This is a genomic window from Silanimonas algicola, assembly GCF_054777375.1.
The window spans coordinates 1-111,022 of sequence record NZ_BAAHAS010000001.1; the positions used below are offsets into that span (position 1 = coordinate 1).

Genomic DNA, 111,022 nt, shown 5'->3' on the forward strand with positions numbered 1-111,022 from the left:
TCGCCTTGCTTGAGGATCGAGACGATCTGCGTCTCGCTGAACTTCGACTTCTTCATGGAACCTCCTGGCGGGGAAACATGCCAGAAAGCTCTACGTCTCAGGTGTCCGGGATCAGGGGGAGGTTACGCATCCACCACGCCTCGCGAAGCACCCCAAACGACAACGCCGCCCCGAAGGGCGGCGTTGGAAGCGCTGGGCATGCGAACTCAAGCGGCGGCGGGTTCGTTGCGCCGGCTCTTGGCGAAGCGCAAGCCGAGCTCGCGGCGAAGTTCGTCGAGGCCCTGCGCGCGACCGGACACCTTGATCAGGGCGTAGCCTTCCAGCGCCACGTCCATGACGTCGCTGCCGAGGGCCGCCACCGTGTCATCGACACGGGTGGTCAGGCGCTACAGGCGCTCCAGCACCGGGCGAAGGCGGTCGTGGGCGTCCAGATCGATCCGCGCGCCGGCCAGATCGAGGCTGGGCGGCACGATGCCGGGGTTCTGTTCCAGCACGCGCAGGGTCTGGCGGGCGAAGGGCTCCGAGCGCGGGCCCATCAGCGGCAGCCCGCGGCGACCGCCGCTTTCGAAGGCGATGAGGCCGGGCAGCGCCGCCTCCAGCTGCTGCAGGGCGGCGAGCGCGGCGGCGAGCTGCGCGTCCGTGAGGTCGAGGGTGACGAGGTTCTGGGCCATCGGGGTCTCCTGTGGGGGCAGGCCACCTTTTCAACGAACGCTCATGGGAAACTAGCGCAGATTAAAATGCAATTATCGAATGCCGACCAAAAAACGTCCCCACACCTAAACTAAATGCCATCATCGAAAAAAGAAGAAACCGCCGCTTGCAGCCAAACCACCTCTGCATCATTAAGCATTTCCTGCGCCCAACCGGGAAACAAGTCACGCGGAAACGAAAGACCAATATCGGTAATTGCCTTGCCAAGCTCTACAACCTTCTTTTGCACGACGTCTAGCGTGCTGCGGCGCGCAGGCCCCTCCGCCATGGCCAAGGCGAGTGCCATCAACACCTCAAGAAAGACATGACGAGCCTTCTGCGGGGCGCCGGGGTCTCCGATAACTGACCAAAAATCGATACCCACAGCCCTGTAAACGCGAACCAACCCGCATGGACTAACGAGCACCCCAGGCGACGCTTGACGATCGAGCTCACGAAAACCGGCTTCTCGCAATTTGACGAGGATCTGATTTTCTTTATTGTTCGTTGTAGCAGAAGTGCCATAGGTAAGCCCGATGATGATATCGACACCATCGACATCCGGATAAGTCTTCTTAGTGTCAGATAACCAGCGCTCATACTTTGAGTGAATCGCCGCCTGCATGGCATCCACCTGAGAATCATTAATGCAGTTTGGCCCGCTCTTGATGGTTACCAGATACCGTCGCCCACCATAAACACACGACTTATCGATCTCTCGCCAAACCGATGTGCGACGCGCGGCCGCTTTCTTCTCGCGGGTCAAAGACTTAAGACTTGACGCTTCAGCGATTTTCTCGGGCGGATCGACCCAGCGCTGTGTATCGGCTGCTCCTATCGGATAAAGACCAACAACCTGCGACTCAACCTGCTTACCAAAAGACGTCTCAAGACCCGTATAGATTTTTGTATCAATCAGGAATCGCGCGAGCTTCTCTCGATCAACAAGCCCCATTACGCTAGCCGTTGCCAGCATGACGTAGGGGCTTGTGCGGTAGTCCGCCAAGCCACTTCTGCGCTCAACACTTGCCTTGAGGTTGACTGCAAGGTAGTCGGCTAAGGACTTGGACAGCTGCCGTACTCGCTGTTCATTTGAGTCGTTAAGCCACTTCTGCACTTCGCCTGATGAAAAACGCGTACGCGGGCGAAGCACCGGATAGAGACCGTCACGTTCCGGCGCTTTCTCTGCGGCCGCTTTACGAATTGCCTGTCGCTTCATTTGTGCTCTCGTAGCGCCTTAGGGGGAAATCAACCTGTTTGGCCACCGCGGCCCTAAACTGCGCTTATCGGCTTCACCCGACGGCGCGTTACCGGCTGGCTGTAAGCTGCGGAATGATTGTCGGCACCATCGCTCCAGATCACCGCCTCACCGTTCCGAAACCACTGCCGGGTGCGAACGTGCGACTGGAGATACACGATCCGAAACTCCCGCTCGCTCGCAGGATCAATAGGCCAACCAGCCGCGCCCAACAGGTCCAAATGGCGCGCAATCACCTCCCCCGCGACCTTGCCGAGTCTTGTCGGAACAGCATTGCCAATCTGTTGGTAACGCTTTGCCGGCGAACCACAGAATTCCCACGCATCGGGGAACTCCTGAATACGAGCGTACTCTCGGACCGTCAGTGCCCTTGTGGCAACGGGATGGCAAAGCGCTGTGCTTGCATGATTAGGCATCGTGACCAGTGTCGGACAAGGCAAGTCGTAGCTCAGCCGCCTCCACCACCCTGATCTCCCGCCCTTTGCATGCCAAGCCTTGCCCATCGACTCCTGCTGAAGCTCGATAGGCAAACTTCTCCAGTTGGAACCTGCAGGCACTAACCCCAAGTACTTTTTCTTCCGCGGGCTAAAGTCGGACTCAGCTTCGGCCTCTACAGGCAGATCCCCGATCGCATCTCGAAGCGTTCTCCACGGATTAACACTCGTGAATAGATCAGCGCCATCACCACCGGCAGCATGAGTGGGCTCTGGGAAATCAACCTCAACGTTAAATCGATTCCCGATAAAGAGAGCCCGCTCCCTCAGCTGAGGAGCACCGTAATTCACTGCATTAACTTCGAAACAGTCCATGTGATACTTCGCCCCTTTCAAGGCGGCCAAATCCTTGGCAAAAAGACGGATAACAGATCCAGGCTCTTCGTCAGGCGCTAATGCGGCACCCCCGAGACTCGGACGCTTTGCGATTGCGCGATGTTTAAGCGCCGCGGAAACGAGCCCACGAACGTTCTCCATCAAGAAAAACTTCGGGCGCAATGCGTCGACAAATCGGAGAAAGTCCCAGAGTAGCGTGCCTCTTGGATCCTCGACCGCCTTCCTCTTACCAGCAGTACTGAATGCCTGGCAGGGTGGGCCGCCGATGACGACATCAACTTCGTCAGGCGCTATTCCGGTGAGTTGAAGAAACTCATCTACTGACAGCCGAGAAATATCCCGCTCCAACACAACGGGATTACCATAAACCCGCCCCAAAGCTACATTCCGCCTAATTGTCTCGCAAAAGGCGGGATCAACCTCGACGCACGCTAGTAGCTCGAAGCGGCCAGTTGCCTCCAAGCCCAAATCGAGACCCATCGCTCCGGAGAACAGTGAGACAGCCCTATAGCGCTTCAAGTTATTCATTCGCCACTTCACATATTCCGTCGATACTCCCCACCCACCTCATACAGCGCATGGCTGATCTGACCGAGGCTGTGGGTCTTCACCGCCTCGATCAGCGCGGCGAACAGGTTCTCGCGCTTCCGGGCGGTCTGCTGCAGGGGCTTTAGCCCGTCGGCCGCGCCGCCATTCCGCGCACCCTGGTAGGTGCGCACGTTGGCGATCTGCTGGCCCTTCTCGTCTTCCGTACTGCGGATCAGCTCGATGGTGGTGGTGATCTCGCCGCCGTGGTCCTTGCCCAGGAAGGTGTTCACGCCCACCAGGGGCAGGCTGCCGTCGTGCTTCTTGTGCTCGTAGTAGAGCGATTCTTCCTGGATCTTGCCGCGCTGGTACATGGTGTCCATGGCGCCCAGCACGCCGCCGCGCTCGCTGATGGCCTCGAACTCCTTGTACACGGCCTCTTCCACCAGGTCGGTGAGCTGGTCCACCACGAAGCTGCCCTGCCAGGGGTTCTCGTTGAAGTTCAGCCCCAGCTCCTTGTTGATGATCATCTGGATGGCCACGGCGCGGCGCACGCTCTCTTCCGTCGGCGTGGTGATGGCCTCGTCGTAGGCGTTGGTGTGCAGGCTGTTGCAGTTGTCGAACAGCGCGTACAGGGCCTGCAACGTGGTGCGGATGTCGTTGAACTGGATCTCCTGCGCGTGCAGGGAGCGGCCGCTGGTCTGGATGTGGTACTTCAGCATCTGGCTGCGCTCGTTGGCGCCGTAGCGCTCGCGCATGGCGCGGGCCCAGATGCGGCGGGCCACGCGGCCGATGACGGTGTACTCCGGGTCCATGCCGTTGCTGAAGAAGAACGACAGGTTGGGCGCGAAGTCGTCGATCTTCATCCCGCGCGCGAGGTAGTACTCGACGATCGTAAAGCCATTACTGAGGGTGAAGGCCAGCTGCGAGATCGGGTTCGCCCCGGCTTCGGCGATGTGGTAGCCCGAGATGCTCACCGAGTAGAAGTTGCGCACCTTCTGGTCGACGAAGTACTGCTGGATGTCGCCCATCATCCGCAGCGCGAACTCGGTGCTGAAGATGCAGGTGTTCTGCGCCTGGTCCTCCTTGAGGATGTCGGCCTGCACGGTGCCGCGCACGGTGCTGAGCGTCTCGGCCTTGATGCGGGCGTAGGTCTCGGCGTCCAGCACCTGGTCGCCGGTCACGCCGAGCAGGCCCAAGCCGAGGCCGTTGTTGCCCTCGGGCAGGCCGCCCGAATACACGGGGCGCGTGCGGCCCTCGTAGAGCGTGGCGATGGTGGCTTCGGCCTGCGCCCAGCGCGCCGGGTCGGCCTTCAGGTACTTCTCCACCTGCTGGTCGATGGCGGTGTTCATGAACATCGCGAGGATGATCGGCGCGGGGCCATTGATCGTCATGCTCACCGAGGTGCTGGGCGCGCACAGGTCGAAGCCGGAGTACAGCTTCTTCATGTCGTCCAGCGTGGCGATGGAGACGCCGCTGTTGCCGATCTTGCCGTAGATGTCCGGGCGCTCGGCCGGGTCTTCGCCGTACAGCGTCACGCTGTCGAACGCGGTGGAGAGGCGCGCGGCCGGCTGGCCGAGGCTCAGGTAATGGAAGCGGCGGTTGGTGCGCTCCGGCGTGCCCTCGCCCGCGAACATGCGGATGGGGTCTTCGCCGCTGCGGCGGTAGGGGTAGACGCCGCCGGTGTAGGGGTAATGGCCGGGCAGGTTTTCCTTACTCAGGAACACCAGCAGCTCGCCCCAGCTCTTCCACTGCGGGGCGGCGATCTTCGGGATCTTCTGGTGGCTCAGGGATTCGCGGTAGTTCTCAACGCGGATGACCTTGTCGCGCACCTTGTACTCGTTGAACTCGTCGGTGACCGACTTCAGCCGCTCCGGCCACGCGCGCAGCAGGGCGAGGCTTTCGGTGGTGAGCGAATTCAGCGCGTCGTTGTAGCGCTGGCGCAGGGTGGTGAGCGAGCGGTCGCCGGGTTCGGCAAGGGCTTCCGAGGGGTAGAGGTCGAGCGCCTTGGGCAGCTTCGGATCACTCAGCTCTTGCAGCGCGGCCCAGCAGGCCTGCGCGCGCTCGGCGGCTTCGCGCTGGCGCAGGATCTCGCCATTGATGCGGCGGCCCTGCTCGGCGATCTCGGCGAGATACCGGATGCGCGCGCCGGGGATCAGCACGGTGGCGCGGGGTTCCTTGAGGCTGGTGTCGATGACGGGCGCGAAATCGCAGGCGTTGCTGGCGATGCCATCGCCCAGCTTGGCCTTCAGCCGCTGACACAGGTTGGCGAACATCCAGCTCACGCCGGGGTCGTTGAACTGCGAGGCGATGGTCGGGTAGACGGGCACCTCGTCGTCCGGCATCTGGAAGGCCACGCGGTTGCGCTTCCACTGCTTGCGCACGTCGCGCAGGGCGTCTTCGGCGCCGCGGCGGTCGAACTTGTTGAGGATCACCAGCTCGGCGTAGTCGAGCATGTCGATCTTCTCGAGCTGGCTGGCCGCGCCGTAGTCGCTGGTCATCACGTACACCGGGAAGTCGACGAGGTCGACGATCTCGGAATCGCTCTGGCCGATGCCGGCGGTTTCCACCAGCACCAGGTCGTAGCTTAAGGCCCGCAGGAAGGCGATGCAGTCCTTCAGCACGGCGTTCGTCGCCACATGCTGGCGGCGGGTGGCCATCGAGCGCATGAAGACGCGCGGGGAGCGCAGGCTGTTCATGCGGATGCGGTCGCCGAGCAGCGCGCCGCCGGTGCGGCGGCGGGTCGGGTCGACGGAAATGACCGCGATGCGCATGGCCGGGAAGGCCTGCAGGAAGCGGTTGATGATCTCGTCAGTGACCGAGCTCTTGCCCGCGCCGCCGGTGCCGGTGAGGCCGACCACCGGGGTCTTGCCGCCGGCGAGCTGCCAGCCCTTGCGGAGCGTCGCCAGCTCGGCCTCGGGGATCGCCCCTTCTTCAATCGCCGAGAGCATGCGGCCCACGGCGATCTCGTCTTCCACGGCCACGGCGCTGGGCTTGATCGTGCCGAGGCGCGCCTTGTGGGTGCGGGCCACCAAGTCTTCGATCATCCCGACGAGGCCCATCTGCATGCCGTCGTTCGGGTGGTAGATGCGCTCGACGCCGTAGGCCTGCAGCTCGGCGATCTCTTCCGGGGTGATGGTGCCGCCGCCGCCGCCGAACACGCGGATGTGGCCGGCGCCACGCTCTTTGAGCATGTCCACCATGTACTTGAAGTACTCGGTGTGGCCGCCCTGGTAGCTGGAGAGCGCGATGCCGTCGGCGTCTTCCTGCAGCGCGGCGCGCACCACGTCCTCCACCGAGCGGTTGTGCCCGAGGTGGATGACCTCGGCACCCTGCGACTGGATCAGCCGGCGCATCACGTTGATGGCGGCATCGTGGCCGTCGAACAGCGAGGCGGCGGTGACGAAGCGCAGGGGCGTGGCTTCGGCGGCGTTCTGGGGGATCTGGCTGGCGGGGGTGCTCATGGCGGCCACGTCGCGATTGCGGGAAAGGCCGGAGTTTAACGGCTGGGGCCGGTTCGCAGGTTTTGACGTTTTCACCACGCGCGCCCCTTGCCTTGGCCTCGCGAAGGGCGGGTATGCTGCAACGCCGCACACCGAGGTCATCGCATGGCGAACCGCGCCCTGGCCACCGGGATCCTCCTCGCCCTCGTTGGCGGGGCAGCGGGCACCGCGCGTGCCGAGGACCCCGCCCTGCTCGACCTCAGCCTCGACGAGCTGCTCAAGGTGGAGGTGAGCGCGGCCAGCTTCACCACCACGTCGCTGCGCGACGCCACGGCCAGCATCACCGTCTTCGAGCGTCGCGAGCTGGAGCGTCTCGGTTTCAGCCACCTGCACGAGGTGCTGAACTGGGTGCCGGGCGCCTACACCTCGCGCGTGGCCACCACCGGCCTCGAGAACCGCACCGTGCTGCGCGGCAACCCCGGCACCGCCGGTGGCGGGCTGCTGGCCATCGACGGCCAGCGCGTGAACACGATGCAGTCGGTGCGCGCCTGGGGCGTGGTGCGGAACTTCCCGCTCGCCCTCGTCGAGCGCGTCGAGATCATCCGCGGCCCGGGCGGCGCGCGCTTCGGCGGCGGCCCGAGCGACGAGGTGGTCAACGTGGTGACGCGGCGTGGCGACGGCACGGTCGGGGCCAGCGTGTCGGCCGAGGGGGGCCATGCGGCGCAGCTGATCACCGGCGCGGGCCGTGGCGATTGGCGCCTCGACCTGCGCGCCTCGGAGCAGGACGAGGAGACCCCGGGCTACGAAGGGCTGTTCGACCGTTTCGGCCGCGTGTCGACCAGCACCGAGCAGGCCACGGCGCGCACGGCCATCGTCGACCTGGCGCGCGGCCGCCACGGCGTGCAGGTGTTCCACCACGAATCCGACATCGACGGTTACTACGGCCTCAACGGCACCATCAACCCCGGCGACGAGAGCCGCCTGGAGGCGACGTGGTGGCGCTACCACGGCGAGGCGGACCTCGGCGCTTGGCGGGTGACCGGCTTCGCCAGCGCCCTGCGCCAACGCTACGTGCTGAGCGCGGTCGTGGCCGCCGACGGCACCGGCCCCTTCACCGCGGGGGATTTCCGCCAGCGCGGCCTGCTGACCCACCGCAACGAGGCCGGCGGGCTCACGCTGCAGCGCGCCCTGGGCCCGCACACGCTGACCGTCGGCGGCGAGACCCAGACCGGCCGTGCCACCCGGGCCGACCTGCAGGCCAACTACACGCTGGGGCCCTTCGTGCGTCCGCTGGGCGGCTACCAGAGCACGGGCCTTCGCTTCGTCGCCGACGGGGCCCGGGACCGCATGAACGCCGCCTTCGTCGAAGGCGACTGGCGCCTCGCGGCCGACCACCGCCTGGTGACGGGCGCGCGCTACGACCGCTACGAGCAGAGCGGTTCGGCCGTGTCGCCGCGACTGGCCTGGGTATGGACCCCCGGCGAGCGCTACACGATGAAGCTGATGGTGCAGGAGGCCTTCTTCGCGCCGACCCTCGGCCAGCTGTTCCTGCAGAACAACCCGGTGATCGCCGGCTCGCGCGGGCTGGAGCCCGCGCGGGTGCAGACCACCGAGCTCGTGAGCCGCTACCAGGGCGAACGGCTGCTGCTCTCGGGGACGTACTACCACCGCGACGCGCGCGACGGCTTCGTGGTGGTGCCACTGAGCGGCATCACCGCGACGACGGTGAACGCCGGACGCCAGCACACCGAGGGTTTCGAGGCGGTGGCGCTGTGGACGGTCTCGCCGCAGTGGCGCGTGCGCGTCACCGGCTCGACGATCTTCACCGACCGCTACACCCTGCCTGCCCGGATCGCCGAGGCGCCCCCGGGGCGCTTCGTCTCGCGCGACACCGGCAGCCTGCTGCTGTACTGGACGCCGTCGAACGCCTGGGACGCCACGCTGGGGGCCCACTGGCGCTCCCGCGAGGGCTTCCAGGCCGAGGCGAACGACCCGCGGCTGATGCTGCAGGTGAACTGGCGGCCGACCGAGACGCTGCGGCTGTGGGTGCATGCCGACAATCTGTTCAACGCCCGCGGCGTGGACATCGACGTGGCCGGCGGGCTGGGCGTGGACCGCGGCAGCGGCCGCATCGTCCGCGACCTGCCGCTGCCGGGCCGGGAATGGCAGCTCGGCGTGGAGTGGGCCTTCGACTGATGGGCCACGTGCAGACACCACCGGGGGCCGACCTGCTGGACAGCCTGGCGCAACGCTTCCCCGGCGTGTTGTACCGCTGCTCTGCCGACGAACACTGGACGATGGGCTACCTGAGTCCCGGCATCGAGGCCCTGTCCGGCTTCCCGGCGGAGCAGTTCATCGGCAACCGCGTGCGCAGCTACGCGAGCCTCATCCACCCCGAGGACCGCGAGAAGGTCGAGCGCGGGGTCGGCCTCGCGGTGGCCCGGGGCGAGGCCTTCGACATCGAGTACCGGCTGCTCGACGCCGCGGGGCGGGTGCGCTGGGTGCAGGAGCGCGGGCACGCGGTGGCGGACGGCGCCGGCAGGCCCCTGTTCCTCGATGGCGTCATCCTCGAGACCACGCGGACGCGCCGCCTCGCCGAACAGCTGTCGGCCATCATCGAACACGCGCCGAATGTCGCCATCCAGTCCTACACCGAGGACGGCGTGGTGCTGAGCTGGAACCCGGCCGCGGAGCGGTTGTTCGGCTGGCGCGCCGAGCAGGCCGTTGGCCGGCGGCTCGACGAGTTCCTGCTCTCGCCCGACGACTTCGCCGGCTTCGTGGCGGGCCTCCGGGCCATCGCCGGAGGGGCCGGGGCGTCCAGCCCGAGCGAGTGGACCTGCGATCGCCCGGACGGCGGCAAGGCCCACTGCCTCGCGACGCAGTTCGAGATCCCCTCGGGCGACGACCAGGGCCGCGTCTTCATCTGCATGGACGTGGACGTTGGCGAACTGCATGCGGCGCGCGAGGCGCTCTCGCGCAGCAACGAGGCGCTGGAGTCCCGGGTGGCCGACCGCAGTCGGGCGCTCAAGCAGGCGATGGAGCAGCTGATGGAAGCCGAGCGCCTCGCCGCGCTGGGGCGCATCGTCGCCGGGGTCGCCCACGAGCTCAACACGCCCATCGGCAACGCCCGGACCACGGCGAGCACGCTGAAGGATTGGATCGCGGCGTTCCAGGAACGCCTGGCGGACGGCACGCCGCTGCGACGGTCGGAGCTGGACCGCTTCGTCGCCGACAGCCTGGAGGCCGCGGTGCTGATGGAGCGCGCCGCCGAGCGCGCGGCCGAACAGATCACGCACTTCAAGCAGGTGGCCGTCGACCAGCACGGCGGCCAACGCCGCCAGTTCACCCTCGACGCGATGCTGCAGGACCTGGCCCCGTCGCTCCAGCTGGCCTTCCGGGCCACACCGCACCGCTTCGTCATCGCACCGGCCGTCGACGTGGCCATGGACAGTTTCCCCGGCCCCCTGGAACAGGTCCTGGCGATCCTCGTCCAGAACGCCCTGCGCCACGGCCTGGAGGGACGGGACGGCGGGGGCGAGGTGCACGTGGACAGCCGACTCGGCGCGGACGGCAGCGTCGAGATCACGGTGCAGGACAACGGCGCGGGGATTCCCGAGGCCATCCGGCCGAAGGTGTTCGACCCGTTTTTCACCACCCGTCTGGGGCGCGGCGGTTCGGGCCTCGGCCTGCATATCGCGCACAACCTCACCACCGGACTGCTGGGCGGCACGCTGGAGCTGGCCCCGGCGGAACCCGGGCGACCCGGCGCGCGCTTCGTCTTGCGCGTGCCGCGCGTGGCGCCCGGGAGGGCCTGACGCGCGCCGCCCGGGTTACTCCGTCACCACCTCGCGGTGCATCGGTGCCAGCGTGGCGAGCAGGCGGTTCTGCGCGGCAAAGGGAACGTCGTGCTGGTCCATCGCGTCCTGCAGCACCTCGACGAGGCGGTTGAAGTGGGCGCGGTTGATGCCGAGCCCGGCGTGCGAGCTGCGCATGTCGCGGCCGCTGTAGGTGCAGTCGCCGCCGAGGATCACGCAGAACTGCTCGGCGAGCTGGCGCTGGAGCCGCGCCTGGTCGATGTTCTCGAAGAAGGGCCGCATCGTCGCGTCGGCCAGCAGGCCGGCGACGAAGGTCTCCATCAGGGCATCGAGCCCGGGACGACCACCGAACTGCTCGAGGACCGGACGCAGTTCGGGATGCGCCGGGGCGGGGTCCGGCGCCGTCGGGTCGCTGGCTGCCGGCGCCTCCTCGGCGGCGAGGCGGGCCTCCTCTTCGGCCAGCAGGGCCGCTTCGGCGGCGAGGGCGTCGTCTTCCGGCGACGGCGCGCGCGCCACGGACGGAAGGACGACGAGCCCGAGAACGAGGGCGACAGCGATGCGGATGGCGGGGCTCATGGCGATGTCCTTGCGGTTCAGAAGCCGACCTGCAGCGAGGCGTAGACGCCGCGCTGGTTGTCGGCGATGACGATGTTGCCGAGGTCCACGTAGGCCACGGTCAGCGAGACGTTCTTGGTCGGCGTCCAGGCGACGAAGGCGTCCCAGGCGTCCTCTTCGGTCGCGATGCCGAGGTTGTCGGGCTTCTGCCGGTACTCCACCCCCACGGCGAGATCGCGGCGCAGCAGGTAGGCGACCGAGCCCTCGAGCATCGCCTCGGCATCGCGGTTGCGATCGCCGCCGAAGCCGAGGATGCCGAACTGGTTCGCCTTCGTGTAGCGCAGGGTGCCGTTCACCAGCAGGCTCTGCGCGAGGTAGAGCTTGGTGGCGCTGACGTAGAGGTCGGTGCCGTCGTCGTCCTGCGCGCCGATCAGGGCAAGCACGTCGCCTTGGTCGTTGCGCTTGTGCTGCAGTCCCACGGCGACCTGCGGCACCCACGAATCCTGCTCGAGCACCGCATCGCCGAAGAGGCGCACCTTCAGGCCGAAGGTCTCCTGGCGGAAGGCGAAGCCGCGACCGAGGCCAAGCGCGGCGCCGACGGCCTCGGTGTCGAAGCGCTGGCGCGACACGCTGAGCTCGACGCGATCGTAGAAGCCGACCAGCGCGCCGTAGCTGTCGAGGCGGTAATCGTCGACGTCGACGCGCGTGTAGAAGGCGTTGCCGCCGATCTGGTCACGCGTGCCGTAGCCGCCGATGACGGCCCACGGCGTGAGGCCGCCGCCGGCGGCGCCCTCCACCTGCGTCACGCCGCCGGTCAGCAGCAGCTTGCCGCCGGTGGCGGGCGAGGTGTCGCCGGCGAGGGCCGGCAGGGCGGTGCCGACGAGCCCGGTGGCGAGGGCGAGGCTCAGGACCGATCGGCCCCGATGGGGAAACGGCATGGGAGGGCTCCTGGGGAAACGGGGATCAGCGGGCCGGCGCGGGCGCGACGGCGGGCATCGGGAAGTACGCGACCACCTGCGGCAACAGGTCGCGCGGCACGCGGACGAGGAACCACTCATCCACGAGCTCGCCGCGCGCGGAACCGCGCGAGCGGTCGCCGGTCCAGCGGTACAGCGGCTGCCCTTGCCATGCCCAGATGGCGCGCCCCTCGGGCCCGGTGGCGAGGGTGAACGGGCCGATCGGCCGGGCGCCCGGTTCGGCATACACGGGCGGCCAGTAACGACGGCAATTGAGGTCGCACACGCTCACCCCGGGTTCGTCGGGCCCGTAGGTGTAGAGGCCGCGATTCAACCGGTCGACGAGCAGGTCGCCGCGACGCCACACGGGCACCGGGTTCGCCAACGCGCGGGCCAGAAGGACCTCGCGCGCGCTCGCGGCCGCCGGTGCCGGCGCTGGCGCGCTGGCGAACGCCGACGGCACCAAGGCCACCGCGACCATCGGGGCCGCCATGGAACGGACAAGGAACGGGAACAGCGGCATACGGACCTCCGGCCCGCGCCGGGCCTTTGTCCGCTCTACGCCATGGGGAGCCGGGGCGGATGCAGTACCACGCGGCTCATTCGTGAGCGCGGGGTGACGATGGCAGGCGTTCGCCGCGGATCAGCAGCAGCGCGCCACGCGGCGAATGGAACGGCCCATGGGCTTCGCCCCGGCGCGCGAGCAGGAAGTCGCCGGCGTGGTACTCGACATCGTCGTAGACCACCGAGCCTTCGAGCACCAGGCACTCCTCCTCGGTGGCGTGCCGATGGCCGGGGATCACCGCACCGGCATCCAAGCGCCACAGGGCGGTCTGCGTGCCGGCCTCGATGCCGTCCTCGCGAAGGGTCTTGAGGCGCACGCCCGGCAGCAGCGGTCGCCACGTGCCCTCGTGGGCGCGGGTGGCCGCCAAGGGCGCACGGGGGAGGCGCGCCATCAGCGTGGCGCGCAGCCGTCCGGCCACGTCGGGCGCGGGCCGGTCATCGGGGAGCAGCCCGGCGAGGGCCGCGTGGAGCAGATCGTCGGGCGTACCGGGACGGCTCATGCGTCACCCGACCCCGGCGACAGCGCCGCGCGCAGGAGCGCCAGGCCGCGACGCGCGTGCGATTTCACCGTCCCGAGGGGCCAGCCGAGGCGCTGCGCCGCTTCGGCATGGCTGAGGTCCTCGCCGAACAGCAGCTGCAGCACCTCGCGCTGGGGCGTCGAAAGCGCCTGCATGGCCTGTGCGGCCGCGAGCGCGTCGAGGCGCGGTTCGAGCTGTTCGGCGATGGCGTCCGCACTCCATGCCGGCCCATACGTGCCGTCGTCGCTCTCCGGATGCAGGCCACGCCGCTGCCGTTCACGCTGGCGGCGGCGGTAGTGGTCGAGCGCGCGACTCCACGCCAGGGTTCGCAGCCAGCCCAGGGCCGGCCCGCGGGCCGGATCGTAGTGGCCCGCCCGCTCCCAGACCTGGAGGTAGACATCGACGACCACTTCCTCGGCGTCCTGGGCCTGCCGCAACACGCGCAGCGCCAGGGCGTGCACGGCCCCCAGGGTCAGGTCGTAGAGCTGGCCCAGGGCCTCGGCATCGCCGTCGGCGACGCGCTGGACGAGGGCGGCCAGCCGGGCGTCACGCGCTTCGTCGTCGAGGTTCGGCGTCGCGTCGGGACGGGTGGCGGCAAGCGGCATGGGGCGGAGTCTGGCGCGCGCCCCCGGCTGCACGGGGTGAAGCCCGAAGGCCGGCCTAGAGCAATTGCTTTACAATGCGCGCCGCCGCCGGCCACCCCGGCGGCTCGCCTTTTCTGCATCCCGCTTTCGGATCAAGCACTTAGTTGCGAATGATCCTCCCCGGAGCCTCCGAAATGATCTTCGAAACCCTCGCCAAGACCGGCCATGAGGAAGTGGTGTTCTGCCACAACCCGGACGCTGGCCTGAAGGCCATCATCGCCATCCACAACACCGTGCTGGGCCCGGCCCTCGGTGGCACCCGCATGTGGCCCTACGCCACCGAGCAGGATGCGGTGAACGACGTGCTGCGCCTCTCGCGCGGCATGACCTACAAGGCGGCGGTGTCCGGCCTGAACCTCGGCGGCGGCAAGGCCGTGATCATCGGCGACCCGAACAAGGACAAGTCGGAGGCCCTCTTCCGCGCCTTCGGCCGCTTCGTGAACTCGCTCAACGGCCGCTACATCACGGCCGAGGACGTCGGCATCGACGTCAACGACATGGAATACGTGTTCCGCGAGACGGAGTTCGTCACCGGCGTGCACCAGGTGCACGGCGGCTCGGGCGACCCCTCGCCGTTCACCGCCTACGGCACCGTGCAGGGCCTGATGGCCGCGCTGAACGTGAAGTTCGGCAACGAGGACGTGGGCAAGTACAGCTATGCCGTGCAGGGCGTGGGCCACGTGGGCATGGAGTTCGTGAAGCTGCTGCGCGAGAAGGGCGCCAAGGTGTTCGTCACCGACATCAACAAGGACGCCGTGCAGCGCGCCGTCGACGAGTTCGGCTGCGAGGCCGTGGCCCTCGACGAGATCTACGACGTGGACGCCGACGTCTACTCGCCGACCGCCCTCGGCGGCACGGTGAACGCGGCCACCCTCCCCCGCCTGAAGTGCAAGATCATCTGCGGCGCCGCCAACAACCAGCTGGCCACCGACGAGATCGGCATGGAAGTGGAGAAGCGCGGCATCCTCTACGCGCCGGACTACGCGGTGAACGCGGGCGGCCTGATGAACGTCTCGCTGGAGATCGACGGCTACAACCGCGAGCGCGCCATGCGCATGATGCGGACGATCTACTACAACCTGGGCCGCATCTTCGAGATCAGCAAGCGCGAAGGCATCCCGACCTTCCGCGCCGCCGACCGCATGGCCGAGGAGCGCATCAGCAGCATCGGCAAGCTGAAGCTGCCGCACCTCGGCTCGGCCCGCCCGCAGTTCATGGGCCGCAAGGGCTGAGCATGGGCGCCGAGCGTCGCGACAACGCGCTCGGCCCCGACGACGCCTACCGTCCGCCGGCGGCGAACCTTGAGTTCGCCGACCGGGCCGCCGCGGAGGCCGTCGCGATCCGCGCGGCCCACATCGGGCACGAACGGCAACTCCAATCGATCGGCCTGCTGTTCGGGCTCGGCGCCGTGGTGCTGTTGCTCACCCTGCTCGCCCTGCTGCTGCCGGGCGACGACGGCGGCCCGGGCGACGCGCGCCAGACGGCTGGCGTGGTCGGCGGGGGCCTGCTGCTCGGCATGTTCGCCGCGGCGAGCGCGGCCCTCGCCTACGGCTACCGCACCCTTGCACCGTGGGTGAGGCATGTGGGCACGCCGGTGTCGCTGCTGGGCCTGCTCGCGCTGCCGGTCGGCACGGTGCTCCACGGCTACATCCTCTACCTCGTCTGGTGCCCGAAGGGCCGACACGTGTTGGCCCCGGACTACGCCGCGATCATCCGCGCCACACCGAACGTGCGCTACAAACGCACGTGGGGCGACTGGATCGTTTTCGCCCTCCTCCTGCTGCTCGTCGCCGGCCTCGCCGCGACCCTGCTGTTCGCCTGACCGCCTTCCGGACTCCCATGCGCCCCTTCCCCATTTCCGACGACATCGATGCCCTCCGTGACGCCGTGCGCCGCTTCGCCGAAAGCGAGATCGCGCCGCGCGCCGCGCAGATCGACCACGACAACCTGTTCCCCGCCGACCTGTGGCGGAAGCTGGGCGAGATGGGCCTGCTGGGCATCACCGTGCCGGGCGAATACGGCGGCAGCGACATGGGCTACCTCGCCCACCTCGTGGCGATGGAGGAGATCAGCCGCGCCTCGGGCTCGGTGGGGCTGAGCTATGGCGCGCACTCCAACCTGTGCGTCAGCAACCTCTACGCCAACGGCAACGAAGCGCAGCGCGCCAGGTACCTGCCGAAGCTGTGCAGCGGCGAGTGGGTGGGCGCGCTGGCGATGAGCGAGCCGGGCGCCGGTTCCGACGTGGTGGGCTCGATGGCGTGCCGCGCCGAAAAGCGCGGCGACGTGTGGGTCGCCAACGGCAACAAGATGTGGATCACCAACGGCCCCGAGGCCGACGTGCTGATCGTCTACATGCGCACCGCGGGCAAGGAGGCCGGCAGCCAGTGCATGACCGCCTTCCTCGTCGAGAAGGGGATGAAGGGCTTCAGCACGGCGCAGAAGCTCGACAAGCTGGGCATGCGCGGCAGCAACACCTGCGAGCTGGTGTTCGAGGATTGCGAGATCCCCGACGGGAACGTGCTGGGCGAGGTGCACAAGGGCGTCAAGGTGCTGATGAGCGGCCTGAACACCGAGCGCCTGGTGCTCACCGGCGGCCCCATCGGCCTGATGCAGGCGGCGATGGACATCGCCCTGCCCTACGTGCGCGAGCGCAAGCAGTTCGACGCCGCCATCGGCACGTTCGGGCTGATGCAGGGCAAGATCGCCGACATGTACACCGCGCTGCAGAGCAGCCGCGCCTTCGCCTACCAGGTGGGCCGCGACTACGACGCCGGCCACAAGAGCCGCGTCGACGCCGCCGGCTGCCTGCTGCATGCGTCGGAAGCCGCCGTGCAGGTGGCGCTGGAAGCCATCCAGACCCTCGGCGGCAACGGCTACATCAACGAGTACGCCACCGGCCGCATCCTGCGCGACGCCAAGCTCTACGCCATCGGCGCGGGCACCAACGAGATCCGCCGCATGCTGATCGGCCGGGAGCTGTTCGCCGGCAACGCCTGAGGCGTCCGCGTTCGAAACAGCGAAGGCCCGGGCATTCCCGGGCCTTCGTCGTTCTGCGGCCTGAGCCGTCAGGCGACGGCCAGCGCCTTCGGTGCGGGCTTGGCCAGGTACTTCCGTTCCAGCCAGAAGCCCGCGAGGAACGACACCGCCACCGGGGCGAACCACGCCACGAGGCCGAGGTCGACCTGCACGCCCAACGCGTCGGTCAGGCGGCGGATGCCGATGCCGAGGAAGGCGATGTGGGTGGCCACGCCGCAGCCGAGCATCGCGCCGATGTGCTCGCGCAGCCACCACTTGGCCTCGGCCAGCGGCTTCCAGGCGCGCCACAGCATCTGCCCCCCCACGATGATGCCCACCCAGCTGAAGCCCATCAGCAGGGGGTTGCCCTGCTGGATGCCGAAGGCGAACACGCCGAGGCCGCTCACCACGTTCAACACGGCGCCAGCGCGGTAGCCGGCGCCGCGGTAGGCGTCCTGGTTGCGCTTGCGGCGCAGCGCCAGCCAACCGAGCGCCATCGACGTCGTCGTGATCACCACGAGGTAGGCGAGGAAGGTGGCGATGACCACCATGTCCCGCGAGAAGGCGAAACCCGCCATCACCACCGACGTGGCGACGATGCCGATCATGCTGAGCAGGTAGGCCTTGCCGGCGCCGCGATGCAGCGGCGAGCCCTTCCTCGACAGGCCGGCCATCCAGTAGGTGGCGAGGGCGACGACGCCGCAGGCGATGTGGGCGGTGACGATGGCGCGGTACATGGCGGTTCTCCTTCGGGGTGCCGCCAGTCTCCGCATCGCGCCGCGCCGCGCCGAGGTGCCGGTCGGCACCCGTGCGGGGTGAGAAAAGTCACCTTCGCCACGGAGAGGGCGAAATCCGGGCGTACGTGCGCCGATACTGTCGGCATGGAATCCGAATTCGCCCGCGGCACGCGCACCCGCCTCTTCGCCCCCTTGAGTTGGGCGGCCTACATCACCTGGGCGGGCGTCACCGCGAGCGCCGTTCCCGCCGCCGCCCTGGCCCGCGGCGACGCCGGCGTCTGGCTGGGTTTCGCCGCCCTGCTCGCGATGCTCGGGCTGTTCGTGCTGCAGGCCGCCCACGTGATCGACCATGCCCGGCATCGACCCCGCGCCATCGCCGCGTTGCTGGCGCAGGGGCTGATGGTGGTGTTGGCGCAACACCTGCTGGGTTCGGCCGGCGTGTCGGTGCTGCTGATCATCGTCTCGGGCCAGCTGTTCACCATGCTGTCGATGCCGCTGGCGACCGCCATCCTGGTCGTGCTCAACGCCGCCGTGCTCGGGCTGTGGCGCCTGCGTGGCTTCGAGCTCGACGACCTGCTGCTCTCGATCCTGCCGATGCTCGGGTTCCAGGCCTTCGCGGCGCTGACCGCGATGTACGCCGAACGCAGCGAGCGCGGCCGCGAGGCTCTGGCCGACCTCAACGCCGAGCTGCAGGCCACGCAGCGCCTGCTCGAGGAATCCACCCGCAGCGACGAACGCCTGCGCCTGTCGCGCGAACTGCACGACGTCGCGGGCCACAAGCTCACGGCGCTGAAGCTGCACCTGCGCGCCCTGCACCGCGACCCGGCCTTCGCCGGCCGGGAGGAACTCGGCATCTCGCTTCAGCTGGCCGACGAGCTGCTGGCCGATATCCGCGCCGTGGTGAGCGAGCTGCGCCAGCACGATGGCATCCAGCTTGGTGATGCCCTCGCCGCGCTCGCCCGGCCACTGCCGGGCGTGCGGGTCGAGCTCCAAGGCCGCGACCAGGCCCGCGTGGCCTCGGTGGCGCAGGCCGAGGTGCTGCTGCGTTTCGCCCAGGAGGGGCTCACCAACGCCCTGCGCCACGGCCAAGCCTCGCACGTGGCCCTGCGCGTCGACACCGCGGACGGTCGCCTGCGCCTGAGCGTGGAGGACGACGGCCAAGGGCGCCTGCCGCTGGCCGAGGGCAACGGGCTGCGCGGCATGCGCGAGCGCTTGGCGGCCTTCGGCGGCGAGCTGCACATCGAGCCACGAGCACCCCACGGCCTGCGTTTCCGTGCCGAACTGCCCGACATCGCCGCCGCGGTGGCCGCGTGAGCCGCCGCGACGCCGGGCGGACGCGGATCGCCCTCGCCGACGACCAGGCCCTCGTGCTGAAGGGCCTCTCGGCGCTGCTCGTCGATCTCGGCTTCGAGATCGCGCTGGAAAGCCCCGATGCGGAACGGTTGCTGGCCGCGCTGCCGCAACGCCCGGTGGACGTGATCGTCAGTGACATCCGCATGCCGGGGCTCGGCGGCATCGGCCTGATCCGAGCCCTTCGGGAGGCGGGCGACGCCACGCCGGTGATCCTCCTCACCACCTTCGACGACAGCGCGCTGATGCTGGCCGCCATCGAGGCCGGCGCGCAGGGCTTCCTGCTGAAGGACGCCGCCCCGGAAGACCTGCAGGAGGCCATCGACCGCGTGGCGCGCGGCGAAACCCTGCTGCAGCCCGTGTCACTGGGCCCGGTGCGTGCCCTTCTGCCGCCGGAGCGCGGCGTCGGGCAATCGCACCTCACGGAACGCGAGGCCAGCATCCTCAAGCTCGTGGCCGGCGGCTACTCGAACAAGGAGATCGGACGCGTGCTGCACCTCTCCGAGGGCACGGTCAAGAACTACATCTCCGACCTGCTGGTGAAGCTCGACTGCCGCGACCGCACCCATGCCGTGATGAAGGCGATCAGCCAGAGGCTGCTGTAGGCGCCCCGCCAGTTCCGCACCGGCGGGCCGTTCGACTTTCCCGCGTGCATACGTTTGCAGCTGAAACCACCCGGGGCGGATAATCCGGCCTTTCCTCCCCGGGACCCTCCCATGTCGGACATCGTCATCCTCGGCGCCAAGCGCACCGCCCTCGGCGCCCTTCTTGGTCAGTTCACCGGCGTCCCGACGCCCACGCTCGGCGCGGCCGCCATCAAGGGGGCGCTGGCGCAGTCCGGCGTGGCCGCCGAGGCGGTGTCGGAAGTGATCATGGGCTGCGTGCTGCCGGCCGGTCTCGGCCAGGCACCGGCCCGCCAGGCCATGCTGGCCGCCGGCATCCCGGCCGCCGCGGGCGCCACCACGATCAACAAGGTCTGCGGCTCGGGCATGAAGGCCGTGATGCTGGGTGCCGACCTGATCAAGGCCGGCTCGGCCGACGTCGTCGTCGCCGGTGGCATGGAGAGCATGACCAACGCCCCGCACCTGCTGAACGGCTCGCGCACCGGCATCCGCTACGGCAGCGCCGAGATGCTCGACCACATGGCGTGGGACGGCCTCACCAACCCCTATGACAAGCAGCCGATGGGCGGCTTCGGCGAGCTCTGCGCCGCCAAGTACCCCTTCACCCGCGAGGAGCAGGACGCCTACGCCGCCGAATCGGTGCGCCGCGCCCAGACCGCGCAGGCCGAGGGCAAGTTCAAGGCCGAGATCGTGCCGGTGATCGTGGCCGGCAAGAAGGGCGACACCGCCATCGACCAGGACGAGCAGCCGGGCCGCTGCAACATCGAGAAGATCCCGACCCTGAAGCCGGCCTTCAAGAAGGACGGCACGATCACCGCCGCCGCCTCCTCGTCGATCAACGACGGCGCTGCCGCGCTGGTGCTGGCGTCGGCCGAGAAGGCCAAGGCGCTCGGCGCGAAGCCGCTGGCCCGTGTCGTGGCCCACGCCACGCACTCGCAGGCGCCGGAATGGTTCACCACGGCGCCGGTCGGCGCCATCCAGAAGGTGCTCGACAAGGCGGGCTGGACGGTGGACTCGGTCGACCTGTTCGAGGTCAACGAGGCCTTCGCCGTCGTCGCCATGGCGCCGATGCGCGAGCTCGGCATCCCGCATGCCAAGCTGAACATCCACGGCGGCGCCTGCGCTCTCGGCCACCCCATCGGCGCCTCGGGCGCCCGGCTGCTGGTCACCCTGCTGAACGCCCTGGCCCAGACCGGCGGCAAGCGGGGGGTGGCCGCCCTGTGCATTGGCGGTGGCGAGGCGACGGCCGTTGCCGTCGAGCTGCCCTGAACCCGTGACTTCCGGGGGTGGCAGCCCCCCCGAAAAGACCTTCCGGAAGCACTTGACTCCGTTTAGGTTCTTGTCATGATGCTCACCAACGTGCGTCGGAACAGGCGCACGTTTTTTCTTATCTCTTACACGTGTTGACGAGGACTCATTCCATGTCGCTGAACAAGTCGCTGCTCGCCCTGGCCGTCGCCCTGGCCCTGACCGCCTGCTCGAAGCCGGCCGAAGAAGCCGCCCCGGCCGCCGAAGCTCCGGCGGCTGAGGCCCCGGCTGCTGAAGCCCCCGCCGCCGAGGCTCCCGCCGCTGACGCGATGGCCCCGGCCGCCGACGCCGCCGCCGCTGTCGAAGGCGCGGCCACCGACGCCGCTGCCACCGTCGAAGGCGCCGCGACCGACGCCGCTGCCGCCGTCGAAGGCGCTGCCGCCGACGCCGCCGCCGCTGTCGAGCCGGCCGCCGAGGAAGCCCCGGCCGAAGAGACCCCGGCCCAGTAATTCCGGGCTGCGAGTCCTTCGCAAGGAAAACCGCCGGGGAAACCCGGCGGTTTTTTTTCGCCCAGCGGCTACCATCGCGCTCTGTCGTCGAGCCCCTGACCACCATGCCCCAGCTGCACAGCCAGATCGATCCACGCTCAGCGGATTTCCTCGCCAACGCCGAAGCGCTGAAGGCCAACGTCGATGAGCTTGCACGGCGACTCGCACGTGCCGCCGAGGGCGGTGGCGAGAAAGCGCGGGCGAAACACACGGAACGCGGCAAGCTGCTGCCGCGCGAGCGCATCGAGGCGCTGCTCGATCCCGGCTCGCCCTTCCTCGAGATCGCGCCGCTCGCGGCCGAGGGGCTGTATGACGGCGCGGCGCCGGCCGCGGGGATGATCTGCGGCATCGGCAATGTGCATGGCCAGCAGGTCGTCGTCGTGGCGAACGACGCGACGGTGAAGGGCGGCACCTACTTCCCGATGACGGTGAAGAAGCATTTGCGCGCGCAGGAGGTGGCCCTCGAGAACCGCCTTCCCTGCGTCTACCTCGTCGATTCCGGCGGCGCCTTCCTGCCTCTTCAGGACGAGGTGTTCCCGGACAAGGAGCACTTCGGCCGCATCTTCTACAACCAGGCGCGCATGAGCGGGCTCGGCATTCCGCAGGTGGCGGTCGTGATGGGCAGTTGCACGGCCGGCGGCGCCTACGTGCCGGCGATGTGCGACGAATCCATCATCGTCAAGGAACAGGGCACGATCTTCCTCGGCGGCCCGCCGCTGGTGAAGGCGGCGACCGGCGAGGTGGTGGATGCCGAGGCGCTCGGCGGCGCCGACGTGCATACGCGGATCTCGGGCGTGGCCGACCACTACGCCGAAGACGACCGCCACGCGCTGGCCATCGCCCGCGACGTGCTCGCCCATCTCAACCGCAAGAAGGCGCCGACCGTGGCCACGCAGCCGGTACGCGAGCCGGCCTACCCCGCCGAGCAGCTCTACGGCGTGGTGCCGAAGGACACGCGCAAGCCCTTCGACATCCGCGAGGTGATCGCGCGGCTCGTCGACGGCAGCGAGTTCCAGGAGTTCAAGGCGCGCTACGGCACCACGCTGGTGTGCGGCTTCGCCCACCTGCACGGCTACCCGGTCGGCATCGTCGCCAACAACGGCATCCTGTTCGCCGAGAGCGCGCTCAAAGGCGCGCACTTCATCGAGCTGTGCAACCAACGCAACATCCCGCTGGTGTTCCTGCAGAACATCACCGGTTTCATGGTCGGCAAGAAGTACGAGAACGCCGGCATCGCGAAGGACGGCGCGAAGATGGTCACCGCCGTCGCCTGCTCGCACGTGCCGAAGTTCACCGTGGTGATCGGCGGCAGCTTCGGCGCCGGCAACTACGCGATGTGCGGCCGCGCGTATGGCGCGCGCTTCCTGTGGATGTGGCCGAACGCGCGCATCAGCGTGATGGGCGGCGAGCAGGCCGCCAGCGTGCTCGCCACGGTCAAGCGCGACGGCCTCGAAGCCGCCGGCAAGGCCTGGAGCGCGGAGGAGGAAGAGTCCTTCAAGGCGCCGATCCGCGAGCAGTACGAGACGCAGGGCAGCCCGTACTACGCCACGGCGCGCCTGTGGGACGACGGCATCATCGACCCCGCCGACACCCGCCGGGTGCTGGGCCTCGCGCTGTCGGCGTCGTTGAACGCGCCGATCGAGCGCACGACCACCACCGAGCAGCGATACGGCGTGTTCCGGATGTAAGGCCCATGAGCGATCCGATCTCACTTTCGATTGACGGCGGCGTCGCCCGCCTCGCCCTTGCCCGCGCCGACGTCCACAACGCTTTCGACGCGGGGCTGATCGCGGCCCTGAACGCCGCCCTCGATGCGCTGGCGGCCGACGACGGCGTGCGCGCCCTGGTGCTGACCGGCCAGGGCAGCACGTTCTCGGCCGGCGCCGACCTGAACTGGATGCGCGGCATGGCGAAAGCCAGCGAAGCCGAGAACCTCGCTGACTCGCTGGAGCTGGCGAGGCTGATGCGTACGCTCAACTTCTTCCCGAAGCCGACGATCGCCCGCGTCAACGGCTCGGCCTACGGCGGCGGCGTGGGGCTCGTGGCCTGCTGCGACATCGCCATCGGCGTCGAGGGCGCGAAATTCTCGCTGTCGGAAGCCAAGCTGGGCCTCGTTCCCGCGGTCATCTCGCCCTACGTCGTGGCCGCGATTGGTTCGAGAAACGCGAGGAAGCTGTTCCAGACCGCGGAAGTCTTCGAGGCCCCGGAAGCCGCGCGCATCGGCCTGCTGCACCGCTGCGTGACGGCCGGCGAACTCGATGAGGCCGTGGACCGCGAACTGCACTGGCTCGGAAAAGGCGGCCCCATCGCGAAGGCCGAGGCGAAGACCCTGGCGCTGCGCATGGGCGGCACCACCCGCGAAGACGCGGAACGCATCGACACCGAAAACGCCCGGCTGATCGCGCGCCTGCGCGTCTCGGCCGAAGGACAAGAGGGCTTGAGCGCCTTCCTCGACAAGCGCGCCCCGCGCTGGGTGAACCCCTGATGTTCCAAACGCTCCTGATCGCCAACCGAGGCGAGATCGCCTGCCGCGTCATCCGCACCGCCCGGAAGCTCGGCATCCGCACGGTCGCCGTCTATTCCGACGCCGACGCCGACGCACAGCACGTGCGCCTCGCCGACGAGGCGCACCGCATCGGCGGCCCCGCGCCCGGCGACAGCTACCTGCGCGGCGATGCCATCCTCGAAGTGGCGAAGCGCACCGGTGCGCAGGCCATCCATCCGGGCTACGGCTTCCTCTCCGAGAACGCCGATTTCGCCGATGCCGTCGCCGCGGCCGGCATCGCCTTCGTCGGCCCCTCCGGCGCCTCGATGCGAAAGATGGGCAGCAAGGCCGGCGCCAAGGAGCTGATGCGCGCCCACGGCGTGCCCGTGGTGCCGGGCTACACCGGCGAGGACCAGGACCCGGCCCTGCTGCAGCGCGAGGCCGACGCCATCGGCTATCCGCTGATGATCAAGGCCGCGCACGGCGGCGGCGGCAAGGGCATGCGCATCGTGCGCGCGTCCGCCGACTTCGCCGCGGCGCTGGAGAGCTGCCAGCGCGAGGCGAAGAACGCCTTCGGCCGCGACCGCGTGCTGCTGGAGCGCTACGTCGAGAAGCCGCGCCATATCGAGATCCAGGTGTTCGCCGACACGCACGGCCACACCCTGCACCTCAACGAGCGCGAGTGCTCGGCGCAGCGCCGCTACCAGAAGGTGGTCGAGGAATCGCCCTCGCCCTTCCTCAACACCGACCTGCGCGAAGCGATGGGCGCGGCGGCCGTGCAGGCGGCGAAGGCCATCGACTACGTCAACGCCGGCACGGTCGAGTTCATCGTCGGCCAGGACGGCGGCTTCTACTTCATGGAGATCAACACGAGGCTGCAGGTCGAGCATCCGGTGACGGAACTCGTGACCGGGCTCGACCTCGTCGAGCTGCAGCTGCGCGTCGCCGCCGGCGAGGCCCTGCCCTTCGCGCAGCACGAGGTGCGCCAGGACGGCCACGCCATCGAGCTGCGCCTGTATGCCGAGGACCCCGCCGCCGGGTTCCTGCCGGGCTCCGGCACGCTGGAGCGCCTGCGCCTGCCGGCGCCGTCGGCGCACGTGCGCCTCGACGGCGGCGTGGTGGAGGGCGACACGGTCACGATCTTCTACGACCCGATGATCGCCAAGCTGATCGTCTGGGACGAAACGCGCCCGCGGGCGCTGGCCCGCCTGCGCGAGGCGCTGGCCGACTGCGACATCCGCGGCCCGAAATCGAACATCGCCTTCCTCGAAGCGCTGGTGCGCCACCCGAGCGTCGTCGAAGGAACGATCGACACCGGCTACCTCGACCGCGCGCTGGACGAGGTGCTCACCCCCGCGACGCCACCGCCCGCACCGATGCTGGCGCTGGCCGCCGCCGCGGTGCTGCTGCGCGAGGAGCAGGCCACGCGCGAGCGTGCGGCCGCCGGCCCCGACCCGACCTCCCCGTGGGCGATCGCCGACGGCTGGCGCCTCGGGCACGGCGGTGCGCGGCGGCTCGTGCTGGCGTCGGGCGGCGAGCGCCATGTGCTGAACGCGCGCGGCCACGGCGGCGACTACGCCATCGCCCTCGACGGCGAGGCCACCGCGTTCCGCGTCGAGGGCCTGCGGCTCGGCGACGATGGCCGCGCCTCGGCGCGCGTCGATGGTGTCGCCGTGCTGGCCCGGGCCCACGTCGATGCCGGCTCGGTCCTGCTGCATGACGGCACGCAGCGCTGGTTGATCGAGCGCCTCGGCGCCTACGCCTTCGCCGGCAAGGCCGGCGCGGGCGGCGACGGCACGCTGAAGGCACCCATGCCGGGCCGCGTGGTGATCGCCAAGGTGAAACCGGGCGACATCGTGGCCGAAGGCCAGGAGTGCGCCGTCATGGAAGCGATGAAGATGGAGCTGAGCCTCAAGGCCCCGCGCGCCGGCACCGTCAAGGAAGTGCGCGCCGCCGCCGGCGACTTCGTCGAGGCCGATGCCGTGCTGGTGGTGCTGGAATGAGCGCCGCGACCGAGTTCGTCCGCATCGTCGAGGTCGGCCCGCGCGACGGCCTGCAGAACGAGAAGGTGCTGGTCGGCACCGCCGACAAGATCACCCTGATCGACAAGCTCGCCGCGACGGGCCTCGGCACCGTCGAGGCCACGGCTTTCGTCAGCCCGAAGTGGGTACCGCAGATGGCGGATGCTGCCGAGGTGTACGCCGGGGTGGCGAAGCGCGAAGGCGTGCGCTATCCCGTGCTGGTGCCCAACCTGCAGGGCTACGAGCGCGCCCGCTCGGTGGGCGTCACCGAGATCGCGGTGTTCGGCGCGGCCTCAGAGGCCTTCAGCAAGGCCAACATCAACGCGAGCATCGCCGAATCGCTGGAGCGCTTCGCGCCCGTGCTCGACGCGGCGAAGCGCGACGGCGTGGCCGTGCGCGGCTACGTCTCGACGGTGCTGGGCTGCCCCTACCAGGGCGAGGTGCCGGTGGCCGAGGTCGTGCGCGTGGCCAAGGCCCTGCATGCGATGGGCTGCTACGAGATCTCGCTGGGCGACACCATCGGCGTCGGCACGCCGCGCAAGGCCCGCGCCATGCTGGAGGCCGTCGCCACCGAGGTGCCGATGGCGGCACTCGCCGTGCATTTCCACGACACCTACGGCCAAGCGGTGGGAAACGTCGCCGCCTGCCTCGAGGCCGGCGTGCGCGTCGTGGACGCCGCCGTTTCCGGCACCGGCGGCTGCCCGTATGCAAAAGGCGCCAGCGGCAATGTCGCCAGCGAAGACATCGTCTACCTCCTCGACGGCATGGGCTTCGCCCACGGCGTCGACCTCGACGCGCTCATCGCGACCGGCCGCTGGCTGTCGTCGGTGCTGGACCGCGACTCCATGAGCAAGGTGAACCGTGCAAAGCCATGAACCCCTGCGCGCGGCCGTGGCCTATGCCGGCCGCCGACCGACCTACGACCATCCGATCGCCTTCGACGCCGGCGAGCACCTGACGATCACCCGTACTGACGACGAGTGGCCGGATTTCCACTGGTGCATCACGCCGGGCGGCGCGGAGGGCTGGACGCTGCGCAGCGCCTTCGAACTCGACGAGGGCCAGTCGCTCGACACCCTCCCGGCCACGGCGAAGGCCATCGCGGCGTACGACGCCCGCGAGCTGGCGCTGACGCCCGGCGAGCGCCTGCTGGTCGGCGAAGACCAGGGCGGCTGGCGCTGGTGCTACTCGTCCAAGGGCGACGCCGGCTGGGTGCGCAAGGCCGACCTCAGCCAGATCGAGGACACGCCGCGCTTCGTGATGCGCCCGATCCGCTCGACGGACGATGCCGCGGTCGCGGACATCATCCGGACGGTGATGCCGGAATTCGGCGCCGACGGCCCGGGCTTCGCCATCCACGACGCCGAGGTCGGCGCGATGCATGCGGCCTATGCGCGGCGCGGCGCGGCCTACTTCGTCGTCGAGGTCGGGGGCACGGTGATGGGCGGCGGCGGCATCGCCGCGCTGGACGGCGTCGACGGCGTCTGCGAGCTGCGCAAGATGTACTTCAAGCCCGGCCTGCGAGGCCTCGGCGCGGGCACGGCGCTGATCGCGCGCTGCCTGCATGCCGCGCGGCACCTCGGCTACCGGCAGTGCTATCTCGAAACACTGACGGGCATGAACGCGGCGCAGGCGCTCTACGAGCGCGCCGGCTTCCAGCGCGTCACGCAGGCGATGGGCGCCACCGGCCACTTCGGCTGCAACCGCTTCTACCTGCGGGCGCTTTGACGCGCTGGCTGCGCGTCAACCGAAGCGCCGCGAACGTGATTCGACGAAGAAGCTGGTGCGTTTACGCGGCTGCAGGTAGTCGAAGGCCGCTCGCGGCAGCGCCTGCGGCTTGATGGCGCGCTGGATCGTGAGTTCCGGACGCTCGGCCAGCGGCACGATCAGCGCCTCCTCGGCGCGCACCGCCGGGTCGTGGATCAGCACCTTGGGCTTCATCGCGTTGGCGGGATCCACCGCCACCGACAGCGCGAAGCGGCCATCGGACAGGTGCAGCACCGAACCCGGCGGGTAGATGCCCATCATCCGCACGAAGGCGTTCAGCGCCGCGGCGTCGAACTTCTCCTTGGTCTTCCGGTACACCGACGCGATGGCATCGTGCGGTGTCAGCGCATGGATCGGGTTGGGCGGATTGCACAGGTTGTCGTAGTGGTTGACGAGGGCGACCACGCGCGCGGCCGGGTGGATGGCCTCGCCCTTCAGCGCCATGGGATAGCCGCTGCCGTCGCTGGCCTCGTGGTGCTGGGCGACGACGGCCGCCGCGGCCTCGCCCAAGCCCATGCGCTCGGCCAGCGTGCGGCTGTGCTCGACATGGCTCTGGAACATGCGGCGTTCCGTCGGGTTCGGCGAATCGGCCTTGCCCCGCATCACGTCGGGCAGTTCGATCTTGCCGACGTCGTGCAGCAGCGCCCCCAGGCCGATGGCCTCGACCATGGCGTCGTCGAGGCCCATGGCGCGGCCGAGCAACACCGACAGCACCGAGACGTTGATGGCGTGCAGCGCGGTTTCCTGCCCGGCCTTTTCCGACAGCAGCCGGATGGCGACGTCCTGCTCCTCCCGCACCGCGCGCACCATGCCGCCGACCTCGACCTCGGCGATGGCGCGGGCCTCCTCGGGCTGGGCGCGCACGTTCTGCAGCACGTTGCGGAAGGCCTTCGAGACGGCGCTGAACCGGCGTTCGCAGCGATCGAGGCTCTGCCGCTGCGCATCGAGCGCATCGGTCGGTGGGGCCGTCGCGGGCTCGTCATCGAATGCCGACACGCGGGGGCCGTGCGCCAGTCCTTCGCCCTCGAGCCGGCCGGGTTCGGGCGCGGCGACGATCTCGACACGTCCTGCGACGGTGGACGCGCTGGTCATGACCGTCTCGGCAGCGTCGGCGTCGCCAGCCGCCGCCTCCGGGCCGGGCAGGGTCGCCAGCGCAGCCTCGGGCGCCGGCAAAGGCGCCACCTCGCTCCGCTCGGGCTCGTGCCAGACGTGGCTGACCCCCACCTGCGCGAAGGTCGCGATCTGCGCCTCGCTGCGCAGCAGGAAGCCGGTGCCCGGCACGTTCTCCATCGATACCCAGAGGCCCACCCGCAGGCGCTCGACCGCGATCCGCTCCATGCCCCCTCCCAGCCCTCGCAATGGCGCCAGTGTGCCCCGGAAGCCGGCGACCGGGCATCGGGCTCGGGTAAAATCCGGCGTCTTTTCGGGAGCACCCCATGCATCTGAACCACGTCCGCGCCGTCGTCACCGGCGGCGCCTCCGGCCTCGGCTTCGCCGTGGCCCAGTTCCTCGTCGCGAACGGCGGCAAGGTCGCCCTGTTCGACGTGAACGCCGAACGCGGCGCGGCCGCGGTGGCCGAACTCGGCGCGGGCAACGCGCACTTCTTCCGCACCGACGTCAGCGACGAGGCCGGCGTGGCGGCCAACGTGCAGGCGGCGAAGGACGCGATGGGCGGCCTGAACGCGGCGATCAACTGCGCCGGCATCCTCGGCGCGGGCCGCGTGCTCGGCAAGGACGGCGCGATGCCGCTGTCCACCTTCGCCACCACGGTGATGGTGAACCTCGTCGGCAGCTTCAACGTGGCCAAGGCCGCGGCGGCGCTGATGCAAGGCAACGAGCCGGGCGAGGACGGCGAGCGCGGCGTCATCGTCAACACCGCGTCCGTCGCGGCCTACGAGGGCCAGATCGGCCAGGCCGCGTACGCCGCCAGCAAGGGCGGCGTGGTCGGCATGACCCTGCCGATGGCCCGCGAGTTCGCCCGCATCGGCGTGCGCGTGATGACCATCGCCCCCGGCGTGTTCCACACCCCGATGGTCGACGGCATGCCGGAAGCCGTTTACCAGAGCCTCTGCGCCCAGGTGCCCTACCCCTCGCGCCTCGGCAAGCCCGAGGAGTTCGCGGAAACCGTCGGCTTCATCCTCCAGACCCGCTACCTCAACGGCGAAACCATCCGCATCGATGGCGCCATCCGCATGCAGCCGAAGTAAGGGCATCCCATGAAGGCTTTCGAGATCAAGAAGGGCAACGTCGTCGAGCACAACAACGGCGTCTGGCAGATCCGCGACATCGAGCGCAGCGCGCCGCAGGGCCGCGGCGGCAACGTCACCTTCCGCTTCACGATGTACTCGGTGCCGGGCGGCACCAAGCTCGACCTCAGCCTGCGCGCCGACGACGAGCTGAAGGACGTCGACCTGGTCCGCCGGGCGGCGAGCTTTTCGTACAAGGACGGCGAGGCCTTCGTGTTCCTCGACGACGAGGACTTCACCCCGTACACGCTCGACCCGGACGCGATCGGCGAGGCCGCCGGCTACATCACCGACGGCCTGACCGGCTGCTACATCCAGACCATCGACGACGCGCCGGTGGCGCTGCAGCTGCCGGCCACCGTCACGCTGGAAGTGGTCGACACGCCGCCGGAAATGAAGGGCGGCACGGCCACCAAGCGTCCGAAGCCGGCCAAGCTCAATACCGGCATCGAGATCATGGTCCCGGAGTACATCAGCAACGGCGAGAAGGTGCTGATCAATACCGCGACCGGCGAGTTCTCCGGCCGCGCCTGAGCCTCAGCGCGCCAGCCAGCGCGCCGCCATCCGCCGGATCGACGGGTCGAGCGACCCGTCCCCGGCAAGGTCCTCGATGGGCCGCCAAGCGAACGCGCGCGATTCGCTGTTGATCCGCGGCGACTCGTCGCCGCTGCAGCGCACCACGTAGCGGACATCGTAGTGCCAGTGCTCCGGCTCGGCGCCACGGGCCGGAATGCGGTGACGGTCGATGTCGAAGATGTCGGTCTCCACTCGCAGCTCGCGCAATCCCGTTTCCTCCTCCGCCTCGCGCAACGCGACGCTCGCGAGGTCGGTATCGCCGTCCGAATGCCCCCCCGGCTGCAGCCAGCGGTCGAGCTTGGCGTGATGCAGAAGGAGGGCGCGCCGGCCGTCCTCCGACACCAGGAACGCCGACGCGGTGAAGTGCCCGGCCAGACGAGCGCGCTGGAAGGCGGGACGCCCTTCCGAACGCAAGGCCTCGAACTCGTCGACGAGCGACGCCTGTCCGGGATGCCGCTCGCGGTAGCGGTCCAATCCGTACGCGAGGTCCGCTGGTGCCCGCATCGCTTCCTTCGCCCCCGTCCTTCGCCCCATGCGAGCCCGAAGCATAGCGCCCACCGCCGCCGGGAGGCCGGGTTAAACTCGGATGAAAACCAGAGAGAGATCGCTCGATGTCCGAACCCACGCCGGCCCGCGAGATGCGCGAGCCCAGCCTCCTGCAGGCGTTCCTGCCTCTGGTGTTCCTGTTCGCGATGCTCGGGACCTCGGTCTATCTCTTCGCCGATGACTCGGCCTTCGGTGGCAGCCAGATCTCGCTGCTGCTGGCCGGCGCCGTCGCCGCGCTCGTCGGCATCCGCAACGGGATGCGCTGGGACGACATCCAGGAGGCCATCGTCCACGGCATCTCGATCTCCACCAACGCGATCCTCATCCTGCTGGCCGTCGGCTCGCTGATCGGCTCGTGGATCCTCTCCGGCGCCGTTCCGACGCTGATCCATTACGGCTTGATGCTCCTGCATCCCGCTTTCTTCTATCCGGCGGCCTGTCTCGTCTGCGCGGTGGTCGCGGTGACCATCGGCAGTTCGTGGACGGTGGCGGGTACCCTCGGCGTGGCGCTGATGGGCGTGGCGCACGGGCTCGGGCTGGACCCGGCCATCACCGCGGGCGCCGTCATTTCCGGCGCCTACTTCGGCGACAAGATGTCCCCGCTCTCCGACACCACCAACCTCGCGCCCGCGGCCGCCGGCAGCGAGCTGTTCGCCCACGTGCGGCACATGGCCTGGACGACGGTGCCCAGCATCCTCATCGCCCTCGCCGGCTTCGCTTACCTGAGTGCCGGTGCGACAGCCGGTACCGCCGATGCCGGATTCAGCGACCTCGCCGCCGAACTCGACGCGATCTTTGCCATCGGCCCCCACCTGCTGATCCCGCTCGTCGTGGTGTTCGGCCTTGCGATGAGGCGCTTCCCGGCCTACCCGACCATCCTGATCGGCGCGCTGCTCGGCGCGGTCTTCGCGGTGGCTTTCCAGCCCGAGCTCGTGCTGGCCCTCGCCGGCGACGACGCGCTATCACGCCCGATGGCCCTGCTGAAGGGCGCCTGGACGTCGCTGATCAGCGGTTACAGCGGGGAATCCGGCAACGAGGCGATCGATTCGCTGCTCAACCGCGGCGGCATGTCCTCCATGCTCAACACGGTGTGGCTGGTGGTCTGCGCCATGTCCTTCGGCGCGATCATGGAGAAGGCCGGCCTGCTCGCGCGACTGATCCGCAGCGTTCTGAAGATGGCGCGTAGCACCGGATCGCTGATCGTCGCCACGCTGGTGACCAGCTTCGGCACCAACGTGCTGGCCGCCGACCAGTACCTCGCCATCGTGCTGCCGGGCCGCATCTACCGCTCGGAGTACGAGAAGCGCGGCCTTGCCCCGGTAAACCTCTCCCGCGCGCTCGAGGACGCCGGCACGATCACCTCGCCGCTGGTGCCGTGGAACACCTGCGGCGCCTACATGGCGGCCACGCTGGGCGTCGCCACCCTCGACTACCTGCCCTACGCCTTCTTCAACCTCGTCAACCCCATCCTCGCCGGCGTCCTCGCCTACACCGGCTTCAAGATCCTCAAGCTCGAAGTGGGCGGCGCGCTGGCCCGCCGCCGCGACGCCTGAGCCCCCAACCCCGACGGACATCCCCTGATGGACAACAACTCGATCCACGGCATGTGGTCCTCGCGCCTCGCCTTCATCCTCGCCGCCAGCGGCTCGGCGGTAGGCCTCGGCAACATCTGGCGCTTTCCCTACCTCGCCTCGGACAACGGCGGCGGCGCTTTCGTACTGATCTACCTCGCCTGCATCGCGCTGGTGGGCCTGCCGATCATGGCCGCCGAGATCCTGATGGGGCGGCAGGGCCGCATGAGTCCGGTCAACACCCTGCGCAAGCTGACGCGCGAGGGCGGCCACAGCAGCGGCTGGACCGTCATCGGCTGGATCGGCATGGTGTCGGCCGTGCTGATCCTCAGCTTCTACAGCGTGGTCGGCGGCTGGACCATGCACTACACCTGGCTCTACATCGCCCAGCTCTTCGGTGGCGCGCCCATCACCGACCCGACGGCCACCTTCACCGCCATGCTGGCCAGCCCGGGCACCCTGGTGTTCTGGCACACGGCCTTCATGCTGGTGACCGTGGCCGTGGTGGCGATGGGCGTGGAAAAGGGCCTCGAGCGCGCGGTGAAGTTCCTGATGCCGCTGCTGTTCCTGATCCTGCTGGGCCTGCTCGGCTACGGCATCAGCACCGGCAACGTCGGTCAGGCCTTCGAGTTCCTGTTCAAGCCCGACTTCAGCGAGGTGACCGGCGACACGCTGCTGGCCGCGCTGGGCCAGGCCTTCTTCTCGCTGAGCCTCGGCATGTGCGGGATCATGACCTACGGCGCCTACCTGCCGAAGGACATCTCGATCCCGCGGGTCGCGGTGACGGTGTCGGCGACCGACACCTCGGTCGCCCTGCTCGCCGGCCTCGCGATCTTCCCGGTGCTCTTCACCTTCGGCATCGCGCCTGCGGGCGGCGGCCCGGGCCTGATCTTCACCTCGCTGCCGCTGGCCTTCAACGACATGGCCTTCGGCATCCCCTACGCCGTGGCGTTCTTCGGCCTGCTGTTCGTGGCGGCCTGGACCTCGTCGATCTCGCTGCTCGAGCCGCCCTCGGCCTTCCTGGTGGAGCTGGGCAGGATGTCGCGGCGCACCTCGGCCATCGTGGCGGCGGTGTTCATCTGGGCGCTCGGCCTCGTGACGGCGCTCGGCTTCAACGTCTGGCAGAACGTCCGCGTCTTCGGGCGTGACCTGCAGGGCGCCATCGAGTTCGTCGCGTCGGACATCATGCTGCCGGTCGGCGGCCTGCTGATCGCGATCTTCGCCGGCTACTTCCTCAGCCGCGAGATCAGCCGCGGCGAGCTTTCGCACCTCAACGCCGCCGGCTTCGCCATCTGGCGCTTCCTGATCTGCATCGTGGCGCCCGTGCTGGTGCTGGTGGTGCTCGGCTTCAAGCTGTTCGGCTGAAGCCCGCCGCTCGCGGAAAAGAAAACGGCGCGGGAAACCGCGCCGTTTTCGTTATGCGACGGGCCGGGGATCGTCCCCGGTCCGATCAGACCGCCTTGGGCAGGTCGGTCCGGGCGATTTCCCCGGACTTCAGCCGCGCGAGGTAGCGATCCAGTTCGCGCTTCACGACCGGCATCAGCAGGTACACGCCGATCAGGTTGGGGATGGCCATGATGAACAGCAGGCCGTCGGCGATGTCGACGATGCTGGCCAGCGGCATGGTGCAGCCCACCACGGCCATCGACAGGTAGAAGACCTTGAAGCCGTAGAGCGCCGCCTTCGATTCCCGGAACAGGAAGCTGCAGGCCTTCGCACCGTAGTAGGCCCAGGTGATCGTCGTCGAGAAGGCGAACAGCGGCACGACGACCGCCAGCAGGTAGGGGAACAGCGGCGACACCGTGGCGAAAGCATTCGACGTCAGCTGCACGCCATCGGCGCCGCCCACGAGATGCTGCTGGGTGATGATGATGACCAGCGCCGTCATGGTGCAGATCACGACGGTGTCGATGAAGGGCTCCCAGAGTGCGACGAAACCCTCGCTCATCGGCTCCTTGGTCTTGACCGCCGAGTGCGCGATGGCCGCCGAACCGAGGCCGGCTTCGTTCGAGAAGGACGCACGTCGGAAGCCTTGGATGAGGGCTCCGATGACGCCGCCCGAAACGCCTTCGGCGGTGAACGCACCGTCGATGATGGCCATGAGGGCCGCCGGCACCTGCGGCAGGTTGGCGATGATCACGACGAAGGCGCCGAGGAGATAGAGCGCCGCCATGCCGGGGACCAAGCGCGCGGTGACGCTGCCGATGCGGGAAATGCCACCGATGACGACGATGCCGCCAAGGACCGCATAGACGAGGCCGAACCACAGGCTGCCGTTGGCCGGCATCAGGTCGCCGGCGACATTGGAGAGCTGCGCGAAGGCCTGGTTGGCCTGGAACATCGCACCGGCGCCGATGGCACCGAGCATGGTGCAGACGGCGAAGACGAGGGCGAGCACCATGCCCAGCGACGCGAGTTTCGGGTAGTTCGCCGCGATGCCCCGGCTCAGGTAGTACATCGGGCCGCCCGACACCGTTCCGTCCGGCTTCTCGAGGCGGTACATCACGCCCAGCGAGCACTCAACGAACTTCGAGGACATGGCGAGCAGGCCGGCGACGATCATCCAGAACGTGGCGCCGGGGCCACCGATGGTGATGGCGATGGCCACGCCGGCGATGTTGCCGAGGCCCACCGTGCCGGAGACCGCCGAGGTCAACGCGCGGAAATGGCTGACCTCGCCCACGCTGTCCGGATCGCTGTAGCGGCCGCGGATCAGGTCGAAGCCGTGCTTGAAACCGCGGATGTTGATGAAGCGGAAGTAGAGCGTGAAGACCAGCGCCGCCAAGATCAGCCAACCGACGATCAAGGGGAACATCACCGGCGCTTCGGCGGTGCCGCCGACCTGCACCGATTTGAAGATCCAGCCGGAGACCGTGTCGGCCACCGGCCTCACGGCAGCGTCGATCTGCTCGGCAAGGGTGGGTTCGGCGCGCGGGGCATCGTCGGCCGCCTGGGCGTGGGCGCCGGAAACGGCGGCCCAGCAGAGCAGGCCAATCAACAGGAATCGGAAGGGCATCGACTCGGATCCTCCAAAGGGATCCCGGAGTCTACCCAAACGGCCGCTGACCGACCCACGGCCGACCGGGCGACGTCAGCCGGGGCCTTCCGCGTCCCCGTCCGCATCGACGCCAGCCATGCCACCGAGGTCGCCGAGCAGTTGGCGGGCGACGTCGGCATCGACCGCCTCCACCGACTTGAGCTTGCGCTCGATGGCCCGGGTACGCACTCCGGCGCTGTCGATGACGTTGGCCGCCTCGTCCAGCTTCTTCTTGGTCTTGGCGAGGACCTCGCCGAATTTGCCGAACTCGGTCCGCACCGCCCCCAGCACCTGCCAAACCTCCGAACTTCGCTTCTCGATGGCGAGCGTGCGGAACCCCATGCGCAGCGAGTTCAGCAAGGCGGAGAGTGTGGTCGGCCCGGCGATGACCACGCGATGGTCGCGCTGCATCGCCTCGAACAGGCCGGGGCGGCGGAGCACTTCGGCGTAGAGGCCCTCCGTCGGAAGGAACAGCACGGCGAAATCGGTACTGTGCGGTGGCGCGATGTACTTCTCGGCGATTTTCTTGGCCTCGAGGCGGATGCGCTGCTCGAGGGCCTGGCCAGCCACCGCCGCGGCTTCGGCATCCGCGCGATCCTGGGCATCGAGCAGGCGCTCGAAGTCCTCGCGCGGGAATTTCGCGTCGATCGGCAGCCAGACCGGGACTTCGCCGGCGCCGGGGAGGCGCACCGCGAACTCGACGCGTTCGGCCGATCCCGGCCGGGTAGGCACGTTCGCGGCGAACTGGTCGGCAGTCAGGAGCTCCTCGAGGATGGCGCCCAGCTGGGCCTCGCCGACGACGCCGCGGGTCTTGACGTTGCCGAGCACGCGCTTTAGATCGCCGACGCCCACGGCCAACGTGCGCATCTCGCCGAGCCCGGCATGTACCTGCTCGAGGCGCTCCGACACCAGCTTGAAGCTCTCGCCCAGTCGCGTCTCCAGCGTCGCGTGCAGCTTTTCGTCGACGGTGGCGCGCATCTGCTCCAGCTTGGCCTCGTTGCCTTGCTGCAATTCGGCCAGCCGGCTCTCCAGCGCCTGCCGCACTTCGGCGAGACGCCCCTCCATGGCGTCGCGCGAACGCGCGGATTCCGCCAACTGGTGCTGTCGCAGGGCCTCCATCGCCCGATCCAACCGTTCCAGCGAGTGGCCAAGGCGCTGCTCGAAACCGTCGAAACGGCCGCCAAGCGTCGCTGCCAACTCGGCCCGGCTGGCACGCTGCTCCTCACGGAGGCCGCGCTCGCTGCGCTCCCCTGCGTCGGCGAGGCCGCCGACCTTGGCCGCCAAGGCGTCGACCTGCGCCTCGATGCGATCGAACCTCGCGCCTTGCTCCGGGTCGAGACCCGTCGACGCCGCGCCACGCCGCCCGGCAAACCATGCCAAGCCCCCCACGACCAGCACGGCCAGCCACGGCATCCACGCCAGCAGTGATGCGGCGCCCGTCATCGATCCACTCATCGTTCACCCGCTCCCGACGCGGCCACGGCACGTCGTGGCCCGGGCGCCATTCTGGCAGGCGGGGCGTCTCAGCGGCCGCGACGGGGCACGTCGCGGCCGATCGCGAGCGATCTCAGGCCTTTTTCGCCCAGGCCGCGCACCAGCCGTTCGGCTCCACGCTGTGGCCTGCGAACAGGGTGCAACCCTGGTTGGCGGCGGTGTAGAACTGGCAGTTCAGGCAGTTGCTGCCGGGTTTGAAGCTCGGATGCGTGGTCTTCGTCGCGTCCTCGATGTAGGCCAGCGCCTTGCCCTGCGGATGATCCAGCGGGAGCCTCGGCAGGGCCTGCGCCTGCGCCGCAGGAATGGCGAGGCGGGCGGCGAAGGGCGCGGCGAGCGCGACGGCGCCCAGCTGCAGGAAACGACGGCGGTTCGGGGTGTCCATGGGGCTCTCCCAGCGGGTTGGCTGGAGGGAGCCTAGGCCCGATTCCGTGCAGGGCATTTGACGGCTCGCAAAGCGATTGGCGAATGCGTCGCATCGCCAATGGCCCATTCACCTGCCGCGCCCTAAACTCCGCCCCATGAGCGCCCTGCCCTACGACCCCCACCGCCTCGCCGACGCCGCCGGCAGCCTGATCACGAACTGTCGCGAGCTGGCCCACCTCGGCCTGACGCCCGCGACGAGCAGCAACTTCTCGCAGCGGCTCGATGCGCAGCACTGCGCGATCACCGTCTCCGGCCGCGACAAGGGCCGGCTGGTGCAGGACGACATCATGGTCGTCGACTTCGACGGCCGCCCGGTGGCGACCGACAAGCGCCCCTCGGCCGAGACGCTGCTGCACACCCAGCTCTACCGCCGCTTCGCCGACGTCGGCTGCATCCTGCACACCCACTCGAAGACGCAGACCATCGCCTCGCGGCTGTTCGCGAAGCACGGCCACATCACCTTCGAGGGCTACGAGCTGCAGAAGGCCTTCCGCGGCAACGACACCCACGAAGGCGCCGTCCGCGTGCCGGTGCTGCCGAACTCGCAGGACATGCCGGCGCTCGCCGCGATGGTCGAAGCCGAACTCGACCGCGGCCCGCTGTGGGGCTACCTGATCGAGGGCCATGGCCTGTACGCGTGGGGACGCGACATGGCGGAAGCCCGCCGCCACCTCGACGCCTTCGAATTCCTCCTGTCCTGCGAACTCGAGCTCCGGAGACTGCACGCATGAGCCGCATCCGAATCTTCAACGACACCGATCCGTCCACCGTGCTGCTCGAGACCCGCGAGCACGCCGGCATCGCCGCCGAGCTGTCGCGCATCGGCGTGCGCTTCGAACAGTGGGAAGCGAATGCCCCCGTGAAGCCCGGCGCCTCGCAGGACGAGGTCATCGCCGCCTACAAGGGCGACATCGACCGCCTGATGGCCGAGGGCGGCTACAAGGCCGTCGACGTGATCAGCCTGACCGCCGACCACCCGCAGAAGGACGCGCTGCGCCAGAAGTTCCTCAACGAGCACACGCACAGCGAGGACGAGGTGCGCTTCTTCGTCGCGGGCTCGGGCCTGTTCACCCTGCACGTGGGCGGCAAGGTCTACGAGATCCTCTGCGAGGCCGGCGACCTGATCGGCGTGCCGGACGGCACGACGCACTGGTTCGATATGGGCCCGGAGCCGTTCTTCATCGCCATCCGCCTGTTCACCAACGTGGAAGGCTGGGTGGCGAACTTCACCGGCAGCGACATCGCCCAGCGCTTCCCCCGATACGAACGCGGCCAGGCGCTGGCCGCATGAGCACCCAGCAGGCCACCGTCATCCTGACCGACATCGAGGGCACGACGAGCAGCATCGCCTTCGTCAAGGACGTGCTCTTCCCTTATGCGCGTGCTGCCTTGCCAGGCTTCGTCGAGGCCCGCCGCCACGAGCCGGAGATCCGCCGCTGGCTCGACGCCGTCGCACTCGAGATCGACCATCCGCACCACGACTCGCGCGACGAGGCCGCGGTGCAGCAGCTGCTGGCGTGGATCGACGAGGACCGCAAGCACACCGCGCTCAAGGCCATCCAGGGCCAGCTCTGGGCCGAAGGGTATGCGCTTGGCGAGTATCGCGCGCACGTCTATGCCGACGCGGCCGAGGCGCTGAAGCGCTGGAAGGCCGCCGGGCATGACCTCTACGTCTACAGCTCGGGCTCGGTGCCTGCGCAGAAGCTGTTCTTCGGCCACAGCGACGCCGGTGACCTGACGCCGCTGTTCTCCGGCTATTTCGACACCGAGATCGGCGGCAAGCGCGAGGCCGGCAGCTACCGCCATATCGCCGCCGACATCGGCGTGGCGCCGTCGCACATCGTGTTCCTCTCCGACGTCGTCGAAGAGCTCGATGCCGCTCGCGAGGCAGGCTTGCGCACCGTGCTCCTCGACCGCCGCAGCGACTACCCGACCCCCCGCGAGGCGATGGCCAATGGCCATCCCATCGCGGAGAGTTTCGCCACCGTCACGCCGTGACGGCGTCCAGCGCCGGGTAGTCGGTGTAGCCCTCCGGGCCCGGCGTGTAGAGCGTCGAGAAATCGACCTCGGCCAGCGGCGCATTGGTGCGAAGGCGCTCGACGAGGTCCGGGTTGCTGATGAAGGGCTTGCCGAACACGATCACGTCGCCGCGGCCCGAGGCGATGGCTTCGGCCGCCGAGACGGCGTCGAAGCCGCCATTGAGGAACAGCGGGCCGCGGAAGTTCCGGCGCGCCGCGGCCCCGACGGCCTGCTCTTCCGGCAGCGACTGGTCGCCGTGGCGGATCTCGAGGAACGCGATGCCGCGGGCGTCGAGTTCGCGGGCCACGTACTCAACCAGCGCCACCGGCTGGCTGTCGCGGATGTCGTTGTAGGCGACGAGCGGCGAGAGGCGCACGGAGACGCGGTCGGCACCGATCTCGGCCGACACCGCATCGACGATCTCGAGCAGCAGTCGGGCACGGTTCTCGATGCTGCCGCCATAGCCATCGGTGCGATCGTTGACGCTGTCGCGCAGGAACTGGTCGATCAAGTAGCCGTGCGCGCCGTGGATCTGCACGCCATCGAAGCCGGCACGCATCGCGCGCTTCGCCCCTTCCACGAACAGGTCGACGATGCCGGGCAGCTCGGTGACGTCGAGGCGGCGCGGCACTTCGTAGGGTTTCGGGCCTTCGGGGGTGTGGATGGTGTCGCCCTGGATGGCGCGATCGGTGCTGGACACCGGCTGGCGGCCGCCATCGAGCAGGGAGTGGGCGGCGCGACCCGGATGCCAGATCTGCAGCTGGATGCGACCGCCCTTCGCATGCACGGCGTCGGTCACGCCCTTCCAGCCCGCCACGCAAGCCTCGTCGAAGATGCCCGGCTCGCCGGTGAAGGCGCTCGCGTCCGACGCGACCATCGTCGCCTCGGCGATCAGCAGGCCGGCGCTGGCGCGCTGGGCGTAGTGCTCGGCCATCAAGGCGTTCGGGAGATGGCTGCGTCCGGCGCGGGCGCGCGTGAGCGGCGCCATCGCGATGCGGTTCGGCAGGGTGATCGCGCCGGCGGTGACGGGGGTGAACAGAGGGCTCATGACGGCTCCTTCGACTGGGCTTCCCAAGGTGCGGGCGATGGACGCCACTCCCAAGCCGCCCGCGGGCGACACGGGCGGAACGCAGCGTTCCGCGCTCGCCCGCGCAAAGGCTCAGGGCACCGCGTCGATCAGGCGATAGGACGTCGCTTGCCGGAGCTCGCCGCGCCAGCGGTCGAACACACGGACCTCGATCGGGTGCTCGCCCGCCGGAAGGTCGGTCGGCAGCGCGCCGCGCCAGAGGTGCGGGGAGAGGATCGCTTCCGGCGCGCGGTCGTAGCCCCGGAGGGCATCGCTCCGGTCGTCGTCCGCATTGATGGCGCGAAGCTCCGGGTCGGCGCGTTCGACACGGCGCATCGGCTGCCACGCACGGCTCGCGACCCGGAACTCGACCCGCGTGTCCGCATCGCCCATCCAGACGTTCGCGTAGACACCGACGCCCGGCCACGCGCCGCGACGCAGCACTTTCGGTGCGTGCAAGCCGAACGGGGGATCGCCCGCATCGCCGGCCACATGCCAGCGCAGCGCATAACGCCCGCCCGCCTGGACCGTGAGCGTGGCGTAGCCGTTGGGCGTGCCGTCCGCCATACGGGTGTCGGGGATGCCGCGAACGTCCTTCACGCCACTCCAGAAGGCCCCGCAGGCCGCCCCGACGTTGTACTCGTGCAAGGGCGCACGGCCACCGAAGCCGGTGCCCGCACCGTGCCAGTGGTGCTGCTGGATGTGTGTGTGGCTGGACAGCACGAGCGTGTTCGAGCGCCCCTCGAGGAGGTCGAAAAGGCGCTGCCGATCCGTATCCCGGAAGGAATCGGTCGCGGGATCGGGATCATCGTCGAACAGTGGGATATGCATGGCCAGCACGAGGAGGGTGTCGTCCGGCACCGTCGGCAACCACGCCTCGAGGAAGTCGAACTGCGCATCGCGCAAACCGCCCACGTAGCGCGCAGGAGCCCCGGTCCCCGGCAGGTGGATGACGTTGTCGAGCACGACGACCGCCAGCCCCGGCTCCTCCCAGGCGAAGGTGTCGGGGCCGAAGACCCGCCGGAAGCTTTCGAGCGAAGCGTCGTCGGTGCCGGCGCCGTGATCGCGATCGTGATTGCCGCTGACGTGCAACCACGGCGTGCGCGTGGCCGCCATCGCCCGCGCCATGGCCGGGAGCAGCGCCAGGTTGCCGTGGACGATGTCCCCGAGCGAGATCCCCACCCTCGCCCGCGGGAGGCGGGCTTCATCGGCGACGACGTCGCGCTCGAAGTAATCGATATCGGTCGTGCTCTTCGGCTGCGGATCGCCAAACAGGCGCACGTCGTAGGGCGGAGAAAGCGGCGCCTCGCGCAGGGCGATGTCCCAGCGCCGCGTGCCCGCGGGACGCCAGAAGTCGGGCAGACCATCGCGACGGTTCGGCAGCCGGTATCCCGCCGGCTTCACCACGAAGATGGGGAGGCTTGAACCCGGGCTGGGCACGAGCACGAACCGACCGTCCGGAGCGCTCCTCGCCAGCGTGGCGCCCTGCCCGATCGCCACGCCGGCCACGCCCGGCTCGTCGGCATCGCGTCGACCATCGCCATCGGTGTCGATGAACACCTGCCCGGTGACAGCCTGCACCTCGCCGTGCGCCGCTGGCACGACCACGGGGCCTCCGAGGCACAGCGCGAGGGCGACGACCCACCGGATCGGCGCGGTCGCCCGGGGATCGGGGGTGGGGTTCGGTCGGGACATGGGACGTCGGCCTCCCTCGGGGGCTCAGCCGGTGACCCGCGCCTTCGCCTGGTGGCGCCTCGCCAGCACGCGCTCGACGTCGGCGAGGCCGAGGCCTCGCGCCCGCAGGCCGACGAGCGTGTGGAACACGAGGTCGGCCGCTTCGTCGAGCACCGCCTTGTCGTCCTGCGCGACCAGCGCGAGGGCCGTCTCGACGCCCTCCTCGCCGACCTTCTGCGCGATCTTCCGCACGCCGGATTCGAACAGCGTCGTCGTGTAGCTGCCCGCAGGGCGCTCGCGCTCGCGCTGTTCGATGGTGGCTTCGAGCTCGGCCAACACGCTGCCCGGCGCCTCGGGGAAGCAGCTCGCGCGCTTCAGATGGCACGTCGGGCCGTGCGGAATGGCCTGCACCAGCAGCGCGTCGGCGTCGCAGTCGGTGGTGATCGCCACGAATTCGAGGACGTCCCCCGACGTCTCGCCCTTCATCCACAGCCGGTTCTTGCTGCGGCTGAAGAAGGTGACCTTGCCGCTGGCCAGCGTCGCCTCGACGGCGGCGCGGTCCATGTAACCGAGCATCAGGACACGGCGCGTGCGCGCGTCCTGCACCACGGCCGGCAGCAGGCCGCCCTGCTTGGCGAAATCAAGCACGTCAAGGTCGAAAGGCGCCGGGGCGGCGCCGGGGGTCGGATCAGTCACTGGCGCACCTCGATGCCGGCCTCGGCGAGGCGGGCCTTGAGCTCTGGGATGGGCACGGTACCCGAATGGAAGACGGACGCGGCAAGCGCCGCATCGACGTCCGCCACTTGGAAGGCATCGACGAAGTGCCCGATGGCCCCCGCGCCTCCCGAGGCCACGAGGGGGACGCGACAGATCGCACGCACCGCGACCAGCTGCTCGAGGTCGTAGCCGGTCTTCGCGCCGTCGCTGCCCATGCAGTTCAGCACGATCTCGCCGGCACCCCGGTCCTGCGCCTCGCGCACCCAGTCCACCGTGCGGCGCCCAAGCGCCTTCGTCTTCGACGGATCACCGGTGTACTGTCGCACGCGCCATTCGCCGTCGGCGTCCTTCAGCGAATCGACGCCGACGACGACGCACTGGACGCCAAAGGCCGAGGCCAGCTCATCGATCAGCCCCGGGCGCTCCAGTGCCGGCGAGTTGACCGACACTTTGTCGGCCCCGGCATGGAGGATGGCCCGGGCGTCGTCAACCGATCGGATGCCGCCGGCGACGCAGAACGGGATGTCGATGATCCGTGCCACGCGCTCGACCCAGGCACGATCCACGCTGCGCCCTTCCGGGCTGGCGGTGATGTCGTAGAACACCAGTTCGTCGGCCCCTTCGTCGCGATAGCGCAGGGCGAGTTCCTCGATGTCACCCATCACGACGTGGTCGCGGAAACGGACGCCCTTCACCACTTGGCCATCGCGGACGTCGAGGCAGGGAACCAGCCGGCGCGCGAGCATCAGGGCGTCTCCCGCGGGCGATCCACCGCCGAGCTCAGCGCCGAGAAGGCCTCGGCCAGCGCGAAGCGGCCGTCCAGCAGGGCCTTGCCCAGGATGGCCCCGCCCGCACCGACCGCGCGGGCCCCGAGCACGTCATCGAGCGACGCCACGCCGCCGGAGGCCTGCACGGCGACCTCGGGGAAGCGCGTGGCAATCTCGCGGTAAAGGTCGAGGTTGAGGCCGGCGAGCATGCCGTCGCGGGCGATGTCGGTGCACAGCAGATGCCGCAGCCCGGCATCGGCATAGCGCTTGAGCAGGTCGAACAACGCGAGGCCCGAGGCTTCGGTCCAGCCGTGGACGGGCAAGCGGAAGACGCCGACGTCGTCCGCGCGGGCGTCAAGGGCGATGGTGATGCGGTCGTTGCCGAAGCGCTCGAGCCAACCCAGGACGCGATTCGCCTCGCGAACGGCCAGCGAACCGATGACCACCCGCGCAGCGCCGGCGCTGAAGATCGCCTGCACGTCGGCGTCATCGCGGACGCCGCCGCCGGTCTGCACCTTCAGCGTGGTCTCGCGGCGGATGGCCTCGACCAGCGGGCCGAGGGTCCAGCCGCCCGCCTTGGCCGCGTCGAGGTCGACGAGGTGCAGCCATTCGGCGCCGACCCCGGCGTAACGCTTGGCGAGGGCGAGCGGGTCGTCGGCGTAGCGGGTCTCGGCGTCGTAGTCGCCCTGGCGCAGGCGGACCACGCGGCCCTCGCGGATGTCGATGGCGGGATAGAGGAGGAAGGACACGACGCGACCTAGAGCGAAAGGAAGTTGTGGAGCAAGCGAGCGCCGGTGGCTGCGCTGCGCTCGGGATGGCACTGCGCCCCCATCACCCGACCGCGGGCGGCGACGGCGGTGAAGGGCTGGCCGTGCGTGGACGTGGCCAGCGCGTTCGCGTCGCCGCCATAGGCGTAGCTGTGCACGAAGTAGGCGTGGCGGCCGTCGAGCCCGGCCATCAGCGGGTGGGCGGCCGCCTCGGCGGACGCGGCGTGCAGCCGATTCCAACCCATGTGCGGCACGCGGACGCCCGGTGATTCGGGCAGGCGCTCGACACGGCCCGGCAGCAGGCCAAGGCACTCGACCTCGCCCTCCACGGAGTGCTCGAACAGCAGCTGCATGCCGACGCAGATGCCCATCAAGGGCTGGGTGAGCGTGGGGATCAGGCGATCCAGCCCGTTGGCGCGCAGCCGCGCCATGGCCGGGCCGGCGGCGCCGACACCGGGAAGGATCACGTGCGTCGCGGCACGGATGCGCTGTGCGTCGCTGGTGACGGGCGCCTCGATGCCAAGGCGCGCGAACGCCGCCTGCACCGAGCCCAGGTTGGCGCCGCCGGAATCCAGCAGCACCAGCCGGACGCGCGAGGCGTCGAGGGCGGGCAGCGCGTCCGCAGGGCCGGCGACGGTCACAGCACGCCCTTGGTGCTGGGCAGCGCCGTCCCCTCGCGACGGATGGCGAGGCGCAGCGCGCGGGCCACGACCTTGAAGCAGGCCTCGACCATGTGGTGCGTGTTCTCGCCGCGGACTTGCAGGTGCAGGTTCAGGCCGGCGGTCTCGCACAGCGAGCGGAAGAAGTGCGGCACCAGTTCGGTGGCGAGGCCGCCCACCTCGGCGCGGGGGAACGCGCCTTCGAAGACGAAGTACGGCCGGCCGGAGAAATCGACGACCGCGGAAGCGCGGGTTTCGTCCATCGGCAGGGCGAAGGCCGCACGAGCCTCGGCACCGAAGGCGTCGGCAGCGGCCGCCGCAGGCTCGCCACCCTGCCCTTCGCCACCGTCGAAGCCGTAGCGGCCGATGCCGCGCTTGTCGCCAAGCGCCTGCTTCAGGGCCTGGCCGATCGCCAGCGCGCAGTCCTCGACCGTGTGGTGCTCGTCGATGTGCAGGTCGCCGGTGCAGCGCACGGCGAGCCCGAAACCGCCGTGCTTGCCGAGCTGCTCCAGCATGTGGTCGAAGAAGCCGTGGCCGGTGGCGACGGCCGGCTCACTCGCACGGTCGAGGTCGACCTGCACGGTGATCTTCGTTTCCTTGGTGGTGCGCTTGATGGTGGCCGTGCGCGGCGACGCGGTGAGGGCGTGCGCGATGCCGGCCCAGTCGTAGTGGCCGTCCTTCAGGCGGAAGCCGCGCACGCCGAGGTTGGTGGCGAACTGCATGTCGGTCTCGCGGTCGCCGACCATGGCGCTGTTGGCGAGGTCGATATCACGGTCGCGCAGGTAGTGCATGACCATGCCGATGCCGGGCTTGCGCGTCGGCAGGTTGTCGCGCGCGAAGCTCTCGTCGATCAGGATCTCGCGGAAGGTGATGCCCTGCGACTCGAGGATCTGCAGCAGCAGGCGCTGCGGGCCCTCGAAGGTCTCGCGCGGGAAGCTCGGCGTGCCGAGGCCGTCCTGGTTGCTGACCATGACGAACTGGAAGCCGGCGTCGCGGAGCTTCTGAAGGGCGGCGATGCAACCGCGGGTGAGGCGGAACTTCTCGAACGCATCGATCTGCTCGTCGGCGGGCTCGTCGATGAGCACGCCGTCGCGGTCGATGAACAGGATCTTCTGGGGCATGGCAGGGTCTCAGGCCGTCGCGACGGCGCGCGAACGGAGTGCGGCAAGGGCGGCGAGCATCGCGTCGTTCTCCTCCGCGGTGCCGATGGTGATGCGCAAGGCATCCTGGAGCTGGGGCGCCGAACGCTGGTCGCGCACGACGACGCCGGCGGCGAGCAGGGCCTGCATGGCCGCCTCGGCGTCGAGGAAGCGCACCAGCAGGTAGTTCGCGTCGGACGCGTAGACCGCACGCACCCCGTCGAGGCCGCGCAGCGCGTCGGCGACGCGGCGGCGCTCGGCGACGATGCGCCCGGCCCGGCGCTTCGCCTCGTCCGCGGCCGAGGGCGACACGGCTTCCAAGGCCAACGCCACCGCCGGCGAGGCGAGCGGATACGGCGGCGCGATGGCGGCGAGCACGCGGATCAGCGCCGGGTCGCCGATGGTGATACCGAGGCGGGCACCGGCGAGCGCATAGGCCTTCGACAACGTACGCAGCACCACGAGGTTCGGGAAACGCTCGCGCAGCAGGAGCGCGCCGGGGGCCTCGTTGTACTCGCCATAGGCTTCGTCGACCACGACGAGCGCACGACCCGCAACGCCGTGAAGAAGGCGCTCGAGGTCGGCATTCGACACCGCCCCGCCGGTCGGGTTCGACGGCGAGCAGACGTAGAGGAGCTTGACCGGCGCCTTCGCCACCGAGAGTTCCAAGGCGCGGAGGGCCGCATCGACGTCGAACCGGAAGCGGTCGCCCTCGTCGACCAGCGGCACCTCGACCACCGGCGCGCCCTGCACACGGGCGGAAACGGCATACATGCCGAACACCGGCGGGGACACGAGGATGGCCTCGCGCTCGGCGCGGCACAGCGCGCGCGTCAGCAGGTCGATGCCTTCGTCGCTGCCGCGGGTCATCAGCAGCGTGTCTTCGGGCACGCCGTGGAGCGCCGCGAGGCGGGCGCGGAGCGCCGCGGGCTGCGGCTCCGGGTAGCGGTGGAGGCCCTGCCCCGGATCCGCCGGCGAAGCCCACGGGCTCTCGTTGGCATTGAGCCACACACGGCCCTTCAAGCCGGTCTTGCGGGCCGAGCCATAGCCGCCGAAATCGCGCAGGTCGGCGCGGACGAGGTCGAGCACGCTCATGCCGAGGCCTCCAGACGCTGCACCACAGCCTGCGCATGCGCTTCGAGTGACTCCGCGCGGGCCAGGGTGACGGCGCTTGGGCCGATGGCGCGCAGGCCGTCGCGGCTGACCTGCTGGACGCTGATGCTGCGCTGGAAGCTCGCCACCGAGACGCCGCTCCAGGCCCGCGCCGCGCCGCCGGTGGGCAGCACGTGGTTGGTGCCCGAGCAGTAGTCGCCCAGCGATTCCGGCGCGTAGTCGCCGAGGAAGATCGAGCCGGCGCAGGTGATCTTCGGCAGCCAGTCGCGCGGCTCGCGCAGCTGGACGATCAGGTGCTCGGGCCCATAGGCATTGCTGATCGCGAAGGCCTCGTCCAGCGTGGGCACGACGATGAGGCGGGCGAAATCGAGCGCCTTCGTCGCGATCGCCTCGCGCGGCAGCCGCGCGACCTGGGCGCGTACTTCCGCCTCGACGGCCGCGGCCAGCGCGGCGCTGTCGGTGGCGAACACCACCTGCGAATCGGGGCCGTGCTCGGCCTGCGCCAGCAGGTCGGCGGCGATGAAGGCCGCGTTCGCACCGGCATCGGCGATGACCAGCACTTCGGAGGGGCCCGCCGGCATGTCGATGGCCGGGCCGTCGGGCAGCGCGGTAACCTGCGACTTCGCCAGCATCACCCAGGCGTTGCCGGGCCCGAACAGCTTGTCGCAGCGCGGCACCGATCCGGTGCCAAACGCCATCGCCGCGATGGCCTGCGCGCCGCCGATCTTGAACACGCGGCGGACGCCGCACAGCCGAGCCGCCACCAGCACGGCCGGGTCGGCCGTGCCGTCCGCGCGCGGCGGCGTGCACACCACGACCTCGCGGCAGCCGGCGATCTGCGACGGCACGCCGAGCATCAGGGCCGTCGACGGCAGCGGCGCGGAGCCCGCGGGCACGTAGAGGCCCACGGTGTCGATGGCTCGCAGCACGCGGCCACAGCGCACACCGGGTGCGGTGTCGATCTCGAACTCGGTCGGCGCGCCGGCGCGGTGCCAGGCGTCGAGGCGCGACTTCGCCTCCACCATCGCGTCGCGGAGCGCGGGGTCGAGGCCCGCCTCGGCCGCGTCGAACTCGGCGGCGGTCACTTCGAGGGCGTCCAGTTCCACGTTGTCGAAGCGGCGCGTCAGCGCGCGCAGCGCGGTGTCGCCGTCCGCGCGCACCTGGGCGAGGATGCGCTGCACGGCGGCGATGCGTTCCTCGCTGGAGTTCGACGGCGGGCGGGCCAGCGCGGCGGCGCGCTCGTCGGCGGAGAGCCTGGCCCAATCGAGGGTCTTCATGGTCGGGAGCCTTCGTGGTTCGTTCGCGGCGTCAGGCCAGCATCTGTTCGACCGGCAGCACCATCAGGGCGCTGGCACCGGCCTTCTTCATGTCTTCGAGGCGCTGCCAGGTGACCGCCGTGCGGCACAGCGCCTGCACGGCGACGCGCGAGCCGTCGCCATCGAGCGCGGTGACCAGCGGGGCATCGGCGTCCGGCAGCAGCTTGAGCAGCTCGCCCAGCGCGGCGCGCTCGGCCTGCAGCATCAGCAGCTTCGCCGCCTTCACCGAGAGCACGCCGTCGAGGCGACGCAGCAGCAGGTCGGCCAGCGCCTGGCGCTCGTCGTTGAAGGGCTTCGACGGGCCGGCGATCACGGCCTCGCTCTCGAGGATCACCGCCACTTCCTTCAGCTGGTTCGCCACCAGCGTGCCGCCGGTGGAGACGAGGTCGCAGATGGTCTCGGCCTTGCCGAGGCGCGGCGCGATCTCGACGGAACCCGACAGCAGCACGGGTTCGGCATCGACGGCGTGGTCCTTCAGCCACTTCGCCAGCAGGGCCGGGTAGCTGGTGGCGCAGCGCAGGCCGGCGAGGCGCTGCGGGCCCGGCCAGTCCCAGTCCTGCGGCACCGCCACCGAGAGGCGGCAGCGACCGAAGCCGAGGCGGCGCACGACGCTGAAGGCCTCGCCTTCGCCCTTCGCGCGGCGCTCGTAGTCCTGCTCGGCCAGCACGTTCAGGCCGACGATGCCGAGGTCGCAGACGCCTTCGGCGATCAGGCCGGGGATGTCGTCGTCGCGGACGAGCAGCAGGTCGATGGGCAGCGACTCGCCGTAGCAGAACAGGCGGTCGCGGCTCTCGCGGAAGCTCAGGCCGGCGCGCGCGAGCAGGTCGCGGGCGGGGTCCGACAGGCGGCCGGATTTCTGGATGGCAATGCGCAGGCGATCGTGCGTCCGCATGGTGCGGGCTCCGTGGAAAAGCGAATCGGTTGGGGGATCAGGGCGTGTGTTCGTGGCCGGGCACGGCGAAGGCCGCACCCGGCAACAGATGCCCGAGGCGTTCGGCCGCCAGGCGATAACCGCCGGCGCCGAGGGACAAGCAGCGGGCCACGCGGCCCACGGTGGTGACGCTGACGCCGGTGCGGTCGTGGATCTCGCGGTAGGCCCGGCCTTCGGCCAGCTCCGGCACCACGGCCCAGCGGTCGGCCATGGCTTCGAGCTCGGCCGGGGTGCACAGGTCGACGAGGAAGCGGCGCAGCTCGTCGGGCGTCTCCAGCGCGCGGAGGGCGCCGACGAGCCCCGCCAGCCGGTCGGCCGACGCTGCCTCGGCCGCCGGTGCGGACACGGTGGCAGGCGAACGATCGAGGGCGGGGCGGCGCTTCATGGGCAGGCACTGTAATAGCGCGTTATTACATTGGTCAATAGCCCCCTCGGAAGACGCCGGCCGGATCTTCACCCCGCGATCTCGACCGCCGACCGGGGATGCGCGAGTCTGGGTGCCTGAGTGGAGGCAACCCGGTGATCCATCGACGGCCTTTGGGCAAGCCCTGGCAGGAAGAGCTGCAACTCGACGACGGTCGACGCCTGTGGCTGCGCCCCATCCTGCCGGCCGATGCGGAGCCGCTGCGGGCAGGCTTCGCCCTGCTGACGCCCGAGGAAGTGCGGATGCGCTTCCTGCATCCGCTGACCGCCCTGAGCCCCGCGATGGCCCGACGCCTCACGCAGATCGATCCGAGGACCCAATTGGCGCTGGTGCTCGCGGAGCCGGAAGCCCCGGGGCAGGCGCTGGTCGGCGGAGTGGTCCGTGCCGCGATCGACGCCGGCACGAAGCGCGCCGACTTCGCGATCCTCGTGGTCCGCCATCTGGCCAATCAAGGGCTCGGAACCCTGCTGATGAAGCAGATGCTGCGCTGGGCGAACTTGAAGCGCCTCGATGCCGTCTACGGTGACGTGCTGCAGGAGAACGCCCAGATGCTCCACCTCGCCCAGCAGCTCGGCTTCCGCCGCCTTCCCGCCGACGAGCCGGGACTGGTGCGGATCGAGAAGCGGCTGCGGGACGAGGCCTGACGAACACGGCGGCTCGCTGCCGTCTTGACGCCCTCCGTGCAGGGATCGCGAAGGCCCGCGCTACACTCCGCGCCCTCATGACGCACCCCAGCCTTCCCGCCGCGCCGCTCCCCGCCCGCGGCCAGCAGCGCGCCGACTGGCGCCTCCCCGTCAACCCGACCGCCGGGGCCTTGGCGATTGTCGAACGCGCCCACGCGCATGACGGTCTGGTGGTCGCCGTCGCGCGGGACACGTCCACCGCCCTACGGCTCGAAGCCGATCTGAAGTCGCTGGCGCGCGGCCTTCCCGTCCTGCACTTCCCGGACTGGGAAACCCTGCCCTACGACCTGTTCTCGCCGCACCCGGACATCATTTCCGAACGTGTCGCGGCGCTGTACCGGCTGCCGTCGCTCAAGCGCGGCGTGCTGGTCGTGCCGGTCTCGACCCTGCTGCAGCGACTCGCGCCGCCGGAGTGGGTGGCCGGCAACGTGCTCGACCTCAAGAAAGGCCAGAAGCTCGACCTCGACGCCGAGAAACGCCGCCTGCAGGCCGCCGGCTACCGCCACGTGCCGCAGGTGAACGACCCCGGCGACTTCAGCGTGCGCGGCGCGCTGCTCGACCTGTTCCCGACGGGTGCCGCCGAGCCCTACCGCATCGAGCTCTTCGACGACACCATCGATTCGCTGCGCAGCTTCGACCCGGAAACGCAGCGTTCGATGCACCCCATCGACGCCATCGAACTGCTGCCGGCCCGCGAGTTCCCGCTCGACGAGGCCTCCTGCAAGCGCGCCCGCGAGGCGATGCTGGACCGTTTCGACGTCAACCCGCGGCGCTGCCCGCTGGTGCAGGACCTGAAGGAAGGCGTGGCACCGGCCGGCATCGAGTACTACCTGCCCTTCTTCTTCGAGCGCACCGCGAGCCTGTTCGACCACGTGCCGGCGAATGCGCTGGTGGTGCTCGACGCCGGCTGGGAGCCGGCCGCCGAGCAGCAGCTGGCCCAATGCGCGCAGCGCTGGGAGCAGCGCCGCCACGACATCGAGCGTCCGGTGCTGCCGCCCGAGGACCTGTGGCTTCGGCTGGATGAACTGCGGGCCGCGCTGAACCGCCACGTCCGCATCGAGCAGGTGCCGCCGGAGCACCCGCGTTTCGAGAAAGGCCTGGTGTTCGACGCGCAGCCGGCGCCAAGCCTGCCGCTGGCCGCCAAGGGCGAAGCGCCGGCCGCGGCGTTGCGGGCCTTCCTGTCGAGCTATCCCGGCCGCGTGCTGCTGGCCGCCGATTCGCCGGGCCGCCGCGAAGCGCTGATCGACGTGCTGGCCGCCGCCGACCTGAAGCCGCCGACCGTCGCCGACTGGGCCGCCTTCCTCGAGGGCGAGCATCGTTACGCCATCGGCGTCGTTCCGCTCGATGCCGGCTTCGCGTTGACCGAACCCGCGATCGCGGTGCTCACCGAACGCCAGCTGTTCCCCGAGAAGGCGGAACAGTCGCGGCGCCGCACGCGCCGCGGCGTGCGCGACCCGGACGCGATCATCAAGGATCTGTCCGAGATCGCCGTCGGTTCGCCCATCGTCCATGAGGAGCACGGCGTCGGCCGCTACCGCGGCCTCGAAGTGCTGGAGGCCGGCGGCGTCGCCGGCGAGTACCTCGTCATCGAGTACGCCAAGGGCGACAAGCTCTACGTGCCCGTGTCGCAGCTCGAGCGCGTTTCGCGCTATTCGGGGGCTTCGGTCGAGCACGCGCCGCTGCACAGCCTGGGCGGCGAGGCCTGGGAAAAGGCCCGCAAGCGCGCCGCCGACAAGGTGCGCGACGTCGCCGCCGAACTGCTGGAGATCCAGGCCCGCCGCCAGGCGCGCGCCGGCCTCGCCCTGCCGGTCGACCGCGCCATGTACGAGCCCTTCGCGGCCACCTTCCCGTTCGAGGAAACGCCCGACCAGCTCAGCGCCATCGACGCCGTCATCACCGACCTCGCCAAGCCCTCGCCGATGGACCGCGTGGTCTGCGGCGATGTCGGTTTCGGCAAGACCGAGGTGGCGGTGCGCGCGGCCTTCGTCGCGGCGGCGGCCGGCAAGCAGGTGGCGGTGCTGGTGCCCACCACCCTGCTGGCCGAACAGCACTACCGGAACTTCCGCGACCGCTTCGCCGATTGGCCGATCCGCGTCGAGGTGCTGTCGCGCTTCAAGTCGGCCAAGGACATCAAGGCCGTGCTCGACCAGGTGGCCGAGGGCAAGGTCGACGTGATCGTCGGCACGCACCGGCTGCTGCAGGAGGACGTCAAGTTCAAGGACGTCGGCCTCGTCATCGTCGACGAGGAGCAGCGCTTCGGCGTGCGGCAGAAGGAGCGCCTGAAGGCGCTGCGTGCCGAGGTCCACCTGCTCACGCTCACCGCCACCCCGATCCCGCGCACGCTGAACATGGCGATGAGCGGCCTGCGCGACCTGTCGATCATCGCGACGCCACCGGCGCACCGCCTCGCGGTGAAGACCTTCGTCGCGCCATGGGAGAACGAGACCGTCACCGAGGCCTTCCAGCGCGAACTGGCGCGCGGCGGCCAGGTGTACTTCCTGCACAACGAGGTCGACACCATCGAGAAGATGGCCCGCGACCTGCAGGCCCTCGTCCCCGACGCGCGCATCCGCGTCGCGCACGGCCAGATGGCCGAGCGCGAGTTGGAGCAGGTGATGCTCGACTTCCACCGCCAGCGCTTCAACGTGCTGGTGTGCACCACGATCATCGAATCGGGCATCGACATCCCGAGCGCCAACACCATCATCGTCAACCGCGCCGACAAGTTCGGCCTCGCGCAGCTGCACCAGGTGCGCGGCCGCGTCGGCCGTTCGCACCACCGCGCGTACTGCTACCTGATCGTGCCGCCGAAGCTCACCGCCGACGCCGAGAAACGCCTCGAGGCGCTGGCCGCCATCGAGGAGCTCGGCGCCGGCTTCATGCTGGCCACGCACGACCTCGAGATCCGCGGCGCCGGCGAACTCCTCGGCGAGGAGCAATCGGGCCAGATCGCCGAAGTCGGCTTCAGCCTCTACACGGAACTGCTTGAGCGCGCGGTCAAGTCGATCAAGGCCGGCAAGATCCCCGACCTCGACGCCGGCGCGCCGATCGGGCCGGAGATCAACCTCAACCTGCCGGCCCTGCTGCCCGACGACTACCTGCCCGACGTGCACGCGCGCCTGACGCAGTACAAGCGCATCAGCGCGGCGAAGACCGCCGACCGCCTCAAGGAGCTGCAGGTCGAGCTGGTGGATCGCTTCGGCGTACTGCCCGACGCCGCCAAGCACCTGTTCGCCGTCAGCGAGCTCAAGCTCGACGCCGCGCGCCTCGGCATCCGCAAGCTCGACCTCGGCCCGCAGGGCGGCCGCCTCGTGTTCGATGCCAAGCCCAGCATCGACCCGATGTCGGTGATCCGCATGATCCAGGGCCAGCCCAAGGTCTACGCGATGGACGGCCCGGACAAGTTGAAGATGAAGCTCGAGCTGCCCGACCCGGCCAGCCGCCTGCGCGCGGCGCGGGCGCTGTTCACCACGCTCGCCCAAGGCTGAGCGCGGCATGCGTCCGCCGGGCCGACCGCACGCCGCAAACCTCCCGACGCTTCAGGGCAGGGGCGTCCAGCTCGGTCCGTGGCCGGAATGCGACGCCGGCGCCGATGCCGTCACGCTGGCCCGCTTGCACGCGGACCCGCGCGCCATGCGCTACTGGAGCACCGCGGCGTGGGCAGCGGATGACATTCCACGTGCCGAGGCCTTCCTCGATGACGTGGAGGCCGGTGCGCGCGGGGGAGCACTGCTGCGCTTCGCGGCGCGGCGGCCCCGATCGCCCGTGCTGGTGGGATGGGTCAGCCTCTTCCGCATCGCCCCACCGCGCCCACGCACGGAGATCGGCTACCTGCTCGACCCCGCGATGTGGGGAAGAGGCCTTGGTCGAGAGATGATCGCGTTGGCCCTGGGGCATGCCATCGGCACGCTGGGGGCGCAGCGGATCGAGGCCGAGGTCGATCCCATGAACCTCGCCTCGTGCCGGGTACTGGAATCGCTGGGGTTCCACAGGGAACGCCCGGTCCGAGACCGCTGGCGAACCGAGAGCGAGAGGCAGTGTCTGGCGCTCTACCGCCTCGTCCCAGCCGCCGGACATCGCTGAAGCGGTGGAGGCTCGGCGCAGCGGCTTCGGGCTTCAGCCCCCGGCCGCGGCGTCGCGGATGCCCGCGTACTCGTGCACGAACCAGCCGCTCCCGCCGGCCCGCGCCAAGTTGACGGCGGCCTCGGCCACGCGGCTGGCCTCGATAGCGCGGAAACGCGACAGCGGCCCCAGCAGCAGCGGGTTGTAGAGCGGCGCCAAGCGTTGGGCGAACGCTTCGCCGCGTCGCCGTTCGCCGCGCTCGCCCAGCAGCAGCCCGGGGCGCAGGATGTCGACGCGGGGGAAGTTCTGTTCGGCGAGCCCCCGCTCGGCCTCGGCCTTGACGCGAAGGTAGAAACTGCCGGATTTCGCGTTGGCCCCGACCGACGACACAAGAATGGCGTGGCGCGCGCCGAGGGCGCGCGACAGCGCCGCGAACTTCAGCACGAGGTCGCGGTCCACGGCCACGAAGGCCGCCTGGTTGCCGGCCTTGCCCATGGTCGTCCCGAGCGCGCAGATCCACACGTCGGCCTTGAGTCCGGCGAGGCTGCGGCGCAGGCCGCTGTCGGAGCGTCGCTCGGCCGTGCTCGAGTCGTAGACCACGTTGCGGAGACGGGGCGACTGGACGGTCAACGGCGTCCGGGTGGGAGCCACGACGTCGAACGGCTCACCGGACGTCAACAGGCGCCGCAGCACGTGCCCACCGACCAGCCCCGACGCTCCGGTCAGCAGCACTCGAAGGCTCTGCGCGTCGGTTTCCGGCAGCGGCAGACGGGCCTGCATGGGGGCGTGTCGGGGGCGTGAAAGACGCCCGAGGCTAGCACGCGCACCCGGGCAAAAAACCGATCGGGGGCACGGTTTTGCAGCGGCGATGCAGCGGGATGACGAAACAGAGTCATTAACGCATAATAAGCGTTCTCATTTGCAACCCTTCGATCCGATGATCCGCCGAACCCCTCTCTCCGTTGCCCTGACGCTGGCCCTCGCACCGCTGCCGGTCTTCGCTGCGCCCGCGCCGTCCCCCGAACCGAGCAACACCAAGCGCACGCTGGCCACGATCGAAGTGGTGGGTCGCCTGCCTGCGCCGGCGACCGCCGAAGGCAGTGCCACCACGCTGGACCAGAGCGTGCTCGTGTCGGCCCGAGCGCTGACGGTCAACGAGGCACTGCGCAAGGTGCCGGGCGTGACCGTGCGTGACGAAGAAGGTTTCGGCCTGCGTCCGAACATCGGCATCCGGGGCAGCAACCCGACGCGCAGCACCAAAGTGCTGATCCTCGAGGACGGCCTGCCGGCGATGTACGCGCCTTACGGCGACAACGCCAGCTACTACCACGCACCGATCCAGCGCTACGACCGCATCGAAGTGTTGAAGGGCGCCGGCCTGCTGCGCTTCGGCCCGCAGACCATCACCGGTGCGATCAACTACATCACCCCCACCCCGCCGGACGAGGCGGCGGGGCACGTGCAGGTGTCGGCCGGCACCCGCGGCTACGGCGCGGTGCACGCCAGCGTCGGCGGCGACGGTCTGCTGGTCGATTTCGGCCACAAGCAGGGCGACGGGGCGCGCGACAACACCGAACTCGAACAGAGCGACCTGTTCGCGAAGTACCAGTGGGAAGTCAACGACCAGCACGCCCTCACCTTCCGCGCGAACAAGCTGCGCGAAGAATCGGAGGTGGGCTATTCCGGCCTCACCGAAGCGGAATACCGCAACTTCGGCGCCGAGTACTACCCCTTCGAGAACGACCTTTTCGACATCGAGCACGGCGCGCTTTCCGCCAGCCATGCATGGACGCCGCGCGAGGGCCTCCAGCTGCTGACCTCCGCGTACTACAGCGAATTCATCCGCGACTGGTGGCGCCAGTCCAGCACGACCACTGACACGCAGTGCGGCACGGCCTTCCGCGACGCCCGCCTGCGCGGCGAGCGCGTGAACCCGGCACTCTGCAATTCGGCCCAAGGCCGTCTGCGCCGCTACTACACGTGGGGCGTCGACACTCGCCTGAGCTGGGACACCAGCCTGTTCGGGACGGCCGGCAGCAGCGAAGTCGGATTGCGCTGGCACGAGGAGGACCAGGTGCGTTTCCAGGTGAACGGCACCTCGCCCGCCGCGCGCACCGGCACCCTCGTCGAGAACAACCTCCGTACGGCGGAAGCGCTGGCCGCCTTCGCCACCACCACCTTCGATCTCGGCGCGGTGCAGCTGACGCCCAGCCTGCGTCGCGAGGACATCGAGTTCACCCGCCTCAACCGCCTGCCGGGCGGGCTCGGCGGTGCCGAGGATGTCGCCGAGACCACCTGGGGCCTCGGTGCCAACTGGACCGTCAGCGACACGCTCGTGCTGTTCGCTTCCGCGCACGAGGGCTTCGCGCCGCCGCGCGTCGAGGACCTGATCGCCGGCAACGGCACCAGCGTCGCCGTCGATGCCGAGGAAAGCCTGAACCTCGAACTCGGCCTGCGCACGCGCTGGCAGGGCATCGACATCGAGGCCACGGCCTTCCGCACCGACTTCGACAACCAGGTGCTGGTGGGCTCGATCGCCGGCGGCGGCACGCCGCTGGCCCAAGGCGAAACCGAGTACGCGGGCTTCGAATTCGCCGCCGGGCTGAACCGCGGCGCGCTGCAGCGCCGGAGCGGCGAGTTCTACGCGAACCTGGCCCTCACCTGGCTGCCGACGGCGGAGCAGTCGACGCTGCTGCGTCGCGTGGACAACGGCCTCGCCGCCAGCGGCAGCGTGGCCGGCAACCGCCTGCCCTATGCGCCCGACCTGACGACGACGTTCCGGGTCGGCTACGTGCAGGGCCCTTGGGACGGCTCGGTGGAAGTGCAGCAGGTCGGCGAGCAGTGGGCCGACTTCGCGAACACGCTGAACCCGGCCTTCAACGGAGACGGCCAGTTCGGCCAGCTCGACAGCTATGCGACCTGGAACGCGACGCTCAACTACGAGCCGATGGGCAGCGCATGGAGCGGCTACGTCGCGGTGAAGAACCTGACCGACCGCGAGTACATCGTCGACCGCACGCGCGGCCTGCTCTTCGGCAACCCGCGCCAGATCGTCGCCGGCCTCCGCTACGGCTGGTGAGGGGCCGCGTATGCTCGGGGCTCCCCCTCCGGAGCCCCGACATGCGCCCCGCGTCCCGAAGCCGTCGCGACCTGCTCGCCACCCTCGCCGTCACCCTGCCCGCGGCCCTTGCCGCACCGTCGCTGTTCGCGCAGTCCGGCCTTGAGCGCGCCCTGCAGCGTATCGGCGGGGGCAGCGCCGGCACGGCGACCCTGTCGTCGTCGGACGCCGCTCGCGGGATCAAGGAAGCGCTGGCCCAGGGCGTCGACCGTTCGATCCGCCAGTTGGGGCGTCCCGACGGTTTCTTCCGCGACCAGGCGGTCAAGATCCTGGTGCCGGACCGCCTCCGGCAGGTCGCCGACCTCGCCCGCCGCGCCGGCCAGGGCGCACGTGTGGATGCCTTCGAGGAATCGATGAATCGCGCGGCCGAGAAGGCCGTACCCGCGGCCGCCGGCATCCTGGCGGATGCCGTCCGCGCGATGACCCTGCAGGACGCGATCGGCATCGTTCGCGGCGGCGGCACCTCGGCCACCGACTACTTCAAGCGCAGCAGCGGCGAGGCCCTGTTCGCCTCGTTCCGTCCGATCGTCGCGCGGCAGACCGCCAGCGTCGGCGTCACCCAGAAGTACAAGGCCTTCACCGAGCGCGCCGCGGGCGGCACCTTGGGCGCCCTGCTCGGCGGCGGGGGTCGCGACGGTCGTTCGGCGCTGGACCTCGACGACTACGTGACGACCCGATCGATCGACGGCCTGTTCCACGTCATCGGTGGCCAGGAGCAGGCGATCCGATCGAACCCCTCGGCGCGCAACACCGACCTGCTGCGCCGCGTCTTCGGCTGAACCGAGCCGCTCAGCCGACGCGCTCGGATTCGCGCCACTCGACGCTCGCGAGGATCACCAGCACCAACGCTTCGACCATCACGTAGGCGACGGCGACGATCGTCACGGTGTCGTGGAACGTCGCCACCAAGAGCAGAGAAGCGAGCGCGTAGGCGAGGTTCGCGGCCGCGAGGCGCCGAAGCTGGGGCGCGGGAGGCCACTGCCGCCACAGTGCAGCGGCACCGAGCACGGCGAGGCCCGTCGCCACGCCGCCCAAGATCCACCATGCGATGGAGGGCACGCCGCTCTGGACGACGGCGCTCGCGAGAAAACCCAGCGTGATCGCGGCGGTGAGCGCCGCGCCCGCCGCATCCATCATGAGCAGCCGCCGCTCGCGCGACGGCCGCCCGCCGGGACTCACTCGACGACCACCGGGATACCGAGGCTCTTGGCGATGCGGCCCTTCCACTCGGCCGGTCCCGTCGTGTGCACGGACTCGCCCCGCGAATCCACGGCCACGGTCACCGGCATGTCCTTCACCTCGAAGGCATAGATCGCCTCCATGCCGAGGTCGGCGAAACCCACGACCTTGGCGGCCTTGATCGCCTTCGAGACGAGGTAGGCCGCGCCGCCGACGGCCATCAGGTAGGCGCTCTGGTGCTTCTTGATCGCTTCGATGGCGACGGGACCGCGCTCGGCCTTGCCGACCATGCCGAAGAGCCCCGTGGCCTCGAGCACCTGGCCGGTGAACTTGTCCATCCGCGTGGCGGTCGTGGGACCGGCCGGGCCGACGACCTCGTCGCGCACCGGATCGACCGGGCCGACGTAGTAGATGAACTTGCCGCGCAGGTCGACCGGCAGCGGCTCGCCCTTGTTGAGCATGTCGACCATGCGCTTGTGCGCGGCGTCGCGGCCGGTGAGCAGCGTGCCGTTGAGCAGCAGCACGTCGCCGGGCTGCCAGCTCGCGATCTCCTCTTTCGTGATGCCATCGAGGTTGACGCGCTTGCCCTTCGAGGCGTCGTAGGTGAGCTCCGGCCAGTCCTCGAGCGAGGGCGGCTCCAGCATTACCGGGCCGCTGCCGTTCAGCGTGAAGTGCGCGTGCCGCGTGGCCGCGCAGTTCGGGATCATCGCCACCGGCAGGTTGGCCGCGTGGGTCGGGTAGTCCTTGATCTTGACGTCGAGCACGGTGGTCAGGCCGCCGAGGCCCTGTGCGCCGATGCCGAGCTGGTTCACCTTCTCGTAGAGCTCGATGCGCAGCTCTTCCGCGCGATTGCTCGGGCCGCGGGCGATCAGGTCCTGGATGTCGATCTCCTCCATCAGGGCTTCCTTGGCCAGCAGCATCGCCTTCTCGGCGGTGCCGCCGATGCCGATGCCCAGCATGCCCGGCGGGCACCAGCCGGCGCCCATGGTCGGCACGGTCTTCAGCACCCAGTCCACGATCGAATCGGACGGATTCAGCATCGCGAACTTCGACTTCGCCTCCGAACCGCCGCCCTTGGCGGCGACGATCACGTCGACCTTGTCGCCGGGCACGACCTTCATGTTCACCACGCCCGGCGTGTTGTCCTTGGTGTTGGTGCGCTTGCCCGCCGGGTCGGCCAAAACGGACGCGCGCAGCTTGTTGTCCGGGTGGTTGTAGGCGCGGCGCACGCCCTCGTGGACCATGTCCTCGACCGAGAGCGTCGCGTCCCAGCGCACGTCCATGCCGATCTCGAGGAAGACGGTGACGATGCCGGTGTCCTGGCAGATCGGGCGGTGGCCTTCGGCGCATAGGCGCGAGTTGATGAGGATCTGCGCCATCGCGTCCTTGGCCGCAGGGCTCTCCTCCTTCTCGTAGGCCTTCGTCAGCGCCTTGATGTAGTCGACCGGGTGGTAGTAGCTGATGTACTGCAGCGCGTCGGCGATCGACTGGATGAAGTCGTCCTGCTTGATGACGGTCATGGCATGGCGGCGCGGCGCCGCGGGCTGGGGACAGGCCGCCAGTTTAATCGACCGTCGCGGACATCCCGTCCACGACGTGCCCGACCGGGCGCGACGATCAGCCGGGGAATCGCACCCAGAGTTCGGCTTCCGCCAACGAGCTGAACACGCGGATGTCGAGCCCCTGCTCCTGGGCGTCGAGCTGGGTGGCCTCGTAGGCACCCACGCGGTCCGCCGAACGGGCGACGTACGCCCACCGGCGCCCTTCGAACAGCGCGAAGCCCAGATGCCGGATGAAGGCGGCACGCGCCTCGCCGGTGAGCGGTTCGTCCTCCATCAGGTCGACCGCGAGCACCTTGACGAGCCCCCGCTCCGCCGCGACGGCCTGCACGGCGCGCCAGCAGGCCGCCATGTGGGCGGCGGCATGCCGGCGGCCACGGAACTCCACCACCAGCACGTCGACGTCGACGCGCCAACGCAGGTCCGCGGGCTCGAGGCCCGCGATCGCCTGCATCGGCACGGAATGGGTCACGCAAGCCACTCCGTCAAGGCTTCCCGCTCGCAGAGCAGCTTGAAGCTCGGACGCGCGCGCATGCGGTCGATGAAGCCACGCAGGGCAGGCCATTCGGTGGCCGGCTTCGGCATGTTCCGCGACCAGCGGCAGAGCATGGCCAGGAAGAAATCGGGCGCGGACACCCGCTCGCCCAGCAGGTAGGGGCCGTGCGCCGCGAGGTGGGCCTCGACGCGGTCGAAGAAGGCCTCGATGCGCTGGCGGGCGACGTCCTTCGCGGCGTCCTTCGCCCCCTCGCCCGCCGGTTCGTGCGGGTAGAACCAGGTCCGGAACGGCGGCTGCAGGCCGTTCGCCATCAACAGCAGCCACTGGTAGGCACGCTGCCTTGACGCCGTGCCCGTGGACGGCATCAGGCCGGCGTCCGGGTAGCGGTCGGCCAGCATCAACACCATCGCGCCCGATTCATTGAAGACCTCGCCGTCGAGCACGAGGGTGGGCACCACGCCCGCCGGATTCAGCCTGCGGTATCCGTCCGAACGCTGCTCGCCGGCAGCAAGGTCGACGCGGCGAAGCTCGTGCGGCCGGCCGATCTCGATGAGCAGCCAGTGCACGCACAGGCTGGCGCTGCCGGGGGAGTAGTACAGGACGTCCATTCTGGGGCTCCACGGGGGCGATGCCGCAGTGTGGCCTCGCCCGGAAATGAAAAAAACCCCGGGCCGAGCCCGGGGTTTCTCGACGGCATCGCGGCGCGGCGGCTCAGGCCACCTGCACCTCGTCGGCCTGCATGCCCTTCTGGCCGGCGACGACCTTGAAGCTCACGCGCTGGCCTTCCTTCAGCGTCTTGAAGCCGTTACCCATGATGGAGCGGAAGTGGACGAACACATCCTGGCCGTTCTCCGGCGTGATGAAGCCGAAGCCCTTGGCATCGTTGAACCACTTCACGGTCCCGAACTGACGATCCGACATTGCTTTGCGTCCTCGAACATTGGCTGGTTGGGAACGGCGCAGGCCTCGCGCCATGACTGCTTGCCCGGGGAATCGTTGCGTCGAAGCAGCGGATCGGTCGGATCAGCACACCTGGTCACGGTGAACGGTGACCCAAGCGCAGCAGCCGCCCTACAGTAACCCGCGCCTGAACGAAAAGTAAGGCCCGGGAAACCCGTGATCGAGTTGGCGAAATCGGGCCCCTGGAGCTGAACCGCAGGCATCGGCTGCTGCGACGCAGCAGGAAAATGCGCGAATCCCGGCCAAGACCATCGGGAAAATCCCCCCTTGGGGCCGGAGCTGCCATGCCCGCGGCCAACGGTGTCCGCCCCACGGATGCGACAATGGCGGCCTCCCGTCGACGCTCTCCGGCATGTCCAGCGCCTTCATCTCCGAAACCATCCTCGACGTCCGCCACTGGACGGACGCCTACTTCAGTTTCACCTGCACCCGCGACGACGGGTTCCGGTTCGAGAACGGCCAGTTCGTGATGATCGGCCTCGAAGTCGAGGGCAAGCCGCTGATGCGCGCCTATTCCATCGCCAGCCCCAACTGGGACGAGCACCTGGAGTTCTTCTCCATCAAGGTGCAGAACGGGCCGCTCACCTCCCGCCTGCAGCACATCAAGCCCGGCGACACCCTGCTGCTCTCGCGCAAGCCCACCGGCACCCTGCTGATCAGCGACGTGCATCCGGGCGGCAACCTCTACCTGCTGGCCACCGGCACGGGATTGGCGCCCTTCCTCTCGGTGATCCGCGACCCGGCCACGTACGAGCGCTTCGACAAGGTCATCGTCACCCACGGCGTACGCAACGCCGAAGACCTCGCCTACCGCGACTACATCGAACGCGAATTGCCGCAGCACGAGTATCTGGGCGAGCAGATCCGCGAGAAGCTCCTGTACTACCCCGCCGTCAGCCGCGAACCGTTCAAGCACCACGGCCGCATCACCGACCTGATGGCCAGCGGCGCGATGCAGCGCGACCTCGGCCTGCCCGAAATCAACCCCGGGACCGACCGGGCGATGATCTGCGGCAGCCCGCAGATGCTCGCCGATTTCCGCAAGCTGCTCGATGAGCGCGGCCTCGCGGCCTCGCCGAAGATCGGCCAGCCGGGCCACTACGTGTTCGAACGCGCCTTCGTCGAGAAGTAAACCCCTGATGCCCGCGTCCTCCCCCCGGGACACCATCGCGTTTCCCCTCGCCGCCGCCCTTTGGGCCGCGGGCGGCTCGCTCGCCACCAGTGCCGTGAACGTGGCCATGACGCTTGGGCGATTCATGGGCGACGACGACATGCCCGACGTGCTGCACGACCTGCTTCCCGGCCTCGTCGGCCAGGGGCTGCTCGGCGCGATACTGCTGGCCGTCCTCGTCTTCCTTGTCGCCGAACGGCGGCAGGCGCGCGCCCCCGACCGGGTCGGCCATGCGCGCGGCGCCGCCGCCATTACCGGCCTCTCCGGCGCGTTCGGCGCATGGATTGCGGTCAGCATCGTCTCCGCCCTCGCCTTCGGCCACATCACGGCCCTGCAATCCCCGGCAGGATTCGCGATCGTCGGCGCGGCGATGTCCGTGCTCCATCTCGGCGTCGCGGCTCTTTGCGCCACGGTGGGTGCCGTCCTCCTGCCCCGGGCCGGCGCATCGCCAGCCCCACCGACGCGGCGGGGCCATGCCTGGGTCGGCGTGGCGGTGTTCGGCGCGGCCATGAGCTTCGGGGTCGATCTGGTGCTCGGACTGCTGCCCGGCGTGCTGGACGAGACGATCGGCAGCGGGCCCGTCGAGGTGACCCGCTGGTCTCCGCTGGCGGCCCTGCTGATCGGGGGTCTCGCCGCACTCGGCTACGGGTGGCGGCGGACCCGGACGACCACGGCGCTGGCGTGGTCCGGCGATGCGCTGGCTGCGCTGGCGGTCCTTCCCCTCAGCCTCGCCGCGGGCGCGGGCGTCGGCGCGCTCGCGTTGGCGATCGCCTATCTGATGAGTGACGCCAGCCTGCTTTTCGCCGGCGTCGCCGCCGTCGGGATCCTGCTGCTCGCCGGCATCGCCTTCAGCGGGCTCGGTGCGTTGGCTGGGCTGGTTCGCACGCTCGGGGCACCCCGCGACGGGTGAATCTCGGCACCACGACGCGGCGGCGACGTCCAGGACGTCAGGCTGCACCGGTCTTCCCCATCGCCGCTTCGTGCCCGGATGCGTTCCCGCCTGCTGCCCTTGCTGTGCGCCGTCGTGATGGCGGCAATCCCCGCCGCATCGCGCGCGGAAGAACCCGCCTACACGGTGGCGGAGCGGCTCGATGCGGGCGTCGAGGTGCGCGAGTACGCGCCGATGCTGGTGGCGGAAGTGGTGGTGGCCACGGAGGACTTCGGTCGCGCCGGCAACCTCGGTTTCCAGCCGCTGGCCGACTACATCTTCGGCAACAACACGAAGCGCGAACGCATCGGCATGACTTCGCCGGTCACGCAGGAGCGCGAAGGCGAACGCATCGGCATGACCGCGCCGGTCACGCAATCGGGCTCGCCGCACGGCTGGGTCGTCGGCTTCGTGATGCCCGCGCGCTACACGGCCGAAACCCTGCCGCTGCCGCGCGATCCCCGCATCCGCATCGTCGGCGTGCCGTCGAGGAAGGTGGCGGCCATCCGTTTCAGCGGACGCTGGAACCCGATCCGCTACGCCGAGAACCTGCGGGTGCTGGAGCGCGAACTCGCCGAGGCCGGCTGGGCGGCCGCCGCCGAGCCCCAGTCCGCGCAGTACGACGCGCCCTGGGTGCCGGGTCCACTGCGTCGCAACGAAATCCTGCTGCCGGTGCGGCGCCGCGAGTGACGCCGCCCCAGCCGCCGGGCTCAGGCCAGCGGCAGGTGGATGTCGGTGCGCAAGACCTCGGCCGGCGTGGTTTCCGGATCATCGAGGTACTGGAACAGGATGGGGCGCTCGGCCAGCGCGTAGCCGCTGGTGGGCCACCAGTCGGCCAGCAGGCCATCGAGCGCCGGTTCGAGACGGTCGTAGGGGCCGACCACCCGGACGCGCGCGTAGCGCCCGCCGGCTTCGTGCCCGGCGCGCAAGCCCTCCGCGGGCGCCAGCGTCGTGCCGACCGGGAACGCGAGGATCGCCTCGGCGCGGCACTGCCCGGCGGGCACGTCACGGCGGTCGTCGTGGTCGATGCCCCACAAGCCGGCGATGGAATCCACGAGGCCCACCTCGGCCGCCCAGGCGAACAGCGCGCCGTAGGCCTCGGCCAAGGCCTCGTTGTCGCCGGTGGCGGAGACCAGCACCGCATCGAAGGGCGCCAACGACACGACGCTGACCGCCAGTGGCGGGGTCGACGCCGTCGCCCGCAGCGGGCGCTCGAGCCGGCGTGCGGCCTCGTCGCGAGCCGCGGCGTCATCGCGCAAGGCCCCCGGGGTGGTGTCGAGGTGCTGGCGCACCAGCCTCGCAAAGGACTGCGACGATTCGAATCCGACGGCGAGGGCGACGCCGGTGATGCTCGCCCCGGGCTGCGCCAGCAGGCCGAGGGCGCGGCGCAGGCGGAGGCGCGCCACCGTGCCGCCGATCGGCTCACCGGTCAGCGCCCGCCACAGGCGGTGGAAATGGAAGGGCGAGAAGTGCGCCTCGCGGGCCAGCGCCTCGAGCTCGGGCGGCGGCTCGCCTTGGGCCAGCGCCGCGCTGAGGCGGTCAAGGACGCGCTGCAGGCGCGGGTGCAGGGGCGAGGTGACGGGCGTGTCCATCGGTGGGCTCCAGTACGGGTGCGTGATCCCAGCCTGCCCTCCGGTGGTCGGGCCCGCGTGGCCGATCTTGCGGACTTCAGCCCAGCGCCTTCTCGATGTCCTTGCGCAGGCTCTCGGGCTTGTCGGTGGGCGCGAAGCGCTTGAGCACCTGCCCGTCGCGGCCGACGAGGAACTTGGTGAAGTTCCACTTGATGCCCTCGGTGCCGAGGAAGCCCGACTTCTCGCTCTTCAGCCAGTTGAACAGCGGATGGGCCTTCGGGCCGTTGACGTCGACCTTCTCGAACATCGGGAAGCTCACGTCGTAGGTGAGCGAGCAGAAGTTCTTGATCTCGGCCTCGTCGCCCGGCTCCTGGTGGCCGAACTGGTCGCAGGGGAAACCGAGCACCACGAGGCCCTTGTCGCCGTAGTCCTTCCACAGCTGCTCAAGGCCCGCGTACTGCGGGGTGAAGCCGCACTTGCTCGCCGTGTTCACCACCAGCACGGCCTTGCCCTTGAACTCGTCGAGCGAGCGCTCCTTGCCGTCGATGTCAGTGGCTTTGAAGTCGAAGGCGGTGGTCATGGTCGCGGGCTCCGGCGTGGGAGCGGGAAGCCTAGCGCGCCCGGCCTCGTCGGTGCGAGAACGGTGCGCCCTGCTCGCCGCGAAAAAGAAACGGCCCGGGGTCGCCGGGCCGTTTCCGCTGCGTCCGCTTCGATGGATCAGAAGCTCGCCTTGAACTCCACGCCCCAGGTCCGCGGCTCGTTGATGAAGCCGGTGCGGTTGTTGAAATCGATGCCGCCGACGGCTTCGATCTCGTTGAGGATGTTGCGGCCGAAGGCGGCGACTTCGTACTGGCCGAGGCCCCACGAATAGCCCACGCGCACGCCGCCGGTGAGCAGCGGGGCGCCGGTGAACACCGTCGACTCGTACAGGAAGAAGTTCACTTCGCTGCGATAGGCCCAATCCGTGTAGAGGTAGAGCTCCGAATCGTCCGACAGCGGGATGCCGTAGCGGGCGGTCAGGTTGGTCGTCCACTCCGGGGCCTGCGGCAGCGGGTTGCCGTCGATGCGGGCCAGCGTGACGCCGCCCACGACCACGGTCGGGTCGGTGACGAGGCAGCCCAGCGGGTTGCCGCAGATCGCGGTCGTCAGGTTGGCATCCTTGATCTCGGTGCGGTTGTAGCCGGTGCCGAAGGTGACCAGCAACTGGTCGGTCAGGTAGGCCTCGAGGTCGGCTTCGAAGCCGCGCAGCGACGATTCGTCGGCGTTGAGCAGGCTGTTGAAGTTCGCCGTGCCGCCGACGGCCGTGAGCTGCTGGTTGTCGACGGTTGCGTTGAACGCGGCGAGGTTCAGGCGCGCGCGGTTCTCGAACAGCGCGACCTTCATGCCCACTTCGTACGACAACACTTCTTCCGAATCCGCGACGGTCACCAGCTGGTTGGCCGGCAGCGCCGCGTTGGCGAAGGCGAGGCGGCCCTGGATCGACGGCGCGCGGAAGCCCTTGGCCACGCGGGCGTAGAGGTTCACGTCATCGGCCACGGTCCACGTGCCGGCGAGGTCCCAGCTCACGTTCTCGTCCGACGGGTTCACGGTGATCGGCGCGATCGCCGGCGCACCAAAGGCGCCGAACACGCGACGGGCGGTGAAGTCCTTCTCGTCCTCGGTGTAGCGCAGGCCAGCGCGCAGCACGAAGGTGTCGCTCACGGCCCAGTCCACCGAGCCGAAGGCGGCCCAGGCGGTGTTGTCCTGGCGCTGCGTCGCGAGGGCGTTGATGGTGCCGCCGCCCAGCGTGTCGTAGCTGATGCTCTCGATGTCGGCCTCGTCCTGGAACCAGTACAGGCCGGCCTGCCAGTCGATGGCGTTGTCGCCGTTCGAGGCGAGACGCAGTTCCTGCGTGGCCTGCTTGACCTCGGCCGCATCGCCCGACTCGGCCGGGAACGCGATCAGGCCCGGGCCGCCGCCGCCCGGCAGGAACACCGCGCCGAAGCCGCCGTCGATGTCGCCACGCGAGGCGAGCTCGCCATGGTTGAGGCTGGTGACCGAGAACAGCGTGGCCGAGCCGAGGTTCCAGCTCATGCGCAGCGAGGCGCCGTCGGTGTCCAGGTCCTGCTGGTTCAGCGCGTCGATCGCCACCTTCTCCGGGTCGAAGCCCGGCACCAGGCGGCCATCGGCACCGAGGATGTTGGCGCGGAACAGGCGCGCCGTGCCCTCGAGTTCGCGCATCTGCACGCTGAGCAGGGCTTCGAAATCCTCGCTGGCCTGCAGCAGGAGCTGGCCGCGGAAGGCCATGTCCTCGTAGCCCTCGACCGCGTTGTTGCGGCGCGTGCCGGCGAAGGTGTTGTCCACCCAGTCGCCACGGCGCTGGTACAGCGCCGAAGCGCGGCCGGCCAGCGTGTCGGTGAGGCCGCCGCCGACGGCGGCTTCGGCGTTCATCGTGTCGTACTCGCCGTACGAGAGACGGCCGTAGCCCGAGGTCTCGAAATCCGGCCGGACCGAGTCGAACTTCACGAGGCCGGCCGGCGTGTTGCGGCCGAACAGCGTGCCCTGCGGGCCGCGCAGCACTTCGATGCGGTCGACGTCGAACACCGGGAAGCCCTTCAGCGTGACGTTCTCCAGCACGACGTCGTCGTACACCAGCGACACCGGCTGCGAGGCGTTGAGGTCGAAGTCGGTGTTGCCGAGGCCGCGCAGGTAGAAGCGCGGGAACACGCGGCCGAACGAGGACTCGACGTTGAGGCTGGGCGAACGCGCCGCCAGGAAGCGGATGTCGTCGCCGCCGGAGCGGATCGCATCCAGCTTCTCGCCATCGACCGCGCTGACCGCGATGGGCACCTGCTGGGCGTTCTCGGCGCGACGGGTGGCGGTCACCGTGATCGCGTCCAGCGTCGTGGCGTCGGTGGTGGCGTCCGCGGGGACGGCATCCTGCGCCACCGCGAGGGCTGGCAGGGTCAGGGCGATGGCAATCGCCAGCGCGTGGCGGTTCAAGCGGGTGGGCTGAGTGCGGCGCATCTCGGTTCCTTGGAGACGAAAAGGGGAAGGGATTCGGGGCCGTCCTGGCCGGGAAACGCAAAACCCCGCGCGCAGCGCGGGGTAACAGAAGTTTAACTCGGCTGTGCTGGAGCCGCGGCTCGAATGCCGCGGCCCCGCGGAACTCAGTGCTCGTGGCCGCCGGCGCCGTGCACGTGGCCGTGCAGCACTTCCTCGACCGAGGCTTCGCGCACGTCGACGATCTCGATGTCGAAGTGCAGCGGCATGCCGGCGAGCGGGTGGTTGGCGTCGATGGTGACCGTGTCGGCGTCGACGGCCTTCACGACGACCGTGATCGGGCCCATCGGGCCGTTGGCCTCGAACTGCATGCCCGGCTGGACCTCGACGTCCTGCGGGAAGGCGGCGCGCGGCACGGCCTGCATCATTTCGGGGTTGCTCTCGCCGTAACCTTCGGCGGCCGGGACGACGACCTGGAAGCTGTCGCCGGCCACGCGGCCGGCCATGGCCTTCTCGAGGCCCGGCACGATCTGGCCGACGCCGTGCAGGTAGGGCAGCGGCTCACGGCCGCGCGAGCTGTCGATGACCTGGCCTTCGGGGCTGGTCAGCGTGTAATGGAAGGAAGCGACGGTGCGCTCGGCGATCTGCATGGGGAACTCTCCTTCAGAAATGAAAAACCCCGGGCGCAAGCCCGGGGTTCGTCACGCAAACGCGTGGATGCGGCTCAGAGCGCCTGGACGGCGTCGGCCTGCAAGCCCTTCGGGCCCTTCACGACGGTGAAGCTGACCTTCTGGCCTTCCTTCAGCGTCTTGAAGCCCGAGCCCTGGATCGAGCGGAAGTGCACGAACAGGTCTTCGCCGCCTTCGCGCGAGATGAAGCCGAAGCCCTTGGCGTCGTTGAACCACTTGACGGTGCCGGTCTGACGATCGGACATGAGTTGTCTCCTAGGAACAGATTCGATGTTTTGAGGTTTTCACCGGGTTGGGGACCGGCGGCTGTCTGCTGGGAGGCAACACAAGGGCGATGTAGCGGATCATCGATCTACCGCATCGGGACACAATTCACCGTGACCCGGCAAGCTCAGCGAGGCCGACCTTAAACCTTTTCTTGACGAAAGCCAACTTTTTTGTCTGGGAGGGGGACTGCGCGGTTCAGGCCCGGCCTGCGACCCGGTAGACTCCGCCCACGATGACGGCTCGCCCTGCCACCGCCCTTCGCTTCGGCCTCAACCTGCTGCTCGGCATCTGCCTCGCGGTCCAGGCGACGGCGGCGCTGGCGATGGGCGCGTCGATGGCATTGGCCTTGGCCGCGGACGCCCCGTCCGTCGATGTCGCCACGGCGGCGGCAGATCGTGCCCCGTGCCATGGCCTCGAGGCGCCGCGGGGCACCGACGAACCGCCGTCCGCTCCGGCCTGTTGCGTCGACGGCGGCGTGCTGTGCGAATGGGCCTGCGGGAAGGTGCCGCCGCTGGCGATCCCCCGGATCGTCCTGCCCGCAGCAGAGCGTCCGCCCGGCCCCGCCCCGGCGGACGCCAGACCCGTCCTTCCGTGGCCCGTGTCGAGCCTCCTGCGCCCACCGATCGGCTGAGCCAGACGCGCCGGGGCCCGCTGCCAGCGGGCGCTGCCTCAGGCCTTCGGGCCTGCTTCCAAGGAGCCGATATGACCATTCGAAACCCGCAGGGCCTATGGGCCCTCGTCGCCCTCGCCTGCTCGGCGACGGCCCTCGCCCGACCGATCTCCTACTCGGGCGGCCACATGCTGATGCTCGACCACCAAGCCGACATGGATCAGGTGAGCTACACCTACTCCCCCAGCTTCCGCTGGTCGGCCACGGTCGGCGTCGCTCGCCATCGCGAGCTGCTGCGCACCGATGAACTCGACCTGACCTACGTTCGCGCCGCCCGGCTGCTGCACCGCTGGAACCTCCCCACCGCCCAGGCCAATGCCTTTGTCTGGGGCGGCCTCGGCGAGGGACGCACGGCGCTGGGCAGCGGCTTGGCCAGCCACGTGGGCTTCCAGCTGGACTACGAGACCCGCCGTGTCTACACCTCGCTGGTATCCGAACACCATGAAGGCGACGGCTGGTCGCACCGCAACGACGTCGCCGCGATCGGTTGGGCGCCTTACGCCCACGACGTGGACCGGATGGCGACATGGATCGTCCTCAAGGGCATGCGTACCACCAATGCCATGGACGAAGACATCAAGCCGGCCGCCATGCTGCGCTTCTTCACCACCCGCTGGTGGTTCGAGGTGGGCGCGGATCGCGACGGCAAGCCGCTCGCGAACCTCATGGTCAATCTCTGATCGAACGCAAAGGAACTCACCATGCTCCGCATTGCTTCCCTCGCCGCCGTCGTCGCCGCCAGCCTGTTCGCCGGCACCCTCGACGCCCGCACTCTCCGCATCGAAGTCAACGGCCTTGTCTGCGCGTTCTGCGCCGACGGCATCACCAAGGCGTTCAAGGCCGACGCCGCCACCGCCGAAGTGTTCGTCAACCTCGAGAACAAGCTGGTGGCGGTCGGCCTGAAGGAGGGCGCCGACATCACGGATGCCACCGCCACGAAGCTGCTGACCGACGCCGGGTACACCGTGGTCGGCATCCAGCGCACCGATGCGACGGTGGCGCAGATCAAGGCAGAGGTCGCGGGTGACTGAGCCCTCGGCCCGCGAGGACGCGAGCGACCTGCGGGCGATGCTGGCCCCCGGCCGGCAAAGCCTTTGGGGTGCGCTCGGTGCCTTGGTCGCCAGCTCGGGCACGCTGGTCTGCTGCGTACTGCCGGCGGTGATGGTGAGCCTCGGCGCGGGGGCCACCCTCGCCGGGCTGGTCACCGCGGTACCGCAGCTGATCTGGCTCTCCGAGCGCAAGGGCCTCGTGTTCGGCATCGCGGCCTTCGCGCTGGCGGTGGCCGGCCTGCTGCTGTGGCGCGCGCGCTCGGCGCCCTGCCCCGCCGATCCGGCGCTGGCGCGCGCCTGCATGCGGCTGCGCCGCTGGTCGAACGGGCTCTATGGGGTCTCGGTGCTCGCCACGATTGCCGGCGCGGTGTTCGCCTTCGTGCTGCCGGCACTGGGCTGATCACCACTCGGTGCGGTTCGGCAGCAGGCCGCGCAGCTCGGCGTCAGTGAGGTTGCGCCACTGGCCCGGCTTCAGGTGGCCGATCTGGATGTTGACGATGCGGCTGCGGAACAGGCGCTTCACCCGGTAGCCGAAGTGCGTGCACATCAGGCGGATCTGCCGGTTGAGGCCCTGCGTCAGCACGATGCGGAAGCCGACCGGACCGATCTTCGACACCTTGCACGGCAGCGTCGTCTGCCCGTGCATGGCGATGCCGCCGCGGGCCATGCCGCGCAGGAACTCCATGGTCACGTCCTTGTTGACGCCGACCAGGTACTCCTTTTCCTTGCTGTTCTCGGCGCGCAGGATCTCGTTGACGATGTCGCCGTTGCTGGTCAGCAGGATCAGGCCCTCGCTGTCCTTGTCGAGGCGGCCGATCGGGAAGATGCGCTGCTCGTGGCCGATGGCCTCGACGATGTTGCCCGCGACGTCGGCCTCGGTCGTGCAGGTGATGCCGACGGGCTTGTGGTAGGCGATGTAGACGTGCCGGCGCTTGTTGGGCGCGCCGGCGGCGCGCTGCGCGACGGTCTGGCCGTCCACGGCCACCTTGTCGCCCTCGCCCAGCTCGGCACCCACGCGGGCGCGGATCCCGTTGACGGTGACGCGGCCCTCGCCGATCAGGCGGTCGGCTTCGCGGCGCGAGCAGTAGCCCGCCTCGGAGAGGTACTTGTTCAGGCGCATCGCTGCGTGCCGAAAGGAAAGGGCGCGAAGGATACCCCCACCCCGACCTGGCCACCTGAACCCACCCCTCACTTCAGGCCCACGCCAAGGCCCGCGAATTCGGCGATGCTCGGGCCTTCACCACCACGCCACCCTCGGGACCCTCGCATGACCCTGCTGCGTCGCCCTGCCCTGCCCCGCGCCACCGCCGCCCTGCTCGCCCTTGCCGGGCTCGGGGTGAGCGGCCTCGTCTCCGCCGCCGGCCGGCCCATCACCCACGAAGACCTGTGGACGTTCGCGCGCCTCTCGCCGCCGGCCGTCTCGCATGACGGCCGCTTCGCCGCGGTCGTGGCCACCCAGCCGGCCTACGACCCGGCGCAGCAGAGCGCCGACCTCTGGCTGCTGCCCACCGACGGCAAGGGCGCGCCGCGCCAGCTCACCTTCAGCAAGGCCGCGGAAGCGGGCCCGGTGTTCAGCCCGGACGGCTCGCAGCTGGCCTTCACCGTGCAGCGCGAAGGCGACGCGGCCCCGCAGGTGTACGTGCTCGACCTGCGCCAGGGCGGCGAGCCGCGCCGCGTGACGTCGATCTCGACCGGCGCGCGCACGCCGCAGTTCTCGCCGGACGGCGCCAAGCTGCTGTTCGTCAGCACCGTGTTCCCGGGCACGATGAACGACGCCGACAACGTGCGCGTCGCCGCCGAGCGCAAGGCGCGCAAGGACAACGTGCGCATCTACACCGGCTTCCCGATCCGCAACTGGGATCGCTGGCTCGACGACCGCCAGCAGCGCCTGTTCGTCGTGCCGGTCGCCGGCGGCGAGGCCAAGGACCTGCTCGCGACCTCGGCCCTGGTGAAGGAGCCCGGCTTCGGCGGGCGCTTCACCGAAACGGGCGAGGAGATCGACGCCACCTGGACGCCGGACGGCGAGGCCGTGGTGTTCTCGGCCACCATCAACCGCCACCGCGCCGCTTTCGCCAACACGCACACCGACCTGTACCGCGTGCCCGCGACGGGCGGCGAGGCCGAGCGACTGACCGGCAGCGGCGCCATCGGGGCGCAGGACAGCTACGGCCGGCCGCAGTTCAGCGCCGACGGCCGACACCTGGTGGCGCAGCTCACGCCGCGCGGCGAGAAGGTCTACAACGCGACGCGGCTCGCGACGTTCTCGTGGCCCGACGCCAAGGCCGGCCCGAACGTGACCCTGCCCGGTGATCTCGCCGTGTCGAGCTTCGGCATCGACGCCGACAACCGCACCTTGTGGATGACGGTGGAAGAGGCCGGCCACGAGACGCTCTTCACCGCGCGCATCGGCGATACGGAAGCACGGCGCGCGTTCGACATCGATCGCGGCGTCTACACCGGCCTGCAGGTGGCCGATGCGGCCCGGGGCGTGCTGGTGGCGAACTTCGACAGCGCGGTGAACCCGCCGGAAGTCGTGCGCATCAACCCGCGCGGCGGCCATCGCGCCCTCTCGGCCTTCAACAGCGCCAAGGCGGCCGAGCTCGACCTCGCGCCGGTCGAGCATTTCTGGTTCGACAGCGAACGCGGTGCGCGCATCCACAACATGCTGGTGAAGCCGGCCGGCTTCGACCCGGCGAAGCGCTACCCGGTGTTCACCCTGATCCACGGCGGGCCGCACATCATGTGGCGGGACACCTTCTTCACCCGCTGGAACTACCACCTGATCGCCGGCACCGACCGCGTCGTGGTGCTGACCAACTACACCGGTTCGACCGGCTTCGGCGAAGCGTTCGCGCAGGGCATCCAGGGCGACCCCTTCGAGGGCCCGGCCAACGAGATCAACCAGGCCGTCGATGTCGCCATCGAGCGCTTCGCGTTCGTCGATGGCACCCGCCAGTGCGCTGGCGGCGCCAGCTACGGCGGCCACCTCGCCAACTGGCTGCAGGGGACGACGACGCGCTACCGCTGCCTCGTGAGCCACGCCGGCCTCGTGAATTCGGAAGCCCAGTGGGGCACCTCCGACACCATCTACGGCCGCGAGCAGAACGCCGGCGGCCCGGTGTGGGAGCGCGGCGGCGTGTGGGTGTCGCAGAACCCGATGCTGAAGGCCGCCGAGTTCCAGACGCCGGTGCTGGTGACGATCGGCGAGCAGGACTTCCGCGTGCCGCTCAACAACACGATCGAGTACTGGTCGCTGCTGCAGCGCCGCGGCATCGAGAGCCGACTGCTGGTCTTCCCGGACGAGAACCACTGGATCCTGAAGGGCGAGAACAGCCGCACCTTCTACCGCGAGCTGGACCAGTGGCTCGACCGCTGGGAATCGGCACCGGCGAACTGAACCCACCGGTTCACCCACGACGAGAGAGGCCCGGCGATGCCGGGCCTTTCGCCTTCCCCCTTCCGCCTCGTCAGGGCGTGGGTGCCGGCGGTGACGCCGCCGGCTCGGCGAACGTCTCGCCGAAGAAGTTGCCGGGGTGCCACGCCGGCCGCGCGTCGTCGTTGGCGACCTCGGTGATCACCCGCGCGTTCAGCCGCGCCAACATGGCCAGCGACGGCCAATCGATGGCCTGCGAGAGGTCGTCACCGGGCTGGTGGTAGCGCTCCTTGCGGAAGGCCTCCACGCGCGCCGCCTGGTCCTGCGTCGGGTCGGTCGAACGCATGCCTTCGTCGATGTAGAGCGCCGGGATGCCGGCACGCACGAAGGCGTACTGGTCGCTGCGGACGAAGATCACTTCCTCCGGCTTCGAATCCGGCGTCACCGCCACGCCCTCCGCGGCGGCGGCGCGCTCCACCACGGCGCCCAGGGTCGAGTTCTCCGCGCCGAAGGCCGTGACGTCGGCCAGCGGCGCCAGCGCCACCGGCATGTCGATGTTGATGTTGGCGACGATGGCCTCGCGCGGCACGGTCGGGTGCTGCACGAAGTAGTCGGCACCCTGCAGGCCGGACTCCTCGGCGGTGACGGCGAGGAAGACCACGCTGCGCCGCGGCCTCACCGGCGACGACGCCAGCAGGCGCGCGGCCTCGAGCATCACCGCGATACCGGAGGCGTTGTCGAAGGCGCCGTTGTAGATGGCATCGCCGCCGATCGGCGCGCCCTTGCCCACGTGGTCGAGGTGCGCCGAGATCACGACGTACTCGTTCTTCAACGCCGGATCGGCGCCCTCGAGCACGCCCACCACGTTCGCGCTCTGGCGCTGGCGGATCATCGAGTGGCGCTCCTGCTCGACGGCGAGCGGCAGTTCGAACGCCTGTGGCGTGCCCGCCTCGGCAGCGGCGTAGGCCTCGTCCAGGGTCCTGGGCGCGCCGGCGAAGAGCGCCGCGGCGCTGTCCGGGCTGATCGACGCGCGGATGGCGAGCTGCGGCCAGGCCCCGTTCGCCACGCCCTGTTTGTCGGCCCAGGCCATGCGCGAGCGCCAGCTCTGCTGCACGAGGCGCTCCCACGGCGTGCGCTGCTGGTCCTCGCGGGTCTGGATCTGCAGGATGCCGACCGCGCCGCGATCCACCAGCGCCTTCGTCTTCGTCAGGCCGGCCGAGTAATGGGCGCGCACTTCCGGTGGGAACGTCGAGGGCGCGCCGCCGAACACGAGGACCACCTTGCCCTTCACGTCGATGCCGGCGAGGTCATCGTGGCCGTGGGCCGGCGCCGACACGCCGAAGCCCGCGAACACCACCGGCGCTTCGGCGAGCACCTTGGCCTGGTCGAGGCTGGCGACCGGAAGGAAGTCCTTGCCCGGCGCCATCCTGACGGCAGGGCCAGTCGTCGGACGCAGCACGAGTCGCGACGGCGGGAGCAGCGACAGCGACTCGACCAGTCCAACCGGCTGCAGCCAGCCGCCATCGGCGGCACCGTGACGCAGGCCGATCTGCGCGAACTCGCTGGCCACGTAGCCGGCGGCGATGTCGTAACCGCGCGTGCCCGAGAGCCGCCCTTCCAGAAGGTCGTCGGCGAGGAATTCGACATGGGCGCGAATGGCCGGTGCCGAGGCCGTCGGCAGCGTATCCGCGGTGGCAGGCGCCGCGCCTTCGTCGTTTGGCGCGCAGGCCGTGAGAACGACCGCCGCCGACAGGGCAAGGGCCAAGGACGACAAGGACGGAAAGCGGCTCGACGACATCGGCACTCCGGCGCGGGCTCGGGAGCACCCGAGCCTACCGGAACCCGCGCCCCCGGCGGAGCCGCTCAGGCCGGCTGGGCGAGCAACGCGTCGATGCGCGCGTCCTTCTCTTCCCAGAGGCCGTTGAGCCACTGCTGGAAGCGCACGCGGTAGTCGCGGTCGTTCTCGTAGTCGCCGCCGACGAGCTCGGCGGGCACCGGGCGCAGGCGCAGGTCGACGCGGATCTCGCGCACCTTGCCGGCGAACAGGTCGACGATGCTCGGCCGCCCCTGCGGGTAGACGATGGTGACGTCGACGATGCCGTCGAGCAGTTCGCCCATCGAGTTCAGCACCTGGGCGACACCGCCCGATTTCGGCTTCAGCAGGTGGCGGTAGGAGCTCTGCGCGAGCTTCTTGGCATTCGCGCGCGTGCCTTCGACGAAGTTCATCACCGACACCGGGATGTCGCGGAACTTCGCGCAGGCGGCGCGTGCGGTCTCGAGGTCGCGCCGCGCGAGATCGGGGTTCTTCTGGATCTGCGACTTGCTCGCGCGCTTCATGAAGGGGAAATCCAGCGCCCACCACGCGAGGCCGAGCACCGGCACCCACTTCAGCGAGTCCTTCAGGAAGAAGCGCTGGAACGGGATGCGGCGGTTCAACACTTTCTGCAGCACCGGGATGTCGACCCAGCTCTGGTGGTTGCTGAGCACGAGGTAGCGGCGCGCGCGGCTGAAGGCGGCGTCGCCGGTGATCACCCAGCGCGTCGGCGTGAAGGTGGCGATGGCCCAGCCGTTGACGGCGATCCAGCTCTCGCCGAAAGCCGGCATCCAGCGCGACATCGCGGCCCGCGCGCGCTTGAACGGCATCAGGCCCTTGGCCACCGCCAGCGCGAGGATGGGCGTGGCGTGGAGGACGGTATTGACGGCGACGAGCAGGCCGGCGGCGGCGGTGCGGAGCCAGGTGACGGGAGCGAAGCGCATGGGCGGCGGGTTCCGGAACACCCGTGGAGTTTAGGCCGGCGTGGATGAACGGGCGTGAGCGCGGCGGACGGCGGCGACCTTCACGGACGTGATTCAGGAACTGCAACTCAGGGCGGAGCAGCCCGGGCGGTCCTTGGCCCAGTCCGGGCGGCGGCCCGCGAAGCGTTCGGCGCCGGGCTGCACCTCGTACGGACGCTGCAGGACGTCAAGCAGGGCATGCAACTCCGCGGTGTCCCCCCGTTCGGCCGCGTCGATGGCCTGCTGCAGCAGCCAGTTGCGCGGCACGACCCACGGGTTGGCCGCATCCATGCGCACACGTCGGGCCTCGGGGCGCTGGGGATCGCTCGCCAACCGCTCGCCGTAGCGGAGGAGCCAGTCGCGCAGTGTCGCGGCCTCGCGCTCCGCCTTGCGCGTGTCGTAGAGCGCCGGCGCCAGCGCGGCGACCGGATCGGCGATCGCCGCGGCGAGGCCGCCGCCGTTCGCGCCCGCGCCGCCCACCTGCTCGCCGAGGGTGCGGAAGAACAGGGTGAAATCGACCTCCGCGGCCTGCAGCGCAGCGAACAGGCCCGAAACCAGCGCCGCGTCCTCGTCGCGCCAGTCTTCGAGGCCGAGCTTGTCGGCCCACATCCGCGCCTGCGCCGACTGGAAGGCCTCGACATAGGCGTTCATGCCCGCCGTCAGTGGCGCGGCGTCGGGAAACAGCGGCGCCAAGGCTGAGGCCAGTGCCGAGAGGTTCCAGTGCGCCACCTGCGGCTGTGCGGCATAGCGGTAGCGGCGTCCCGGCAAATCCGTGGTGTTCGGTGTCCAATGCGGGTCGGCGTCGTCGAGGAAACCGAAGGGCCCGTAGTCGATGGTGAGCCCGAGCACGCTGAGGTTGTCGGTGTTCATCACGCCGTGCACGAACCCCACGCGCATCCAGTGCGCCATCAGCACGCCGGTGCGGCGCGCCACCTCGGCGAACCAGTCGGCGCGGGCGTTGGGGCCGGAAAGTTGCGGGAAATGCGTGGCGATGGTGTGGTCGACGAGGCGCTCGAGGAGGTCGCGATCGCCACGCGAAGCCGGCAGTTCGTAGTGCCCGAAGCGCAGGAAGCTCGGGGCCACGCGGCAGACGATCGCGCCCGGCTCGGGCTTCGGATCGCCGCTGTAGAGGAGGTCGCGCACGACGTCGCCGCCGGGGGCGACGAGGCTGAGCGCGCGCGTGGTCGGCACGCCCAATGCGTGCATGGTTTCGGACGCCACGTACTCGCGGAGGCTGGAGCGCAGCACCGCGCGGCCGTCGGCACGGCGCGAGTACGGCGTCGGGCCCGCGCCCTTGAGCTGGACCTCCCAGCGCTGGCCGTCGCGCCCGGCCGCCGCGCCGAGCAGCAGGGCACGCCCGTCGCCGAGTTGCCCGGCCCAGTGGCCGAACTGATGCCCACCGTAGTTGGTCGCCACCGTGACGACGTGGTCGGGCTCCGCGTTGCCGGCAAGAAGGGCGAGGAGCGCGGGGGAGGTCGCTTGCGCCGCGTCGATGCCGAGCTCGTCGGCCATCGCGTTCGACAGTGCAAGCCATCGGGGTGCCGGAACAGGGGTCGGTCGCGTCGCCGACCACACCACCCCAAGCACGTCACGCGAACCGGGCCGAAGGCTCGATTCACCGGGAAGACCACTCACGAGGGGGGCAGTATCGAGGTGCATCGGCGCTCCGGAGTTTTCACCAGTTTACGAATCGGCGTCCCCACCCGCGCGGCAACGCATGCCTCGGGGCGCCGCGCGGCCCTAGACTCGGGCCCGGTCCCTGCCGGGTAGTGGATTCTTGGACACCGTTGCACCCCGCCTTTTCCCGATCCGCCGCGGGCGGACGGCCTGGTTGTGGGCGGCCATCCCGCTGTGGCTGGCCGCCTTCGCCACCGCACGCCTGCTGGAATTCGCGCCCTTCGCCAGCCTATGGTTCCCGCCGACGGCGGTGAGCTTCGCTGCGCTGGTGCTGTTCGGACTCCGCGGCATACCGCCGATCCTCGTGGCCGCCCTGCTGGGCCACGCCTACACTCTCCACGAGCTCGACCTGCCCTGGACCGCCGGCAGCGTGCTGGTGGGCGGCATCGGCTTCGCCTTGGCGCATACAGTGCCCATGGCCGTGCTGGCCCTTGCCCTTCAGCGCACCGCGCGCCAGGACCCGCTGGGACGTTTCGGCCCGAGGCCGCTGTTCGTGCTGCTGGGCGGCGGCGTGGCTGCTTGCGCCGCCTCGGCGCTCGCCGGCAGCGCCGCCCTGGTGGGCGCCGGGATGGCAGCCTCCATCGATCTGCGCTGGTCGGTCGTACCGTGGCTGATCGGCGACTACACGGGGTTGCTCGCCCTCGGCCCGCTGCTGGTCGAGCTGGCACGGCATCGCGTCGCGCCGGAGCCTCCTGCAGCCGCGTCGCCGGCGCTGTGGCCAAAGCTGCTGGTCCTCCTCGCCCTCGTGTCGGCAACCCTCACCGCATCGGCGATGTGGCCTGACGATGACGCCATCGTCTTCACGGTCTTCTTCGCCCTCGTCGTGCAGCAGTGGATCAGCCACACGCAGACCCCGCTGCAGGCCCTCCTGGCCCTAGGGGGCGTCGCGGTGGCGATCGCGGTGCTGGTCGCCGCCCTCGCGCTCGGGCAGCACGCCCTCAAGCTCCAGTTCGCGCTGATCGCGCTGTCGCTGACGACCTACTCCGCGCTCTCCTTCCTGAGCCTCCGGGACGACAACCAGCGCCTCAAGGACCTACTCAGCACGGACCCGCTGACCACCGCGGCCAGCCGAGCGCACTTCGCCGCCCTCGCCACGCGAGCCATCGACGACGCAAAGCGCCGCGGCCGAGCGCTGACGCTGCTCATGCTCGATCTCGATCACCTCAAGCGCATCAACGACGGCCTGGGCCACGGCGCCGGTGACGAAGCGCTCCGGCGGTTCGCGGCCCTGTGCCGGGAAGAGCTGCGCGCCGAGGACGTCCTCGGCCGCCTCGGCGGCGACGAGTTCGCCGCGTGCCTTCCCGGCGCGACGTCCGAGGTCGCGAAAGCCCGCGCGCGGCGCATTCTCGAGCGCCTCGCCTCGGCCAGCACCCCCGCCCTGCCCCTTGCCGCGAGTGTCGGCCTGGCCACCCTGGAGGCCGGGGAGGATTACACCGGCCTCCTGCAGCGCGCCGACGAGGCCCTCATGCGGGCGAAGCGCGACGGGCGGGGGCGAGTCGTGGTGGCCTGATCAGGCCACCGTCGGGAGGCGGCGCGGGGTGTACTCGCGCAAGGCCTGGATGCGCTCGGCCAGCGGCGGGTGGCTCATGAACAGCTTCTTGAAGCCGCCCGCCACGCCGCCCGAGATGCCGAAAGCGCGGACCTCCGAAGGCAGCGTGCTCTGGCCGTAGCTGTGCGCGAGGCGCTCCAGCGCCGCGATCATCTTCTCGCGGCCGGCGAGGTCGGCGCCGCCGGCGTCGGCACGGAACTCGCGCCAGCGCGAGAAGGCCATGACGATGGTCGAGGCGAGAATGCCAAAGACGATCTCGAGCACCATGACGGTGACGAAGTAGCCGATGCCCGGACCGTCCTCGTTCTTGAAGACGACGCGGTCGATGAGGTTGCCGATGATGCGGGCGAAGAACATCACGAAGGTGTTCACCACGCCCTGGATCAGGGTGAGGGTGACCATGTCGCCGTTCGCCACGTGGCTGACTTCGTGGGCGAGCACCGCTTCCGCCTCGTCGCGGCTCATGGCGCGCAGCAGGCCGGTCGAGACCGCCACCAGGCTGTTGTTGCGCGAGGCGCCGGTAGCGAAGGCGTTGATCTCCGGGGCGTCGTAGATGCCGACTTCCGGCATGCCGATGCCGGCCTTCTCGGCCTGGCGCTTGACGGTCGAGTACAACCACTGCTCCAGCTCGTTGCGCGGCTGGTCGATCACATGCATGCCGGTGGAGCGCTTGGCCATCCACTTGGACATCAGCAGCGAGACGAACGCACCGCCGAAGCCGAAGATGGCGCAGAACACCAGCATGCCGGTGTAGTTCACGCCGTATTGGCTGGTGAAGGTCGACAGCCCGAAGAACGAGCTGAGGATCATCCAGACCACGGAAAACACCAGGATCACGGCGAGGTTGGTGGCGAGGAAGAGGGCAATACGCTTCATGGCGGGGACACCGGTGCGGTTTGGTACAAGCCCTTAGTGTGGCGCAGATGGGTAAAGTTCAAGCGAAACATCGCCGATCCACGGACGATCTCCGCCGACATCGTGACGCCACCTTCACCGCCATCGCCAAGGCCGCCGTATGTGGGGCGCTTCGCGCCTTCGCCGACCGGCCCGCTGCACTGGGGCTCCGCGCTGGCCGCCTTCGGCAGCTGGCTGCACGCACGGCGCCACGGCGGGCGCTGGCTGGTGCGGATCGAGGACATCGACCCGCCCCGCGAGCGGCCGGGCGCGGCGGCGGCCCAACTCGCCACCTTGGGCCGTCTTGGCCTCCATCCCGACGGCGAGGTCGTGTTCCAGAGCCAAAGGCATGGCCTGTACAGGCAGGCCCTCGATGCCCTGCTGGAGAAACGCCACGCCTTTCCCTGCCGTTGCAGCCGCGCGGACCTCGCCGCCACCGGCGGCATCCATCGTGCTTGCATCGCGCCGGAGGACGGCGCGCTGCGCACGCGGAGTTTCCGCCTGCGCGTGCCGGACGCCGTGGTGGGCTTCGACGATCCGGTGCACGGACGTTTCGAACAGGACCTCCGCCGGGACGTCGGCGATGTCGTGCTGCGCCGGGCGGACGGGCTGTGGGCCTACCAGCTTGCCGTCGTCGTCGACGATGCCGAGCAAGGCATCACCCACGTGGTGCGGGGCGCCGACCTGCTGGACTCCACGCCGCGGCAGATCGCCCTGCAGCAGGCACTCGGACGGCCGACGCCTGGCTACCTGCACCTGCCGCTGTGGCGCGATCGCGACGGCCGGAAGCTGTCCAAATCCGAGGGCGCACGGATGCTTGACGACGAACCGGCGGAAGCGGTGCTCAGGCGATGCTGGGTCTCCCTGGGCCAACCCATCGAAGCGTGGCCGACATGGGTGGGGGCGGAAGCCACGGCCGCCGCCGCCGCCGCCGCGTTCGATCCAGGATGCATCCCGCGGGAACGCCCTCCGCAGGCGTGACCCAAGCGACGGCGCAGGCGGATGCCGAGAACCCGCGCACAGTTCGGCCCACCCGTGAAGGGCTTGACAAGTCTTCACTTGCCGTTGTGCGGCGCGGCATCGACTCTGGGAACACCCGACCTCCACCCCCGACGTCCCATGGACTCCCCGCGACTGCTCAAGAAGTACCCGAACCGCCGCCTCTACGACACGCGGATCTCGAGTTACGTGACCCTGGAGGACGTCCGCCAACTGGTGCTTGACGGCGAGGAGTTCGAGGTCCGCGATGCCCGCAGCGACCAGGACATCACGCGCCTCGTGCTGCTGCAGATCATCGCCGAGCGCGAGGAGGAGGGGCAGCCGATGCTCTCGACCGCTTCGCTGCAGTTGATGATCCGGTTCTATGGCGACCCCTTGCACGGCTTCATGAGCCGCTACATCGAGCGCAGCCTGCAGCTGTTCCTGGAACAGCAGCACACCCTCCGCAAGCAGCTGGGCGGCCTCATCAGCAATTCGCCGTTCGCCATGCTCAACCAGATCGCCGAACGCAACCTCGAGCTGTGGAAGAGCTTCCAGCAAGGGGTGCTCAAGGGCGGTACGTTGGGCAGTTCACCAGCCAAGAAAAAAGCGTCTCGAAGCAAGCCCGCGGAAAAGGTCCCGGCCAAGAAAGGCCGCGGCTGATCGGTGCCGGGGCCGCGCGTCCGTCAGAGGTCGCGCGCCACGCGGAACCCGATACGCGCCGAGGTTAGGGCCTCCGGCACCTGGAGACGGAATGCGGAACGGCTTTGCTCCAGGGTGCTCGCCCAGCTGCCGCCCCGGACCACGCGCTCCTCGCATCCCGGGTTCACCCAGGCGCGGCCGTCACGCGGTGCGCGGCGGTAGCTGTCATGCCAGCAGTCCTCGACCCATTCGGACACGTTGCCGATCAGGTCGTGCGTACCGAATCCCTCGGGCGGGTAAACGCCGACGGGGGCGGGCCCCCAGTGGCCGTCGGACCAGCCGCGGATCGCGCGTCCCCAGCGCCGCCCTTGCGGCGACTGGTCGCCCTCGCCGGTGAGATTGGCGACGGCCCGTGCGGGCAGGCGGCTGCCCCAAGGCCACGCCGCTGCGTTCCCGGCCCGCAGTGCGTACTCGAACTCGGACTCGGACGGCAGCCGATACCGCAACCCGGTGCGGACCGACAGCCACTCGGCGTAGGCCACGGCGTCCTCGAACGCGACGTGGACCACAGGATCGCTCGCCCCGGCCGGAGTTCGCCCCTGATAACCGCGGCGCCAGTGCGCCCCGCGGAGTTCGACCATCGCGCCACCACGCTCGTCGTAGACCGTCGAGCGCCCACGGCGCTCGGCCACGGTGCGGTAGCCGGTGGCGGCAACGAACCGGGCGAACTCAGCGACGCTGGTCTCGCGAACGGACAGCGCGAAGCCGCGTTCGAACCGAACATCGTGGGCCGGCCGCTCGTTGTCGCGGGCGCCGGCTTCGCGGGCGCCCGCGCCCATCGTGAACTCGCCATGGGGAACCACGACCATCACCGGCCCATCCACGCCGCCACCCAAGGCATCGGCGAACCGCTGGCCGGGGCGGAAGTGCCCGTAGCGCCGCGCCAAGGCAAGGCGCCGCGCCAGATCGTCGAGCCCGGGTGCCTGCGGGTCGGCCGCCTCCGCCTCGGCAAGGCGGGCCGTGGCGCGCGGAAGGTCCAGCCGATCGATCGCGTCATTGCCGTCCGCCACGGCCGTCGAAGCCGCGTCCGCGCGGGCCTGCGCCAACGCGGCGAGGCCATCCTGCAGTGCGTCCGGGTTCAGGCCCACGCGCGAGGCCCGTCGGAGGTCGGCGTCTGCGGCAGTGAAGTCGCCGCGTGCGATGGCGGTGGATGCGCGTCGGAGCAGCGCGTCCTCGACGCGTTTCAGGCCCTCGGTGGCCGGGGCGAAACCGGGCACCGCCTCCAGCGCGGCGCGATAAGCGGAAACCGCGCTCGCCCCCCTCGGTGCCAGCCACTGTCCGGCCTCGCGACGCTGGTCGCCGGTGGTCGTGGCGGCGCGGGCGACCGACGCGGCCTCCATGGCGGCATCGCGGGCCGGCGCATCGAGCGGCGAGGCCACGTCGAGCACGGTCCGGAGTTCGTCGGCCGCATCGAGTCGCCCCGCAAGGCGTTCCGCCTCGAATCGCTCGCCCAGGATCGCGATGACGCGATCACGCCCGGCAAGAGCCTCGGGCATCGGCGGGTCCGCCCCGGCCAAGGCGATGTACAAGTCGAGCGCGCCCAACGGCTCGCTGCCAAACCAGCGGCCCTCGGCCTCCGCCTGCATCGCCTGCGCCATCAGCGCGTCGCGCGCCTCGGCAGGCACCAGCAGCGGCGTCGGACGCCAAGCCGCGCGTGCTTTCAGCGGCTGGCGCTCCAGCGCTTCATCCTCGACCGGCGTCGCCGCCGGAGCAGCCGGCGCAGGCACCACCACCGGCGCCTCGGGCGCAGGCGCGCCCTGGCCGCAGGCGCAAAGGAGGAGGGCCAGGGCGGTAGCGATGGCGGGCGCGTTGAATCGGAAGGGCACGCGGGAAACAACGTCATGGACAGCGCGGCGCGCGCCGCGGAGACGTTAGGCTAAGCCCCCCTCCCCTGCAAGGACAGGCATGAGCGTCACTGCGGTCGACCGCCCCGAGGCCGCTCAAGCGGCGCTGTCAGCGCTTTCGACAAGCGCCCCCCTCGCCCTCGACACGGAGTTCATGCGGGAGCGCACCTACTTTCCCCAGCTGGCCCTGGTGCAGGTGGCCGACGCCGCAGGGGGCATCGTCCTGGTCGACCCTCTCGACCCGGCGATGCGTGGTTCATTGGCGACGTTCGTCGGCGCCGCCGATGCCTTGATGCACAGCGCCAGCGAGGACCTCGTGGCCTTCCGCCACGCCCTCGGCGTGCTTCCGAGATCCCTGTACGACACGCAGATCGCCGCGGCCTTCGCCGGCCTTGGGCCCGGAGTCGGCTACCAGTCGCTGGTCAAGACGCTGCTGGGCGTGGAACTGCCCAAGGCCGAAACCCGCTCCGACTGGCTGCGCCGCCCGCTGAGCGCGCAGCAACTCGAATATGCGGCGGACGACGTCCGGCACCTGCACACGGCGGTGGCCGCGCTGGACGAGAAGCTCGCACTCCGCGGCCATCGCGAGCGCGCCTTGGCCGACATGGCGCGGATGCTCGAAAACGCCCGCGAGGACCGCGACGATCCGCAGCCGCATCTGGCGATGCGCCCTGCCGCCCAGTTCGACCGGCTTTCCCAGGCCCGCCTGCGGCGTCTGCTGCGCTGGCGCGATCGCGTGGCACGGGAGAAGGACCTGCCGAAGCGCTGGCTGCTCGACAACGAAGTCGCTCTCACCTTGGCCCGGCGGCCGCCGTCCTCGCCGGAGGCGCTGGCCGCGGTGCTCGATGGCGCCCGCTCGGCGAAACGGCTTCAGGACCAGATCGCCGACCTGCTGGCCGCACCGATGGACGATGACGAAGCCGCCATGCCACTGGCCGCGGACAACGAACGTGCGGACCGCGCCCGCCTGAAGGCCTTGCAGGCCGTCGTGGCGGAGCAGGCGGCGGCACTGGACCTTCCCGAGGGCCTGCTGTGCGCCCGCAAACACCTCGAAGCCCTGCTCGCGGACGGCCGGTGGCCCGGCGCGCTCGACGGTTGGCGCCGCGAGGTGCTCGAGGCGCCGATGCGCGACGCGTTGGGGCGCATGGGTTGACGACGGGACGCGTGCGTTTGGTTCGAAAGCCCGGCTCGGCTTGGCAAGACGGCCCGCCGCGGCCTATACTTCCGCCCCTGCGCGGGGGGGTAGCTCAGCTGGGAGAGCGCGTCGTTCGCAATGACGAGGTCGTGGGTTCGATCCCCATCCTCTCCACCAACGCATCGAAGAGCCGGGCCCTGCCCGGCTTTTTTCGTTTTTCCCTCCGGCGTCGGGGCGGTCGCTTGGTAGACTTCACGTCCCGGTGAGGCGCTCTCTTGCCCCACCGACGCCATCCCTACCCGTCCCCGTAGCTCAGCTGGATAGAGCGTCCCCCTCCTAAGGGGAAGGTCGCACGTTCGAATCGTGTCGGGGACGCCATCGCCATCCAAGGAACCCCCATGACGCACCCCGTCCTCGCCGCCCTCGGCCTCACCGACCACGAATCCGGCACCTACCTCGGCCACGGCGAGTGGTCCGCCACCCGTGATGCGGGCGTGCTGGAGCCGGTGAACCCGGCCACGGGCGAGGTGCTGGGCAAGGTCTACGCGTCGTCGGACGCCGACTACGCCAAGATCAAGGAACGCGCCAAGGCCGCCGCGGCGATCTGGCGCACCACGCCGGCGCCGAAGCGCGGTGAAGCCATCCGCCTGTGCGCCGAGGCCCTGCGCCAGCACAAGTCCGCGCTGGGCGCGCTGGTCTCGCTCGAGATGGGCAAGATCAAGGCCGAAGGCGACGGCGAAGTGCAGGAGATGATCGACATCGGCGACTTCGCCGTCGGCCTCGCCCGCCAGCTCTACGGCCTGACCATGCACTCGGAGCGCCCGGGCCACCGCATGTACGAGCAGTGGCACCCGCTGGGCCTCGTCGGCGTCATCAGCGCCTTCAACTTCCCGGTCGCCGTCTGGGCCTGGAACAGCTTCATCGCCGCCATCTGCGGCAACATCACGATCTGGAAGCCCTCGCCGAAGACCCCGTTCTGCGCCGTGGCCTCGATGAAGATCTGCAACGACGCCCTGCGCGCCGGCGGCTTCCCGGACCTGTTCTTCCTGTTCAACGACGCCGGCACCGAGCTGGCGCAGAACTTCGTCGACGACCACGACATCGCGCTGGTCAGCTTCACCGGCTCGACCAAGGTCGGCCGCCAGGTCGGCGAGCGCGTCGCCCGCCGCATGGGCAAGTCGCTGCTGGAGCTGGGCGGCAACAACGCGATCATCGTCGACCAGACGGCCGACCTGAAGCTGGCCATCCCGGCCATCGTCTTCGGCGCCGTCGGCACCGCCGGCCAGCGCTGCACCACGACGCGCCGCCTGTTCGTGCACGAGTCGATCTTCGACGACGTCATCGCCAAGCTGGTCACGGCCTACAAGCAGGTCGAGGGCAAGATCGGCGACCCGAACGCCGAGGGCACGCTGATGGGCCCGCTGAACGACAAGGGCGCGGTCGCCGCCTTCCTGTCGACCATCGAGAAGGCCAAGGCCGCCGGTGGCGTGGTCCGCAGCGGCGGCGCGGCGCTCGACCGCCCGGGCAACTACGTGCTGCCGACCCTGATCACCGGCGTGGCCAACACGGCCGAAGCCGTGCAGACGGAAACCTTCGCCCCGATCCTCTATGCAATGCCCTTCAAGACGCTGGACGAGGCGATCGCCATGCAGAACGCCGTTCCGCAGGGCCTGTCATCGGCGATCTTCACGCAGAACCTGAAGGCGGCCGAGGCGTTCCTGTCGGCGGCCGGCTCGGATTGCGGCATCGCCAACGTCAACATCGGCACCTCGGGTGCGGAGATCGGCGGCGCGTTCGGCGGCGAGAAGGAGACCGGCGGCGGCCGCGAATCCGGCTCGGACGCATGGCGTGCCTACATGCGCCGGCAGACCAATACGATCAACTACTCGGACGCGCTGCCGCTGGCCCAGGGCATCAAGTTCGAACTCTAGGTTTTTCCGCCTACACTGGGGCGTTCGGGGGAGCACGAGGATCGATCCGATGCACATGGGCAAGGGGGCCGTGGGCCTGTTGGCCGCGCTGTTGGCCACGGCAGCCGTGGCCGAGGACCTGGAGTTCGTCGCCGGCGACGGCACGCGGTTCAGCCTCGCGACGGAGGGCGGGGTGCCGGTACGTGCCGACACCGAGGAAGCCACGTTCGAAGCCGCCGGCTTCGACATCGACACCAGTGGCGCGCCCTCGCTCACGGATCGGTTCACCTTCCTGTTCAAGGGGGGCGACCAGCCGCTGCGGGTGCGCGTCGAAGACATCACCTTGGGCGAACCGGTGGTCATCGTCGACGCCCCGGTGCCCGAGAACCTTCCCGGGGCCGGTTTCCGCCGCTCGCGGTTCGAGCTTCGTGCCGCCACCTGCCCGATCGCCCGTGGCGAGGCATGCAGTGCATGGATGTTCGGCCCACAGGCTTACCGGCTCTACCGCGCAACGCTGACGTACGAGGGGGCCGTGACCGTGGTGCTGCTCCAGGCCGAGCCCTACCAGATGGGCGGCTTCATCGAACGCCTCGGGGACCGCATCCCCGACGCGACGGCAACGCAGCCATGACCCTTCCCGTCCGTCGCACCTCGTCGTTGGCCGTCGTCAGCCTCGTCGCCGGGTTGCTGGGCTGGACGTTCGCGCCGTGGCTCGGCTCGATCATCGCGATCATCACCGGCCACATGGCCCGCGCCGAAATCCGGCGCGATCCCTCGGCACTCGAGGGCGATGGCCTCGCCGTGGCCGGCCTCGTGCTGGGTTGGGCCATGGTCCTCCTGAGCGTCCTGGCCGTGCTCGCGGTCATACTGTTCTTCGGCGGCCTCGCGGCCATCGCCGCGTTCGCGGCCGGCCTTTCCGCCTGATCGCGACGCAAGGAAGACATCCCCACGATGTATGGACTCGCCCGGCCGCTGCTGTTCCGCCTCGACGCGGAGCATGCCCACGACCTCGCGCTGAAGGCCCTCGACGCGGCCTGGCGCGCCGGCCTGAACCCGCTGCTGGCCTCGCGGCCCAAGCCGCTGCCGACGACGGTGATGGGCTTGGCCTTCCCCAACCCGGTCGGCCTCGCCGCCGGCCTCGACAAGAACGGCGCCTGCATCGACGCGCTGGCGGCCCTCGGCTTCGGTTTCGTCGAGATCGGCACGACCACGCCGCGCCCGCAGGCCGGCAATCCGAAGCCGCGCATGTTCCGGCTGCCCGAGCATGAGGCCGTGATCAACCGGCTGGGCTTCAACAACGCCGGCGTGGATGCGCTGGTGCGCAACGTCGAGGCGTCGAAGCTGAGGCGCGTCGGTGGCGACACGATCCTCGGCATCAACATCGGCAAGAACAAGGACACGCCCAACGAGCAGGCGGCAGCCGACTACCTGCACTGCCTCGGCCGCGTCTACGCGCTGGCCGACTATGTGACGGTGAACATCTCCTCGCCGAACACGGCGGGCCTTCGCGAGCTGCAGGAAGAGAAGGCACTGCGCGCGCTGGTCACCGAGATCTTCGACGCCCGGGAGCGGCTGGCCACGCGCCACGGCCGCCGCGTGCCAATCCTGGTGAAGATCGCGCCCGACCTCACCGAGGACGACATCGACGCCTCGGCGCGCGTGCTCGGCGAACTGGACGTCGACGGCGTGATCGTCAGCAACACCACGGTCGACCGCCTGGCCATCGACGGCCACCCGCTGGCCAAGGAACAGGGCGGCCTCTCCGGCAAGCCGCTGTATGGCAAGTCGACCGCCGTGCTTCGCCGCATGCGCTCGCGGTTGCCTGCGCACATCCCGCTCGTCGGCGTGGGCGGCATCCTCTCGGGGGCCGATGCGGCCGGCAAGATGACCGCGGGCGCCCAGCTCGTGCAGTTCTACACCGGTCTGATCTACCGCGGCCCGGCCCTCGTCGATGAGTGCGTGCAGGCGCTGCGGCACCGCCGCGACGGCGTGCGCGGATGAGCGAGGCCGGGTTCCGGACCAGCGAGAACGTCTCGCTGGCCGGCCGCAACACGTTCCGCGTTGCGGCGAAAGCCGAGCTGCTGGCCGACGTGCACGACCCGTTCGCCCTGCCGGTGCTGATGGCCGAGCCGTGGCTGCAGTTCGCGCCCCTGCTCGTGCTGGGCGAAGGCAGCAACGTGCTGCTGGCCGGCGACGTGCCGGGCCTGACGCTCTCGCTGACGCGCGCGCGCATCGCCGTCATCGAGGACGCCGCGGACTCGGCGCTGGTCGCGGCCGACGCCGGCGTGAACTGGAACGACTTCGTGCACTGGACGTTGGGCCGTGGCCTCTGCGGCCTCGAGAACCTGGCCCTGATTCCCGGCACGGTTGGCGCCTCGCCGATCCAGAACATCGGCGCCTACGGCACCGAGGTCGGCGAGTTCATCGATTCGGTGCAGGCCTTCGATCGCGAAACCCTGCGCCTGCGCGAATTCGAGCGCGAGGACTGCCGCTTCGGCTACCGGGACAGCGTCTTCAAGCGCGCCCCCGAGCAGAATGTCATCACCGAGGTGCGTTTCCGCCTGCCGAAGTCGCGGGCCGTGCGCACCGCCTACGCCGGCGTCGAGGAGGAACTCGCCGCCATGGGCATCGAGGCGACGCCCACGCACCGCCAGGTGGCCGAGGCCATCAGCCGCCTGCGGGCGCGCAAACTGCCGAACCCGGCCGTTCTGGGCAACGCCGGCAGCTTCTTCAAGAACCCCATCGTCGACGCGGCCCTGGCCGACGCGCTGAAGGCCGCGCATCCCGCGCTGCCGGTGTTCCCGGGGGATTCGCCGTCCACCCGGAAACTGTCGGCCGGCTGGCTGATCGACGCCGCCGGCTGGAAGGGCTTCCGCGACGGCGATGCCGGCGTGGCGCCGCAGCACGCCCTCGTGCTGGTGAACCATGGCCACGCCACCGGCACCCAACTGCTCGCGTTGGCAGGCCGCATCGCCGGGTCGGTGCAGGCGCGCTTCGGCGTGGCGCTGGAGCCCGAGCCGCGCATCATCGGCGGGCGCTTCGCGCCCATCGCACCGGACCAAGCCCCCGCATGAGCGGCCTGCCGGACACCCCCACGTCGTCCGGCCAGCGCGCGCGCAGCGAACTGCTGAAGGCCGTCGGCTACATGGTCTGCAGCGCGGCCATGTTCGCCTGCATGGCAGTGATGATCCGGCTCGCCTCGGCGCAGCTGCATGCGTTCGAGATCGCCTTCTTCCGCAACTTCTTCGGCTTCGTCTTCGCCCTGCCGCTGCTGATGCACCACGGCCTGGGCATCCTGAAGACCGACAAGCTGAGCCTCTACGTGGGCCGCTGCCTGATCGGCATCGTCTCGATGCTGTGCGGCTTCTACGCCATCGTGCACCTCCCGCTGGCGAAGGCGGTGACCATCAGCTACTCGACGCCGCTGTTCGTCACCATCCTGGCCGTCCTGTTCCTCGGCGAGATGGTGCGGCTGCGGCGCTGGACGGCCGTGGGCCTCGGCTTCATCGGCGTGCTGGTGATCATGCGGCCCGGGGCCGACAGCTTCGACGCCAACACCCTCGTCGCGCTCACCGCCGCGGTGCTCAGCGCCATCGTCGCGATCAGCATCAAGGTGCTTTCGCGCACCGAGAAGCCCGACGCCATCGTGCTCTGGACGACGATGCTCTGGGTGCCCCTTTCCCTGGTGCCGGCGCTGTTCGTCTGGACCTGGCCCACCGGCTGGACCTGGGCGTGGATCGTGGCCGCCGGCTTCTTCGGCACCGCCGGGCACATGTTCTGGACCCGTGCATTGAAGCGCGGCGACGCCTCGATGCTGACCCCGATCAGCTTCATGCAGGTGCCCATCGTCGCCGTCCTCGCGTGGTGGCTGTTCGACGAGACGGTGACGGCTTGGACCGCCGCCGGCGCCGCCATCATCTTCGGTGCCAACGCCTACATCGCGCACCGCGAGGCCCAGGTCGCCTCGCGGGCCGTGACCGACGCCGAGATCAGCCCCGAAACGCAGAAGCGCTGAGACCCGCGGGACGATCCCGCAGTCCGCCGGCCATCAACGCCGTCGTCGTCACGTGATCGGCATCGGCCGGCCCACGACCTTCGGCACATGCCGGTGCCGCCCGCGCGGTTAGGCTCGGGAACTCGCCGCCGTGCTGGCGCCGACACCGAGTGTTATCCAGTAACAGACCCGGGAATCCCATGAAGAAGACGCTTCTCTCGCTGAGCCTCGCGCTCGCCTTCGCCGCCCCGGCGGCCTTTGCCGCCGAGGCCCCCAAGCTCGGCACCTTCGGCATCGACCTGTCGAACCGCGACAACACCGTGCAGCCGGGCGACGACTTCAACCGCCATGCCAACGGCACCTGGTTCGACAACTACCAGCTCAAGGACTACGAGACCCGCTACGGCTCGTTCAACACCCTGAGCGACCAGGCCGAGCTGCAGGTCAAGGCGATCATCGAGGAACTGCAGGCCCGCACCGACCTCGCGCCGGGCAGCGACGAACAGAAGGTCCGCGACCTCTACGCGAGCTACATGGACACCGCCGCGCGTGACGCCGCGGGCATCGCGCCCATCCGGCCGATCCTCGACGGCATCGCCAAGATCGACTCGATCGCCGCCCTGACCGCGGCCTTCGGCCGTGCCGGCATGGACGGCAGCAGCGCCCCGGTGGGCGGTGGCGTCGGCCTCGACCGCAAGGACCCGAACCGCTACCTCGTCGGCATCGGCGTGGGCGGCCTCGGCCTGCCGGACAAGGACTTCTACCTGAATCCCGAGCCCCGTTTCGTGCAGATCCGCGCGGCCTACCTCGCGCACATCGAGACGATGCTCGGCTTCGCCGGCATCGACGACGCCAAGCCGCGCGCCGAGGCCATCCTCGCGCTCGAGACCGAGATCGCGAAGAACCACTGGGACCGCGCCCAGCTGCGCGACCGCGACCGTACGTACAACCTCACGTCGTTCGAGGACTTGAAAGCGCAATTCCCGGCCTACGATTGGGCTGCGCACTTCGCCGCGCAGGGCTTGCCCACGCCGTCGGAGGTAAATGTCACGACGCCGAGCGCGATCGGGCCGATCCTCGAGATCATCGGCAAGACCCCGCTCAACGTGTGGCGCGATTACCTGACCTTCCACACGGTGGACAACCACGCGCCGCTGCTCTCGACCGAGATCGACCAGGCCGCGTTCGCCTTCAACGGCACCGTGCTTTCCGGCCAGCGCGCCCAGCGCGAGCAGTGGAAGCGCGGCGTCGCCCTCGTCGGCGGTGGCCAGGGCCTCGGCGACGCGGTGGGCAAGGTCTACGTCGCCCGCCACTTCAAGCCGGAAGCCAAGGCGGCGATGGACGAACTGGTCGAGAACCTGCGCAAGGCGCTGCGCCAGAACATCGACAACCTCGACTGGATGGGTCCGGCCACGAAGGAGGAGGCCTACAAGAAGCTCGAGAGCTTCCGCCCGAAGATCGGCTACCCGACGAAGTGGCGCGACTACTCGTCCGTCACGATCGTGCCTGACGACTTCATGGCCAACGTGCTGGCCCTGCGCGAGTACTACACCAACGACCAGAACCGCCGCCTCGGCACCGTGCCGGACCGCGATGAGTGGTTCATGACGCCGCACACGGTCAACGCCTACTACAACGCGACCTTCAACGAGATCGTCTTCCCGGCCGCCATCCTGCAGCCGCCCTTCTTCGACGTGAACGCCGACCCGGCCGTGAACTACGGCGCCATCGGCGGCGTGATCGGCCACGAGATGGGCCACGGCTTCGACGACCAGGGCTCGAAGTCGGACTGGCAGGGCATCCAGCGCAACTGGTGGACGGACGAAGACCGCGCGCGCTTCGAGGCCCGCACCCAGGCGCTCGTGGCGCAGTACAACCAGTTCTGTCCGCTGGAGGGCCACTGCGTGAACGGCCAGCTCGCGCTCGGCGAGAACATCGGCGACCTCGGCGGCCTGTCGATGGCCTACACGGCCTACCAGATGAGCCTGAACGGCCAGCCGGCCCCGGTGCTGGAAGGCCTCACCGGCGACCAGCGCTTCTTCCTGGCGTGGGCGCAGATCTGGAAGTCGAAGTACCGCGACGAGGCGATGATCAACCAGGTCAAGGTCGGACCCCACTCGCCGCCGCAGTTCCGCATCAACGGCCCGCTGCGCAACCTCGACGAGTGGTACAAGGCCTTCAACGTGCAGCCGGACGACGCGCTGTACCTGAAGCCGGAAGAGCGCGTGCGGATCTGGTGATCCGCCGCCGCACCCTCGGCATCGGCGCCGCGCTGGCCTTCCTCGGCAGCGCGGCGCTGCTCGTTTCGGGGCATCCCCTGTTGAACTGGCCCTCGACCGGCCTGCCGCTCGGCACCGTGATCGCCGGGGTTCTCGTGGTGTCCCTCGGTGCCCTGCCGCTGGCCATCGCCGCCCCCGGCAGGCGGGCCGAGCTGGTCGCGAAGGCAACGCTGGCCCTCGCCGTGTCGTGGCTCCCGCTATGCCTTCTCCTCGCCGGGAACCTGCGCCTGAACTTCGCGTCGGGCTGGCGCGGGGACACGGCGGCATGGCTCAGCGTCGCGGTGCTCGCCGCGATCGGCGTCGCCGGTCTCGTGACGATCGGTAGCACGCTCGCAGCGCGCCGCACCCGGGGAGCCCCGGATCAGAGCTGCGATGCGGGGAGGGGGCGGGACAGAAGGTAGCCTTGGAACGCTTGGCAGCCGTGGTCGACAAGGAAACGCCACTGGCCCTCGGTTTCGACGCCCTCGGCGACGACGTGGATGTCGAGGATCGAAGCGAGCGCGAGGATGGTCCGTGCGATGGCGGCATCGTTCGCCTCGCAATCGACGTTCGACACGAAGGCCCGGTCGATTTTCAGCTGGTCGAGGGGCAGGCGCTTGAGGTAGCTCAATGACGCGTAGCCCGTGCCGAAATCGTCGAGCGCGAACCTGACGCCGATGGCGCGCAGGGCCTGCATCTTGGCGATGGTCTGCGCGAGATCATCGTGCAGCATGCTCTCCGTGATCTCGAGCCGCAGCCGGTCGGGACGCGCGCCGCTGGCCCGCAAGGCGTGCTCGACTCTCGCGACGAAGGCCGCTTCGCGCATTTGCAACGCACTGACGTTGACGGCGATGGTCCACGACGACTTGACCGGATCGGCCGCCCATTCGACGAGCTGGCGGCAGGCCGCCGAGAGAACCCAGTCCCCCAGGTCGATGATGAGCCCATGCGACTCCGCAACGGGGATAAACGTCGATGGCGGGATGAAGCCACCCCGGGGATGAGGCCAGCGCAACAGCGCCTCGACGCCGAGCGTGCGTCGATCCAAACCGACGACGGGCTGGAAATACAGGACGAATTGGCCTTCGCTGAGCGCGGCCCGCAGATCACGGACCAGGGCGGCGCGCTGCAGCAAATCGGACTGGAGCGCCGGATCGAACAGCCAAGCCGCATTCCGACCCGCCGCCTTCGCCCGGTAGAGGGCGAGATCGGCCTGCTTCATGACCTCGTCGACATCGCCGACGTCAACCTCGCAGAGGACGATGCCGATGCTCGCCGTGATGTCGACGCCTTGCCCGCCCAAGAGGTAGCTTGACGCGATCGCACCCCGCAGGCTCTCCGCCATCGACAAGGCTTCGGCCCGCGCAGCGGGATCGTCGGCGGCAAGGTCCGCGACCACGAGGGCGAACTCGTCCCCGCCCAGCCGGGCCACCGCGCCATGGGCACCCGAGCTTCGAGCCAGCCGGGCCCCCACCTGGCGGAGCAGTTCGTCGCCGACGCCGTGCCCGAGGGTGTCGTTGACCTCCTTGAAGTTGTCGAGATCGACGAGGAACACGCCCACCCGCGTACCGCCGCTGCGCGCCCGCTCGGCGGCAGCAGCGAAGAGATCGACGACGCCACGGCGGTTGGGCAGCCCGGTGACGGCGTCCTGCATCGAGAGACGTCGGACGGCGTCCTCCTCCGCCCGCTTGCGATCGGTGATGTCGGCGCGGATGGCAATGTATTGTTCGGGTCGGCCGTCATCGCCGAGCAGCGGGACGATCGTCGTGTGCACCCAATAGAGGCTCCCGTCCTTGGCGCGATTGCAGATGTCCCCGGTCCATACGCCGCCGCGGGAAATGGTCCGCCACAGGCCGAGGAAGAACTCCCGTGGATGGTGGCCGGAGTTGATGATGCGATGGGTCCTGCCGATCAGCTCCGATGCGGCGTACCGGGAGATCGCGCAGAAGCGGTCGTTGACCCGAGTGATTACCCCTTTTGCATCGGTGACGGCCACGATCGCATGGGCGTCGAGCGCGATACGCAGGATCTCCGCCTCGCGCATGGCTTCCGTCGCGCGCTGGCGCGCGGCGAGCTCGGTCGTTACGTCCTGCATGACCAGCGCTAGGCCGTCATCACCGAGCGCGCGGACCCACAGGCGGACCTGGGATGGGGCCCCCGGGGTCGCGGGCAGGGAGACGTCCGTGGCCGCGGCGCGCGCCTCGACGGCGCGCAACACCCGGTCGGCGACCGGTGCGAACACCGACGCCGACAGGGCATCGCGGAGGTCCCGCCCCGATAGACCGTCGTTCTGGACGGCAAGCAACCCGGCCGCCTCGCGGTTCAGGTGGACGATGCGGCCGTTCCGGTCAAGCACGACGATGCCGAGGGGCAGATGCTGGAGGAGCTCGGGGTCGAGTGCGCGAGCGTCGGTCAAGCGAGCGGGCGATTGCGGGGACGCTTCCGCGCCTCCCATGGGCAAGCCTGGCACGTCCCCACCTCCGGATCCGCCTTCTGCCCGCGGACAGTAGCAGCTCCGGCACGCGGCGGTGGCGCTGGTTCGCCGTCAGCGGTAATGCTTCGCCACGTAGTCGTCGATGATGCCGACGAAGTCGGCCGCGATGTTCTCGCCCTTCAGCGTCATCGCCTTCTCGCCGTCGATGAACACCGGGGCGCTCGGTGCCTCGCCCGTGCCGGGCAGGGAGATGCCGATGTTGGCGTGGCGCGATTCGCCGGGACCGTTCACCACGCAGCCCATCACGGCGAGCGTGAGGTTCTCGACACCGGGGTGCTTGAGCTTCCACACCGGCATGCTCTCGCGCACATGCTCCTCGACCGTCTTCGCCAGCTCCTGGAAGAACGTGCTGGTGGTGCGGCCGCAGCCCGGGCAGGCGGTGACCATCGGCGTGAACGCGCGCAGGCCCATGGTCTGCAGCAGCTGCTGCGCGACGATGACCTCGTTGGTGCGCGACTGCCCCGGCTCGGGCGTCAGCGAAATGCGGATGGTGTCGCCGATGCCTTCCTGCAGCAGCACGGCCAGCGCCGCCGTACTGGCCACGATCCCCTTGCTGCCCATGCCCGCTTCCGTCAAGCCCAGGTGCAGCGGGTACTCGCAGCGTGCGGCGAGGTCGCGATAGACCGCGATCAGCTCCTGCACGCCGCTGACCTTCGCCGACAGGATGATGCGATCCTTGGGAAGGCCGAGCTCCACGGCCTTCTCGGCGGAGTCCAACGCGGAGCGCACGAGCGCCTCGCGCAGCACGCGCGCGGCGTCCCACGGCTCGGCGCGCTTCGCGTTCTCGTCCATCAGCACGGCGGCGAGGTTCTGGTCGAGCGAGCCCCAGTTGGCACCGATGCGCACCGGCTTGTCGTACTGCAGCGCCTTCTCGATGATCGCGGCGAACTGGGTGTCTTTCTTCTTGCCGAAGCCGACGTTGCCCGGGTTGACGCGGTACTTCGCCAGCGCCTCGGCGCAGGCCGGGTGCGCTTCGAGCAACGCGTGCCCGTTGTAGTGGAAGTCCCCGATGATCGGCACGTCGATACCCATCATCGCCAGCCGGTCGCGGATGTGCGGCACGGCGGCGGCCGATTCTTCGTTGTTGACGGTGACGCGGACCTTCTCGGAACCCGCCCGCCACAGCTCGGCGATCTGCTGGGTGGTACCCTTGATGTCGGCGGTGTCGGTGTTGGTCATCGACTGCACGACGACCGGGGCGTCGCCGCCGACGACCACCTTGCCGACACGGACGGGAATGGAACGGCGACGCGGCGAAGGAACGGCAGAACTCATCGGATCACTCAGGAATGCGCCGGGTTCGCCGGGGCGTAACGGTAGAGGAAGTAGTCGCCCAGCGTCTGCACGAGGCGGAGGTCGTTGACGCGCTCCTCGGGACGGCGGTCGAGCCAACGGTCCACCGCGTCATGCTCGCGTCCGATGCGCAGCGGCTCGCCCTGAGGAAGTCGCTGGGCGGACAAATAGAGCCAATCGCCACCGCCATACGGAGGCCGCAGTTCCAGCGCGCGCATGGGCACGCGGTTCGCCGCCCCGACCCCGGTGAACGCGACCGCGGCAGCGGCACGCGACAGCAATTCGACCCCGGCGAGAACCTGGCCGTCGCCTTCGTAGCGAAGCCAGCGGAGGATGCCGAGCATCCAATCGGACGGGTCGTCCTGGTCTCCGACGTGGATGCCCACCACTTCACCGACGCGCAGGCGGAGATGGCTGTCCTGCGCCCAGCGCATCCGATACCCCCCCAGACTCTGGTCGACGACCACCGCCGGGATGCGCGTCGAGCGCGCCGAGACCTCGGCACCGCCCGCCGACCAGGACGCCCGCGCGGTCTCCATGACCTCTTCGCCGAGCACTTGCCGCGCGAATGCATCGAAATCACGTTCGCCGCTGGCCTGGTAATGAAGGCCCGACAGCCCGAACACGGTTTCGACGGTGTGCCCGGCGTCGAGACGGAGGAACTGGCGGGCTGCCGCATGGGAGAAGGCACGACGCATCTTGCGGAGGCCGTCGGCGCTCATGCGGACCGGCACGCCCTGGCCGGGCACCACACTCGCCTCCTCACCGTCGCTCGACGCCAGAGCGGCTTCGACGGCGGCGGCGAAACCGACGAGGTCGAGATACTGTCGGGGCGGCGCTTTGCCGCCCGGCCCTTCGTCGGCGTCATCGGCCACGCCGACCGCGGTTGGCGCCGGCGTGTCGCGCAGCGGCGTGGCCCCGGCGAAGGCCCCGCAAAGGGCCCACAAGCGCTCCTGCTCGGCCTGCGAGAAGGCACGCGGGTTCAAGACGTCCATCAGCAACAGCTCGACGTAACGCTGGTGGATGGTCGGGAAGGCGGGCACCAGAGGGTCCGATGAGGCCCGTCGCTCCAGTTCGCGTTCAACGGCGAACCGATGGGCCCGATGCAAACCGCGCCAAGCGTCGACCGGCAGGTCGGCATAGACGCGCCACGCGACGAACAGTGCCTCGCCGTAGTGGAAAACGGCACGCTGCACGGCCTCGGCCACCTGGCCCCCACGCAGCCACGGAAGGCTGCCCGAGGGTGCGCACTGGTCCGCGGCGGCCATGCGGTAGGCATGGGCCAGGCGGAGGTGTAGCTGGGCGTGCTCGGCGGGGAGCGATGCCAACTCCCCCGAGAGTGGCAGGGGTTTGCCGCCATAAAGGCGCTGCGTGGAGAGCGCGTTGTCGACCACCACCGGGCGCAACACTTCGGCGATCTCGCGGCGCGTTCCGCCCTTCAGGACCGGACTCGAGGACAGGGCCTCGAGCGCACGCAGCAGCGCTCTACGCGTCGCCATCGCGTCGGCCCGCGGGAGGGTCTCGAGCCACGCGGCGGCGCGCTTCGCATCGGGGCCGAACGGGAGTTCCGCGCGCAAGCCCGGCGGCAGGGTTTCGCCCAAACGTCGATACACTTCGCCCATGCGCCATCGCCTCCGTCCAAGGCCCCCAGTGTACCGTCGCGCCCGCAACCCCCGCATGGCACGGCGCAGCGTCGTGGAGGCCGCATCGTGAGCGCCGCCGGCAGCGCAGGCCGTCCGCCGCTGCGGCCCCACCAGCTCAACACCCTGGCCCGCGACCTGCTGGAAGGCAGTTTCCCGTCCATTTGGGTGGAAGGCGAGCTCTCGGGGGTCGCGCGACCGGCCTCGGGCCACCTGTACTTCACCTTGAAGGACGAACGCGCGCAGGTACGCTGCGCGATGTTCAGGATGAAAGCGCAGTACCTGCGCTTCCCGCCGCGCGACGGCATGCAGGTGCTGGTGCGCGCGAAGCTCACGCTGTACGAGCCCCGCGGCGACTACCAGCTCGTGCTGGACCACATGGAGGAGGCCGGCGAAGGCGCGCTGCGCCGGGCTTTCGAGGCGCTGAAGGCGAAGCTCGACGCCGAAGGCCTGTTCGCCGAGGGACGCAAGCGCCCACTGCCGCGCTTCGTCCGTCGCCTGGGCATCCTCACCTCGCCGAGCGGCGCGGTGATCCGCGACATCCAGAGCGTGCTGTCTCGGCGCTGGCCGACGCTCGAGGTGGAACTGCTGCCGGTGCCGGTGCAGGGCGCCACGGCCGCACCGGCGATCATCCAGACCCTGCGCGCGGCCTACGCCGCGCAACGCCACGACGTGCTGCTGCTGGCTCGGGGCGGGGGCTCCCTCGAGGACCTGTGGTGCTTCAACGACGAAGCGCTGGTTCGCGCCATCGCCGAGTCGCCCGTCCCGGTGGTCTCGGCCGTGGGGCACGAGGTCGACTTCACGCTGGCCGACTTCGTCGCCGACCTCCGGGCGCCCACGCCTTCCGCCGCCGCCGAATTGCTGGTGCCGGACCACGTCGAGATGCAGGCCCGCGTCGAGCACCTGCACTCTCGCCTGCATCGCCGCCTCGCGCAGGTGCTGGACCGGGCCCGGCAGCGCGCCGACCATGCCGGACTGCGGCTGCAAGCCGAGCGGCCGCAGCGCCGGCTGGAACGCGGCCGCGATCGTTCGGAGGCCCTGCGACTGCGCCTTGCCGCGGCGTGGTCCCTGCGGCTCGCGACGAAGCGCGACGCCCTCGAGCGGCTCTCGAGACGGCTCGCCCCGCAGGCCCCAGCGATGCGCCTGCAGCGGCTCCGGCAGCGGCTAGTCCTGCTCGGCGCGCGGCAGGACACCGCGCTGCGACGCGGGCTGCAGGCGCGGCTGGGCCTGCTTCGCGAACTCGGCCGTGGCCTGCACGCCGTCAGCCCACTGGCGACCTTGGGCCGCGGCTACGCGATCCTGCAGCGCGAGGACGGCCACGCCGTGCGCCGCGCCGGTGAGGTCGCTGCGGGCGACACGCTGCACGCACGACTCGCCGAGGGCGGGTTGCGCCTCCGCGTGGAATCCAACGACGGAGAGGCGCCGTGAACCACGCCCGCTCCCCCCATGGAGCACGCGCATGAAGGTCATGCCGCTGTGGCTGGCGAGCCGGGCGGTGCGCGCAGGCACGCCATCGGCGCTGCGCGATGCATGGACTGGCGAGACGATCGCCGAGGTCGCGCAGGCCGGCCCCGAGGAAATCGAACGGGCGATCACTGCAGCCTACGCCGCACGGCCGGCGATGGCTTCCCTGCCCGGCTGGCGCCGACGCGACGCCTTGGACCACCTGCGTCAACGCATCGCGGAGAACGCCGAGGCCTTGGCCCAGACGATCCGCGCTGAAGGCGGCAAGCCGATCACCGCCGCGCGCGCTGAAGTGTCGCGGGCGCAGGCGACGCTGCGCGAAGCCGCCGCAGAGGCAGGCCGGCTCGATGGCCAGACCCTCGACCTCGACCGCGATGCCGCCACCCGCGGCTGGCACGGCTTGACGCGGCGCGTGCCGGCCGGCGTGGCCAGCCTCGTCACGCCCTTCAACTTCCCGCTCAATCTCGTCTTGCACAAGCTGGCTCCGGCCCTCGCGGCAGGCTGCCCCGTCCTGCTCAAACCCGCGCCGGCCACGCCGCTGTCGGCGCTCGCACTCGGCGAGTGGCTGGCCGAATGCGATCTGCCCGAAGGCGCGTTCTCGATTTTGCCCTGCGCCAACGCGCACGCCGCGCCGCTCGTCGAAGATGACCGCATTGCCGTCCTCAGCTTCACCGGCGGGCTCGTCGGCTGGGAGCTCAAGGCCCGCGCTGGCAAGAAGCGCGTGGTGCTGGAACTCGGCGGCAACGCGGCCTGCATCGTCGATGCCGATCCCGGCGCCGACCTCGACCACGTGGCGGCGCGGATTGTTTCTGGCGCGTACGGCCAAGCCGGGCAGAGCTGCATCAGCGTGCAGCGCCTGATCGTGCATCGCGCGGTGTGGCCCGCCTTGCGCGAAACGCTCGTCGACGCCGTCCGCGCCCTGCCCAAGGGTGATCCCCGCGATCCACGCACCGTCGTCGGACCGATGATCAGCGCCGCTGCCGCGGATCGTCTCGATTCATCCATCGCCAGCGCCATGGCCGCGGGCGCGACCGCCCTCGTGCGCGGCAGGCGCGACGACGCCCATCCCGCCCTCCTCGGCCCGACGCTGCTGGAGAACGTTCCCCGCGACCATCCGCTCTATCGCGACGAGGCCTTCGGACCGGTGCTGCTGCTGGAGCACGCGGACGACTTCGCGCAGGCCATCGAACGCGCCAACGACAGCCGCTTCGGCCTGCAGTGCGGCGTGTTCACCGCGCGCCTGGACCACGCGATGCGCGCGTGGGACGCGCTCGAGGTCGGCGGCGTGGTGATCGGCGACGTGCCCACCGTGCGCGTCGACCGCATGCCCTACGGCGGGGTCAAGGACAGCGGCCTGGGCCGCGAAGGGCCGGCGTGGGCGATCGATGACTTCAGTGAGAGGCGGCTGATGGTGTGGGCGGGCGGCGAGTCGCGCTGAACGCCCGCGGCTGAGGCGCTCAGCCGCCGGCCCGGCACGCCGCGCGGCGATCCGGGTCCTTGATGAAGCCGCATTCCGACGACCGGGCGTCGAGCCCGGACGCGACGAGAACAGCGAGCCAGAGCGGCACAAGGGCGAGACGGAAGCGCACGCGGGGAGCCTGCGCCGGAGCGTGGGTGGCTTCAACCCTGTTTCGCCAGCCGGGGCGTTGAAGCCGTCACCCACCCCGGAGCCCCGCCATGTCGACCCGTCCCGCCCGTCTCGTCCCCACCCTGCTCGCCACCGCCGTGCTGCTGGCCCTGTCGGGCTGCCAGTCCTCGAGCGACGTCGCCGGCAGCGCACCTCCGCCGCCCGAGGAACCGGCCGTCCTGCAAGAGCGCAGCCGCGAACAGGACTCCCGTCGGCTCGAATCGGTGGTCGTGACCGGCGCGCGGGTCCGCCGCGCCGAAGCGGACGCCGTTGCCGACGTCGCGTACGCACCTGCCCCGCCCCCCGCACCGCCGCCGCCCTCAGCCCCGCTCGCCTTCGTCGCGCCGTCCGTCGCTGCGCCGCCGGCGGATTTCGCCGCATTGCCCGAGCCCAACACCGAACGCTACGCCGATGTCCCGCCCAACCCCGTGCAGCGCGTCGCCGAGCAGCCCGTCTCGACCTTCAGCATCGACGTCGACACCGGCAGCTACAGCAACCTGCGGCGGATGATCGGCTGGGGCCAGCGTCCGCCCGCCGACGCGGTGCGCGTCGAGGAGTTGCTCAACTACTTCGACTACGCCGACGAAGCGCCGGCCTCTCGCGCCCAGCCCTTCGCCGTGCACACCGAGGTGGCTCCTGCGCCGTGGAACGCCCGCCGCCTGCTGATGCGCGTCGCGCTGAAGGCGTACGAAGTGCCGGCCATCGAGCTGCCGCCGAGCAACCTCGTCTTCCTCGTCGACACCAGCGGCTCGATGCAGGAGCCCGACAAACTGCCGCTGGTCAAGCAGGCGCTTCGCGAGCTGGCGCTGCAGATGCGCCCGCAGGACCGCATCGCGCTCGTGGTCTACGCGGGCAGCGCCGGCCTCGTGTTGCCACCGACCTCCGGTGCCGAACGCGGCACGATCATCGAAGCCCTGGATCGCCTCGAAGCCGGCGGTTCCACCAACGGCGGCGCCGGCATCGAGCTCGCCTACCGCATTGCCCGGGAAGCGACGATCGACGGCGGGGTGAACCGCATCGTCCTCGCCACTGATGGCGACTTCAACGTCGGCACCACCGACCAGTCGACGCTCGAGGCCTTCGTCGCCGAGCAGCGCAAGCACGGCATCGCCCTCTCGACGCTCGGCTTCGGCCAAGGCAACTACAACGACGCCATGGCGGAGCAGCTCGCCAACATCGGCGATGGCAACCACGCCTAAATCGATTCACCACGCGAAGCGCGCAAGGTGCTGCGCGATGAGATGGCCGGCACCCTGCTCACCGTGGCGAAGGACGTGAAGATCCAGGTCGAGTTCAATCCGGCGCAGGTCGCCGAGTACCGCCTCGTCGGCTACAAGAACCGCCAGCTGAAGCGCGAGGACTTCGCCAACGACGCCGTCGATGCCGGCGACATCGGCGCGGGCCACGACGTCACCGCCCTGTACGAGATCGCGCTGGTGGGCAGTGGCGGCGAATGGAACGCGCCGTTGAAGTACGCGACCGGAGCACGCACGCCTGCCACCGGTACCGCGGGCGAGTTGGCCACCGTGCGCCTGCGCTACAAGGCGCCGGACGGCGGCGCGAGCCGACTGATGGAGCGCCCGGTCCGCCGCGCCGACATCGCCGCCCACGCGTCGCCGGCACTGCAGTGGGCCGCCGCGGTGGCGGCCTACGGCGAGCGCCTGCGCGGTGGTGAGGCGCTGGGCGGTGCGGGCTGGAGGGACGTGGCGCGCTGGGTCGACGAAGCCTTCCTCGCCGCGCCCGGTGTGCGCGACGGCAGCAGTCGTCGCGAGCTGGTCGACCTGGTTCGGCGAGCCGCGGCGCTCGATGGCGAAGCCTTGCCCGCGCGCGATCTGCCTGCCGTGGCCATCGCCGACTGAGGTAACCTCCCGCGCATGGATGTGGAGCGCAGCGACGAAGCCTTGATGCTGGCCTATGCGGCCGGCGAGGCCGAGGCCTTCGAGCCGCTGTACGCGCGCCACCGCGGCCCGCTGTTCCGTTTCATCCTCCGCCAGGTGCGCGTGCAGGCCACGGCGGAGGAGCTCTTCCAGGACGTCTGGCAGAAAGTGGTCACCGCGCGCGACCGCTACCGGCCGGAAGCGAAGTTCGGCACGTGGCTCTACCAGATCGCGACGAACCGGCTCACCGACCATTGGCGCGCGGCCACGCACCGGCCGATGGCCAGCGAGGACGACATGGCTAGGCTGGAGCGCGAGGCCGACCCGGCGACCCCGGAGCACACGCTGTCGGTCTTCGAAGAGCGACGCCGACTGCAGCGCGCCCTCGAGGCGCTGCCCCCCGACCAGCGCGAAGTCGTGGTGCTGCGGCTGGAGCAGGAACTCTCGCTGGAGGCGATCGGCGAGATCACCGGTGCCGGCCGCGAAACCGTGAAATCGCGGCTGCGCTATGCGATGGACAAACTGAGAGCCCGCTTGGGCGGCCAACGCGATGGCCCCGAGGCGCAACCCGCGACAGGATCGAACCGATGAGCACCGACCGCCACGACCCGCTGGACGCCGACGAGCGCGAGCTCGCCCGCGTGCTGCGCGCGCTGCCGGCCGGCGAGCCGCCCTCGGCCCTCGACGCGCGCATCCTCGCGATGGCCCGCGATGCCGTGGTCACCACCCCGGCACAGACGGACGAAGGTCAACCGCGTGCTCGCCGTGCGCCTCGACTTGCCTGGGGCCTCGGCGTGGCCGCGAGCTGCGTGCTTGCCGCCGGCCTGGTCTGGCGGATGGGCGGCTTCGGCGCCGAATCGCTCGACGTCGTGGGGACTGAACTGCGCGAGGAGATGGCCGCCCCGGCGGCGAGCGCCGAGCCGATGGTGCCGCCGCCGCCGCCCCCTGCGCCGGCCGCCGCGGTAGCTCCCGCGATGGTTGCAGCGGCCCCGGCCGCCGAAGCACGGCCGGACGTCGAGCGCCGCCGGGAGCAGTCGACGATGCGCCCGGCACCGGAGCCCGCCCCTGACGCCACCGGGTTTGCGCATGGCGACGCCGCCGAGGCACCGGCGACCCTCGACCGCATCAGCGTGTCCGGCGCACGCGTCAGCGATGTCGGGACGGCGGCCGTGGTCGCGGAGGACAGCCGCGCGGGCCCGCAGATCTGGATCCAGCGCATCCGCGCGCGCATCGAGCGCGGCGACACGGAGGGGGCGCGGCAGAGCCTCGAGGGGTTCATCGGCCGCTACCCGCGCAAGCCGCTGCCCCAGGACCTGATCGATTTCGGCCAGTCCGCCGGTATCGACGGTCTCGTCCGCGACGACGGGTGAGCGCGCCCGGCGACACCCTGGCCGGCCCGGCCGAGGCGATGCTCGAGGTCAAGAAGAGCCGCCACCTCGCCCGCGCCGAGCCCGTCGATTCCCCGGAGGCCGCGCTGGCCTTCATCGAACGGGTGTCGGTGCCCGAGGCCACCCACAATTGCTGGGCCTACCGCATCGGCGCCGCCTACCGCTTCAGCGACGACGGCGAACCCGCCGGCACCGCCGGGAAGCCCATCCTCGCCGCCATCGACGGCCAAGGCCTCGACGGCGTGGCCGTGGTGGTCACGCGCTGGTTCGGCGGCATCAAGCTCGGCGCCGGCGGGCTGGTGCGCGCCTACGGCGGCGCCGCGGCCGAGGCCCTGCGCACCGCGCCGCGCAAGGCCATCGTGCGGTGGGAAGCGCTCGACGTGGCCGTGGGCTTCCCGCACGTGCAGGCCCTGCACGCCGCGCTGGCCACCTTCGGGGCGGTGAAGCGCGACGAACGCTTCGACGCCGAAGGCCTGCGGGTGGCCTGTGACCTGCCCGCCGAGGCCGTCGAGGCCTTCGAGGCCCGCCTGCGCGACGCCACCCGCGGGCTGTCGCGGGTCTTCCGCGAACGCTGAGCCGGACGCTGGGGCAATGCGACAATAGCGGCATGAGCGACCCCGCCCCCGCCATCCCTTCGAAACCCAGTCCGCGCCAGAGCGTCAATTCGCTCCGCGGCCTGCTGCCCTTCCTGTCGCCGCACAAGCGCCTGCTCGCCGCCTGGCTGGGCGCCCTCGCCCTTTCGTCGACGGCCACGCTGTCGCTGCCGGTCGCGGTGAAGCACATGATCGACCAGGGTTTCAGCGCGGGCGGCGATATCGACCGCTGGTTCCTGCTGATGTTCGGCGTGGCGGTGCTGCTCGCCATCGCGACCGCACTGCGCTTCTACTTCGTGTCGATCCTCGGCGAGCGCGTCGTGGTCGACCTGCGCGCCAGGCTCTACGGCCACTTCCTGTCCCTCGACCAGGCCTTCTACGACCGCTCGCGCTCGGCCGAACTGGTGTCGCGCCTGTCCGCCGACACCGAGCTGTTGCGCAGCGTCGTGGGCTCGAGCATGTCGGTCGCGCTGCGCAGCGTCGTCACCGTGCTGGGCAGCCTGGCGATGCTCGTCGTCACCAGCCCGAAGCTCGCCGGCCTCGCCGTCGTCGGCATCCCGCTCGCCGTGCTGCCCATCGCGCTCGGCGGCCGTCGCGTGCGCAAAGCCAGCGAGACCTCGCAAAACCGCGTCGCCGAGGCCAACACCCGCGCCGGCGAGACGCTGGGCGCGATGCACACCGTGCAGAGCTACGCCCGCGAAGCCTACGAACGCCAGCGCTTCGGCGACGCCCTGCGCGCGACGCTCGATGCGGCCGCGAAGCGCGTGCGGCTGCAGGCGCTGCTGACGGCCACCGCGATCGTCCTGTTCTTCGGCGCCATCGTGCTGGTGCTCTGGAGCGGCGCCCAGGCCGTCATCGCCGGCACGATGAGCGCCGGCACGCTCGGCCAGTTCATGCTCTACGCGCTGATCGGCGCCGGCTCGGTGGGCGCGCTCACCGAGGTCTGGGCCGAGGTCCAACGCGCCGGCGGCGGCATGCAGCGCATCGCCGACCTGCTCGCCGAGGAATCGACGATCACCGCGCCGGCCGTTCCGACGTCCTTGCCGATGCCTGTGCGAGGCGCCATCCGCTTCGAGGGCGTGCGCTTCCACTACCCGACGCGCCCGGGCGACGCCGCGCTCGACGGCCTCGACCTCGAAGTGCGTCCCGGCGAGACCGTCGCGCTGGTCGGGCCGTCGGGGGCAGGCAAGAGCACCGTGCTGCAGCTGCTGCTGCGCTTCCACGACCCGCAGCAGGGCCGCATCACGCTGGACGGCATCGACCTGCGCGCCCTCGACCCGCAGGCGCTGCGCGGCAGCATCGCCCTCGTGCCGCAGGACCCGATGATCTTCGCTGCGAGTGCCGCCGAGAACATCCGCTACGGACGCCTCGAAGCGACCGACGAGGAGATCGCGCACGCCGCACGCCTGGCCGAAGCGGACGACTTCATCCGCGCCTTGCCGCAGGGCTACGCCAGCGAGCTGGGCGAGCGCGGCGCGCGGATTTCCGGTGGCCAGCAGCAGCGCGTCGCCATTGCCCGCGCCCTGCTGAAGGACGCGCCGGTGCTGCTGCTCGACGAGGCCACCTCGGCGCTCGACGCGCAGAGCGAGCACATGATCCAGCAGGCATTGGAGCGCCTCATGGCCGGCCGCACCACGCTGGTGATCGCGCACCGGCTCGCCACCGTGCTGAAGGCCGACCGCATCGTGGTAATGGACGGCGGCCGCATCGTCGACATCGGCACCCACGCCGAGTTGCGGGCCAAGGGAGGCCTTTACGCCGAGCTGGCGCGGCTGCAGTTCGGCCTCGGGCCTTCGCCCACTGCCGCGCCTTCGACTACCCTTGAGCCCTGTCCCTGACGGTGGCCCCGATGTTCGACGCTTCCCTGTCCGACGCCGACCGACTGGCCCGTGCCCTCGGTGCACTGGCAGCCCTCGCCGAGCTGCGTGGCCGACCCGCCGACGTCCTGCCCCGGCTGCTCGCCGAACTCAAGGACGCCTGCGGCGCCGACGGTGTGGCCTTCGAGCGGCGCGAGGGCGACGAACTCGTCCACGTGGCCACGGTCGGCAGCTTCGCCACCCTCGCCGGCGTCAGCGGCAACGTGACGGGCAGCTTGGGCGGCGCGGCGCTGCTCAGCCGCAACGTGGCCCTGGCCGCCGACACGATGACCGACCCCCGCGTCGACCGCGCCCTGTGCCTGCGCAGCGATTCCGGGTCGCTCGTCGCCGTGCCCGTGGACGTGTCCGGCACCCCGGCCGGCGTGCTGATGGCCGGTTGGCGCTCGGCCAACGGGTACTCCGAAGCCGCGGTCAACCTGCTGCGCGTCGGCGCCGGCATGGTTGCCGCGAACGTCGCGCGCACGCTGCTGGCCGACCGCCCCGAGGACCCGGAGCGCCTGCTCGCCGTCGCGTTCTCGCAAACCAGCCACCGTGAAGCCGGCGAGCGTCGCCATGGCGACCTCGACGTGCTCACCGGCCTGCTGAAGCTGGAGCCCTTCCAGGCGGCGCTGGGCACTAGCGCCGCGCACTGGTCGCCCAGCCAGAACAGCGCCGTGCTGTTCATCGATCTCGACCGCTTCCATCGCATCAACGAGGCGCATGGCCACGCGGTCGGCGACACCGTGCTGCAACGCGTGGCCGACGTGCTGCGGCGCTGCACCCGCGGCCACGACATCGTGGCCCGGCTTGGCGACGACGACTTCGCCGTGCTCCTGAACCGGCTGTCGAATCCCGAGCTGCAGGCCGCCGTCGCCGCCGAACGCATCATCGACGCCGTGTTGGCCGACAACCTCACCAACGAGTCCATGCCACGGATCGAACTGTGCATCGGTGCCGCGCTCATCGACCGCGCGGGCCTGAGCGCCGAGCGCGTGATGCGCGACGCCGAGCACGCGCTGCACGCCGAGAAGACCGAGCGGCGCTGAGGCGCGGCTCAGCCCGCCCCGTCCTCGAAACGGGCCACGATCTCGCGCACGCGGGCCTGCGAGGAGTCCACGAGCGCGGTGATGTCCTTGGAGGCCTCCGATGATCCGTGCGCGAGGCGCCTCACCTCCTCGGCAACCACCGCGAAACCGCGGCCGCTCTCCCCGGCACGCGCTGCCTCGACCGCCGCATTGAGGCTGAGCAGATGGGTCTGCTGGGCGATGCGGTTGATCGTCCCAACGATTCCGGCAACGTTGCCGTTGATCTTGAGGACCTCGCTCATCGCGTCGCGCGCCTGTGAAATCGCCTTGCGCCTCGCCGTCGCGTCGGTGGCATACATCACCCAGCGCACCAGCGCCCCCTCGCTGTCGCGGATCGGATAGACCGCGCCGGACAGCCAGACCATCCCGCCCGACGCCGAGGAGAGGGCGAGGTCGAGCTCCGTCCCTTGCGCTTTCGACAGCTTGTCCTGGGCCTCGCCGCCGGCGCACTGGTGGAGCGGCGGGAGTCGGCCGGCGACGTCGGCGGGAGGAACGCCGAGCAGTCCCGCGAGGACCGTGTTCCCATCGACGGGCTGGCCCTTCGCATCCCACTCGAGGACGGCGTTCGCCTTCGAGATCGCGTTCAGCCGGACGTTGAACTCCAGCGATCGCTGCTTCGTCTCGGTGATGTTCGCCTGGATCGAGATGTATTTCTCCAGTTTCCCATCGGCGCCGAAGACCGGGTTGATCGCCAGGGAAATCCAATACGCCCGGCCATGGCGGTCGTAATTCAGGATTTCGTCGTAGAACGGCTCCTGGCGCCGCAGCTTCTCGCGCAGCGCTTGCACGGTCGCCTTGTCGGTGTGCGCACCCTGCAGCACATGGCCCGGCTTCCTCCCGCGCACGTCATCAAGGCTGTAGCCCGTCAACCGGGTGAAGCCCGGATTGACGTACTCGATCAGCCCGTTCGCGTCGGTGATGATCACCGAGTTGTCCGTCTCGTCGGCGACGAGCGAAAGCAGCCTGAACTGCTCGCGGCGCTCGACCTCCTCCGTGACGTCCTGGACAAACGCCGTGTAGAGGATCTTTCCCTCGAGCCTCACCTTCGACAACGAGAGCTTCCCCCACAAAAGACCGCCATCGGCACGCTCGATCCGGACTTCCCGCGACGTCCCCACGATCTTGTCCCGGCCCGTCGTCCGGTTGGCGTCCACC

104 protein-coding genes and 2 tRNA genes are annotated in these 111,022 nt (G+C 70.0%); 57 read left to right on the forward strand and 49 right to left on the reverse strand.

Annotated elements, in window-relative coordinates:
* Positions 1-206: 206 nt before the first annotated feature.
* The 5 genes from ACYVAK_RS00005 to ACYVAK_RS00025 all read right to left on the reverse strand — a co-directional run bounded on the left by ACYVAK_RS00005 (position 207) and on the right by ACYVAK_RS00025 (position 6,767).
* The gene (locus ACYVAK_RS00005; RefSeq protein ID WP_461056746.1) at positions 207-359 is read right to left on the reverse strand and encodes a hypothetical protein; all 153 of its coding nucleotides are present in this window, start codon (positions 357-359) and stop codon (positions 207-209) included.
* Positions 360-386: 27 nt separating this feature from the next.
* Complete coding sequence (locus ACYVAK_RS00010; protein WP_461056748.1) at positions 387-671, reverse strand: hypothetical protein; 285 nt, start codon at positions 669-671, stop codon at positions 387-389.
* A gap of 110 nt (positions 672-781) precedes the next feature.
* Positions 782-1,909, reverse strand: coding sequence for a PmeII family type II restriction endonuclease (locus ACYVAK_RS00015; protein WP_461056750.1), 1,128 nt, complete (start codon positions 1,907-1,909; stop codon positions 782-784).
* Positions 1,910-1,962: 53 nt separating this feature from the next.
* Positions 1,963-3,306, reverse strand: coding sequence for a DNA cytosine methyltransferase (locus tag ACYVAK_RS00020; RefSeq protein WP_461056752.1), 1,344 nt, complete (start codon positions 3,304-3,306; stop codon positions 1,963-1,965).
* Positions 3,307-3,314: 8 nt separating this feature from the next.
* Positions 3,315-6,767, reverse strand: a complete 3,453-nt coding sequence (locus ACYVAK_RS00025) for a methylmalonyl-CoA mutase family protein (protein ID WP_461056754.1) — start codon at positions 6,765-6,767, stop codon at positions 3,315-3,317.
* Between the two features lie 144 nt (positions 6,768-6,911).
* Between ACYVAK_RS00025 and ACYVAK_RS00030 the strand changes: the two genes are divergently transcribed.
* Positions 6,912-8,942 carry a TonB-dependent receptor plug domain-containing protein gene (locus ACYVAK_RS00030; protein ID WP_461056756.1) on the forward strand — a complete coding sequence of 677 codons (2,031 nt, stop codon included), beginning with the start codon at positions 6,912-6,914 and terminating at the stop codon, positions 8,940-8,942.
* Positions 8,942-10,561, forward strand: coding sequence for a PAS domain-containing sensor histidine kinase (locus tag ACYVAK_RS00035; RefSeq protein ID WP_461056758.1), 1,620 nt, complete (start codon positions 8,942-8,944; stop codon positions 10,559-10,561). Before ACYVAK_RS00030 ends, ACYVAK_RS00035 begins: the two co-directional genes overlap by 1 nt.
* Before the next feature lie 15 nt (positions 10,562-10,576).
* On the opposite strand, the gene ACYVAK_RS00040 is transcribed toward ACYVAK_RS00035, so the two are convergent.
* The 5 genes from ACYVAK_RS00040 to ACYVAK_RS00060 all read right to left on the reverse strand — a co-directional run bounded on the left by ACYVAK_RS00040 (position 10,577) and on the right by ACYVAK_RS00060 (position 13,759).
* Positions 10,577-11,137 carry a group I truncated hemoglobin gene (locus ACYVAK_RS00040; protein ID WP_461056760.1) on the reverse strand — a complete coding sequence of 187 codons (561 nt, stop codon included), beginning with the start codon at positions 11,135-11,137 and terminating at the stop codon, positions 10,577-10,579.
* Between the two features lie 17 nt (positions 11,138-11,154).
* Positions 11,155-12,054, reverse strand: a complete 900-nt coding sequence (locus tag ACYVAK_RS00045; RefSeq protein ID WP_461056762.1) for a DUF3034 family protein — start codon at positions 12,052-12,054, stop codon at positions 11,155-11,157.
* 25 nt (positions 12,055-12,079) lie between these two features.
* Positions 12,080-12,595, reverse strand: a complete 516-nt coding sequence (locus ACYVAK_RS00050) for a COG4315 family predicted lipoprotein (protein ID WP_461056764.1) — start codon at positions 12,593-12,595, stop codon at positions 12,080-12,082.
* Positions 12,596-12,671: 76 nt separating this feature from the next.
* Positions 12,672-13,136 carry a cupin domain-containing protein gene (locus ACYVAK_RS00055; RefSeq protein ID WP_461056766.1) on the reverse strand — a complete coding sequence of 155 codons (465 nt, stop codon included), beginning with the start codon at positions 13,134-13,136 and terminating at the stop codon, positions 12,672-12,674.
* Positions 13,133-13,759 (reverse strand): sigma-70 family RNA polymerase sigma factor, encoded by a 627-nt coding sequence (locus ACYVAK_RS00060; RefSeq protein WP_461056768.1) that lies wholly within the window; start codon positions 13,757-13,759, stop codon positions 13,133-13,135. The genes ACYVAK_RS00055 and ACYVAK_RS00060 overlap by 4 nt, the downstream gene beginning before the upstream one ends.
* 173 nt (positions 13,760-13,932) lie before the next feature.
* Between ACYVAK_RS00060 and ACYVAK_RS00065 the strand changes: the two genes are divergently transcribed.
* The 3 genes from ACYVAK_RS00065 to ACYVAK_RS00075 are packed head-to-tail and all read left to right on the forward strand — an operon-like array spanning position 13,933 to position 16,795.
* Positions 13,933-15,030, forward strand: a complete 1,098-nt coding sequence (locus ACYVAK_RS00065) for a Glu/Leu/Phe/Val dehydrogenase dimerization domain-containing protein (RefSeq protein WP_461056770.1) — start codon at positions 13,933-13,935, stop codon at positions 15,028-15,030.
* A gap of 2 nt (positions 15,031-15,032) precedes the next feature.
* Positions 15,033-15,620, forward strand: coding sequence for a hypothetical protein (locus tag ACYVAK_RS00070; protein WP_461056771.1), 588 nt, complete (start codon positions 15,033-15,035; stop codon positions 15,618-15,620).
* Positions 15,621-15,637: 17 nt separating this feature from the next.
* Positions 15,638-16,795: an isovaleryl-CoA dehydrogenase gene (locus ACYVAK_RS00075; protein ID WP_461056773.1), complete on the forward strand. Its 1,158-nt coding sequence runs from the start codon at positions 15,638-15,640 to the stop codon at positions 16,793-16,795.
* A 68-nt stretch (positions 16,796-16,863) separates the two neighbouring features.
* On the opposite strand, the gene ACYVAK_RS00080 is transcribed toward ACYVAK_RS00075, so the two are convergent.
* On the reverse strand, positions 16,864-17,550 hold the full coding sequence (locus ACYVAK_RS00080) for a DUF2306 domain-containing protein (RefSeq protein ID WP_461056775.1): 687 nt from the start codon (positions 17,548-17,550) through the stop codon (positions 16,864-16,866).
* A gap of 144 nt (positions 17,551-17,694) precedes the next feature.
* On the opposite strand from ACYVAK_RS00080, the gene ACYVAK_RS00085 reads away from it, so the two are divergent.
* From ACYVAK_RS00085 to ACYVAK_RS00125, 9 genes are all read left to right on the forward strand, one after another.
* Positions 17,695-18,864: a sensor histidine kinase gene (locus ACYVAK_RS00085; RefSeq protein ID WP_461056777.1), complete on the forward strand. Its 1,170-nt coding sequence runs from the start codon at positions 17,695-17,697 to the stop codon at positions 18,862-18,864.
* Complete coding sequence (locus ACYVAK_RS00090) at positions 18,861-19,505, forward strand: response regulator (protein WP_461056779.1); 645 nt, start codon at positions 18,861-18,863, stop codon at positions 19,503-19,505. Before ACYVAK_RS00085 ends, ACYVAK_RS00090 begins: the two co-directional genes overlap by 4 nt.
* Before the next feature lie 111 nt (positions 19,506-19,616).
* Complete coding sequence (locus ACYVAK_RS00095) at positions 19,617-20,792, forward strand: thiolase family protein (RefSeq protein ID WP_461056781.1); 1,176 nt, start codon at positions 19,617-19,619, stop codon at positions 20,790-20,792.
* 152 nt (positions 20,793-20,944) lie between these two features.
* Positions 20,945-21,280 (forward strand): hypothetical protein, encoded by a 336-nt coding sequence (locus tag ACYVAK_RS00100; protein WP_461056783.1) that lies wholly within the window; start codon positions 20,945-20,947, stop codon positions 21,278-21,280.
* A gap of 104 nt (positions 21,281-21,384) precedes the next feature.
* A complete protein-coding gene (locus ACYVAK_RS00105) occupies positions 21,385-23,007 on the forward strand; it encodes a carboxyl transferase domain-containing protein (protein ID WP_461056785.1) in 1,623 nt (540 codons plus the stop codon).
* A gap of 5 nt (positions 23,008-23,012) precedes the next feature.
* On the forward strand, positions 23,013-23,804 hold the full coding sequence (locus ACYVAK_RS00110; protein ID WP_461056787.1) for an enoyl-CoA hydratase-related protein: 792 nt from the start codon (positions 23,013-23,015) through the stop codon (positions 23,802-23,804).
* The gene (locus tag ACYVAK_RS00115; protein WP_461056789.1) at positions 23,804-25,807 is read left to right on the forward strand and encodes an acetyl/propionyl/methylcrotonyl-CoA carboxylase subunit alpha; all 2,004 of its coding nucleotides are present in this window, start codon (positions 23,804-23,806) and stop codon (positions 25,805-25,807) included. The genes ACYVAK_RS00110 and ACYVAK_RS00115 overlap by 1 nt, the downstream gene beginning before the upstream one ends.
* The gene (locus ACYVAK_RS00120) at positions 25,804-26,700 is read left to right on the forward strand and encodes a hydroxymethylglutaryl-CoA lyase (protein WP_461056791.1); all 897 of its coding nucleotides are present in this window, start codon (positions 25,804-25,806) and stop codon (positions 26,698-26,700) included. The genes ACYVAK_RS00115 and ACYVAK_RS00120 overlap by 4 nt, the downstream gene beginning before the upstream one ends.
* Entirely contained in the window at positions 26,687-27,553 is an 867-nt protein-coding gene (locus tag ACYVAK_RS00125) for a GNAT family N-acetyltransferase (protein WP_461056793.1), read from the forward strand. Before ACYVAK_RS00120 ends, ACYVAK_RS00125 begins: the two co-directional genes overlap by 14 nt.
* A 15-nt stretch (positions 27,554-27,568) precedes the next feature.
* Here the strand turns inward: ACYVAK_RS00125 and ACYVAK_RS00130 are convergent, their stop codons facing one another.
* Positions 27,569-28,930, reverse strand: coding sequence for an HD-GYP domain-containing protein (locus ACYVAK_RS00130; RefSeq protein WP_461056795.1), 1,362 nt, complete (start codon positions 28,928-28,930; stop codon positions 27,569-27,571).
* Between the two features lie 98 nt (positions 28,931-29,028).
* Between ACYVAK_RS00130 and ACYVAK_RS00135 the strand changes: the two genes are divergently transcribed.
* Together ACYVAK_RS00135 and yeiP are read left to right on the forward strand one after the other, a co-directional pair.
* Positions 29,029-29,799 (forward strand): SDR family NAD(P)-dependent oxidoreductase, encoded by a 771-nt coding sequence (locus ACYVAK_RS00135; RefSeq protein ID WP_461056797.1) that lies wholly within the window; start codon positions 29,029-29,031, stop codon positions 29,797-29,799.
* Positions 29,800-29,808: 9 nt separating this feature from the next.
* On the forward strand, positions 29,809-30,372 hold the full coding sequence (gene yeiP, locus ACYVAK_RS00140) for an elongation factor P-like protein YeiP (protein WP_461056798.1): 564 nt from the start codon (positions 29,809-29,811) through the stop codon (positions 30,370-30,372).
* Between the two features lie 3 nt (positions 30,373-30,375).
* Here the strand turns inward: yeiP and ACYVAK_RS00145 are convergent, their stop codons facing one another.
* Positions 30,376-30,918, reverse strand: coding sequence for an NUDIX hydrolase (locus tag ACYVAK_RS00145; RefSeq protein ID WP_461056800.1), 543 nt, complete (start codon positions 30,916-30,918; stop codon positions 30,376-30,378).
* A gap of 107 nt (positions 30,919-31,025) precedes the next feature.
* On the opposite strand from ACYVAK_RS00145, the gene nhaC reads away from it, so the two are divergent.
* Both nhaC and ACYVAK_RS00155 read left to right on the forward strand, forming a co-directional pair.
* A complete protein-coding gene (gene nhaC / locus ACYVAK_RS00150; RefSeq protein ID WP_461056802.1) occupies positions 31,026-32,513 on the forward strand; it encodes a Na+/H+ antiporter NhaC in 1,488 nt (495 codons plus the stop codon).
* Between the two features lie 27 nt (positions 32,514-32,540).
* Positions 32,541-33,896 carry a sodium-dependent transporter gene (locus tag ACYVAK_RS00155; protein ID WP_461056804.1) on the forward strand — a complete coding sequence of 452 codons (1,356 nt, stop codon included), beginning with the start codon at positions 32,541-32,543 and terminating at the stop codon, positions 33,894-33,896.
* Between the two features lie 85 nt (positions 33,897-33,981).
* Here the strand turns inward: ACYVAK_RS00155 and ACYVAK_RS00160 are convergent, their stop codons facing one another.
* The 3 genes from ACYVAK_RS00160 to ACYVAK_RS00170 all read right to left on the reverse strand — a co-directional run bounded on the left by ACYVAK_RS00160 (position 33,982) and on the right by ACYVAK_RS00170 (position 37,444).
* Positions 33,982-35,547: an alanine/glycine:cation symporter family protein gene (locus ACYVAK_RS00160; RefSeq protein ID WP_461056806.1), complete on the reverse strand. Its 1,566-nt coding sequence runs from the start codon at positions 35,545-35,547 to the stop codon at positions 33,982-33,984.
* 75 nt (positions 35,548-35,622) lie between these two features.
* Complete coding sequence (locus tag ACYVAK_RS00165) at positions 35,623-37,011, reverse strand: DNA recombination protein RmuC (protein WP_461056808.1); 1,389 nt, start codon at positions 37,009-37,011, stop codon at positions 35,623-35,625.
* A gap of 124 nt (positions 37,012-37,135) precedes the next feature.
* Entirely contained in the window at positions 37,136-37,444 is a 309-nt protein-coding gene (locus ACYVAK_RS00170; protein ID WP_461056810.1) for a high-potential iron-sulfur protein, read from the reverse strand.
* Positions 37,445-37,580: 136 nt separating this feature from the next.
* On the opposite strand from ACYVAK_RS00170, the gene ACYVAK_RS00175 reads away from it, so the two are divergent.
* From ACYVAK_RS00175 to mtnC, 3 genes are read left to right on the forward strand one after another with little or no spacing between them, the layout of a single operon-like run.
* A complete protein-coding gene (locus ACYVAK_RS00175; RefSeq protein ID WP_461056812.1) occupies positions 37,581-38,216 on the forward strand; it encodes a methylthioribulose 1-phosphate dehydratase in 636 nt (211 codons plus the stop codon).
* Positions 38,213-38,776, forward strand: a complete 564-nt coding sequence (locus ACYVAK_RS00180) for a 1,2-dihydroxy-3-keto-5-methylthiopentene dioxygenase (protein WP_461056813.1) — start codon at positions 38,213-38,215, stop codon at positions 38,774-38,776. Before ACYVAK_RS00175 ends, ACYVAK_RS00180 begins: the two co-directional genes overlap by 4 nt.
* On the forward strand, positions 38,773-39,483 hold the full coding sequence (gene mtnC, locus ACYVAK_RS00185) for an acireductone synthase (protein ID WP_461056815.1): 711 nt from the start codon (positions 38,773-38,775) through the stop codon (positions 39,481-39,483). The genes ACYVAK_RS00180 and mtnC overlap by 4 nt, the downstream gene beginning before the upstream one ends.
* Here the strand turns inward: mtnC and ACYVAK_RS00190 are convergent.
* From ACYVAK_RS00190 to ACYVAK_RS00240, 11 genes are all read right to left on the reverse strand, one after another.
* Positions 39,473-40,552 (reverse strand): alkene reductase, encoded by a 1,080-nt coding sequence (locus tag ACYVAK_RS00190; RefSeq protein ID WP_461056817.1) that lies wholly within the window; start codon positions 40,550-40,552, stop codon positions 39,473-39,475. The two genes, mtnC and ACYVAK_RS00190, sit on opposite strands and share 11 nt — an antisense overlap.
* Before the next feature lie 111 nt (positions 40,553-40,663).
* The gene (locus ACYVAK_RS00195) at positions 40,664-42,265 is read right to left on the reverse strand and encodes a calcineurin-like phosphoesterase C-terminal domain-containing protein (protein ID WP_461056819.1); all 1,602 of its coding nucleotides are present in this window, start codon (positions 42,263-42,265) and stop codon (positions 40,664-40,666) included.
* A 24-nt stretch (positions 42,266-42,289) separates the two neighbouring features.
* Entirely contained in the window at positions 42,290-42,940 is a 651-nt protein-coding gene (hisIE, locus tag ACYVAK_RS00200; protein ID WP_461056821.1) for a bifunctional phosphoribosyl-AMP cyclohydrolase/phosphoribosyl-ATP diphosphatase HisIE, read from the reverse strand.
* Positions 42,937-43,707, reverse strand: a complete 771-nt coding sequence (gene hisF / locus ACYVAK_RS00205) for an imidazole glycerol phosphate synthase subunit HisF (RefSeq protein ID WP_461056822.1) — start codon at positions 43,705-43,707, stop codon at positions 42,937-42,939. Before hisF ends, hisIE begins: the two co-directional genes overlap by 4 nt.
* Positions 43,707-44,477, reverse strand: a complete 771-nt coding sequence (gene hisA / locus ACYVAK_RS00210; protein ID WP_461056824.1) for a 1-(5-phosphoribosyl)-5-[(5-phosphoribosylamino)methylideneamino]imidazole-4-carboxamide isomerase — start codon at positions 44,475-44,477, stop codon at positions 43,707-43,709. The genes hisF and hisA overlap by 1 nt, the downstream gene beginning before the upstream one ends.
* Positions 44,478-44,485: 8 nt before the next feature.
* Positions 44,486-45,136 (reverse strand): imidazole glycerol phosphate synthase subunit HisH, encoded by a 651-nt coding sequence (gene hisH, locus ACYVAK_RS00215; RefSeq protein ID WP_461056826.1) that lies wholly within the window; start codon positions 45,134-45,136, stop codon positions 44,486-44,488.
* Positions 45,133-46,275: a bifunctional histidinol-phosphatase/imidazoleglycerol-phosphate dehydratase HisB gene (hisB, locus tag ACYVAK_RS00220; protein ID WP_461056828.1), complete on the reverse strand. Its 1,143-nt coding sequence runs from the start codon at positions 46,273-46,275 to the stop codon at positions 45,133-45,135. The genes hisH and hisB overlap by 4 nt, the downstream gene beginning before the upstream one ends.
* Before the next feature lie 9 nt (positions 46,276-46,284).
* Positions 46,285-47,388, reverse strand: coding sequence for a histidinol-phosphate transaminase (gene hisC / locus ACYVAK_RS00225; protein WP_461056830.1), 1,104 nt, complete (start codon positions 47,386-47,388; stop codon positions 46,285-46,287).
* A complete protein-coding gene (hisD, locus tag ACYVAK_RS00230; protein WP_461056832.1) occupies positions 47,385-48,683 on the reverse strand; it encodes a histidinol dehydrogenase in 1,299 nt (432 codons plus the stop codon). The genes hisC and hisD overlap by 4 nt, the downstream gene beginning before the upstream one ends.
* A 31-nt stretch (positions 48,684-48,714) precedes the next feature.
* On the reverse strand, positions 48,715-49,614 hold the full coding sequence (gene hisG / locus ACYVAK_RS00235) for an ATP phosphoribosyltransferase (protein ID WP_461056834.1): 900 nt from the start codon (positions 49,612-49,614) through the stop codon (positions 48,715-48,717).
* A gap of 37 nt (positions 49,615-49,651) precedes the next feature.
* A complete protein-coding gene (locus ACYVAK_RS00240) occupies positions 49,652-50,038 on the reverse strand; it encodes a YerC/YecD family TrpR-related protein (RefSeq protein WP_461056836.1) in 387 nt (128 codons plus the stop codon).
* Between the two features lie 134 nt (positions 50,039-50,172).
* Between ACYVAK_RS00240 and ACYVAK_RS00245 the strand changes: the two genes are divergently transcribed.
* From ACYVAK_RS00245 to ACYVAK_RS00255, 3 genes are all read left to right on the forward strand, one after another.
* Positions 50,173-50,721 carry a GNAT family N-acetyltransferase gene (locus tag ACYVAK_RS00245; RefSeq protein WP_461056838.1) on the forward strand — a complete coding sequence of 183 codons (549 nt, stop codon included), beginning with the start codon at positions 50,173-50,175 and terminating at the stop codon, positions 50,719-50,721.
* A gap of 77 nt (positions 50,722-50,798) precedes the next feature.
* On the forward strand, positions 50,799-54,248 hold the full coding sequence (gene mfd, locus ACYVAK_RS00250) for a transcription-repair coupling factor (RefSeq protein ID WP_461056840.1): 3,450 nt from the start codon (positions 50,799-50,801) through the stop codon (positions 54,246-54,248).
* A gap of 7 nt (positions 54,249-54,255) precedes the next feature.
* Entirely contained in the window at positions 54,256-54,843 is a 588-nt protein-coding gene (locus ACYVAK_RS00255; RefSeq protein WP_461056842.1) for a GNAT family N-acetyltransferase, read from the forward strand.
* 33 nt (positions 54,844-54,876) lie between these two features.
* On the opposite strand, the gene ACYVAK_RS00260 is transcribed toward ACYVAK_RS00255, so the two are convergent.
* On the reverse strand, positions 54,877-55,602 hold the full coding sequence (locus ACYVAK_RS00260; RefSeq protein WP_461056844.1) for an NAD(P)H-binding protein: 726 nt from the start codon (positions 55,600-55,602) through the stop codon (positions 54,877-54,879).
* A gap of 157 nt (positions 55,603-55,759) precedes the next feature.
* On the opposite strand from ACYVAK_RS00260, the gene ACYVAK_RS00265 reads away from it, so the two are divergent.
* Both ACYVAK_RS00265 and ACYVAK_RS00270 read left to right on the forward strand, forming a co-directional pair.
* Positions 55,760-57,901, forward strand: coding sequence for a TonB-dependent receptor family protein (locus ACYVAK_RS00265; protein WP_461056846.1), 2,142 nt, complete (start codon positions 55,760-55,762; stop codon positions 57,899-57,901).
* A 41-nt stretch (positions 57,902-57,942) separates the two neighbouring features.
* Positions 57,943-58,719, forward strand: coding sequence for a DUF4197 domain-containing protein (locus tag ACYVAK_RS00270; RefSeq protein ID WP_461056848.1), 777 nt, complete (start codon positions 57,943-57,945; stop codon positions 58,717-58,719).
* Between the two features lie 10 nt (positions 58,720-58,729).
* Here the strand turns inward: ACYVAK_RS00270 and ACYVAK_RS00275 are convergent, their stop codons facing one another.
* The 5 genes from ACYVAK_RS00275 to ACYVAK_RS00295 all read right to left on the reverse strand — a co-directional run bounded on the left by ACYVAK_RS00275 (position 58,730) and on the right by ACYVAK_RS00295 (position 62,095).
* A complete protein-coding gene (locus tag ACYVAK_RS00275) occupies positions 58,730-59,119 on the reverse strand; it encodes a hypothetical protein (protein WP_461056850.1) in 390 nt (129 codons plus the stop codon).
* Positions 59,116-60,639 carry a fumarate hydratase gene (locus ACYVAK_RS00280; protein WP_461056852.1) on the reverse strand — a complete coding sequence of 508 codons (1,524 nt, stop codon included), beginning with the start codon at positions 60,637-60,639 and terminating at the stop codon, positions 59,116-59,118. Before ACYVAK_RS00280 ends, ACYVAK_RS00275 begins: the two co-directional genes overlap by 4 nt.
* Positions 60,640-60,736: 97 nt before the next feature.
* Complete coding sequence (locus ACYVAK_RS00285; RefSeq protein WP_461056854.1) at positions 60,737-61,150, reverse strand: hypothetical protein; 414 nt, start codon at positions 61,148-61,150, stop codon at positions 60,737-60,739.
* Positions 61,147-61,782 (reverse strand): glutathione S-transferase family protein, encoded by a 636-nt coding sequence (locus tag ACYVAK_RS00290; RefSeq protein WP_461056856.1) that lies wholly within the window; start codon positions 61,780-61,782, stop codon positions 61,147-61,149. The genes ACYVAK_RS00285 and ACYVAK_RS00290 overlap by 4 nt, the downstream gene beginning before the upstream one ends.
* Positions 61,783-61,885: 103 nt before the next feature.
* The gene (locus ACYVAK_RS00295) at positions 61,886-62,095 is read right to left on the reverse strand and encodes a cold-shock protein (RefSeq protein WP_297865901.1); all 210 of its coding nucleotides are present in this window, start codon (positions 62,093-62,095) and stop codon (positions 61,886-61,888) included.
* 391 nt (positions 62,096-62,486) lie between these two features.
* On the opposite strand from ACYVAK_RS00295, the gene ACYVAK_RS00300 reads away from it, so the two are divergent.
* From ACYVAK_RS00300 to ACYVAK_RS00310, 3 genes are all read left to right on the forward strand, one after another.
* A complete protein-coding gene (locus ACYVAK_RS00300) occupies positions 62,487-63,266 on the forward strand; it encodes a ferredoxin--NADP reductase (RefSeq protein ID WP_461056859.1) in 780 nt (259 codons plus the stop codon).
* Between the two features lie 7 nt (positions 63,267-63,273).
* Positions 63,274-64,215, forward strand: coding sequence for a hypothetical protein (locus ACYVAK_RS00305; protein WP_461056861.1), 942 nt, complete (start codon positions 63,274-63,276; stop codon positions 64,213-64,215).
* Positions 64,216-64,293: 78 nt separating this feature from the next.
* On the forward strand, positions 64,294-64,923 hold the full coding sequence (locus tag ACYVAK_RS00310) for an SOUL family heme-binding protein (protein WP_461056863.1): 630 nt from the start codon (positions 64,294-64,296) through the stop codon (positions 64,921-64,923).
* A 20-nt stretch (positions 64,924-64,943) separates the two neighbouring features.
* Here ACYVAK_RS00310 and ACYVAK_RS00315 read toward each other — a convergent pair whose 3' ends face one another.
* From ACYVAK_RS00315 to ACYVAK_RS00335, 5 genes are all read right to left on the reverse strand, one after another.
* Entirely contained in the window at positions 64,944-65,825 is an 882-nt protein-coding gene (locus ACYVAK_RS00315) for an AraC family transcriptional regulator (protein ID WP_461056865.1), read from the reverse strand.
* Positions 65,826-65,901: 76 nt separating this feature from the next.
* Positions 65,902-66,384: a glutathione peroxidase gene (locus ACYVAK_RS00320; protein WP_461056868.1), complete on the reverse strand. Its 483-nt coding sequence runs from the start codon at positions 66,382-66,384 to the stop codon at positions 65,902-65,904.
* A gap of 137 nt (positions 66,385-66,521) precedes the next feature.
* Complete coding sequence (locus ACYVAK_RS00325; protein WP_461056870.1) at positions 66,522-68,810, reverse strand: TonB-dependent receptor; 2,289 nt, start codon at positions 68,808-68,810, stop codon at positions 66,522-66,524.
* A gap of 143 nt (positions 68,811-68,953) precedes the next feature.
* Positions 68,954-69,436 carry an FKBP-type peptidyl-prolyl cis-trans isomerase gene (locus ACYVAK_RS00330; RefSeq protein WP_461056872.1) on the reverse strand — a complete coding sequence of 161 codons (483 nt, stop codon included), beginning with the start codon at positions 69,434-69,436 and terminating at the stop codon, positions 68,954-68,956.
* Between the two features lie 74 nt (positions 69,437-69,510).
* Positions 69,511-69,720 (reverse strand): cold-shock protein, encoded by a 210-nt coding sequence (locus ACYVAK_RS00335; RefSeq protein ID WP_297865894.1) that lies wholly within the window; start codon positions 69,718-69,720, stop codon positions 69,511-69,513.
* Positions 69,721-69,974: 254 nt separating this feature from the next.
* Between ACYVAK_RS00335 and ACYVAK_RS00340 the strand changes: the two genes are divergently transcribed.
* The 4 genes from ACYVAK_RS00340 (at position 69,975) to ACYVAK_RS00355 (ending at position 71,861) form a co-directional block, all read left to right on the forward strand.
* Positions 69,975-70,373, forward strand: a complete 399-nt coding sequence (locus ACYVAK_RS00340; RefSeq protein ID WP_461056874.1) for a CopL family metal-binding regulatory protein — start codon at positions 69,975-69,977, stop codon at positions 70,371-70,373.
* Between the two features lie 71 nt (positions 70,374-70,444).
* Complete coding sequence (locus ACYVAK_RS00345; protein WP_461056876.1) at positions 70,445-71,092, forward strand: hypothetical protein; 648 nt, start codon at positions 70,445-70,447, stop codon at positions 71,090-71,092.
* A gap of 21 nt (positions 71,093-71,113) precedes the next feature.
* A complete protein-coding gene (locus ACYVAK_RS00350) occupies positions 71,114-71,443 on the forward strand; it encodes a heavy-metal-associated domain-containing protein (RefSeq protein WP_461056878.1) in 330 nt (109 codons plus the stop codon).
* Positions 71,436-71,861, forward strand: a complete 426-nt coding sequence (locus tag ACYVAK_RS00355; RefSeq protein ID WP_461056880.1) for a hypothetical protein — start codon at positions 71,436-71,438, stop codon at positions 71,859-71,861. The genes ACYVAK_RS00350 and ACYVAK_RS00355 overlap by 8 nt, the downstream gene beginning before the upstream one ends.
* Here the strand turns inward: ACYVAK_RS00355 and ACYVAK_RS00360 are convergent, their stop codons facing one another.
* Positions 71,862-72,581 carry a pseudouridine synthase gene (locus ACYVAK_RS00360; protein ID WP_461056882.1) on the reverse strand — a complete coding sequence of 240 codons (720 nt, stop codon included), beginning with the start codon at positions 72,579-72,581 and terminating at the stop codon, positions 71,862-71,864.
* Positions 72,582-72,728: 147 nt separating this feature from the next.
* Between ACYVAK_RS00360 and ACYVAK_RS00365 the strand changes: the two genes are divergently transcribed.
* Complete coding sequence (locus tag ACYVAK_RS00365) at positions 72,729-74,858, forward strand: S9 family peptidase (protein WP_461056884.1); 2,130 nt, start codon at positions 72,729-72,731, stop codon at positions 74,856-74,858.
* Positions 74,859-74,928: 70 nt separating this feature from the next.
* Here the strand turns inward: ACYVAK_RS00365 and ACYVAK_RS00370 are convergent, their stop codons facing one another.
* The 3 genes from ACYVAK_RS00370 to ACYVAK_RS00380 form a co-directional block, all read right to left on the reverse strand.
* A complete protein-coding gene (locus tag ACYVAK_RS00370) occupies positions 74,929-76,632 on the reverse strand; it encodes a M28 family metallopeptidase (RefSeq protein ID WP_461056886.1) in 1,704 nt (567 codons plus the stop codon).
* 65 nt (positions 76,633-76,697) lie between these two features.
* Entirely contained in the window at positions 76,698-77,591 is an 894-nt protein-coding gene (locus ACYVAK_RS00375) for an acyltransferase (RefSeq protein ID WP_461056888.1), read from the reverse strand.
* A gap of 93 nt (positions 77,592-77,684) precedes the next feature.
* Positions 77,685-79,268: a protein adenylyltransferase SelO gene (locus ACYVAK_RS00380; protein WP_461056890.1), complete on the reverse strand. Its 1,584-nt coding sequence runs from the start codon at positions 79,266-79,268 to the stop codon at positions 77,685-77,687.
* 118 nt (positions 79,269-79,386) lie between these two features.
* Here ACYVAK_RS00380 and ACYVAK_RS00385 point away from each other — a divergent pair, with 118 nt between their 5' ends.
* A complete protein-coding gene (locus tag ACYVAK_RS00385; protein WP_461056892.1) occupies positions 79,387-80,796 on the forward strand; it encodes a sensor domain-containing diguanylate cyclase in 1,410 nt (469 codons plus the stop codon).
* On the opposite strand, the gene htpX is transcribed toward ACYVAK_RS00385, so the two are convergent.
* The gene (htpX, locus tag ACYVAK_RS00390) at positions 80,797-81,711 is read right to left on the reverse strand and encodes a protease HtpX (RefSeq protein WP_461056894.1); all 915 of its coding nucleotides are present in this window, start codon (positions 81,709-81,711) and stop codon (positions 80,797-80,799) included.
* 102 nt (positions 81,712-81,813) lie between these two features.
* Between htpX and gluQRS the strand changes: the two genes are divergently transcribed.
* On the forward strand, positions 81,814-82,710 hold the full coding sequence (gene gluQRS / locus ACYVAK_RS00395) for a tRNA glutamyl-Q(34) synthetase GluQRS (protein ID WP_461056896.1): 897 nt from the start codon (positions 81,814-81,816) through the stop codon (positions 82,708-82,710).
* A 138-nt stretch (positions 82,711-82,848) separates the two neighbouring features.
* A complete protein-coding gene (gene phaR / locus ACYVAK_RS00400) occupies positions 82,849-83,370 on the forward strand; it encodes a polyhydroxyalkanoate synthesis repressor PhaR (protein WP_461056898.1) in 522 nt (173 codons plus the stop codon).
* A gap of 23 nt (positions 83,371-83,393) precedes the next feature.
* On the opposite strand, the gene ACYVAK_RS00405 is transcribed toward phaR, so the two are convergent.
* Positions 83,394-85,235 (reverse strand): formylglycine-generating enzyme family protein, encoded by a 1,842-nt coding sequence (locus tag ACYVAK_RS00405; protein WP_461056900.1) that lies wholly within the window; start codon positions 85,233-85,235, stop codon positions 83,394-83,396.
* Positions 85,236-85,314: 79 nt separating this feature from the next.
* Between ACYVAK_RS00405 and ACYVAK_RS00410 the strand changes: the two genes are divergently transcribed.
* From ACYVAK_RS00410 to ACYVAK_RS00460, 11 genes are all read left to right on the forward strand, one after another.
* Complete coding sequence (locus ACYVAK_RS00410) at positions 85,315-86,406, forward strand: ribonuclease D (RefSeq protein WP_461056902.1); 1,092 nt, start codon at positions 85,315-85,317, stop codon at positions 86,404-86,406.
* Between the two features lie 83 nt (positions 86,407-86,489).
* Positions 86,490-86,565, forward strand: a tRNA-Ala gene (locus tag ACYVAK_RS00415).
* Positions 86,566-86,689: 124 nt separating this feature from the next.
* Positions 86,690-86,766, forward strand: a tRNA-Arg gene (locus ACYVAK_RS00420).
* A 20-nt stretch (positions 86,767-86,786) separates the two neighbouring features.
* Positions 86,787-88,319: an L-piperidine-6-carboxylate dehydrogenase gene (gene amaB / locus ACYVAK_RS00425; RefSeq protein WP_461056904.1), complete on the forward strand. Its 1,533-nt coding sequence runs from the start codon at positions 86,787-86,789 to the stop codon at positions 88,317-88,319.
* 49 nt (positions 88,320-88,368) lie between these two features.
* The gene (locus tag ACYVAK_RS00430; RefSeq protein ID WP_461056906.1) at positions 88,369-88,929 is read left to right on the forward strand and encodes a hypothetical protein; all 561 of its coding nucleotides are present in this window, start codon (positions 88,369-88,371) and stop codon (positions 88,927-88,929) included.
* Complete coding sequence (locus ACYVAK_RS00435; RefSeq protein WP_461056908.1) at positions 88,926-89,222, forward strand: DUF4190 domain-containing protein; 297 nt, start codon at positions 88,926-88,928, stop codon at positions 89,220-89,222. Before ACYVAK_RS00430 ends, ACYVAK_RS00435 begins: the two co-directional genes overlap by 4 nt.
* A 27-nt stretch (positions 89,223-89,249) precedes the next feature.
* Positions 89,250-90,299 carry a quinone-dependent dihydroorotate dehydrogenase gene (locus ACYVAK_RS00440; protein WP_461056910.1) on the forward strand — a complete coding sequence of 350 codons (1,050 nt, stop codon included), beginning with the start codon at positions 89,250-89,252 and terminating at the stop codon, positions 90,297-90,299.
* The gene (murB, locus tag ACYVAK_RS00445) at positions 90,296-91,372 is read left to right on the forward strand and encodes a UDP-N-acetylmuramate dehydrogenase (protein ID WP_461056912.1); all 1,077 of its coding nucleotides are present in this window, start codon (positions 90,296-90,298) and stop codon (positions 91,370-91,372) included. The genes ACYVAK_RS00440 and murB overlap by 4 nt, the downstream gene beginning before the upstream one ends.
* The gene (locus tag ACYVAK_RS00450; RefSeq protein WP_461056914.1) at positions 91,369-92,313 is read left to right on the forward strand and encodes a DMT family transporter; all 945 of its coding nucleotides are present in this window, start codon (positions 91,369-91,371) and stop codon (positions 92,311-92,313) included. Before murB ends, ACYVAK_RS00450 begins: the two co-directional genes overlap by 4 nt.
* A gap of 179 nt (positions 92,314-92,492) precedes the next feature.
* Complete coding sequence (locus ACYVAK_RS00455) at positions 92,493-94,532, forward strand: M13 family metallopeptidase (RefSeq protein WP_461056916.1); 2,040 nt, start codon at positions 92,493-92,495, stop codon at positions 94,530-94,532.
* A complete protein-coding gene (locus ACYVAK_RS00460; protein ID WP_461056918.1) occupies positions 94,529-94,972 on the forward strand; it encodes a hypothetical protein in 444 nt (147 codons plus the stop codon). The genes ACYVAK_RS00455 and ACYVAK_RS00460 overlap by 4 nt, the downstream gene beginning before the upstream one ends.
* On the opposite strand, the gene ACYVAK_RS00465 is transcribed toward ACYVAK_RS00460, so the two are convergent.
* From ACYVAK_RS00465 to ACYVAK_RS00475, 3 genes are all read right to left on the reverse strand, one after another.
* Positions 94,933-96,966, reverse strand: coding sequence for a putative bifunctional diguanylate cyclase/phosphodiesterase (locus tag ACYVAK_RS00465; RefSeq protein WP_461056920.1), 2,034 nt, complete (start codon positions 96,964-96,966; stop codon positions 94,933-94,935). The two genes, ACYVAK_RS00460 and ACYVAK_RS00465, sit on opposite strands and share 40 nt — an antisense overlap.
* Positions 96,967-97,095: 129 nt before the next feature.
* Positions 97,096-98,319, reverse strand: a complete 1,224-nt coding sequence (ispG, locus tag ACYVAK_RS00470) for a flavodoxin-dependent (E)-4-hydroxy-3-methylbut-2-enyl-diphosphate synthase (RefSeq protein ID WP_461056922.1) — start codon at positions 98,317-98,319, stop codon at positions 97,096-97,098.
* An 8-nt stretch (positions 98,320-98,327) separates the two neighbouring features.
* On the reverse strand, positions 98,328-99,959 hold the full coding sequence (locus ACYVAK_RS00475) for a hypothetical protein (RefSeq protein WP_461056924.1): 1,632 nt from the start codon (positions 99,957-99,959) through the stop codon (positions 98,328-98,330).
* Positions 99,960-100,046: 87 nt separating this feature from the next.
* Between ACYVAK_RS00475 and xseA the strand changes: the two genes are divergently transcribed.
* Together xseA and ACYVAK_RS00485 are read left to right on the forward strand one after the other, a co-directional pair.
* The gene (xseA, locus tag ACYVAK_RS00480) at positions 100,047-101,405 is read left to right on the forward strand and encodes an exodeoxyribonuclease VII large subunit (protein WP_461056926.1); all 1,359 of its coding nucleotides are present in this window, start codon (positions 100,047-100,049) and stop codon (positions 101,403-101,405) included.
* A gap of 31 nt (positions 101,406-101,436) precedes the next feature.
* Positions 101,437-102,879: an aldehyde dehydrogenase family protein gene (locus ACYVAK_RS00485; protein ID WP_461056928.1), complete on the forward strand. Its 1,443-nt coding sequence runs from the start codon at positions 101,437-101,439 to the stop codon at positions 102,877-102,879.
* A gap of 19 nt (positions 102,880-102,898) precedes the next feature.
* Here the strand turns inward: ACYVAK_RS00485 and ACYVAK_RS00490 are convergent, their stop codons facing one another.
* Positions 102,899-103,030, reverse strand: coding sequence for a hypothetical protein (locus ACYVAK_RS00490; RefSeq protein WP_461056930.1), 132 nt, complete (start codon positions 103,028-103,030; stop codon positions 102,899-102,901).
* 88 nt (positions 103,031-103,118) lie between these two features.
* On the opposite strand from ACYVAK_RS00490, the gene ACYVAK_RS00495 reads away from it, so the two are divergent.
* From ACYVAK_RS00495 to ACYVAK_RS00525, 7 genes are read left to right on the forward strand one after another with little or no spacing between them, the layout of a single operon-like run.
* Positions 103,119-104,267 (forward strand): vWA domain-containing protein, encoded by a 1,149-nt coding sequence (locus ACYVAK_RS00495; RefSeq protein ID WP_461056932.1) that lies wholly within the window; start codon positions 103,119-103,121, stop codon positions 104,265-104,267.
* 27 nt (positions 104,268-104,294) lie between these two features.
* Entirely contained in the window at positions 104,295-104,927 is a 633-nt protein-coding gene (locus ACYVAK_RS00500) for a YfbK domain-containing protein (RefSeq protein ID WP_461056934.1), read from the forward strand.
* 15 nt (positions 104,928-104,942) lie between these two features.
* Positions 104,943-105,536, forward strand: a complete 594-nt coding sequence (locus tag ACYVAK_RS00505) for an RNA polymerase sigma factor (protein ID WP_461056936.1) — start codon at positions 104,943-104,945, stop codon at positions 105,534-105,536.
* Entirely contained in the window at positions 105,533-106,315 is a 783-nt protein-coding gene (locus ACYVAK_RS00510; protein ID WP_461056938.1) for a hypothetical protein, read from the forward strand. Before ACYVAK_RS00505 ends, ACYVAK_RS00510 begins: the two co-directional genes overlap by 4 nt.
* Before the next feature lie 38 nt (positions 106,316-106,353).
* A complete protein-coding gene (locus ACYVAK_RS00515) occupies positions 106,354-106,908 on the forward strand; it encodes an IMPACT family protein (protein WP_461058588.1) in 555 nt (184 codons plus the stop codon).
* Positions 106,909-106,940: 32 nt separating this feature from the next.
* Positions 106,941-108,764, forward strand: coding sequence for an ABC transporter transmembrane domain-containing protein (locus tag ACYVAK_RS00520; protein ID WP_461056940.1), 1,824 nt, complete (start codon positions 106,941-106,943; stop codon positions 108,762-108,764).
* A gap of 11 nt (positions 108,765-108,775) precedes the next feature.
* The gene (locus ACYVAK_RS00525; protein ID WP_461056942.1) at positions 108,776-109,828 is read left to right on the forward strand and encodes a GGDEF domain-containing protein; all 1,053 of its coding nucleotides are present in this window, start codon (positions 108,776-108,778) and stop codon (positions 109,826-109,828) included.
* Positions 109,829-109,836: 8 nt separating this feature from the next.
* On the opposite strand, the gene ACYVAK_RS00530 is transcribed toward ACYVAK_RS00525, so the two are convergent.
* A complete protein-coding gene (locus ACYVAK_RS00530; RefSeq protein WP_461056944.1) occupies positions 109,837-111,021 on the reverse strand; it encodes a PAS domain S-box protein in 1,185 nt (394 codons plus the stop codon).
* Between the last annotated feature and the right edge of the window lies 1 nt (position 111,022).

What these genes read in the sequence shown, in the direction of transcription:
- ACYVAK_RS00110 (WP_461056787.1), top strand. Translation starts at nt 23,013, where the DNA reads ATGAGCGATCCGATCTCACTTTCGATTGACGGCGGCGTCGCCCGCCTC.
- ACYVAK_RS00270 (WP_461056848.1), top strand. Translation starts at nt 57,943, where the DNA reads ATGCGCCCCGCGTCCCGAAGCCGTCGCGACCTGCTCGCCACCCTCGCC.
- ACYVAK_RS00380 (WP_461056890.1), bottom strand. Translation starts at nt 79,268, where the DNA reads ATGCACCTCGATACTGCCCCCCTCGTGAGTGGTCTTCCCGGTGAATCG.
- ACYVAK_RS00175 (WP_461056812.1), top strand. Translation starts at nt 37,581, where the DNA reads ATGAGCGCCCTGCCCTACGACCCCCACCGCCTCGCCGACGCCGCCGGC.
- ACYVAK_RS00015 (WP_461056750.1), bottom strand. Translation starts at nt 1,909, where the DNA reads ATGAAGCGACAGGCAATTCGTAAAGCGGCCGCAGAGAAAGCGCCGGAA.
- ACYVAK_RS00120 (WP_461056791.1), top strand. Translation starts at nt 25,804, where the DNA reads ATGAGCGCCGCGACCGAGTTCGTCCGCATCGTCGAGGTCGGCCCGCGC.
- ACYVAK_RS00370 (WP_461056886.1), bottom strand. Translation starts at nt 76,632, where the DNA reads ATGTCGTCGAGCCGCTTTCCGTCCTTGTCGTCCTTGGCCCTTGCCCTG.
- ACYVAK_RS00440 (WP_461056910.1), top strand. Translation starts at nt 89,250, where the DNA reads ATGTATGGACTCGCCCGGCCGCTGCTGTTCCGCCTCGACGCGGAGCAT.
- ispG (WP_461056922.1), bottom strand. Translation starts at nt 98,319, where the DNA reads ATGAGTTCTGCCGTTCCTTCGCCGCGTCGCCGTTCCATTCCCGTCCGT.
- ACYVAK_RS00045 (WP_461056762.1), bottom strand. Translation starts at nt 12,054, where the DNA reads ATGCCGTTTCCCCATCGGGGCCGATCGGTCCTGAGCCTCGCCCTCGCC.
- ACYVAK_RS00525 (WP_461056942.1), top strand. Translation starts at nt 108,776, where the DNA reads ATGTTCGACGCTTCCCTGTCCGACGCCGACCGACTGGCCCGTGCCCTC.
- htpX (WP_461056894.1), bottom strand. Translation starts at nt 81,711, where the DNA reads ATGAAGCGTATTGCCCTCTTCCTCGCCACCAACCTCGCCGTGATCCTG.
- ACYVAK_RS00365 (WP_461056884.1), top strand. Translation starts at nt 72,729, where the DNA reads ATGACCCTGCTGCGTCGCCCTGCCCTGCCCCGCGCCACCGCCGCCCTG.
- mtnC (WP_461056815.1), top strand. Translation starts at nt 38,773, where the DNA reads ATGAGCACCCAGCAGGCCACCGTCATCCTGACCGACATCGAGGGCACG.
- ACYVAK_RS00495 (WP_461056932.1), top strand. Translation starts at nt 103,119, where the DNA reads ATGTCGACCCGTCCCGCCCGTCTCGTCCCCACCCTGCTCGCCACCGCC.
- ACYVAK_RS00475 (WP_461056924.1), bottom strand. Translation starts at nt 99,959, where the DNA reads ATGGGCGAAGTGTATCGACGTTTGGGCGAAACCCTGCCGCCGGGCTTG.
- ACYVAK_RS00055 (WP_461056766.1), bottom strand. Translation starts at nt 13,136, where the DNA reads ATGAGCCGTCCCGGTACGCCCGACGATCTGCTCCACGCGGCCCTCGCC.
- ACYVAK_RS00095 (WP_461056781.1), top strand. Translation starts at nt 19,617, where the DNA reads ATGTCGGACATCGTCATCCTCGGCGCCAAGCGCACCGCCCTCGGCGCC.
- ACYVAK_RS00520 (WP_461056940.1), top strand. Translation starts at nt 106,941, where the DNA reads ATGAGCGACCCCGCCCCCGCCATCCCTTCGAAACCCAGTCCGCGCCAG.
- ACYVAK_RS00350 (WP_461056878.1), top strand. Translation starts at nt 71,114, where the DNA reads ATGCTCCGCATTGCTTCCCTCGCCGCCGTCGTCGCCGCCAGCCTGTTC.
- ACYVAK_RS00325 (WP_461056870.1), bottom strand. Translation starts at nt 68,810, where the DNA reads ATGCGCCGCACTCAGCCCACCCGCTTGAACCGCCACGCGCTGGCGATT.
- ACYVAK_RS00485 (WP_461056928.1), top strand. Translation starts at nt 101,437, where the DNA reads ATGAAGGTCATGCCGCTGTGGCTGGCGAGCCGGGCGGTGCGCGCAGGC.
- ACYVAK_RS00345 (WP_461056876.1), top strand. Translation starts at nt 70,445, where the DNA reads ATGACCATTCGAAACCCGCAGGGCCTATGGGCCCTCGTCGCCCTCGCC.
- ACYVAK_RS00450 (WP_461056914.1), top strand. Translation starts at nt 91,369, where the DNA reads ATGAGCGGCCTGCCGGACACCCCCACGTCGTCCGGCCAGCGCGCGCGC.
- ACYVAK_RS00010 (WP_461056748.1), bottom strand. Translation starts at nt 671, where the DNA reads ATGGCCCAGAACCTCGTCACCCTCGACCTCACGGACGCGCAGCTCGCC.
- ACYVAK_RS00115 (WP_461056789.1), top strand. Translation starts at nt 23,804, where the DNA reads ATGTTCCAAACGCTCCTGATCGCCAACCGAGGCGAGATCGCCTGCCGC.
- ACYVAK_RS00375 (WP_461056888.1), bottom strand. Translation starts at nt 77,591, where the DNA reads ATGCGCTTCGCTCCCGTCACCTGGCTCCGCACCGCCGCCGCCGGCCTG.
- ACYVAK_RS00030 (WP_461056756.1), top strand. Translation starts at nt 6,912, where the DNA reads ATGGCGAACCGCGCCCTGGCCACCGGGATCCTCCTCGCCCTCGTTGGC.
- amaB (WP_461056904.1), top strand. Translation starts at nt 86,787, where the DNA reads ATGACGCACCCCGTCCTCGCCGCCCTCGGCCTCACCGACCACGAATCC.
- ACYVAK_RS00085 (WP_461056777.1), top strand. Translation starts at nt 17,695, where the DNA reads ATGGAATCCGAATTCGCCCGCGGCACGCGCACCCGCCTCTTCGCCCCC.
- ACYVAK_RS00065 (WP_461056770.1), top strand. Translation starts at nt 13,933, where the DNA reads ATGATCTTCGAAACCCTCGCCAAGACCGGCCATGAGGAAGTGGTGTTC.
- ACYVAK_RS00165 (WP_461056808.1), bottom strand. Translation starts at nt 37,011, where the DNA reads ATGACGGGCGCCGCATCACTGCTGGCGTGGATGCCGTGGCTGGCCGTG.
- ACYVAK_RS00320 (WP_461056868.1), bottom strand. Translation starts at nt 66,384, where the DNA reads ATGACCACCGCCTTCGACTTCAAAGCCACTGACATCGACGGCAAGGAG.
- ACYVAK_RS00340 (WP_461056874.1), top strand. Translation starts at nt 69,975, where the DNA reads ATGACGGCTCGCCCTGCCACCGCCCTTCGCTTCGGCCTCAACCTGCTG.
- ACYVAK_RS00070 (WP_461056771.1), top strand. Translation starts at nt 15,033, where the DNA reads ATGGGCGCCGAGCGTCGCGACAACGCGCTCGGCCCCGACGACGCCTAC.
- ACYVAK_RS00305 (WP_461056861.1), top strand. Translation starts at nt 63,274, where the DNA reads ATGCCCGCGTCCTCCCCCCGGGACACCATCGCGTTTCCCCTCGCCGCC.
- ACYVAK_RS00160 (WP_461056806.1), bottom strand. Translation starts at nt 35,547, where the DNA reads ATGCCCTTCCGATTCCTGTTGATTGGCCTGCTCTGCTGGGCCGCCGTT.
- ACYVAK_RS00515 (WP_461058588.1), top strand. Translation starts at nt 106,354, where the DNA reads ATGCTCGAGGTCAAGAAGAGCCGCCACCTCGCCCGCGCCGAGCCCGTC.
- ACYVAK_RS00315 (WP_461056865.1), bottom strand. Translation starts at nt 65,825, where the DNA reads ATGGACACGCCCGTCACCTCGCCCCTGCACCCGCGCCTGCAGCGCGTC.
- phaR (WP_461056898.1), top strand. Translation starts at nt 82,849, where the DNA reads ATGGACTCCCCGCGACTGCTCAAGAAGTACCCGAACCGCCGCCTCTAC.
- hisB (WP_461056828.1), bottom strand. Translation starts at nt 46,275, where the DNA reads ATGCCCCAGAAGATCCTGTTCATCGACCGCGACGGCGTGCTCATCGAC.
- ACYVAK_RS00075 (WP_461056773.1), top strand. Translation starts at nt 15,638, where the DNA reads ATGCGCCCCTTCCCCATTTCCGACGACATCGATGCCCTCCGTGACGCC.
- ACYVAK_RS00035 (WP_461056758.1), top strand. Translation starts at nt 8,942, where the DNA reads ATGGGCCACGTGCAGACACCACCGGGGGCCGACCTGCTGGACAGCCTG.
- ACYVAK_RS00180 (WP_461056813.1), top strand. Translation starts at nt 38,213, where the DNA reads ATGAGCCGCATCCGAATCTTCAACGACACCGATCCGTCCACCGTGCTG.
- ACYVAK_RS00105 (WP_461056785.1), top strand. Translation starts at nt 21,385, where the DNA reads ATGCCCCAGCTGCACAGCCAGATCGATCCACGCTCAGCGGATTTCCTC.
- ACYVAK_RS00300 (WP_461056859.1), top strand. Translation starts at nt 62,487, where the DNA reads ATGTCCAGCGCCTTCATCTCCGAAACCATCCTCGACGTCCGCCACTGG.
- yeiP (WP_461056798.1), top strand. Translation starts at nt 29,809, where the DNA reads ATGAAGGCTTTCGAGATCAAGAAGGGCAACGTCGTCGAGCACAACAAC.
- ACYVAK_RS00505 (WP_461056936.1), top strand. Translation starts at nt 104,943, where the DNA reads ATGGATGTGGAGCGCAGCGACGAAGCCTTGATGCTGGCCTATGCGGCC.
- ACYVAK_RS00170 (WP_461056810.1), bottom strand. Translation starts at nt 37,444, where the DNA reads ATGGACACCCCGAACCGCCGTCGTTTCCTGCAGCTGGGCGCCGTCGCG.
- ACYVAK_RS00040 (WP_461056760.1), bottom strand. Translation starts at nt 11,137, where the DNA reads ATGAGCCCCGCCATCCGCATCGCTGTCGCCCTCGTTCTCGGGCTCGTC.
- ACYVAK_RS00190 (WP_461056817.1), bottom strand. Translation starts at nt 40,552, where the DNA reads ATGAGCCCTCTGTTCACCCCCGTCACCGCCGGCGCGATCACCCTGCCG.
- ACYVAK_RS00240 (WP_461056836.1), bottom strand. Translation starts at nt 50,038, where the DNA reads ATGAAGCGCCGCCCCGCCCTCGATCGTTCGCCTGCCACCGTGTCCGCA.
- nhaC (WP_461056802.1), top strand. Translation starts at nt 31,026, where the DNA reads ATGTCCGAACCCACGCCGGCCCGCGAGATGCGCGAGCCCAGCCTCCTG.
- ACYVAK_RS00255 (WP_461056842.1), top strand. Translation starts at nt 54,256, where the DNA reads ATGCGTCCGCCGGGCCGACCGCACGCCGCAAACCTCCCGACGCTTCAG.
- ACYVAK_RS00430 (WP_461056906.1), top strand. Translation starts at nt 88,369, where the DNA reads ATGCACATGGGCAAGGGGGCCGTGGGCCTGTTGGCCGCGCTGTTGGCC.
- murB (WP_461056912.1), top strand. Translation starts at nt 90,296, where the DNA reads ATGAGCGAGGCCGGGTTCCGGACCAGCGAGAACGTCTCGCTGGCCGGC.
- hisC (WP_461056830.1), bottom strand. Translation starts at nt 47,388, where the DNA reads ATGAGCGTGCTCGACCTCGTCCGCGCCGACCTGCGCGATTTCGGCGGC.
- ACYVAK_RS00260 (WP_461056844.1), bottom strand. Translation starts at nt 55,602, where the DNA reads ATGCAGGCCCGTCTGCCGCTGCCGGAAACCGACGCGCAGAGCCTTCGA.
- ACYVAK_RS00310 (WP_461056863.1), top strand. Translation starts at nt 64,294, where the DNA reads ATGCGTTCCCGCCTGCTGCCCTTGCTGTGCGCCGTCGTGATGGCGGCA.
- ACYVAK_RS00295 (WP_297865901.1), bottom strand. Translation starts at nt 62,095, where the DNA reads ATGTCGGATCGTCAGTTCGGGACCGTGAAGTGGTTCAACGATGCCAAG.
- ACYVAK_RS00410 (WP_461056902.1), top strand. Translation starts at nt 85,315, where the DNA reads ATGAGCGTCACTGCGGTCGACCGCCCCGAGGCCGCTCAAGCGGCGCTG.
- ACYVAK_RS00080 (WP_461056775.1), bottom strand. Translation starts at nt 17,550, where the DNA reads ATGTACCGCGCCATCGTCACCGCCCACATCGCCTGCGGCGTCGTCGCC.
- ACYVAK_RS00280 (WP_461056852.1), bottom strand. Translation starts at nt 60,639, where the DNA reads ATGACCGTCATCAAGCAGGACGACTTCATCCAGTCGATCGCCGACGCG.
- ACYVAK_RS00100 (WP_461056783.1), top strand. Translation starts at nt 20,945, where the DNA reads ATGTCGCTGAACAAGTCGCTGCTCGCCCTGGCCGTCGCCCTGGCCCTG.
- ACYVAK_RS00060 (WP_461056768.1), bottom strand. Translation starts at nt 13,759, where the DNA reads ATGCCGCTTGCCGCCACCCGTCCCGACGCGACGCCGAACCTCGACGAC.
- hisG (WP_461056834.1), bottom strand. Translation starts at nt 49,614, where the DNA reads ATGCGGACGCACGATCGCCTGCGCATTGCCATCCAGAAATCCGGCCGC.
- ACYVAK_RS00265 (WP_461056846.1), top strand. Translation starts at nt 55,760, where the DNA reads ATGATCCGCCGAACCCCTCTCTCCGTTGCCCTGACGCTGGCCCTCGCA.
- hisD (WP_461056832.1), bottom strand. Translation starts at nt 48,683, where the DNA reads ATGAAGACCCTCGATTGGGCCAGGCTCTCCGCCGACGAGCGCGCCGCC.
- ACYVAK_RS00330 (WP_461056872.1), bottom strand. Translation starts at nt 69,436, where the DNA reads ATGCAGATCGCCGAGCGCACCGTCGCTTCCTTCCATTACACGCTGACC.
- ACYVAK_RS00290 (WP_461056856.1), bottom strand. Translation starts at nt 61,782, where the DNA reads ATGGACGTCCTGTACTACTCCCCCGGCAGCGCCAGCCTGTGCGTGCAC.
- ACYVAK_RS00195 (WP_461056819.1), bottom strand. Translation starts at nt 42,265, where the DNA reads ATGTCCCGACCGAACCCCACCCCCGATCCCCGGGCGACCGCGCCGATC.
- ACYVAK_RS00435 (WP_461056908.1), top strand. Translation starts at nt 88,926, where the DNA reads ATGACCCTTCCCGTCCGTCGCACCTCGTCGTTGGCCGTCGTCAGCCTC.
- ACYVAK_RS00020 (WP_461056752.1), bottom strand. Translation starts at nt 3,306, where the DNA reads ATGAATAACTTGAAGCGCTATAGGGCTGTCTCACTGTTCTCCGGAGCG.
- ACYVAK_RS00025 (WP_461056754.1), bottom strand. Translation starts at nt 6,767, where the DNA reads ATGAGCACCCCCGCCAGCCAGATCCCCCAGAACGCCGCCGAAGCCACG.
- hisF (WP_461056822.1), bottom strand. Translation starts at nt 43,707, where the DNA reads ATGCTCGCGCGCCGGCTGGTTCCCTGCCTCGACGTCCGCGATGGCCAA.
- ACYVAK_RS00360 (WP_461056882.1), bottom strand. Translation starts at nt 72,581, where the DNA reads ATGCGCCTGAACAAGTACCTCTCCGAGGCGGGCTACTGCTCGCGCCGC.
- ACYVAK_RS00155 (WP_461056804.1), top strand. Translation starts at nt 32,541, where the DNA reads ATGGACAACAACTCGATCCACGGCATGTGGTCCTCGCGCCTCGCCTTC.
- ACYVAK_RS00335 (WP_297865894.1), bottom strand. Translation starts at nt 69,720, where the DNA reads ATGTCCGATCGTCAGACCGGCACCGTCAAGTGGTTCAACGACGCCAAG.
- ACYVAK_RS00050 (WP_461056764.1), bottom strand. Translation starts at nt 12,595, where the DNA reads ATGCCGCTGTTCCCGTTCCTTGTCCGTTCCATGGCGGCCCCGATGGTC.
- ACYVAK_RS00510 (WP_461056938.1), top strand. Translation starts at nt 105,533, where the DNA reads ATGAGCACCGACCGCCACGACCCGCTGGACGCCGACGAGCGCGAGCTC.
- ACYVAK_RS00455 (WP_461056916.1), top strand. Translation starts at nt 92,493, where the DNA reads ATGAAGAAGACGCTTCTCTCGCTGAGCCTCGCGCTCGCCTTCGCCGCC.
- mfd (WP_461056840.1), top strand. Translation starts at nt 50,799, where the DNA reads ATGACGCACCCCAGCCTTCCCGCCGCGCCGCTCCCCGCCCGCGGCCAG.
- ACYVAK_RS00130 (WP_461056795.1), bottom strand. Translation starts at nt 28,930, where the DNA reads ATGGAGCGGATCGCGGTCGAGCGCCTGCGGGTGGGCCTCTGGGTATCG.
- ACYVAK_RS00145 (WP_461056800.1), bottom strand. Translation starts at nt 30,918, where the DNA reads ATGCGGGCACCAGCGGACCTCGCGTACGGATTGGACCGCTACCGCGAG.
- ACYVAK_RS00135 (WP_461056797.1), top strand. Translation starts at nt 29,029, where the DNA reads ATGCATCTGAACCACGTCCGCGCCGTCGTCACCGGCGGCGCCTCCGGC.